At 51.3% G+C, this 115,343-nt stretch carries 60 protein-coding genes (2 of these 60 running past the window's edge); 52 read left to right on the top strand and 8 right to left on the bottom strand.

From position 1 onward, the window contains the following. The 26 genes from B212_RS0119375 to B212_RS0119250 form a co-directional block, all read left to right on the top strand. Positions 1 to 23: the end of a non-ribosomal peptide synthetase gene (locus B212_RS0119375; protein WP_019912665.1), read on the top strand. 6,979 nt of this gene lie to the left of the window's left edge; only the last 23 of its 7,002 coding nucleotides appear in the window; the start codon falls outside the window, past its left edge; it ends in the stop codon at positions 21 to 23. A gap of 22 nt (positions 24 to 45) precedes the next feature. Next, entirely contained in the window at positions 46 to 4,299 is a 4,254-nt protein-coding gene (locus B212_RS0119370) for a beta-ketoacyl synthase N-terminal-like domain-containing protein (RefSeq protein WP_019912664.1), read from the top strand. Then, positions 4,296 to 4,745: a type II 3-dehydroquinate dehydratase gene (locus B212_RS0119365; RefSeq protein WP_019912663.1), complete on the top strand. Its 450-nt coding sequence runs from the start codon at positions 4,296 to 4,298 to the stop codon at positions 4,743 to 4,745. The genes B212_RS0119370 and B212_RS0119365 overlap by 4 nt, the downstream gene beginning before the upstream one ends. A 17-nt stretch (positions 4,746 to 4,762) precedes the next feature. Continuing rightward, positions 4,763 to 7,180, top strand: a complete 2,418-nt coding sequence (locus B212_RS0119360) for a hypothetical protein (RefSeq protein WP_019912662.1) — start codon at positions 4,763 to 4,765, stop codon at positions 7,178 to 7,180. A gap of 46 nt (positions 7,181 to 7,226) precedes the next feature. Next, positions 7,227 to 8,255: a hypothetical protein gene (locus tag B212_RS0119355; RefSeq protein ID WP_019912661.1), complete on the top strand. Its 1,029-nt coding sequence runs from the start codon at positions 7,227 to 7,229 to the stop codon at positions 8,253 to 8,255. A gap of 66 nt (positions 8,256 to 8,321) precedes the next feature. Then, positions 8,322 to 8,609, top strand: coding sequence for a phosphopantetheine-binding protein (locus B212_RS0119350; protein ID WP_019912660.1), 288 nt, complete (start codon positions 8,322 to 8,324; stop codon positions 8,607 to 8,609). A gap of 302 nt (positions 8,610 to 8,911) precedes the next feature. Continuing rightward, the gene (locus tag B212_RS0119345; protein ID WP_019912659.1) at positions 8,912 to 9,634 is read left to right on the top strand and encodes a thioesterase II family protein; all 723 of its coding nucleotides are present in this window, start codon (positions 8,912 to 8,914) and stop codon (positions 9,632 to 9,634) included. Between the two features lie 178 nt (positions 9,635 to 9,812). Beyond that, positions 9,813 to 18,215, top strand: coding sequence for a type I polyketide synthase (locus B212_RS0119340; protein WP_019912658.1), 8,403 nt, complete (start codon positions 9,813 to 9,815; stop codon positions 18,213 to 18,215). Beyond that, positions 18,208 to 18,864 carry an HAD family hydrolase gene (locus tag B212_RS0119335; protein WP_019912657.1) on the top strand — a complete coding sequence of 219 codons (657 nt, stop codon included), beginning with the start codon at positions 18,208 to 18,210 and terminating at the stop codon, positions 18,862 to 18,864. The genes B212_RS0119340 and B212_RS0119335 overlap by 8 nt, the downstream gene beginning before the upstream one ends. 18 nt (positions 18,865 to 18,882) lie before the next feature. Then, a complete protein-coding gene (locus B212_RS33290; RefSeq protein WP_019912656.1) occupies positions 18,883 to 23,181 on the top strand; it encodes a beta-ketoacyl synthase N-terminal-like domain-containing protein in 4,299 nt (1,432 codons plus the stop codon). After that, positions 23,174 to 31,411: a hybrid non-ribosomal peptide synthetase/type I polyketide synthase gene (locus B212_RS0119325; protein ID WP_019912655.1), complete on the top strand. Its 8,238-nt coding sequence runs from the start codon at positions 23,174 to 23,176 to the stop codon at positions 31,409 to 31,411. The genes B212_RS33290 and B212_RS0119325 overlap by 8 nt, the downstream gene beginning before the upstream one ends. Positions 31,412 to 31,435: 24 nt before the next feature. Beyond that, complete coding sequence (fabD, locus tag B212_RS0119320) at positions 31,436 to 32,713, top strand: ACP S-malonyltransferase (RefSeq protein ID WP_019912653.1); 1,278 nt, start codon at positions 31,436 to 31,438, stop codon at positions 32,711 to 32,713. Next, the gene (locus tag B212_RS31910) at positions 32,703 to 37,451 is read left to right on the top strand and encodes a type I polyketide synthase (protein ID WP_019912652.1); all 4,749 of its coding nucleotides are present in this window, start codon (positions 32,703 to 32,705) and stop codon (positions 37,449 to 37,451) included. Before fabD ends, B212_RS31910 begins: the two co-directional genes overlap by 11 nt. Further along, the gene (locus B212_RS0119310; protein ID WP_019912651.1) at positions 37,448 to 42,235 is read left to right on the top strand and encodes an SDR family NAD(P)-dependent oxidoreductase; all 4,788 of its coding nucleotides are present in this window, start codon (positions 37,448 to 37,450) and stop codon (positions 42,233 to 42,235) included. Before B212_RS31910 ends, B212_RS0119310 begins: the two co-directional genes overlap by 4 nt. Then, on the top strand, positions 42,228 to 50,138 hold the full coding sequence (locus B212_RS0119305; RefSeq protein ID WP_019912649.1) for a non-ribosomal peptide synthetase: 7,911 nt from the start codon (positions 42,228 to 42,230) through the stop codon (positions 50,136 to 50,138). Before B212_RS0119310 ends, B212_RS0119305 begins: the two co-directional genes overlap by 8 nt. A gap of 4 nt (positions 50,139 to 50,142) precedes the next feature. Beyond that, positions 50,143 to 53,106, top strand: a complete 2,964-nt coding sequence (locus B212_RS33285; RefSeq protein WP_019912648.1) for a type I polyketide synthase — start codon at positions 50,143 to 50,145, stop codon at positions 53,104 to 53,106. Positions 53,107 to 53,223: 117 nt separating this feature from the next. Then, entirely contained in the window at positions 53,224 to 54,816 is a 1,593-nt protein-coding gene (locus tag B212_RS0119295) for a beta-ketoacyl reductase (protein WP_019912646.1), read from the top strand. Continuing rightward, positions 54,813 to 58,004, top strand: coding sequence for a type I polyketide synthase (locus B212_RS0119290; protein ID WP_019912645.1), 3,192 nt, complete (start codon positions 54,813 to 54,815; stop codon positions 58,002 to 58,004). Before B212_RS0119295 ends, B212_RS0119290 begins: the two co-directional genes overlap by 4 nt. After that, positions 57,953 to 59,521 carry a beta-ketoacyl reductase gene (locus B212_RS0119285; protein ID WP_019912644.1) on the top strand — a complete coding sequence of 523 codons (1,569 nt, stop codon included), beginning with the start codon at positions 57,953 to 57,955 and terminating at the stop codon, positions 59,519 to 59,521. The genes B212_RS0119290 and B212_RS0119285 overlap by 52 nt, the downstream gene beginning before the upstream one ends. 35 nt (positions 59,522 to 59,556) lie before the next feature. Then, a complete protein-coding gene (locus B212_RS0119280; RefSeq protein ID WP_019912643.1) occupies positions 59,557 to 60,648 on the top strand; it encodes a hypothetical protein in 1,092 nt (363 codons plus the stop codon). Positions 60,649 to 60,672: 24 nt separating this feature from the next. Continuing rightward, positions 60,673 to 61,755 (top strand): Gfo/Idh/MocA family protein, encoded by a 1,083-nt coding sequence (locus B212_RS0119275; RefSeq protein ID WP_019912642.1) that lies wholly within the window; start codon positions 60,673 to 60,675, stop codon positions 61,753 to 61,755. After that, positions 61,752 to 62,699 carry an ROK family protein gene (locus B212_RS0119270; RefSeq protein ID WP_019912641.1) on the top strand — a complete coding sequence of 316 codons (948 nt, stop codon included), beginning with the start codon at positions 61,752 to 61,754 and terminating at the stop codon, positions 62,697 to 62,699. Before B212_RS0119275 ends, B212_RS0119270 begins: the two co-directional genes overlap by 4 nt. Beyond that, the gene (locus B212_RS0119265) at positions 62,692 to 63,873 is read left to right on the top strand and encodes a DegT/DnrJ/EryC1/StrS family aminotransferase (RefSeq protein ID WP_019912640.1); all 1,182 of its coding nucleotides are present in this window, start codon (positions 62,692 to 62,694) and stop codon (positions 63,871 to 63,873) included. The genes B212_RS0119270 and B212_RS0119265 overlap by 8 nt, the downstream gene beginning before the upstream one ends. A 25-nt stretch (positions 63,874 to 63,898) precedes the next feature. Continuing rightward, positions 63,899 to 68,194, top strand: a complete 4,296-nt coding sequence (locus B212_RS0119260) for a non-ribosomal peptide synthetase (protein ID WP_019912639.1) — start codon at positions 63,899 to 63,901, stop codon at positions 68,192 to 68,194. Positions 68,195 to 68,236: 42 nt separating this feature from the next. Next, complete coding sequence (locus B212_RS33280) at positions 68,237 to 73,546, top strand: non-ribosomal peptide synthetase (RefSeq protein WP_019912638.1); 5,310 nt, start codon at positions 68,237 to 68,239, stop codon at positions 73,544 to 73,546. A 13-nt stretch (positions 73,547 to 73,559) separates the two neighbouring features. After that, positions 73,560 to 74,120 (top strand): GNAT family N-acetyltransferase, encoded by a 561-nt coding sequence (locus B212_RS0119250; RefSeq protein ID WP_019912637.1) that lies wholly within the window; start codon positions 73,560 to 73,562, stop codon positions 74,118 to 74,120. Between the two features lie 71 nt (positions 74,121 to 74,191). On the opposite strand, the gene loaP is transcribed toward B212_RS0119250, so the two are convergent. After that, on the bottom strand, positions 74,192 to 74,809 hold the full coding sequence (gene loaP, locus B212_RS0119245; RefSeq protein WP_019912636.1) for an antiterminator LoaP: 618 nt from the start codon (positions 74,807 to 74,809) through the stop codon (positions 74,192 to 74,194). A gap of 271 nt (positions 74,810 to 75,080) precedes the next feature. Here loaP and B212_RS0119240 point away from each other — a divergent pair, with 271 nt between their 5' ends. The 3 genes from B212_RS0119240 to B212_RS0119230 all read left to right on the top strand — a co-directional run bounded on the left by B212_RS0119240 (position 75,081) and on the right by B212_RS0119230 (position 78,480). After that, positions 75,081 to 76,109, top strand: coding sequence for a BtrH N-terminal domain-containing protein (locus B212_RS0119240; RefSeq protein WP_019912635.1), 1,029 nt, complete (start codon positions 75,081 to 75,083; stop codon positions 76,107 to 76,109). A 116-nt stretch (positions 76,110 to 76,225) separates the two neighbouring features. Continuing rightward, positions 76,226 to 77,296 carry an SGNH/GDSL hydrolase family protein gene (locus tag B212_RS0119235; RefSeq protein WP_019912634.1) on the top strand — a complete coding sequence of 357 codons (1,071 nt, stop codon included), beginning with the start codon at positions 76,226 to 76,228 and terminating at the stop codon, positions 77,294 to 77,296. Positions 77,297 to 77,430: 134 nt separating this feature from the next. Beyond that, positions 77,431 to 78,480 carry an NAD(P)-dependent alcohol dehydrogenase gene (locus B212_RS0119230; RefSeq protein WP_019912633.1) on the top strand — a complete coding sequence of 350 codons (1,050 nt, stop codon included), beginning with the start codon at positions 77,431 to 77,433 and terminating at the stop codon, positions 78,478 to 78,480. A gap of 99 nt (positions 78,481 to 78,579) precedes the next feature. On the opposite strand, the gene B212_RS0119225 is transcribed toward B212_RS0119230, so the two are convergent. After that, the gene (locus tag B212_RS0119225) at positions 78,580 to 80,535 is read right to left on the bottom strand and encodes an ATP-dependent DNA helicase (protein WP_019912632.1); all 1,956 of its coding nucleotides are present in this window, start codon (positions 80,533 to 80,535) and stop codon (positions 78,580 to 78,582) included. A gap of 301 nt (positions 80,536 to 80,836) precedes the next feature. On the opposite strand from B212_RS0119225, the gene B212_RS0119220 reads away from it, so the two are divergent. From B212_RS0119220 to B212_RS0119190, 7 genes are all read left to right on the top strand, one after another. After that, complete coding sequence (locus B212_RS0119220; RefSeq protein WP_019912630.1) at positions 80,837 to 82,027, top strand: sensor histidine kinase; 1,191 nt, start codon at positions 80,837 to 80,839, stop codon at positions 82,025 to 82,027. Positions 82,028 to 82,029: 2 nt separating this feature from the next. After that, a complete protein-coding gene (locus B212_RS0119215) occupies positions 82,030 to 82,683 on the top strand; it encodes a response regulator (protein WP_019912629.1) in 654 nt (217 codons plus the stop codon). A gap of 154 nt (positions 82,684 to 82,837) precedes the next feature. Further along, positions 82,838 to 85,045: an MMPL family transporter gene (locus B212_RS0119210; protein ID WP_019912628.1), complete on the top strand. Its 2,208-nt coding sequence runs from the start codon at positions 82,838 to 82,840 to the stop codon at positions 85,043 to 85,045. A 125-nt stretch (positions 85,046 to 85,170) separates the two neighbouring features. Beyond that, entirely contained in the window at positions 85,171 to 85,875 is a 705-nt protein-coding gene (locus B212_RS0119205; RefSeq protein WP_019912627.1) for a glycosyltransferase family 2 protein, read from the top strand. A gap of 127 nt (positions 85,876 to 86,002) precedes the next feature. Beyond that, positions 86,003 to 86,854 carry an aldo/keto reductase gene (locus B212_RS0119200; RefSeq protein WP_019912626.1) on the top strand — a complete coding sequence of 284 codons (852 nt, stop codon included), beginning with the start codon at positions 86,003 to 86,005 and terminating at the stop codon, positions 86,852 to 86,854. An 86-nt stretch (positions 86,855 to 86,940) separates the two neighbouring features. After that, positions 86,941 to 87,921 carry an aldo/keto reductase gene (locus B212_RS0119195; RefSeq protein WP_019912625.1) on the top strand — a complete coding sequence of 327 codons (981 nt, stop codon included), beginning with the start codon at positions 86,941 to 86,943 and terminating at the stop codon, positions 87,919 to 87,921. A 78-nt stretch (positions 87,922 to 87,999) separates the two neighbouring features. Then, positions 88,000 to 90,912, top strand: coding sequence for a glycoside hydrolase family 2 TIM barrel-domain containing protein (locus tag B212_RS0119190; protein ID WP_019912624.1), 2,913 nt, complete (start codon positions 88,000 to 88,002; stop codon positions 90,910 to 90,912). 93 nt (positions 90,913 to 91,005) lie between these two features. On the opposite strand, the gene B212_RS0119185 is transcribed toward B212_RS0119190, so the two are convergent. Together B212_RS0119185 and B212_RS0119180 are read right to left on the bottom strand one after the other, a co-directional pair. Then, on the bottom strand, positions 91,006 to 92,271 hold the full coding sequence (locus B212_RS0119185; RefSeq protein WP_019912623.1) for an MFS transporter: 1,266 nt from the start codon (positions 92,269 to 92,271) through the stop codon (positions 91,006 to 91,008). Between the two features lie 49 nt (positions 92,272 to 92,320). Further along, positions 92,321 to 93,232 (bottom strand): LacI family DNA-binding transcriptional regulator, encoded by a 912-nt coding sequence (locus B212_RS0119180; RefSeq protein WP_019912622.1) that lies wholly within the window; start codon positions 93,230 to 93,232, stop codon positions 92,321 to 92,323. Between the two features lie 198 nt (positions 93,233 to 93,430). Here B212_RS0119180 and B212_RS0119175 point away from each other — a divergent pair, with 198 nt between their 5' ends. The 10 genes from B212_RS0119175 to B212_RS0119130 all read left to right on the top strand — a co-directional run bounded on the left by B212_RS0119175 (position 93,431) and on the right by B212_RS0119130 (position 103,044). Beyond that, complete coding sequence (locus B212_RS0119175) at positions 93,431 to 94,573, top strand: DUF1611 domain-containing protein (RefSeq protein ID WP_019912620.1); 1,143 nt, start codon at positions 93,431 to 93,433, stop codon at positions 94,571 to 94,573. Positions 94,574 to 94,593: 20 nt separating this feature from the next. Further along, positions 94,594 to 95,733, top strand: coding sequence for a DUF1611 domain-containing protein (locus tag B212_RS31895; protein WP_019912619.1), 1,140 nt, complete (start codon positions 94,594 to 94,596; stop codon positions 95,731 to 95,733). Between the two features lie 2 nt (positions 95,734 to 95,735). Continuing rightward, a complete protein-coding gene (locus B212_RS31890) occupies positions 95,736 to 97,748 on the top strand; it encodes an alpha-amylase family glycosyl hydrolase (RefSeq protein ID WP_019912618.1) in 2,013 nt (670 codons plus the stop codon). Positions 97,749 to 97,792: 44 nt separating this feature from the next. Beyond that, positions 97,793 to 98,272, top strand: a complete 480-nt coding sequence (locus tag B212_RS0119160) for a hypothetical protein (protein ID WP_019912617.1) — start codon at positions 97,793 to 97,795, stop codon at positions 98,270 to 98,272. Beyond that, a complete protein-coding gene (locus tag B212_RS31885) occupies positions 98,248 to 99,426 on the top strand; it encodes a glycosyltransferase family 4 protein (protein WP_019912616.1) in 1,179 nt (392 codons plus the stop codon). The genes B212_RS0119160 and B212_RS31885 overlap by 25 nt, the downstream gene beginning before the upstream one ends. Positions 99,427 to 99,444: 18 nt before the next feature. Then, complete coding sequence (locus B212_RS0119150) at positions 99,445 to 100,683, top strand: Coenzyme F420 hydrogenase/dehydrogenase, beta subunit C-terminal domain (RefSeq protein ID WP_019912615.1); 1,239 nt, start codon at positions 99,445 to 99,447, stop codon at positions 100,681 to 100,683. Further along, on the top strand, positions 100,640 to 100,873 hold the full coding sequence (locus tag B212_RS35445; RefSeq protein WP_084673321.1) for a hypothetical protein: 234 nt from the start codon (positions 100,640 to 100,642) through the stop codon (positions 100,871 to 100,873). The genes B212_RS0119150 and B212_RS35445 overlap by 44 nt, the downstream gene beginning before the upstream one ends. A 35-nt stretch (positions 100,874 to 100,908) precedes the next feature. Next, complete coding sequence (locus B212_RS0119140) at positions 100,909 to 102,021, top strand: 3-phosphoshikimate 1-carboxyvinyltransferase (protein ID WP_019912613.1); 1,113 nt, start codon at positions 100,909 to 100,911, stop codon at positions 102,019 to 102,021. A gap of 129 nt (positions 102,022 to 102,150) precedes the next feature. Beyond that, entirely contained in the window at positions 102,151 to 102,789 is a 639-nt protein-coding gene (locus B212_RS0119135; RefSeq protein ID WP_019912612.1) for a copper amine oxidase N-terminal domain-containing protein, read from the top strand. A gap of 15 nt (positions 102,790 to 102,804) precedes the next feature. Next, positions 102,805 to 103,044 carry a hypothetical protein gene (locus B212_RS0119130; protein ID WP_019912611.1) on the top strand — a complete coding sequence of 80 codons (240 nt, stop codon included), beginning with the start codon at positions 102,805 to 102,807 and terminating at the stop codon, positions 103,042 to 103,044. Positions 103,045 to 103,177: 133 nt separating this feature from the next. On the opposite strand, the gene B212_RS0119125 is transcribed toward B212_RS0119130, so the two are convergent. The 4 genes from B212_RS0119125 to B212_RS31875 all read right to left on the bottom strand — a co-directional run bounded on the left by B212_RS0119125 (position 103,178) and on the right by B212_RS31875 (position 107,739). Beyond that, entirely contained in the window at positions 103,178 to 104,380 is a 1,203-nt protein-coding gene (locus B212_RS0119125) for a S1C family serine protease (protein WP_019912609.1), read from the bottom strand. Between the two features lie 13 nt (positions 104,381 to 104,393). Then, entirely contained in the window at positions 104,394 to 105,533 is a 1,140-nt protein-coding gene (locus tag B212_RS0119120; protein ID WP_019912608.1) for an FxLYD domain-containing protein, read from the bottom strand. 281 nt (positions 105,534 to 105,814) lie between these two features. Next, a complete protein-coding gene (locus B212_RS31880) occupies positions 105,815 to 107,281 on the bottom strand; it encodes a PA domain-containing protein (protein WP_019912607.1) in 1,467 nt (488 codons plus the stop codon). Positions 107,282 to 107,307: 26 nt separating this feature from the next. Continuing rightward, positions 107,308 to 107,739, bottom strand: a complete 432-nt coding sequence (locus tag B212_RS31875) for a MarR family winged helix-turn-helix transcriptional regulator (RefSeq protein ID WP_019912606.1) — start codon at positions 107,737 to 107,739, stop codon at positions 107,308 to 107,310. 448 nt (positions 107,740 to 108,187) lie between these two features. Here B212_RS31875 and B212_RS0119105 point away from each other — a divergent pair, with 448 nt between their 5' ends. From B212_RS0119105 to B212_RS0119080, 6 genes are all read left to right on the top strand, one after another. Continuing rightward, positions 108,188 to 109,213: a LacI family DNA-binding transcriptional regulator gene (locus B212_RS0119105; RefSeq protein WP_019912604.1), complete on the top strand. Its 1,026-nt coding sequence runs from the start codon at positions 108,188 to 108,190 to the stop codon at positions 109,211 to 109,213. 208 nt (positions 109,214 to 109,421) lie between these two features. Next, entirely contained in the window at positions 109,422 to 110,723 is a 1,302-nt protein-coding gene (locus B212_RS0119100; protein ID WP_019912603.1) for an ABC transporter substrate-binding protein, read from the top strand. A gap of 92 nt (positions 110,724 to 110,815) precedes the next feature. After that, positions 110,816 to 111,703, top strand: a complete 888-nt coding sequence (locus tag B212_RS0119095) for a carbohydrate ABC transporter permease (protein ID WP_019912602.1) — start codon at positions 110,816 to 110,818, stop codon at positions 111,701 to 111,703. Then, a complete protein-coding gene (locus B212_RS0119090; RefSeq protein WP_019912601.1) occupies positions 111,696 to 112,541 on the top strand; it encodes a carbohydrate ABC transporter permease in 846 nt (281 codons plus the stop codon). The genes B212_RS0119095 and B212_RS0119090 overlap by 8 nt, the downstream gene beginning before the upstream one ends. A gap of 98 nt (positions 112,542 to 112,639) precedes the next feature. Beyond that, entirely contained in the window at positions 112,640 to 114,046 is a 1,407-nt protein-coding gene (locus tag B212_RS0119085; protein WP_232231491.1) for a glycoside hydrolase family 30 protein, read from the top strand. Positions 114,047 to 114,065: 19 nt separating this feature from the next. Next, positions 114,066 to 115,343, top strand: partial view of a beta-galactosidase gene (locus B212_RS0119080; RefSeq protein WP_019912599.1) — the beginning only. It continues 1,446 nt past the right edge of the window; 1,278 of the gene's 2,724 nt are visible here — the first part of the coding sequence; it begins with the start codon at positions 114,066 to 114,068; the stop codon falls past the right edge of the window.

The raw sequence follows: 115,343 nt of genomic DNA, 5'->3' as shown, positions 1-115,343 counted from the left end.
GACTGCGAAACATGAGAGGTTGACATCCGCCCAGGTGAAAGGAACATGACCATGGAAAATGATCTTAGTCTTACCTCGAAGATTGCTGTCATCGGAATGGCCGGAAGGTTCCCGCAGGCAAGGGATATCGGGGAATTCTGGCGTAATCTGGTTCAAGGTGCGGAAGGGATTCAATTCTTCACCAAAGAGGAATTAAGGGAGGCGGGAGTGAGTCCGGCCTTGCTCGATAAACCCGAGTATGTCCGGGCTTCCGGCCGTTTACAAGACATCGGGCAGTTTGATGCCGCCTTCTTTCAATACACACCCAGAGAGGCGGAAATCATGGACCCGCAGCAGCGGTTATTTCTGGAGTGCGCCTGGAATGCACTAGAGGATGCCGGGCATAGCCTGTCCCAATACGAAGGAGCGGTCGGCGTATTTGCAGGGGTAGGTGCGAATAAATATGTAACCCATATTATGAGCCATCCTGAGCTGATGTATATTTTGGACCACCGGCAAATTGAGGTGGCCAATGACAAGGACTTCCTCACAACACGTGTTTCCTACAAATTGAATGCGACCGGTCCCAGTCTAGCGGTACAGACCGCTTGCTCCTCCTCCCTCGTGAGTGTGCATATAGCCTGCCAAAGCTTGCTGAACGGTGAATGTGATATGGCACTCTCCGGAGGCGTGTCCATTCAATTTCTAGAAAAAAGCGGATACCTCTATAAAGAGGGGGGTATCGAATCGCCTGACGGACACTGCCGCTGCTTCGATGAAAAGGCAGAGGGAACCGTGTTCGGCGATGGGGTCGGTGTAATTGTGCTCAAACGGCTGGAGGAAGCCGTCAGAGATATGGATCATATCTATGCGGTGATTGGCGGGTCAGCCATCTGCAATGACGGGTCAGGCAAGATCGGGTTCACGGCTCCGGGATTAGATGGACAGGTACAAGTGATTTCGGAGGCTATGGAAGTTGCCGGAGTGACGTGCAGCGATATCGGGTATATCGAGGCGCACGGCACCGGTACCAAATTGGGCGATCAGGTAGAGATTGCGGCCCTTAAGGAAGTGTTCAAAGGCCGGACTCCGGAAGAGGCGTGTTACATTGGTTCGGTCAAGTCCAGCATCGGGCACTTGAATACCGCCTCTGGCATTGCCGGCTTAATCAGAACGGTTCTGAGCATCCAGCAGAATCTCATCCCGCCACTCCTGCATTTCCGCAGCCCTAATCACAAGCTGGAATTAGAGGACAGCCCGTTTCGGATAAATCAGAGTCCGGTGACATGGGCTGCGGGCGGGCAGAGAAGGGTGGCGGGCGTCAGCTCCTTTGGCATCGGAGGCACCAATGCCCATGTCATTGTCGAACAGGCCCCAGACCTGCGTCTGGAACCAAGCGGACAAGAGTGGCATCTGCTGCCTTTTTCAGGGAAAACAGAGCAGGCCCGGCAGCGCAACCTTGATCATCTGTTGGCGTACCTGGAAGCCAATCCAGCGGCGGATCTGTCGCGGGTGTCCTATACCCTCCAGAGGGGAAGGGAGCATTTTGACTTCCGGGGATTTCTTCTTTGCGGCAATCAGGGAGGGCAAAGGATAATCTGTCCGGAACAGCGGGCGGGAAAGCAGAAGAAAACCGTTGTCTTCTGCTTCTCCTTGGAGCAGGTTCCCCCGGCGGCAATGGTTCAGGAACTGTATAGGCAAGAGCCGTTCTTTCGAAAAACAATAGATGAAAGCTTTCAAATGGTGGATCGGATGTTTCACATTGATCTCACAAAGCGGATATTCCCTGAAGCCGGTCTTATTCAAGGGCAAGGGGAGTTCTCCTCCAGCCAAGAGCCTTATGGACCGCTTCTGTCTTTTATAGCCGGTTATTCCCTGGCACAGCTCTGGCAGCACTGGGGCGTTTTCCCGCAAGCGGTGGCCGGAGATTGGATCGGTGAATATGTCGGCGCTTGCCTGGCGAATGTTTTTTCACGTGAATCAGCCTTGAAATTATTGTTTTTCCAAGGGGATGTTTCGGACGGCATTGTGCTGGGACAACCAACAATTCCGGTTCTGTCCAATGTAACGCAGACCTGGTTAGCTGAAGCGCAGGCGGTCTCCCTCGCCTATTGGAAAGAGGTCTTGAACCAGCCAAGCCATCCGCTGGCCTGCGTGTCAGCGCTTGCCGCATTCCAGAATCCGGTCTATATCAAGTTCAGTCCGGGAAATCATCATCTCGATAGGCTGGACCTAGCCATCCGAGAGAAGAATCAAACCGCTCTGCTGCTGGATTCTCTGCCGCATGAAGCAGACCACGAAGGGGCAGACAGGGTTCTTCAGGACTCCTTGGGCAGATTGTGGCTGGCCAACGTGGAGGTCTGTTGGAAGAACGTTCAGTCCGGCAGGCAGACAAGAAGAATTCCGCTGCCCACCTATGCTTTTGATAGAGAAACTTACTGGATTGACAGAGCGGTGACCCAAGAACAGGATGGCTTTGCGGCGAATAAACTCCATGAGGAACCATTGAAGGACATGGGCACGGGAGACCATTTCGTTCAGATTGGCAGCACACGTTATCTGCTGAATTCGTCTCAATTGCAGGAAATCCAAGAGCTGCTTGCCGGCTTCTCCTCAAGTACTGCCGCATCATTCCCGGATGCACCGGAGAAGCGGAAGGAATACATCGTCTCCAGATTGTGCTCCATCTTGGAGGAATTATTGGGAAAAAGACCGATCAGCAGCCGGGACGACTTTTTCGAAAACGGGGGCGATTCTGTAACAGCGATCCAGTTTGCCTCCCGTGCAAAGGATTATGATATCGTGTTTTCTTCGGAACTCCTTTTTGAATACCCGACGATAGAGCAATTATCGGATAAGCTCCTGGAGCAGCCGGCGGCCTCACCGCAAGAAGATGAGCCTACGGCGGAACAACCGGCGGGCATTCATTATTTCGATGTGGGCTTGTCCGATCAGAGCCTATTGGCGGAGGTCCTCCCTGCCGGAGAGGTGGAAAGTGTGTATCCGCTGTCATTTATGCAGCTTCTGGTGTTGAATCACAACCTTATTAATGCCCGCTTAGGCACGGTCAATCTGCTTTCGTTTCAGATACCCCAAGAGCTGCACTACGGCCGCTTCCGGTCAGCCTGGAACAAGGTGGTCAACCGTCACACCCTGCTGCGGTCCGGCTTTGTCTGGAGAAGAATTTCCAATCCGGTTCAGTTTGTCAAAAAACAGGTTGAAATCACCATCCACGAGCTGGATTGGACAGGGCTGTCCCGCGAAGGACAGCAGCGCGCACTGGATGAGTTCCTGTCCCTCGAAAGCAAAAGAAGCTTTAAAGTGGATGAGGTTCCGCAAATGCGTTTCCATCTCATGAAGCTTCGGGAGGCCTGCTATCAATTTGTCTGGTCTTACCAGAACTCTTTGTTTGACGGCTGGAGCATGAATATTATTCTGCGGGAGGTATGGGACAGCTATGAACAGCTCGAATCTCCCAAGCTTCTGCCCGAACCCGCACCTACGCCTTATCTGGCCTATATACAGTGGCAAAAAACAAAGGATATCCAGGAAGCGAAGAGGTGCTGGACAGAAGAAATGAAGGGCTTCAGCATGGAAAATCAGCCAGAGCCAGCGGACAGCATTTCCCCTCTGAGCTACGAAGGCGCTTTTCAGAGTACAGATATTCCGCAGGGTGTTATGCAGGCGGCAAGAGATTATGCCAGAAAAGGACAGATCACCATGAATACGCTGTTTCTTGGCTTGTGGGGTCTGGTACTGGCCCGGCTGCTCAAGAAGCAGGACATCATGCTCGGAATGATTACATCGGGAAGAGTCCCGGAGGTGGAGCATATGGACACTATGGTGGGGCTGTTTACGAACAGCCTGCCTGTCCGCATGACTTACACTCCTGCGGAGCATGCCGGGGTCTGGTTCCAAGCGCTGCAAAAAAAAATACTGAAGCTCAGACGCCACGAGCATGTTACCTTACAGCAGATAAGCCAGTGGTCCGGTCTTCCCATCGACTACTTACAGCGGGTGACCAACACACGGAGCTTGGTCTACACCAATTTCCCGTTTCACATGAACCAGACTCCAAGCGGAGGCGGGCAGAACTTGCTTCAAGCAGAGAATACCGGACAATTGCATCTTCCTCTGCGTCTGTTTGTCAATCCGGGCGATGAGCAGTTTACGCTTCGGGTTGAATACAACCGCAGTGTATATGACCCTGACCATATCGCTCAACTGCTGCTGGATATCGGGCAGCAGTTAGCCAGGATTCCCCATGCGTCAACACTCGGAGAATTAGTCGATTACAAGGGAGAAGGAGCTGCGCTATGAAGATTGCCGTCGTGAACGGTCCGAATATGAATTTAATCGGTGTACGGGAAACAGAGTTTTATGGAAAAGTCACATGGAAGCAAATTGAGGAGAGGCTGCGCGGGCTGGCCGACGAATGGCAAATCGAGCTGCTTTGTTTTCAATCGAACCATGAAGGGGAAATCGTTGATTTTATACATGAGCATCTATCTTCACTGGATGGGATCGTGCTTAATCCGGCGGGATTATCCAAAACCGGGTATTCTATCCTGGATGCCATGTCTTCGGTCGGAATTCCTTATATCGAAGTACATATGTCCAATATTTTTGACAGAGGAGGCTGGCACGCACAATCCATCTTTTTTGACAATGCTGTCGGACTGGTCGTGGGCCTGAAAGGTTATTCCTATGATCTTGGTCTGCAGGGGATGAAACAATATTTACAAGCAGCGCTTGCCCAGAACTAGCAGAGAGGACATCTATAATGAAACATATTGAGGTCTATAATGCCAAATTGCATAATCTCAAAAACATCACAACGAAGATTCCGAAGCAGCAGCTTATTGCCGTAACGGGCATTAGCGGATCGGGGAAATCCAGTTTTATCTTTGATACGCTCCATCATGAAGGGCAGCGGCTATATTTGGAGGCCTTGGGCATTTCCCATGACGTCCTGCACTACGACTCGTTTGATATGATTCAGGGGCTTAGCCCGACAATTGCCGTACAGCAGAGAACCGTGAGCAACCTCAATCCAAGGTCGGTTGTAGGGACGGCCACCCGACTCCTGAACCTGATGGCGCTGATCTATGTGAACGAAGGGGTAGAGAAGGGGAGCGGGCAGACAGAGACCTCCTTGCGGGAATATGTCCCCGGAATGTTTATGTTCAACTCGCCCCATGGCTCCTGCCCGGCCTGCAGCGGCAGAGGAACAATAACTGAGGTGAATATCGCCAAGATTCTGCCGCCTGGCAGTGTATCAATAGAAGTATGGCATCAATTCGCCTATGAGTTTCCGCAGCACAAAAAAGAAGAAAAGGAATATGTCACCAAGAGGTTCGATAACTTCATCAAATACTATAATCTCGCGCCGGAGACGCCGTTTTCACAATTATCCGGCGAGGCCAGAGATGTCTTCTTGCATTATCGGCCCAAACGGACGCAGAGCAAAGAGAATCTTATCTTTTATGGAGTGAATGTGGTTATAGAGGAGAAGCTGAAAAAAGTGAATCTCCAGCAGCTTCCCGATCTCCACATCACCCGGCCGTGTACAAGATGCTGCGGGTACCGGCTTGGCGACAGAGCACTCGCCATCACGCTGGAGAATAATCATATTGGCCAGCTTTGCCAGATGGATGTGCTCGGGCTTACTGCGTTTTTTCAGCATTATCTGACCGTAAGGCCGCATACTGCTTTTGTGATGCATTTAATCAAGGAAATCCTCAGCAAGCTGATCTGTATGGAGACCGTTGGATTATCTTATCTCAATCTGTACCGGGAAATTCCGTCTCTCAGCGGTGGGGAAATTCAGAGACTGCATATTATGTCCCATCTCTCGGCCAAGGTGGATTCGATCATTTATATCTTTGATGAACCGACGGCGGGCTTGCACGAAGTGGAGAAGGCCAAGATTATTGAGAGCTTTCAAAGCTTGAAGCAGCAAGGAAATACTGTGATTGTCGTAGAGCATGACGAAAGTGTGATCCGGCAGGCGGAGTATATTATTGATTTTGGTCCCAAAGCGGGTCAAGAGGGCGGGACTATCGTCTATCAAGGGGACTATGCCAGCTTTCTGGATTCCACTGAATCCATAACGGCCAAGTACCTGCTGCATAAACCGATGCCGCCCAAACAATATACGAGTGCATTGGATGCCTCCTCGCCCAGGCTTTCCATCAGAAATGCCCAAACGAACAACCTCAAGAATATTAACGTGGATATCCCGCTGCAGTCTATCGTCGGAATTTGCGGTTTATCCGGCAGCGGAAAAAGCTCTCTGATGATTGATACCCTGATCCCTAAGCTGCAGGCGGCCTTGAAGACCAAGGCACCGGGAAACAAGCATTTGGACGAAGGAGAGACCGGGGCGGATACCGTCCAGACCGGAGCAGAGGCGGAGCTGGAAGGTGCCGGGAATATAGATGGTTTTGTTGTCGTCACCCAGCAGTTGGCCCGGAGGCATGAAAATTCGATTGTGGCTACCTTTCTGGGAGTCTGGGAGCCGATTCGCCATATTTTCTCTACACAGGAGGCGGCTGCGGCTCAGCAATTTACGAAAGGGCATTTTTCCTTTAATTCCATGGGCTCATGTCCAATGTGCAATGGCTACGGGCATATCAAGAGGTGGCTGAGCCAGCTTGTGTTCAGTGAGGAATGCCCGTCCTGCCAAGGCAAACGCTTTAAGGATGAGGTGCTGCGGGTGAAGTATAAGCAGCGCAGTATTGCTGACATCCTTGCGATGTCTGTTACAGAAGCCCAGGCATTCTTTCAGGATCATCCCAAAATCAGCAGCCTGCTTGCTGCGATTGAAGAGATGGGCATGGGTTACATTCACTTAGGTCAAAGTCTCACCACACTGAGCGGAGGAGAAGTGCAACGGTTAAAGCTCGCCAGAGAGCTGGGGAAAAGCGGGAAAGTCAACTATCTGTATATCTTGGATGAACCTACTGTCGGACTCAGCTACTACGATGCCGAAAAATTGCTGATGATCTTAAGCAAACTGGTAGCCGGCAAGCATTCCGTCATATTGATCGAACACGACCCGTATGTTCTTTCCTATTGTGATTATCTTATCGAGCTGGGGCCAGGCGCAGGACACAAGGGAGGGGAGATTGTTGCCACCGGAGCACCTGAGGAAGTGAAAAAAAATGCCGATTCGATGATTGGCCCATTTTTGGAATAACCCCAAGCTTACCGTTCTTATTTGAAGCAGAAAGGGGAAGTATGGAATGAAGAGAGTGCTTTTACCGGTGGTGCAGCCGCCTATTTTGGGATACCAGTTTTTCGCTTTTCCGCTTAGCATCGTGCTTGCACACGACAAAAGTCTGCCTTGGTTCTACAGCAACTTCATCCAAATATGCTATGACAGAAGACCTGATCCGCCTGTCCCGTTTACATTCTACATCCACGACCACACTTTAAATCCATGGCTGCATGTCGAACGCCTGCAAAGAGGCACAATGGGCATCATCAAGCGCAATATCGTTGATTTTATCCGGGACTGCCTGGATGACGGCTTGTATTGTAATTTGAATGTAGACGAATATTTTATCCCGGAACGGGAGGTTTACCGCAAAAGCCATCTTTCCCATGATGTATTGATCCATGGCTATGATGTGCAGGAGCAAACGTTCCAGCTCACGGGCTTTACAGATAAGCACACCTTTGCTTCCACAAGCGTACGTTTTACCGATTTTGAACAGGCGTATCACAACATTGACGTTATTGATCATCAGGCAGTGTGCGATCGGATCTTTTTGTATAAATGGAACGAAGCGGGACAATATGATTTTGATCTGACTCTGGTACAGGAAACTCTTGAAGACTATCTGCTCTCCAGGAATACATCTAACAGATTTCGGATGGTCGCCTCCCCCTGGGATCATTGTGATTACGGGATGAAGACCTATGATGCTCTGCTGGAATATTTTGGGCAATTGCTCAATGGGCAAGCCGCCTTCGATATCAGGCATATTCACAGCGTGTGGGAGCACAAGAGATTGATGTCCGCCCGCATCAGCTATATGAAGGAGCATTCAGAGCAGCTTATCTTCTCGGATGATGAGCTTGCTTCCAGCATGGAGCTGGAACGGCTGGCATTAAACGCCCGGAATCTGATGCTGAAATATTATTTGCACAGCAATCCGGAATCGGTTACTAGAATTATGAGGTACCTGGAAGAAATAGCGGCGAAGGAAAAGCTGTTTATAAAGAAGCTATTGGATCAACTATCTCATAGCAAAATATTCTCCTTCTAAGCCATTGTCATGATCCATCCCGCCCAAGGGCTATCGGTAAAATCCAAAAGTGGAGTGATGCTAATCGTGATAACCAAAAATGAAATTGAAGCCCAATTGGTGCAAATTTATCTCAAACAGATGCAAGCGGTGGGTACTGGAGAGGCAACTGTACAGACAGGCCAAATTGCTTTTTCCGGGGATCAAATCAGCCTGCAGGAAGCGGGAATTAACTCACTTGGGTTTATCCGGTTAGTGGTTGAGATCGAAAATGCGTTTCAGATTCAATTCGAGGATGACATGCTGGACATTGAATTATTTCATTCTATGCAAGATCTGGTTGCTTATATTGAGAGGGAAGTAAACGGGGTGTGAATTGTCCTGTAATTTCTTGACAAGGGTATAGGCGTACGATAATATGTTGGTTAAGGGTTCCAAGTCGAGAATTTTTTGGATAGATAAAGATACTCATAGTGGTAAAACCTTCCTTACAACAGCAGAGTTATAGGGTAGGTTTTTGCTTTATTCTCACAAAAATAACCAGACTGTTCTATTGAAGCTTAGGCACTTTAGAATGACGCAGGGGCCATAAATGGTAGGGTAGTAGTGTATGAAGCAAGATACACGAAATGGCGAAGCTATGCCTCTGAACACGTTAATCAAAAGGAGAATACGCAGTGGGTGCCAGCAACAGTTCTTCAGATGGGATGAAGTTGTTTTGTTTGCCGTACGCGGGTGGGTCTGCTACTGTATTTACTAAGTGGAGACGGGAGCTGGATTCCAGAATTGAGCTGATACCCGTAGAACTGGCCGGGCGGGGGAGAAGGTTCATAGAACCATTCTATCCTTCGTTGCATGACGGGGTGATGGATATCTCGGCTGCTATTATGAATCAAATCGGCGACAACGGCTATTCATTATTCGGACACAGCATGGGCACGTTGTATATATGTGAACTGATGAAACAAATTCAAGCGAACGGCTGGGAGAAACCGCGGCATCTGTTTCTGTCCGGTATGTACCCGCCTCATATTCATGATAGGAAGAAGATTCATCATTTGCCGGATGATGAATTCTGGCGGGAAGTCATCAGGCTTGGCGGAACGCCAAAGCAAGTATCGGAGAATAAAGAACTGATGCAGATTTTCACCCCGGTTCTGAGGTCTGACTACAAGAATGTGGAGAACTATATCACTGAAGCCCCTCAAGTGAAATGGGACATGGATATTACTGTTCTTGTCGGCGATGAGGATGAGATTGCAAGCATGGGGGAGATCCGGCAGTGGAAAGAGTACACGACCCAGGCTTGCTCGATTGTTACGTTTCAGGGAGGGCACTTCTTCATCAACGAGGAAGAGAAGAAGGTCATCGACCTTATTAACAGAACACTAATTGCATAGAATGTGTAAGCATAAATAACCCTCACCATATACAGGTGAGGGTTATTTATGCTGTGCTGCTGCTTATTGAAGGATACAGGGCAGCCTAAAGCCTTCGAAGCACCTCTTCCGCAGAGTTATTCTTCTGTACAGGCATGATTGTTCTCAGCGAAGAATAGGAAAGGAATTGGGAGTTACTATGAGAGATCAAAACAGTGAGCAAGTGTATACCGGCCTGGAAATTGCCGTCATCGGCCTGGATTGTAAATTCCCGCAAGCGGCTGACGCTGGGCAATTTTGGACCAACCTCAAGTATGGAGTCGAAGGGATTCAGTTCTTTTCCGATGAGGAGATGATTCAATCCGGCGTCGATTCTGCTCTGTGCAAGGACCCCAATTATGTGAAGGCGAGAGGCGTTCTGGAAGACATTGAATATTTTGATGCTTCCTTTTTTGATTATACGCCGCTCGAAGCGACAGTACTGGACCCTCAAGTCAGAATCTTTCATGAATGTGTAATGAATGCATTGGACAACGCCGGGTATAATCCCGATACATATAAAGGGCAAATCGGCCTTTACGCGGGCAGCACCGAAAATGCCAACTGGCAGCTCCGGCAGCTTCTGGCTGGCGAGCACCCTACGTTTAATATGAGCTTCCGTGAGTATTTATGTACCTCCATCTCCTACAAATTAAGGCTGAAGGGGCCAAGCGTTACCGTTCTGTCGGCGTGCTCCACTTCGCTGGTTGCCGTCCACCTTGCCAGCCAGGCCTTGCTTAACGGTGAATGCAACATCGCGCTGGCGGGCGGTGTGCATCTCTCGCTCCCTTCCAAGAAGGGGTATTACTACGTCGATGATCTGATCTATTCAGCGGATGGCCATTGCCGCACGTTTGATTCCGCTTCACAGGGAACGGTTATCAGCGATGGAGCAGGGGTCGTCGTCCTCAAAACCTTGCAGGATGCCATTCACGACCGCGATCATATCTACGCCGTGATTAAAGGGTCGGCCATCAATAATGACGGCAATCGAAAAGCGGGGTTCTCCGCCCCGAGCATCAACGGACAAAAAGAAGTGATTGAGGCGGCACTCCAGATGGCTGAAGTGGAGGCGGAATCCATTACTATGGTGGAAGCCCACGGCACGGGCACGAAGATTGGAGACTCCATCGAGATCGAAGCGCTGAAGCGGGCATATGGCACAAATCACAAAGCATATTGCGCCATTGGCTCTGTAAAGTCGAATATCGGCCATCTGAATGAAGCAGCCGGTATAGCCGGCTTAATCAAAACGATTCTAGCGATTGAGCACAGGCAGATTCCGCCCACGATTCACTTCAACAACCCAAATCCCAAAATTGAGTTTGAGGATACCCCTTTTTATGTGAACAATGCATTGACTGATTGGACAGCCGCAGACAATGTGCTGCGGGCTGCCGTTAGCTCCTTTGGCATCGGCGGGACCAATGCCCATATCATTCTTGAAGCACCTCCGCAATTAGAACAGGAGATTGTGGAGCAGGCTCCCCGGTTGTTCGTATTCTCTGCCAAGACCCCAACCGCCGTGCGGGAACAAATCAGGCGCTTCAAGGAGCACTTGAAAAGCAGTCCCAACCTGAGTCTGTCCGATGCGTCCTATACGCTGCAAGCAGGGAGGAAGACTCTGCCCCATCGTGCCTGTATTGCTGCGGAGAGTCATCAGGAGCTGGCAAGTAAGCTTGAGGACAAGACAGTTGCCATCCAATCGGTGGACAAAAGTGAATATGCTGTTCTTTATGTTTTGCCGGATATAGATGGCGATGAACAAGTCGTTCAACAGGCCATCTCTTTATATGCGGGCCACCCCGCGTTTCGCCAGGCGGCTGACACGGCTATGCGCAAACTGGGAGCTTACGGCGGAATAGACTTCCGTACACTGTTCCTTCAGGGGAATAAGAATCAGCCGCAACGCGAGGCTATTCATTTCCTATTCGGCTATGCTGTGGTAACCCTCATGCTGCGATGTAACCATACACCCTTGGGGCTGCTTGGCATCAAGCGGGGCAGTTGTGTAGCAGCCGCTGCGGCAGAAGCTGTGGCACTTGAGCACTCGTTCACTGCATTCATGGAAAGAGGGAGCACGGCCATCACAGAGAATCCCATCAACAACCCTAGTGTGCCGATATTTTCGGCAGCAAGCGGCGACAAGCTGTTGCCGGGACAACTGAAGGAGCCGCATTTTTGGAGCGACACCTGGAATTCTTCTTTTTCTGCAACGCCAGGGATTATGAGCCTCGTGAACAGCCCGAAGACCCTCGTTGCTTATATAGGAACGGAAGTAAACGAGCTTGTAAAAACGTTGGACGAATCTAAGGTGATTTCATTGGTTCCACATGTGGGCACTACTAGAGGAGACCGGGATTTCCTGGAGTGGATAGGGAGACTATGGAGTGCAGGGCTGGGCATTCGCTGGGAAGCGCTGGAGAAGGCAGAGAATAGGGGACGTATTCCGCTGCCCGCCTATCCGTTTGAGCGAAACCGTTATTTTCTTGATGAGGACCCCGTACAACTGGGAGCATCCTTGCTGCAGCAGGTAAAAGGACAGTCAGGACAACAGAAGTCAGCGATGGATTGCTGCTATGCTCCTACCTGGAAGAAAGCAGCGTTTTCCAGCATGAGAAGCAGAAAAGGGAGCAAGCCCTCAGCGATAATTATTCACGATATCGTATTGGAAGAACGCACAATCGAAATATGCAAGCGTTACTTTGACCATCCGGTGTTCGTGGCAAAAGCCTGTAAGCCTGTTTCGGCTGGCGGCTCGGAAATTCAACTGGAGAATAGCAGTAAAAGCGCCTACTGCCAAATGCTTCAGGCCTACCATAAGCAAACCAAGGCATTTCCCCGGAATATCCTGTATTTTGCGCTAAGCGGACATGGCATGGAGGCATGGGATGACAGACAGGGAGAGCTTTTACTGCAAGAAACGTATTATGGTTTATTGCCTCTCGTTCAAGCTATAGGTGAGTGCAACGCAAACGGAATGCTTCAACTGGGCGTGGTCACGAATCATCTTTTTGATGTGCTGGGCAATGAAGAAATAAACCCATGGAATGCGACCCTTCTGGGATTGGTTCGCGGAATCCCGCTAGAGTTTCCGAACCTGCGGTGCCAGCTCCTGGAGATCGGGGATCAAGAGCAGCTCCGCTTGCCCACAGTCGCTGACATCCTTTTCCGGGAAGCGGAGAGCGGTCAGGACGAGATTGCTGCAATACGGGGAAACTCCAAATGGCTTCCCATGTACGAGCCCCTTGCCCCGGGCCAGGATGCCATGCCTGTACTTTCCGATCAAGGGGTATATTTGATTACAGGGGGAAGCGGCGGCATCGGAATGGAGCTGGCCGGTTATCTGTCCCGCCATTGCCAAGCGAGCCTCGTCCTCATTGTCCGGTCAGCGTTTCCGGCGAAGCACCAGTGGACAAGCTGGCTCCGTGAACATGCCGGAAATGATCCGATCTCGGAAAAAATCAGAAGAATTCAAGCCATGGAACAAAGCGGAACACAGGTATACGTCTATCAGTCAGATGTATCGGACTTCCGCCACATTGCACAAACCATCCGGCAAGTCCAGCAGGAAATTGGGCCAATCCAAGGCGTCATCCATGCTGCAGGGCTTCCTGGAAGCGGTTTTATTGAGCAGCAGAGCAAAGAGACAGCGGACCCGGTCATCTTGACCAAAGCGCTGGGTTGCATTCATTTGAATCAAATCCTTCAGGATCAGCCTTTGGATTTCTTTGTGGTGTGCTCTTCGATCAGTACGCTGTTTCCAATTATCGGGCAGTCCGATTATAACGCGGCCAATGCATTTGTTGATGCATACACGGATTATTGGAATCGCCTTGGAAAACATCGGATAACCAGCATCAAATGGGATGTGTGGAAGAATGTCGGGATGGCGGTGAATACAGGGATGGCTCCAGCCCCCCTTAAGGAGCTTGCCCATCCATTGCTGGATTCCTACGTTCGAATGAATGATAAGGATGTCTTTCATTCGAAGCTGAGCCTGCGTAAGCACTGGGTGCTGCAGGATCATCGGACGGAGGAATATGGCGTATTATCAGGTACTGCTGTACTGGAGATGGTTCGGGAGGCTGTCGAAAGCAGCAGCCTGAAGAAGCCCTTCCTTCTGCGCAATATACAGTTCCACACGCCCATCCTGGTTCACACGGAAGAAGAGAAGGAAATCGTGCTTATACTCACCAAGAACAATGAGTTTACAGTATATGGCCGCCTTCCGGAGGAGCATTCATGGGTGCCGCATGTTACGGGAAGGATTGGTTCCGCAGAGCCGCAGGGCAGCACCGTGGAGCTTGAACAGTTGAAGGAGCGCTGCACTCAGCAGAACGTCATCTACACAGAAGCTGATAATCATAAGCATGCAGGCCATCTGATCTTTGGAACAAGATGGCGCAATATTCGCCAGGTTATGGCTGGAACCAATGAAGGCCTGGCCCTCATTGAGCTTCCGGAGGAATACCACAGGGATCTGGAAACCTATCATCTGCATCCTGGACTGCTGGATTCCGCAACAAGCTTTTTGCTGGGCTTCATTAACCGAACCAGTCTGTATATTCCTTTGTCGTATGAATCTCTCATTGTCTATGGGGAGTTGACGAGCCGGGTATACAGCTACAGCAAGTACCTTGACAGTCCTGTGGCTCAAGAGGAGCTGGCCAGCTTTGATATTCAAATCATGGATGAACAAGGCAAACTCATTATGGATATCAGGAATTACACCATGGTAGCCGTATCCGATGCGCTGGCCAATCGGATCAGCACCAATCACGGGAAGCCGCAGCATACTGCCCTCAATATAGATCATTTGCTGGCTCCGTTCCTGGCCGGGCCTGCGGCCGTCTCAACAGGAATCCTGCCGGAGGAAGGGCAGGAAATCTTCGGCCGGGCACTTGCGGGGGAAGCTGCTACAATCATCGTATCCGCGGAACCGCTGGAAACACGGCTCCGCGGGAATAAGAGTACCGATCAACTGGGCAAGCACGGACAACAGCCGGCGACCCGAAAGCTACAGGGGAAACGGCCCGAATTGCCGGTGGCTTATGCTCCTGCCGTGACGGATATTGAGAATAAATTGTGTGCGATTTATGAAAATCATCTCGGGTTTCAGCCGGTCGGCATTGAGGATGACTTTTTTGAACTGGGCGGAGATTCACTCAAAGCCATTCATGTGATCTCCAGCATTAGAAAGCAATTTGACTGCAGCCTGGCGCTGACCGACTTTTTTCAGAACAAAACCATTCAGAGTGTTGCCCGGTTCATCCAACAGGCCAGCCGCGTGAATGAATGGAAGATTGCTCCAGTGGACCCCAAAAGCCACTACCCCACCTCATTGGCGCAAAAACGGATCTTTTTCTTGCAGGGACTTATGCCGGATACGGTGGGCTACAATGAATCCATTTGCGTCTTGCTGGAAGGGAGCTTAAGTGCCAGGAAGATCGAAGAGATCTTCGCCACCATCATCGGGCGCCATGAAAGCTTGCGGACTTCCTTTCGGGTTGAAGATGGCGAGATCGTTCAAATCATCCACCCTCAGGTTGACTTTACACTAATGGTGACGGTAGTGAATGAGGATGGGATTGAACAAGCCGTGGACAGGTTTATTCAGCCGTTTGACCTTGCTCAAGCACCGCTTATCCGTGTCGGTTTGCTCCAAGCCGGGGAGCAGCGTCATCTTCTGGTCGTCGATATGCACCATATTATTTCAGACGGCACATCCATTAATCTGCTGGTCAAGGATTTTGCCGATCTGTACATGGGGAAGATTCTGCCGCCACTAGCCATTCAGTATAAGGATTATGCCGAGTGGGAGCAGGGATTCATTACGACTCCAGCCTATCAAGCGAAAAAGGCCTACTGGCTCGGGAAGCTGGCGGGGCCGCTGCCTGTCTTGACTCTGCCAACAGACTATCCGCGTCCGTCTTCCCTGAGTTTTCAAGGCGGCCTGATCACACTGGAGCTTGGCCGCCCGTTAAGTGAGCGCATCAAAAAGTTCTCCCAAGAGCAGCAGGTTACCTGGTTTATGACCATGCTCGCTGCGTATTATGCATTGCTCGCACGGCTTAGTGGAGAATCCGATATTTTGGTAGGCATTCCACAGGCCGGGCGCAATCATGAAGATGTACATGAAATGGTAGGCATGTTTGTTAATTCGCTGGTGCTGCGGAATCAACCGGAGAGAGAGAAGCCGTTCCTTGTTTTTTTACAGGAGGTAAGGGCAAGCTTGTTGGAGGCTCTGGAAAATCAGGATTTTCAGATTGAAATGATTGTGGACCAGCTTAACTATAAACGGGACCCGAGCCGGAACCTCCTCTACGACACGATTTTTAATTATCAGAGCATGAAGAATCAGACAGAGACGGAAGTCAGCTATCTGCATGACATTAAGCTGTCACCGTATCCGATGACCTCCACAACGGCCAAAGCCGATCTGAATATTCATTTATATGAAGTTTCATCCGGTATTTATTTGGAGTGCTTCTACCGGACGGATCTGTTCAAGCAGGAAACCGTTCAGTACATTTTCGAGGAATATCGCAGATTGATTGAAGCCATTCCACAGCAGGCCGGCACGGCCATTGGGGAATTACCGGTCTTCAGGCGGAAAGACATTCCGCTGGCAGGAGGCAGTGTATCACCATCCGCTAACCTCCAATCTTTCCATTCCAACGATCCGGCAGAAGGTCTGGTACAGCGGTTCGAAGCGCAGGCCGCCGCATATCCGGCTCATATTGCTGTCAAATACCGTGAAGAATCATTGAATTACCGCCAGCTTAACGAACAAGCGAACCGGATCGCCCGCCGTATAAGGGAACTGACAGGAGAGGGAATTGGAGAGCGGCCGGTAGCTTTATTGTTCGGGAACACGATTGAAATGGTTGCGGCGTTGGCAGGGGCGATAAAGGCAGGGGTTCCTTTTGTACCGCTGGATCGCAGCGCTCCACTGCAACGCTTGATCCATATGGTCAATGATGCGCAGACAGCACTCATCCTCTCTGATTCAGAGAACGTGTCCATTGCCCATGAGCTGGCGGAAAGAGTTAATACCGGATTAACGATTGTCAATACCGCAGAGGGATTGAGCGGCATCTCTGCGGAGAATTGCTGTGTCTACCCGGATGGTAATCAAACGGCCTTTATTCTGTATACGTCAGGCTCCTCAGGGATACCGAAGGGGGTGGTCCAATCGTACAGAAATATCACCTATTACATTGCCCGGTTTACGGACTCCTTAGCTGTCAATCATGAAGATCGGATCGCCCTATTAACTACCTACAGCCATGCCATCGGCATTCTGGATATATTGGCAAGCTTGTTGAACGGGGCGACGTTGCATTTAAGTGATCTTAAGCTGGACGCCAGCATACAGCGATTCAGCAGATGGCTGAACTCCGAAGGGATTACCCTTTATCATTCTGTTCCGTCCGTCTTCCGGTTCCTGATGAAGAATCTGCCCGAAGATGTCAAACTGCCTTCGCTTCGTATGATTTTATTGGGCGGAGAAGTTGTTACCCGAGCGGATTTTGAGCTGTACAAGAAGAACTGCGCCGAACACTGCTTGTTTGTTAATTTTCTGGGATGTTCCGAATTGATGGTGATTTCCTTTTACATACTCGATAAGCAAAGTGAAGTGAATCATGCGAAGCTTCCAGCCGGGTACGCAGTGGATGGTATTGAAGTGCGAATTGTCGATGATACGGGCAAGGAGGCCGGTTGTTTTGAAGTCGGACAGCTTCTCTATCAAAGCGAATATCTCTCCCCAGGTTATTGGAATCAGGCTGAGGCAACGGAGAGGGCATTTGCTTATGGACCGGACACCGGAAGGAAGAGGCTCTATCGAAGCGGAGATTATGGCCGGCTGCTGCAAAATGGCTGTCTCGAATATCACGGGAGAAATGATGCTCAACTGAAGATTAGGGGCTACAGAGTGGATCTCAATGAAATTGAAAGCACACTCGATCACATTCCCTTTATTCAGCAGAGTATGGTCGCAGCGGTGATGGATCACGAGGGAGAGCCGGCAATTGCCGCCTACTATGTATTGAAAGAGCCGGCTGCAGAGAAGGAGATTATCCGGGTGCTGCGGGAACAATTGCCCGCGTATCTGATTCCCCGTTATTGGCTGGAGCTGAAGTCCTTCCCCATGATCGGGCCGAATAAAGTTGACCGCAATGCCTTGCCTACGCTGGATGCCATGGAGCCAAAGAATCTCCGGGATGAATATCAGCCTCCCCGCAATGAGATGGAGAATATGCTGGCCAGGCTATGGGGAGAAGTGCTCGGCATCCAGCGTATAGGAGTAGATGACGGTTTTTTTGAAATCGGCGGCCATTCATTGCTGCTCATGCAGGTCCAGAACAATCTGGAGAAGGAGCTTAAGATATCTATTGAGATGGCTGACCTTTTCAAATATCCAACTATTAGTTTGCTGGCCTCGTTCTTAAAAGACAAACATAGACACAACGATTATCTGAACCAAAGCAAGCAGCGCGGAGAGCTCAGAAGAAGCCTGATGGGAAATCGCAGAAAAGGGGAGCAGAATCATGAATAACGCAGTAGTCTTTGACTTCGATGGAGTGATTATTGATTCACTGGAAGTACAGCGTACAGCCTTTTTCGAGAGCTTTCGCCTGGTTTCCGATGGTCCGCTCCCTTCTTTTGAGGAATTCCTTGGGCACAGCGGGGATTCCATACCCAATATTTTTATGAAGATGGGCCTGTCGCTTGGCATGACAGAACATTACCGGAGGATTGCCAGAGAAAATATTCATTTGATCGAAATAATAGACGGCATGGAGGAGCTGCTCCGGTACATTAAGGATACAGGCTGGCTCTGCGGCCTGTGCACGGGCAAGGATCGGCCTCGGACTTTGCAAACCCTGAAGGAACACGGGCTAATCGGCTATTTTGATACAGTGGTTTGCTCCGATGATGTCACCCACCCCAAGCCGCACCCGGAAAGCTTGCTGTGCACCGTCGACCAATTGCGTACGACCGTCGATCATTCAGTTTTTGTAGGCGATGGAAAGAACGATATCATTTGTGCGCGTGAGGCGAAGATGCGAAGCATAGCTGTCGCCTGGGGACATAATCCGGTAGAAATTCTCCAACAAGAAGCCCCCAGCTATGTCGCGTATAACGTGGAGGAATTGCGCCAGGAGCTGCAAGCTCTTTTTCTGCACACTGAAGTCTCATTATAAGCAGCAGGAGGGATTGAATTGTTGGATGATGACGCGATGCAGTCAAAAATTGCAATCATAGGCATGGCCTGCCGTGTTCCCGGAGCCGATACTCCTGCAGACTTTTGGCATCAGATTGTCAACGGTGTTGAATCCATCAGGACATTTAAGGATGAAGAATTGGCCGCAAGCGGCATTTCAGCGGATATTCTGAATCATCCCCAGTATGTGAAGCGAGGCGCGGTTATCGAGAATGCCGACTATTTTGATGCGGACTTCTTTCGCTACACGGCAAAGGATGCGGAAATTACCGATCCCCAACACCGGGCGTTTCTGGAATGTGCCTGGGAGGCGCTGGAGGATGCCGGATGTGTGCAGGACCTGGAGAAACATTTGGTGGGGGTATATGCCAGTTCGTGTATCAGCTCCTACGTGCTGAACCTGTATTCAGATCCCGAATTGCTGGGCAGGCTTGGACACGTGCAGATTGGAATCGGCAATGAAAAGGATTTCTTAGCGTCAAAAGTCTCGTATAAGCTGGGACTCAGCGGCCCTTCCGTCAATGTCCAAACCGCCTGCTCGTCCTCTTTGGTAGCAGTCCATCTGGCCAGTCAAAGCTTGCTGAACGGAGAATGTGATCTCGCCTTAGCGGGCGGAGTCACTATACGGAGCGAGCAAAGGGCCGGGTATATGTATCAAAAGGAAGGAATGGTATCGCCGGATGGTCATTGTCGTGTATTTGATACGGACTCCAAGGGGACTGTATTCGGAAATGGCCTCGGAATTGTTGTCTTAAAGCGATTGGCGGACGCAGTCCGGGACCGGGACAACATTCAGGCTGTGATCTGCGGCACGGCCGTCAACAACGACGGAAATCAAAGAATTGGTTTCACAGCGCCAAGTCCGGTGGGGCAGGCTCAAGTGATTCATGAGGCACTGAGTGTGGCCGGCGTTGCTCCCTGCGAGATCAGCTATATTGAAACGCACGGAACCGGGACGGAGCTGGGGGATGCCATTGAGATCAAGGCGCTTAAGGAAGTGTATCAGGCGGAGAAGAGCTCCGCTCAGTTTTGCGCGATTGGTTCAGTCAAGCCGAATATCGGTCATCTTGATACGGCCGCAGGCATCATTGGCCTGATCAAAACTGCGCTGGCTATGAAAAACCAGGTAATCCCTCTATGCATCAATCATGAAACACCCAATCCGAAGCTTTCCTTAGAGGAAAGCCCTTTTTATGTGAACACCATTTCGCGGCCCTGGAAAGAGGTAAGTGCTGCACCGAAGGCAGGGGTAAGCTCTTTTGGCATTGGAGGAACCAATGCACATCTTATTCTGGAAGAGGCGCCTTCCCTATCTTCAGAGGCCTCGGCACAAGAGAATCATATCTTTCTGTTTTCCGCCAAAACGCTGCAATCTTTGGAGCATACGTGCAGGAAAATGGCGGATTATTTCGGCAAGCACCCCACTCTTCATCCTGCCGATGTTGCCTATACGCTGCAGACCGGCCGCGAGCATTTTCCTTATCGGCAAATGGTTGTCAGCTCCTCGCTCGAGGAGGCTGCGCAATGGCTCAGAACCGGTCCAGGCCAAGTGGAATGCCAGGGGAGGGAGGAGGTGCCTGTCGCCTTGTCCTTTTCTGCACAGCAGCGTGATATGTTGAAAATTGGTTATGAATTATATCAAAGAGAAACACGTTTTGCATCTATTATAGATGCGTATTTCAGGGATGAGCTTGTTCTCCACACGCTGTCCGGGCTCGATTTGCCGCGGATTGTGGCAGCTTCCCCCCTGGAACATCAGGAATACCTGTACACGGAGCTAGGGCAGTTCATCTATCAATGTGCGCTTGCCGATTACTTGATTTCATTGGGCATTCCGAAGGAAGTGCTTATTGCGGAGGGAAATGGAGTGTTTCCGGCGCTATATGTCTCCGGCTCGCTCGGCATGAATGATCTGATCCGAATGATCCTTATCATGCAGAGAGTGTCCAATGCAGCCGGAGAGCAGCAAGCCTTGCTTGAAATCGAGCTGGCTTCTTTGCTGCAGACGCTGCCCTTCCAGACTTCGGAAGCGGTAATGATTGTTGGTGGAATTCAGGTAGAGGAAGAAATGCTCCGCCGTAAGGGATTTTGGCTGTCCTGCGGCCAAGACGTTAGCTGGCCCCAAACGGCCCGTCTGCCTGGGCAAGGGGACAGGCTGCTTATTAAGATAGGCATGGAAAGCGGGACAGACGGGGCGACGGAGGTTATGGGCGCAGTTTCCTTACTGCGTCAACAGGTTCGCGGTGAACCTGCGGATTCTATCTTTTACAGAAAGCTAGGAGAGATATGGATGAATGGCTTGACCGTTAATTGGCGGCCGTTCTATCTCAAGGAGAGCAGAAAGCGTGTCACACTCCCTACGTATACTTTTGACAGGCAACGATATTGGTATGAGAGGAAAGAACAAGTCCCGAAGCCCGCTCCGCGAAAAAAAACGCCTGAAAAGTGGTTGTACCGTCCGGTCTGGAAGCAGTATTCTGTCTCCCCTGACTCCAGGCCGGAGACTAACACAGCGGATACGCTCCTGTTGTTTATTGATGACAGCGAATTGGGGCAGGGCATACAAGAATCCCTGTTAGCACAAGGGAATAAAGTGTGTACGGTAAAAATAGGGAACCGCTTTGGTCAGCTCAACCCAGGGCAATACGAAATGGACCCCGGCAACGCAGAGCACTATCTTCAGGTGTTCCGGGATGTATTTCAGACTGTCCAGCCAGTATGGAGAATCGTTCATATGTGGAGCAGCGCGGAATACTTGCCGAGCCTGGGCGGTTTTTACAGTCTGCTGCATATGGGCAAGTCCTTTGGCATGATCGAGATTCACCAGCAAATCCAATTAACGGTCGTAACGTCCGCTTTTCAATCCATTATGGGCAATGAGGTCTTGACCCCGTCACATGCAGCGGCAATCGGTGCAGTACATGTGATTCCCCAAGAGCTGCAAAACGTTCGCACTGCATTAATAGAAATGGGTGGGGAGGATATCGGCAAGCAGGATCATGAGGTCGTGGCGCTTCTGGTGGAAGAAATCTTAAAGCCTGGCCCGGAAAGATTCCTGGCGGTCCGAGGCAGACGGAAATGGGTCCGCACTTTTGAGCCTGTGCAGATGGAGGCTTCAATAGCTTTGACACAGAAGCCGAGCGGAGTGCATTTGATCCTTGGAGGATTAGGCGATATTGGTCTGACTGCGGCCAAGGCTTTGGCCGAACAAGGTGCGGGGACCCTTATTCTAACTGGAAGAGCCGTCTTCCCGCCAGAGTCGGAGTGGCAAGAACGGCTTGCCCTGTATCCCGAGACCGACCGCATCAATCAAAAGATCCGCAAAATAATGGAAATTCAGGAACGGGGAGCACAGGTATATCTTTATCAAGTGCAGGTAAGCGATGAGAAGCGGATGAACGAGCTGTTTACAGACATAGAGCGTACACATGGCAGAATACAGGGAGTTATCTATTCGGCAGGTACTGTCGTAAACGATTTCTTCCACAACTCAATATCCAACATTACCCGGGAAATGTGCGAAGCCGAGTTTGAGGCAAAGATGAGGGGACTTATCATTCTTGAGCGGGTGATTCGTGGGACAGAAATAGAATACTGTATGGTTAATTCATCAATTTCCACGATTCTTGGCGGAATCGGATTAACCGCCTATACGGCTGCCAACCAATTCATGAATAGCTTTGTTCAGATGATGAATCAACAGCAGAGCCGGACCAGGTGGATGGCTGTAGATTGGGATGCATGGAACTTCTCAGCTTCCGCTAAGCCGGGCGGCACAACCGTTAATGAACGCATGGATCAGTTCATTCACCCGGCCGAAGGCGGAGCGATCATGAAGTCTCTGTTCCAGATTATAAACAAGACGGAGCATATTGTGGTTTCGGCTACAGAGCTTGAACCGAGGCTCGCTTTGTGGGTGAACCATTCGCGGAATAACGAACCGCGCGGCAAATGGGAAAGCAGCAAAGAGCTGTCCATTGAACAGCTATTGCGGGAGAGGATAAAGGATGCAACAGGCCTTGCCAACATGGGGGCGGACGAGAACTTTTTTGATGCAGGAATTACTTCTATCGACATTGTCGGCATGAATGACTCCATCCAGCAGTATATCAACAGACCTATCCTGATTTCCTCCTGGTATGAATATCCGACGATCAGGAAACTGGCGGGTTACCTGAAGGGCGAAGAACAGGAAGCACGCAGTGCTCAGGCGTTTGACCGTACCGAGATCGTCCATAGAGGGATGGATAAACTAAAAATGCTGCGGAACAAAGGAAGGGAGCTTCAAAATGGCTGATCCATCACATTACAACGGATTGGAGATAGCGGTGATTGGCTTGGCATGCCGATTTCCGGGAGCAGACAACCGCGAACAATTCTGGAATAATCTGAAGGACGGACTGGAATCGGTTACCGTTTTTACGGATGAGGAGCTAAGGCGTGAAGGCGTCAGCGCTGAGTTCCTAAATAATGAGAACTATGTAAAAGCTGGATCGGTTCTTGACCGGTTTGAGTATTTTGATGAACGATTTTTTGGCTACAGCCCCAAAGATGCTCTGGTGATGGACCCGCAGGTTCGGCTGTTTCATGAGGTGGCCTGGGAATCGTTGGAGGACGCAGGGTACGTTCCCGATACTTATCCCGGTTTGATTGGCGTGTTTGCCGGGGCCTCCAGCAACTACAACTGGAATGCGAGAGTCTATTCCTATGAAGGTGAGCACCGGGACGTCTTTTCGGAAATTCAGTTGAGCAATAAGGATTTTCTGGCCTCCCGGATCGCCTACAAGTTCAATCTAAGAGGGCCGAGTATGACAATCGCCACAGCCTGCTCCACATCGCTTACGGCGATTCACGCGGCGTGCCGGAGTCTGCTGAGCGGGGAATGTGATATGGCGATTGCAGGCGGAAGCTCGATCTTAATTCCGCATCGAAGCGGATATTTATATCAAGAAGGTCATTTCCTGTCCAAAGATGGGCATATCCGGGCATTTGATGAACAGGCATCAGGCATTTTGTTCGGGAACGGAACCGGCGTGGTTGTACTGAAGCCTTTGGAAAATGCGCTTGCGGATAAGGATCACATATGGGCGGTTATCAAGGGCAGCGCGACCAACAACGACGGGAACCGTAAAGCGGGTTATATGGCACCAAGTGTAGAAGGACAGCGGGAAGTGATAAAGAGCGCGCTGCAGATCTCTGAGGTCGAACCGGAAAGCATTGCCTACATCGAGACGCATGGCACCGGAACTCAGCTTGGCGATTCCATCGAGTTTACGGCGCTTCGGCAAATTTTTCATACCAGGCAGTCGTCTTGCCTGTTGGGTTCCGTCAAGAACAATATTGGACATTTAGACGCCGCTTCCGGGGTAGCGGGATTTATGAAAACCGTGCTGGCACTGAAGCACAGGCAGATTCCGCCAATGATTAATTTTTCAAAGGGTAACCCGATTCTGGAAATGGAAAAATATCCGTTTGCAATCAATACCAAGCTGCTGAATTGGCCGCTGTCCTCCTATCCAATGCGGGCGGGAGTCAGCTCCTTCGGTGTGGGGGGGATGAATGCACATCTGGTATTGGAGCAAGCGCCGGAGTCCCAGGAGGAAGTGGAGGAGGATATACAGCCGCAGCTCATCTTACTTTCCGCGCAGAGTATGGAATCTCTGGAGAACATGACAGAGAATCTGGCGCATCATTTGGAGGAGCATCCGGATATCAGTATTCGGGATGTTGCCTATACCCTGCAAGCAGGCAGGAAATCCTTCGAATTCCGCAAGCAAATCGTCTGCCGGGACAGTAAACAACTGATCGAGGGCTTACGCAAGCAAGGTGTCCGGCAGCCGCAGGTGTACCGGGCGGGTGAAGCACCTGAGCAAATTGTGTTCATGTTCCCGGGGCAGGGCGCCCAATATGTCAATATGGGAAGAGAGCTATATCACAACGAGCCGATATTCCGCAGGTATCTGGATCAATGCTTCGCGGTTCTGCGGATGCATTCGGAAACAGACTATCACGCCATCCTGTTTCCAAGCGGCGAAGAGGCAGAGCAGGCGCGGGAATGGATGGCCCGGCTGGACCATAGCCAGGTCATCCTTTTTATTTTTGGATACGCGCTCGCAGGCTTGCTCATGGAATGGGGAATCAAGCCGGATGCTGTGGTTGGATACAGTCTCGGTGAATATATCGCCGGTGTGATTTCCGGGCTGTTGACACTGGAGCAGGCCATCCCATTGATTCTCAGACGGGGTCAGCTCTTTCAGCGGCTGCCGGATGGAATGATGCTCAGCATTCCGCTCCCGCTGGGTAAGGTTCTGCCTCTGTTAGGCGACTCGCTTGAGGTCGCAATTGATAATCAGGTATCTTGCGTGGTAGGCGGCCCCGTCAATTTGGTGCTTGAGCTGGAAGAGAAGCTGAAGCAGAGCAAATGTGTCTGCACGCCGCTCCCCTTCTCCAAGGTAATTCATACGTCCAGAGTGGAATCCATTCTGGATGACTATCGGGCGGCTATAGAGTCGGTGCAGTTCCAGCCGGTGAAGCTCCGGTTTATGTCCAGTGTGACCGGAGACTGGGCCGGGACAGAGGAACTTGCCGCAAGCCAGTACTGGATTGATCAGTTGAAGGAAAAGGTTTCATTCGTGAAAGCGATCCAGCATTTGGCCGATAAACGCACCCTCTTTATCGAGATTGGACCAGGGCATGATCTAAGCGCATTGGTCAAACGAACGTTTGGTTCCGATCCCCGTATACAGGTGCTCAACCTCATCCCGATTGGCAGCAGCAAGGTTTCGGAGCAGCAGCATTTGTATGACCGGATCGGCAAGCTGTGGCAATATGGCTATTCGGCGGATTGGAGCACATTCAGCCCGCGGGGCAGACGCATACCGCTGCCGACATATGCGTTCCTGCGGAAGAAATTCTGGCTGGAGGAGCCCTCATTTCCAGGCCGGGCTGGCAGTCAATCCTATCGTATGAACCGCAAAAATATAGAGGATTGGTATTATCTCCCTTCCTGGAAACGGCACACGCCGGTCAATTCGGCCCCCGCCTCTCAAGCCATGCCTGAGAGGCGCAGGCTTATTTTTTGTGACCCAAGTGCCACAGGTCACCGCATGGCCCGGAAATGGAAGTCGGTCAGTGAAGGAAGCGTTGTGGTCTATAAGGGAGAGCAGCGTGCCAAATGGAGTGCAGACGAGCTTGTAATCAATCCGGCCCGGGACGAGGATTACGAATGGCTGTTCCACGAACTGTATGCCGCTTCATTTATCCCGGATGAAATTATTCATTTATGGAGTTTATCGTTTCAGCAGAAGGAAGTTCATTCTCTTGTCCCGGATAATTGTCTCGACGATGGCTATTATAGCTTGCTTGCGATTGCCAAAGCGTGCGTACAGCAGTACTGTGAGCATCCGCTTGAACTGAAAGTAATCTCCAATGGTGTCTGTGAAGTGATGGGGGGCGACGGTGTATTTCCGCATAAGGCCACCATGCTGGGACCTGTAAAAGTCATTCCGCTTGAATATCCCGCCCTGCGCTGCAGCTTTTTTGACTTGGAGCTGATGCAAGACGACTCCGGTTGGGACCATCTCAGCGATGTACTTGTCCCTCAGCTTGCAGCGGCGAAGTGGGAGGGCGTTGTGGCTGTTAGAAACAATAGCTTTTGGGTACCAGCCTATAATGCGGCGGCATTCGATGCCCATCATGCCATGAAGATTCAACCGGACGGACGGTACTTGATTACAGGAGGACTTGGCGGTATCGGCCTTGCTGTTGCCGGGTTTTTGGCACGGCAAGCCAAGGTGGAGCTGGTCTTGGTAGGACGTACGCCATTTCCTCCAAAAGAAGAATGGGCAGGCTGGAGCGCTCCTCATCTTGCCAAGGAGATTCATCAGTTAAAGGAAATAGAGAATTCCGGGGGCACCCTTCATATTCTCCAGGCTGATATCAGCGATCCGGCTCAGGTTCAAGCGTTGCTGGCACAGATTGAGCGTACGATGGGAGCGCTGACGGGGGTGATCCATGCTGCCGGAGTGGCAGATGGTGAATTCATACAACGCTCCACACGGGAAAGTTCCAAAAACATGCTGGCGGCTAAGGTAGACGGTACGCTGTTGTTGTATGAGGCACTGCGGGGGAAACCCTTAGACTTTTTTATTTTGTGCTCATCGCTGAGCGCATATCTTCCCGCAGTTGGGCAAGCGGGATATTGTGCAGCCAATGCATTCCTTGACGCCTTTGCATTTTATGCCCATGCGCATAATTCCGGGTTTCCTGTCTTGTCAATCAATTGGGAGCGCTGGCGACAGACCGGAATGTCGAGAAGGGTCGAAGCTTTGCATAAGGAACTGACTGGATCGGAACTGGAGCAAGCGATTACAGAAGAAGAAGGTCTGCAGATTTTGTCGCGGATTGGGAGTCTCGCTTTGCCTCAGGTAATCATTTCTGCCTTTGATATGAACGAAAGGGTCCGGGTTCATGAGCAGGCTGGGTTACTTCTAGATTATGAGGGAGCAGAAAGTTTTTCTCATCGTCAGCCTGATGGAGAGATATTTGAACGGCCCAGCTTGACAACGGAGTATGCCTCACCGCGAAATGAGCGGGAACGGGAGATCGCACAGCTATGGGAAGCGCAGTTCGGGGTACAACCGATCGGCATTGAGGATAGCCTGTTTGAATTGGGAGGAGATTCAATCATGGCCCTCTCAATTCTGGCAAGGGTCCAAAAGCAATGGAATGAGCATATCCCGATGGCGTATTTTATCAATCACCCGACTGTAGCCGGCATCAGCAGCTATATGGAGCAAACCATGCCAAGCGTGCCGGACAGAGTCGGACCTGCTGCAATTAGAGATTATTATCCGCTGACCTCTGTTCAGAAACGTGTGTATTTCTTGCAAAAGATGCATCCCATGACGACGGTATACAACAATCCGGGGATCTATCAACTGGACAGCGATATTGATATCGGCCTGCTCCGCCAAATCTTCCAGAAGATTTGGCAGCGGCACGAAATCCTACGAACTTCCTTCGGCTTTGCCGGAGAAGAAGTCGTTCAAACGGTTCAACAGAATGTTGCATTCTCCATCGAAGAGCTGGACGGGCGCGAAGGCGGCATGGATGAGATAATCGCTGGATTTATTCGTCCGTTTGACTTGGAGAAGGCTCCACTGCTGCGTGTGGGCTACTTGAGCGACAAGCGTATTTTGCTGATCGACATGCATCATCTCGTATCGGATGAGATGTCGTACCGGTTGCTGATTAATGATTTCCTTGCCTTTTATGAAGGCCGGGATTTGAGCGTATTGCCTGTGCAATTTAAGGATTACGCAGTGTGGCAATCGGAAATGAAAGACACTCCAGCGTTTGCAAGCCACCGGCAATATTGGCTGGATCAATTCTCGGACGGGGCGGGTGAAACGAAGCTGCAGTTGCCGCTCGATTTCAAGCCGCCTCTCATTCAAAGCTATGAGGGCGACTTTATCCGGTTTGATGTGGATGCCCACACAAGCAGACGGTTTAAGCAAATGCTGAAGACAGAGGGCGTAACCTTAAATATGGGGCTGCTGGCGTTGTATGCAGTGGTTCTTTTTAAGCTATGCCAGCAGAACATGGTTATCATCGGCACCCCGGTATCGGGGAGAAAGCATACGGATTTGGAAAATGCCATCGGCCCATTTGTAGACACGGTTGCGTTGAAGCTGGCCATGGAAGCCCAGGCTTCCTTTGCGGAATTTCTGCAAGAGGTCAAGATGAGGTTATCCTCTGCTCTGGATCATCAGGAGTATCCATTCGAAGAGCTGATAGGCAGCTTGGACCTGGAACAGGACTTGAGCCGTAATCCATTGTTTGAAACGATGTTCAGCTATCGGGACGTATACGATAAGACCTATCAAATCGGCGGTGTGCGGGAGATTACCTCGTTGTACAGACACAAGACAGCGATGTTCACGATCAGATTTACCGCTTGGGATGAAGGGCCGCAAATCGGCTGTGAAATTGAGTACAGCAGCACAGTGCTGACGAAAGAGACGATGCAGCGGTTTGCCGGTTTTTTTGCGCATCTCATGCAACGGGTGCTGAACGAGCCTGCCAGACCGCTGACCGAAATTGCGATGTTGACAGATATTGAAGAGCAACAGATTCTGCATGGTTTTAATCAGACACAAAGCATTGTAGAGCCTGGGCAAAATATCATTTCGTTATTCGAGCGGCAGGCGGAGGAGCGTCCGGAGAAAATTGCCGTTGCCGCGGGATTCACCGCAATGAGTTATCTGGAGCTTAACCAGTCTGTAAATCAGTTGGCTCATTATTTGCAAAAGAACGGCGTTACCCCGGGAACTCCGGTTGGGATATACATGGAGCGCTCACCGGATGCGGCTGTCGCCATACTCGCTGTGTTGAAGGCGGGGGGCTGTTATGTGCCGATAGATCCCAGCACTCCAATCCAGCGGATTCTTCACATTAAGGAGGAGGCTGGGCTGGCAATCATGCTGTCCGCCAGTACTATAACAGGGCAAGCGGAGCTGCAATGCCGGAGAGTGATAATGCTGGACCGGGAGCGAAAGGCAATTTCACAGGAGTCATCAGACAACCTGACCAGCGGAGTGGAGGCTTCACAAACAGCCTATATTATCTTTACTTCCGGTTCCACCGGCCAGCCGAAGGGGGTGAAGATCCCGCATCGCGCATTGACGAATTTCCTGCTCTCCATGCGGAAAAAGCCCGGGATGACAGCGGAGGATAAGCTGTTATCGGTAACAACCCTTTCGTTTGATATTTTTGGTCTGGAATTATTTCTGCCGCTGATCTCGGGAGCGCTCGTTGTCCTAGCGACAAACCGGGAAGCGGCCGATGGCAGAATTCTGGGCCAGTTGCTCGCAACTCACGGAATTACGGTTATGCAGGCTACACCGGCTACGTGGAAGCTGCTGCTGCTGTCCGGATATGCCGGCAGCAGCCGGTTGAAGGCGTTGTGCGGAGGGGAAAGCTTACCGCAGGATGTGGCCGGGGAGCTGCTTCCCAAAGTAGGCTCGCTGTGGAATATGTATGGGCCTACAGAAACAACGATCTGGTCATCCGTTGCCGAGATCACCGATGCCGGACATATCCCGATCGGAAAGCCGATTGACAATACACAGATTTACATTCTGGATCCGGACAAAAACCCGGTGCCCTTAGGCGTTTACGGAGAGATGTATATCGGTGGAGCCGGGGTGGCAGACGGGTATGTTAACCATCCGCAGTTAACGGCGGAGAACTTTGTAGACAATCGTTTCAGCTCGTTGTCTGCCAAGATGTACAGAACAGGTGACATCGCACGTTTCTTGCCGGATGGCAGCCTCCAATGCGAGGGCAGAATGGATGACCAGGTGAAGATCAGAGGGTTTCGCATTGAGCTGTCAGAGATCCGGGCAGTTATTGCCGCTTATCCGGGGATCAAAGACAACGTTGTGGTTCTCGAATCGGAACCGGAGACCAGCGATAAGAAGTCTATAACCAGCTACATGGTTCCCGCAGGACCGGAAGCGGTCGATATCAATGAACTGAAAAGTTATCTGCTGGAAAGGTTGCCGTCCTACATGATCCCGACGCAATATTTCATCATTGATGAAGTCCCGCTGAGTGCCAATCAGAAAATTGATAAGAAAAAACTGCGGACGATGCAGCAAAAGCTTCTGGTGTCTGCGAAGGTATTTAAGGAACCGGTGTCGGAGGCGGAGAAGCAGATCAGCTCGATATGGCGGAAGCTGCTGCATAAAGAGACTATCAGCATCACCGATTCTTATTTTGACCTTGGCGGTACTTCAATTACTGTGGTTTTGCTGCAGGAGCAATTGAGGGAAGCTTTTGGCATACCGCTCCAGGTAGCCGATATTTTTTCGCATCCTACGGTTGAACGCCTGGCCGGCTTCATTGAAATGAAGATTAGTCCAGATACCTCCTTCCTGCTTAAGGGAGTGCAAATGCCTTCGGGATACTATCTGACAGCTAATGACAGGAATGAGCAGATGAAGCTGAGGCTAGAGCTGGAACCGGCAACGGCGCAGAGTCTTTTCCATATCGCCGATTCCCATGAGATGAGGACGGAAGAGGTCATCCTGTCGCTTTTGTTCTATGTCTTAAATCAGATATCACGCGAAGAAATGATTGAAATTGCTCTTCTGGATGGCAATAACGGGGTACATCAGGCGTGCATTGATTTCTCGGGACTGGAAGACTTTGATTCGCTTTTCATACAGATTAAAGAAAAGCTCAGTGCTATTCAGAATCAACGTTTACTGGCAGAAAGCACCCGGGTAGAGAAGAAGGATGAGAAAAATCTGTTCCTGCTGTTCCCGCTGACCTCATCTGTGGCCCCCAGCTTGGCCTTCCCGTTCAATGCGCTCTGGACATGGGAGATCAGCCCTAAAGAGGGAATTATCGTTCAGCTTGAGTATGACGGACTGCTATGGAAAGCAGCAGCATTAAGAAAAGTGGTTCAAGGCTTCACACAATTAGCCAATCAGTTGGCGAGTCGGCTCTACATTCCATGAGTTAAATAAAGGGAGGATAAATATATGATTAAGATTGCTTTGCTGTTCCCAGGTCAAGGAAGCCAGTACAATATGATGGGCAAATCTCTTTATGAAAGCTCACCTGAGGCAAGGGAGATTTTCCGCAAAACAAACGATATTCTGGGATATGATCTCCTTGCGGTCATCAATGAGGGGAATCTGGACAAGTTAACGCGGACTGAATTTGCACAGCCGGCGATCTTTGCCTACAGTTATGCAATTTTCCAATCCATTTGGAAAGAAAAACAGTTTTTCCCCTCCTTCATGGCCGGTCACAGCTTAGGGGAAATTACGGCACTTACATGTGCAGGGGTGTTTACGTATGAAGATGCCCTGCGGCTGGTCATGGAGAGAGCGGCCTTGATGCAGCAGGCTACAACAGAAGGTCAGGGCAGTATGGCCGCGATTAACGGCCTGCATCCGCTGCTGGTGGAAGAGGAGTGTGCAAGGCTTTCGAATGACGAGGATACAATCGTGGTGGCTAATTACAATTCCTCCAATCAAGTGGTGATCTCCGGGTCCAAGTCACTGGTCACGAAGGCAGCGGAGAATCTGGCGAAGATCGGGGCAGTCAGTATTCCGCTCCAGGTTTCCGCTCCTTTCCACACGCCTTATCTTGAAATCAGCAATCAAATATTCCAGCGCGTTGTGGCCGCTACGGATATGTCCGCCATCAACTGGCCGGTTCTATCGAATGTGGATGCGAAGCCCTACTATGATGCTGAAGGAGTCCGTACCCGATTGAGCATGCAAATGGTCAGCGCGGTGCGATGGAAAGAAACGATTGATTATTTGCTGCGCCAAGGCGTGAACACATTTATCGAGCTTGGTCCGAAGTCGGCTTTGACCCATTTAATCAAACGTGATTTCTCGCATGTGCGCGCCTTTTCGTATGAGGATCATTACCAGGAGATCATGGCGCTCATCGACGAGCAGGCTGCCGAAAAACGCCCGACGCTGGTGTCGCGCTCTTTAGCTATCGCTGTGTGTACACGAAATCAGAACTGGGATGAAACGGAGTACCAGCAGGGCGTGATAGAGCCTTACCGGAAGGTGCAGGCACTGAGCAACCGGTTGGAGGAGGAAGGCAGCGAGGAGTCGGCGGAAGACATGAAACAGGCAATTGAGATGCTCCGTTCGGTTTTTGTGACCAAAAAAGTACCGCTGGAGGAGCAAAGAGAACGCTTCACACAAATCTTTGATGAAACTAAGAAAAGACATCTATTTGATGATTTTGCCGCGCTCATGTTTGGCGAAAAGGAAATTGTGTATGAAAAATAAACCTCTGTTCAATCAGATTCAACTCAATTTGGAAGAGGAGCTCCCCCTTTCCTGTGAATCTGCTGAATCAGAGGAAGCTCCCCGCAAAGATATAGCGATCATTGGGCTGGCAGGGAAGATGCCTGATGCCCATGACGCCAGGGAGTACTGGACTAATATTGCACTTGGCAGGGATTCGATCCGCCAAATTCCCCTGTCCCGGAAACAGGACTATGAAGCGGTCATGTCCGCCTTGCTGAAAAAGGATTGTCAGAAGGACGCGGCGGAGTATGCGGAAAGCGGGTATTTGGACCGGATTGACGGGTTCGATTGCGAATACTTTTCCATTTCACCCAAGGAGGCCAAGCTGATGGACCCCAATCAGCGCCTCTTTTTGCAATGCTGTATAGAGGCGATGGAAGATGCCGGGTACGGGAAAGGCAGACTGGGCGGAACCTCAACCGGTGTGTTTGTAGGGTACAGCAGCGATTTCGGGGGAGAATATAAGCATTTGCTCAGCGGGGACAGTGCAGAGCTGGCTGATCTGGCGATGACGGGCAACATCAAATCAATTATCCCGGCCCGGCTGGCTTATTGGCTGGATGTGCATGGACCCAGCTTGCTGGTGGATACGGCATGCTCCTCTTCGCTTGTCGCCGTTCATCTCGCCTGTCAGTCCATTCGCCGCGGAGAGTGCGGGATGGCATTTGCCGGGGGAGTAAAGGTTCAATTGCAGCCCTTTGACAAATCGGGCACCGGCATTGGCATCGTCTCCTCCGGGTTCAGAACTAGAACCTTTGACCGGGATGCGGATGGAACCGGCCTTGGGGAAGGTGCGGGAGTCGTTCTATTGAAGGATGCCAAGCGGGCGATACAGGATGGAGATCATATTTATGCCCTCATCAAAGGGAGTGCGGTCAATCAGGACGGGCAATCAATCGGCATTACCGCGCCAAACTCCAAAGCACAGGAGGAGCTGATTATACGGGCATGGAAGGATGCCGATATCCACCCGGAAACCATTTCTTTGATTGAGGCCCATGGTACGGCAACCCGTTTGGGCGACCCTGTTGAGATTGACGGAATTTCCAGGGCCTTTGACAGATACACGACAAAAAAACAATTTTGCGCCATTGGCTCTATTAAATCGAATATCGGACATTTGGACCATGCAGCAGGGATTTCCGGATTGCTGAAATGTATTCTTGCATTGAAGCATGAGACATTGCCGCCTACCCTGCATTTCCAATCCCCGAACCCGGCGATCAGTTTCCTCGATTCCCCGGTCTATGTGAACGATGCAATCCGCTCCTGGGAGCGCGGTGAGCATCCTCGAAGATGCGGGATTAATTCCTTCGGCTTGAGCGGGACCAATTGCCATATGATCCTGGAGCAATACCAAGTGGCAGCGAAGACTGGGTATGAAGGGGAATGCAGTGCAGAACGCTGGAAGTTAATGGTGTTATCGGCCAAGAGCAGCAGTGTGCTGCACAGGCTCGTCTCTGAGTATCACACATTCATCAATCAGTCTGGGGAAATTGATCTGGACAACCTGTGCTATACCGTGAATACGGGCCGCGACCATCATGTGCATAAGGTGGCAATCGTGTTCAGAAATCGAATGGATCTGCTCGAGAAGCTTCAATCGCTTAAGCAGGCGGGAATAGAGAAGGTCTCTATAGAGCATGTCTATGTGCCGCCGGGGCAGGAACAGGCTGGCGTCCATGCTCCGGTTTCCCGGCCTGATGTACAGGGATTAGTCCAAGAGATGAAGGCTGCGGCGGATAAGCAGCGTGTATCCATTCTGCAGTCATTGGCACAATTGTATGTACAGGGAGAAGCGATTCCGTGGACAAGCCTGTACGCGGACGGGCACTATCAGTTAATCAGCTTGCCTACCTATCCGTTTCAGGACATCCGCTGCTGGATGGAGCCCAGGGAATATAAGACTCAGACGGGACCGCTTGTCGGCCAATGCCTGGTCCGCAGTAATGGAATTGAAGTATATGAAGCCGAATTCTCCTGCGATACGCACTGGGTAGTGGCTGAACACAAAATTGTGGACCATTATGTTCTGCCCGGAACCGCTTATCTGGAGATCGTCGCTCAAATTTTGCAGCAAACGGTTCCCGGACAGGGCGGGCTGAGCTTGGAGAATTTCATGTTCCTGCAGCCGCTGCAGATGAAGGAGCATGAAAAAAAGAGTGTCCACATTGTGCTGACTAAGCAAAAGTCGGGGATGGATGTCATGATCACCTCCCAATCCGGGGAGCTGCCGGATGAATGGGTGATTCATTGTAAAGGAAACGTAAGTGTCTTGCCCGGCGGGAAGCCAAAAAGGCGGGTTGACCTCACGGATGTCCTGCAAGAATCGAAGAGACAATCCGTTTGGGGCTACAAGCCTGGAGCAGAGGCCCCGATCCAGACCGGTCCGCACTGGGAATGTATGAGGGAGGTTTATGTGGAGCCTGATAGAATCGTAGGCTATTTCGAACTGCCGGCTCCTTTTGCAGCAGAGGTTCACGCCTATACCATACATCCATCCTTGCTGGATTGTGCTGTCAATATTCCCATTAGCCAGATTCGTGATGGGTTATTTCTGCCGTTTACTTATAAACGGATCAAGATTGTTGACAAGATGCCGCGCAGGGTTTACAGCATGCTGCACATGAAAAACAACCAAACCGCAGAGCTACAGGAAACGGTCTCATTCGATATAGTGCTCTTTGATGAAGCCGGGGAGGTCTTTGCCGAAATTGAAGAGTACTCGTTAAAACGGGTGCATATCGAAGCATCCGCTTCCGCTCCGGGATTGCCTGGAGGATTGCTCCATCGGCTGGGGTGGGAGCGCACGCCGCCCCGTGAACGGGAGCAGGCTAAGGGCAGCCTGCCGCTTACGCTTGTCTTTGCCGGACAAGATCCGCTTTCCCGCAAGCTTCTGGCTGCCCTGCAGGAGAGAGACAAGCCCTTTATTTCGGTGATTCTGGGTGAAGGCTTCAACAAATTGGATGATTACCATTACAGCATCAGCGGGAGTCAGCAGGATTTTGACCGATTGTGCGGGGAGATCCAGTCAAGAGGGGTGCAGCGGATGCTTCACTGCTTCTCCTGGAGCCATGATCCTTTGCGTTCAGGCGACCACGCCGAGCAGGACATGAACAAGGGACTGTTCAGTCTTTTTTATCTGACCAAAAGCTTGGTTGCCCATAATATTAGGGAGAAGCTCGAGCTGGTCCTCATTGCTGATTTGGGGTATCAAGTTACGCAGAACGAGCCTGGATTGAACCCGATGCACAGCGCCTTCTACCATCTCGGCAAGGTGATCAGCAGCGAATACGCCCATTTGCGCTGCCGTTGCATTGACCTGGACACGGACACGGAGATCACCGCGCTTCTGGCTGAGCTGGACAATCAACCGGACAATTACGTTGCTGCGTATAGAAAAGGCGAGCGGTACGTGCAAAGGATGATGGAGCTTCCGCTGTCCAATTCACTGTCCCAGGAGCTGATTGTGTCCGGATCGGGCTGTTATCTGATTACAGGCGGCACAGGTGGCCTGGGGCTGACAACCGCGTCGCATCTCGCAAGCAAGAAGCCGGTCCATCTGGCGCTGGTCAGCCGCTCCGGGTTTCCGGGTGAAGCGGAGTGGGAGGGGATTCTTGAAGCAGGCGAACAGCATGAGGTTATACGGCGGATTAAAATCCTGCAGCAGATCAAAGAAAGCGGCAGTACATATACGTTCTATAGAGCAAATATTTCGAGCAGAACCGAACTGGAACGTGTGCTGCAGGATGTGAGAAACAGGTTCGGCCGCATTAATGGCGTAGTGCACGCCGCCGGAGTCGCCGGAGACCAATTCTTGTTCAATAGGGAGGAACAGCGCTTCCGTGAGGTTGTCCAGTCCAAGATCGCAGGCAGCCTCTATCTGGCGGAATTGATTACAGAGCCGCTGGAATTCTTTGTCTGCTACTCTTCTGTGTCCTCACTGGAGGGTACGCCGGGACAAGGGGATTATGTGGCGGCCAACGGCTTTCTGGATAGCTTTGTGTACAGTCTGCCCTCCAATCAAAACGGAATTACGCTCAACTGGGCGCCTTGGAAGGAGATTGGCATGGCCTATGATTATGGAACGTTCAATCAAGAGCTGATCTTCAATCTGCTGCCTACTCATGTGGCGCTGTCCGCCTTTGATGCTGCCTTGGCTTCAGGCGAGAAACAGGTGGTGATCGGAACTATCAACAAAGAAAATGCGCTAAAGAGCTTCCGCAGCAGTTTCTTTGTTGAGGGCAATAACCTGCTGATGAACTACGTGGAGCCACAGCTTGTTCTTCACGCCGCACCTTCTGCCCAAATATCCGCCAGTCCAGCGGGAGGAAGAACCCATGACCGCTCGCCGCAGGCCATTAAGGAGCTGATTCGCCAGTTATGGGTGACCCTGCTGGAATCAGAATCCATCGGGCTGGACGATTCTTTTACTTCGATTGGCGGCAATTCAATCTTTGCTGTGTATTTGCTGCAGGAGTTGGAAAAAGCTTTTCCAGGGATGCTGGGAATTTCAGATATTTTTACGTACCCCACGATTAACAGGATGGCTGAATATGTATATTCCAGAATGGAGCAAGATCAGCCTTCTTCATCCGCTGAAGTGAATCCAAGCCGGGCAGAAGAGGATCACAATCTTGACCAGATATTGCATCGCTTAGCCAATGGCGAATTGGATATTGATGAGGTTGAGCGGTTGCTGGGAGAAGACGAATGAAGGAAACCAAAAAATATATTTACCAACAGATCAAAGATCAACAGTTATCCGTCGAAAAGTCCAAGGTTATTCTTAAAGAAATCAAACAGGCGGGCGTGAAAAAGCATAAGGACATCGCCATCATCGGGATGGCCGGGCGTTTTCCGGGAGCCCCTAATTTGGATGCATACTGGAATAATCTGCTGCATGAGGTGGATTGCATCGGCGATTTTCCTGAGAGCAGGCAAAGGGGCGTCGAAGGTTTCATCCACAAGAGTGCAGCGGGCCCGCCCGGGAAGATCATGTATGAAAAAGGGGGGTATTTGGAGCAGATTGACCAGTTCGATTCCGAATACTTCAAAATTTCCAACAAAGAATCGGAAATGATGGACCCCATCCAGAGGCTGCTGCTGACCACAGTTATGGAGAGCGTGGAAGATGCCGGATACGGCGGCCGCCGGATTATATCCTCCAGAACGGGCGTGTTTATTGGCAGGGATCATACCGTAGGAAACATGTACGCCCGCCTGCTGGATCAGACGGATGAGCTGGCCTTAACCGGGTCTTATACCGGGATTTTGTCCAGCCGGATTTCCTATTTCCTGGATCTGAAAGGTCCGAGCATCGTCTTGGATTCGGCTTGTTCATCCGGTCTGCTGGCTATACACGATGCCTGCCGGGCGATCAGAAACAACGAATGCGACATGGCGATCGCAGGTGGAGTCAGTCTGGTTTTTTTTCCTGTGAAAAATCCGGCGTTTGGTCTGGTGGAATCCAAGCTGCATTTGTTGAAGCCGTTCGATAAACAAGCGGATGGAACCTTGTGGGGAGAAGGGATCGGATCATTACTGCTGAAGCCGCTTCATAAAGCGATTGAGGACCGCGATCATATCCATGCGGTTATTAAAGGGAGTGCGGTGAATAACGACGGCAGATCCAACGGACTTACGGCACCCAACGCGCTTGCACAAGAGGATTTATTCATAAAGGCCTGGAGAAATGCGGAGATTGCGCCTGAAACCATCGGTTTTTACGAAGCTCATGGGACGGGTACTGTTCTTGGAGATCCGATTGAGGTCCAGTCGCTCAGCAACGCTTTTCGAAAATATACTTCCAAAAAGCAGTTCTGCGGCATCGGCTCAGTGAAATCGAATATTGGCCATTTGGCGGCTGCTTCGGGGATTGCATCGGTGATGAAGGCCATTCTGTCACTCAAGCATCAGAAACTCGTCAGCACCCTTCATTTTGATGATCCCAATCCGTTCATCGACTTTGTGGGTTCTCCAATCTATATGGTCAATAAGCTTCAGGAGTGGACGCGGGTGCAGGAGGATATTCCGCTGCGGGCAGGAATCAGCTCCTTTGGCTTCAGCGGGACAAATCTCCACCTCGTGCTTGAAGAAGCTCCTGTCAGCGCCCGACATACTGGAACAAGCCGTCCGTATCATATCTTTGCAGTTTCAGCCAAGAAGAAGGCGGTGCTTTTCGAATGGGTGGCCCTGTATCTGCACCATATTCAGCGCAACGGGGATGTGGAGTTGGCGGACTTGTGTTACACCGCTGCGACAGGAAGAGGGCATCATGCGTGCCGGCTGGCTCTAATCGTCCGGGATGTACAGGAGTTACAAGAAAAACTGCACCGCATAGTCAATGAGCAGCCCATATCCGGGCAATCAACGGACGGAATCTATTACGGTGAATTCAGAATCGTTCCGGACAGCAAAAAGGATAAAAGCACCGGCGAGATAACCGAGTCGGGCCTGAATCTATTGCATGAACAGGCACGTACAATGCTGGCGGCGTATTCCGGGCAGGATATTCAGGCGATGTCGGGAATTTGCGGGCTGTATGTTCAAGGAGCCGAGATGGATTGGGAGGTCTGTTACCAGCCGGATAAGCACCGGCGGATTCCACTTCCTGTCTATCCGTTCCAAAAGACAAGCTACTGGCCGCAGGTGGACAAACCGCCAGGAAGCCATACGCTTCAAGCTTTGCCGCATGAAGCCTTGCCCGGGCGCAAGATACTGGAAACCTATCAGCAATCGGTCTATGAAGTTGAACTGCGGGTAGAAGAACAATGGCTGCTGCGGGAGCATCTGATGATGGGTTTCCATATCGTTCCGGCAGCGGGGCTGATTGAATGGGCCCGCCAGACAGGCTGCACCCATATTGGAAACCTTGCGTTCTGCCTGCAGGATTTTCGTTTGATTACCCCCTTGATTGTCGGTGAGAGCGAAGGGCATCAAGTGCATACGCTGGTAGAGCAGCAGGACAATCAGCTCCGGTTGCAAATTGCCAACCGGGCCATCCCGGGCAGCGGGGGGAGCACCCATGAGTGGAGCCTGAATGCCGAAGGAAGAATCGTACCTTTCAAGAACGTTGGGGCTGCCAGAGTGGATATGGAGCAGCTTCTCAATAATAGCGGGTGGGAGCCCATTGAGCCGGACTTTGGCCGCATTGCGGGCCGCACTGTATTTGGTCCGCGCTGGAACAACATCCGGCAATTGTACCAAAGCAAGGATCGTGTGCTTGTCCACGTGGAATTGGAGCAAAGCTATGCCGCGGATTTCTCGATATACGGTTTTCATCCGGCTCTGCTCGATACTGGACTGAATGCGGTCACCATGTTTATTTTACGTGATTTGTATCTTCCGTTTTCTTTCCGGAAATTTACGTTCTATGACAGCATGCCGGCTTCCTTTTACAGCTACTTGTGCCAAAGAGAAGCCGGGGGCGACAACAAGGAGACGATTTCTTACGATATCCGCCTGATTGATGAGCAAGGGAACGTGTTCGCGGAAGTAGAGAACTATACCTTGAAAAAAGTGTCCGCAGCAATGGTCACCAAGGATCTCTTCCATCAGCTCCGTTGGGTGAAGGAGCCCCGGCAGGCAGCAGAAAGAAACATTGCTGCCGGCGCTGTTCTTCTGTTTGGAAACGAAGGAGGACGATCCGGCGAATTGATCCGGCTGCTTGAGGCAAGAGGCGCAGAGGTGATTCGGGTCCGGCAGGGTGAGAGATATAGCCGGGCACAGGACTCCAGCTACACGGTCGGCAATGAAGAGGCGGATTATCAACGCTTATTCAACGAACTGCAAGACCGGAATATCAGCAGGATTATTCACGGCTACGCTCTGGATGCTGCGGGCGGTGAATCCACCGGACTCTGCAATCTGCAGGCACTTCAGGCGAAGAGCATCCAAAGTCTGTTCTATACAGTGAAGTCGGCAGTTCAAGCCAAATACAAGCAGGAGATTGATCTGGTGCTGTTAGGAAGGTATGGCTTCGAGATTACAGGGCATGAGGAAGAGCTGGAGCCTTGTCAGACGGCCTTCTTCAATCTTGGAAAAACCGCAGCCGCAGAGTATCCGAATATGAGATGCCGCAGTATTGACCTGGACGATCAGACAGCACCTGCAGCCATACTGGAAGAAATAGAGGACGGACAGGATGTCTATCAAGTTGCCTATAGGGAAAATGAGAGGTATGTTCAGGAGTTCGGCCGTTATACAGGAGAACTCGTACAATCCGAACAGCCGCCAGAGCTTCAAGAGGATGGCCTGTATGTGATTACCGGCGGTACAGGCGGGATTGGTCTCGAAATCGCCAGGTATTTGTCCTCACGGAGCAAGATTTGCCTGGGCCTGTTAAGCCGTGGCGGGTTGTCCCTTCCTGATTCAGGGGAGGACCTCGAACGGAACGAAACGGACGGGATGCGAAGCAGGCAATTGAGGATTCTGGAAGAAATCGAACGCTCGGGAAGCCGGGTGATGGTGTGTCCATGCGATGTCACAGATGAGGAGGCGCTTGCTGCCGCTCTGAACAGGCTGAGGGAAGCCTTCGGTCCGGTGAAAGGAGTCATCCATGCGGCTGGTTTGGCCGGCAGCGGATTTTTGTTCACCAAGAGCTGGACCGATTTCAGCAGGGTCACGAAACCCAAGATAGAAGGCGCTTATCTGCTGCACCGCCTGATAGAGGAGCCCCTCGACTTTTTCATGCTGTTCTCCTCGGCTGCATCACTGGAAGGAAGTCCGGGCCAGGGCGACTATATCGTGGGCAACGGCTATTTGGATGGATTTGCCCACTATTTGCGCAGACAGGGGATTCGTGGAACCGCGCTGAACTGGGCGGCCTGGGAAGAGATTGGCATGGCTGCTGACTACGGTGCGGCAACGGGCAGCGGCATTTTCAAGCCATTAAAAACGCATGAGGCGGTCAATGCCTTTGGACAAGCGATTGCCATGGACTGCCGCCAAGTGCTGATCGGCTCACTTAATCTTGATCGGCTTGCAGCCGTGCAAGAAAGCTCATTCCTAAGACTGGAGGAGGCGCTTGTCCGCAGGCTGGGTGTCCCTAAGCAGATGGTCCATGATAGCTTCCCGTTCACCATCACGGGCCGTGCCGACGGGAATTATGATGACATTGAGCAAGCGGTCTCGCGGATCTGGGCAGAAACGATGCATTTGCCGTCAGTGAACATCTACAGCAGTTTCCTGGATATAGGCGGGGATTCACTGATTGCAACGCAGTTGCTCAGAAAGCTGGACATTGAGTTTCCGGGCATTCTTGACTTGCCGGATTTGTTTACGTATTCTTCGGTGGCCGAGCTTTGCGGCTATATGCAGCAGCAGCGTGACCGGAAGCGGGTGAAGCCTGCTGAAGCCGCAGCAGATTCGAGGGCCTCTTCCGCGGATTCGCTTGACCGGCAACTGCAATCAATGATGGACAAGCTGACTTCCGATGAACAAACCGTAGAAGATTTGGTGGAGCTTCTATCACAACGGAGGAATCGTATTGATGAGTAGCATTGATCTGCTGAATGCCGAAATTCTGGAGAGCGTCAAGGCCAACCGTCTGGACCACAAGCTCGCGCTGAAAATTCTGCAACAATTAAATAGCAGTCCAGCGGAAGCGGAGCACCGTACAGCCGATGATATCGCCATTATTGGCATCGCTTGCCGCTTTCCTTTTGCCGATACGCTTGAGCAGTACTGGGACAACCTGCTTAACGGAGTCAATGGCATTACTGATTTTCCGCTGAAGCGGCGAACAGATGTTGATCCTGTATTGCGGGCAATGACAGGGACGCCCGTATACAGCAAAGGGAGCTATTTGGAGGCGGTCGATTCGTTCGATAACGAATATTTTCGCCTGTCTCCCAAGGAAGCCGAATTCATGGACCCGCATCAGCGCCTGATGCTGGAAGTTGCCGCTGAAGCGGTTGAAGATGCCGGATATATGGGCGAAAAAATATATGGAACGCAAACAGGAGTGTTCATTGGAAGGGACCACCACTCTTCCGGACTGTATCAGCAATTCATTGATTCCTCCAACGAGTTGGCAATGACCGGCAATCTTCCGAGTTTTATTTCGGGAAGGATTGCCTTTTTCTTTGATTTGACCGGACCTAATCAGGTTATTGATACCGCATGCTCCTCCGGCTTGGTTGCTCTGCACCAGGGCTGTGAATCGCTTCGTCATAAAGAATGTAAAATGGCCATTGTCGGCGGAATCAGTCTCAACCTGCTGCCGCTGGCGAATTCATCGTTCAAAATCGTGGAAAATAATGACGGCAAGGTACGCCCCTTCGATAAAAATGCCCAGGGAACGACTTGGGGAGAAGGATTGTCTGCCATCATAATTAAACCTTTGCGGGAAGCGCTCAAAGACAAGGACCGGATCTATTCGGTGGTGAAAGGTAGCGGGGTGAACAGCGACGGAGCTTCCAATTACATCACCGCTCCCAATCCGGAGGCTCAGGAGCGGCTGTTGATTGAGGTATGGACGAAGGCCGGAATCCATCCGGAAACCATTTCCTATATTGAAACCCACGGGACAGGCACTGTGGTTGGAGATCCCATCGAAGTGAAGGCGATGAAGCAGGCCTTTGATCAATATACGAATAAAAAGCAATTTTGCGGGATTGGCTCTGTAAAGTCCAATATCGGTCATCTCGTAGGAGCTTCCGGGATGGCCTCTCTCCTCAAGGTCATCTTGTCAATGAAGCACAAGCAGCTCGTTCCCACCCTACATTTTGAAGAGCCGAATCCATATATTCCATTCTCCCAGTCGCCGTTCTATATGGTGGACAAGGCTCTGGCCTGGGAACCGGCCCAAGGGCCGCGCCGTGCGGGCATCAGTTCCTTTGGCTTCAGCGGCATGAACTGTCATGTGCTTCTGGAGGAATGGCCGCAGCAGGAAGATACGCAGACTGTGCAGGCAGAACCGGAGGTGCCGCGGATTTTTCCCGTGTCTGCAAAAACAAAGTCCGGTTTGCTGGAGCTACTGCAAAGATACTCTCAATTTCTGCAAGCCAGTCAACACGGGGATTATCAAAACCTTGTCTATACGGCTCAGCTTGGCCGGGAGCATTTCGCTCATCGGCTGGCCATCATCGCCAAGAATTCGTCTGAGCTGCGGCGGAACATCGCATCCATCCTTTTGAACGGTGTGGAACAGCTTTCTGAATTGATAGGGTATTACGGGTACTTCCCCATTAGGCAAAGGGCCAAGAACAATATGGCTCAGCAGGACCTGACAGAAGCAACAGCGAGGGCTGCCTATGACGCAGCCCACCGGCTGGTCCAGCATATCGCCGCGAACCCTGCAGAGGCTGCCGATGGCTCGCTTGATGAGCTGGCTCAATTATATGTTCAGGGTACGCGTGTGGACTGGACAGCGCTATGGGCCGGACAAGCCGTACAGACTGTCCGGGTGCCGCTCTATCCTTTTGCGAGAACAAGGCACTGGCCGTCGCCGGAGCCAAATGAAGGAGCCTTTCCGGCTGTTCCGGGGGATCTTTTGGGCGAGTGTACCGTCAAGACGGCCGGAATGAGAATATACGCCGCGAAGCTGTCCGGCAAAGAGCATTGGCTGCTGCAAGAGCATCGTATTCATGATCTTGGTGTGTGGCCGGGAGTGGCTTATCTCGAAATGGCCAAGGCGGCAAGCGAGTATTATTTTGCCGGGAAGAATGTAGAGCTGAGGCAGGTTACGCTGTCACATATGCTGATGTGCCCGCCGGAAGAGAACAGGATTGTTCATACGATTATTCACGAGGAGCCGGATCATGTTGCCTTTACAATAGCCAGCAGGAAGGATAGCGATGCGGAGAACTGGATCATTCATGCACAAGGGGAGATGTATCCGCAGGCTGAGCTCAAGATGCCATTGATGGCGCCGGAAGCACTGATTCAGGAGATGAACGAAGAGAACGTTGAAGTATTTACTCCAATTCTTACGGAGGGAATTCAGTATGGCCCAAGATGGAAGTGCATTCGCAGATTCTACCAGAACGGCACATCCGCTGTGCTTCACATAGGATTAACGGACGGTGATCGAGGGTGTGAAGAATATTGGCTTCATCCTGCACTTATGGACACGGCGCTCAGTTTCTGGCATCTGCTGGGACAACGGGAAGAGGCTCCCGGTAGGCAGGCGTTTCCCTTCTATTATGAATCCATCCGCATCTTTGGCCGGATGCCGTCTTCCTTTTTCAGCTATTTGCGGAAAAGGGAGACTCACGGAAATAACCGCGAAACCGTCTCCTACGATATCAGCCTGATTGATGAGAGTGGCAACGTTTTTGTGGAAGTGGAGAATTATACTTTGAAGAAAATCCCGCTGGCGCCGATTTCAAGCCATCTTTTCTACCGGATCAATTGGTTGAAGTCTTCACGGCCGGAGGGGAAAAGCAAAGTAGGGGGAACCGTGCTCCTATTCGGTAACGATTGCAGAGTAACGCGGGAATTAACCAGGCATCTGGAGGCACATAACGTTGAGCTGATTCAGGTCGCCAGGGGGGAAGTGTACCGCAAAGAGAAGGACACCCGGTATGTAGTCGGCAACGAGGCAACGGATTATCTTCAGTTGTTTGCCGATTTGCAGGGCCGAAGCGTAAGCCGGATTATTCATGGCTATGCCCTTGACGAAGGCTACAAGCCGGACAACTTCTCCAGTTTGCAGGCGACCCAGGAAAAAAGCGTCCAAAGTCTGTTTTTTATCGTAAAAGCGTTGGCTCAGGCGAAATACAAAGAGCAGATCGAGATGGTGCTGCTGGGCAAGTACGGCTATGAGGTCACCGGAGGCGAAAAAGAGCTTGAGCCTTGTTATGCGGCCTTCTTCAATCTGGGGAAGGTTGTGAGTGCGGAGTATCCTAATCTGAAATGCCGCAGTATAGACCTCGATGATGAGACCGGATGGGAAGCGGTACTGGAGGATATTGCCGGGGAGCAGCTTGCGTATCAGGTGGCTTACCGCGGGAATGAGCGATTTGTCGAGGAGTTGGCCCGCTGCGCAGAAGAAGAATCCGAAGAGCCGCTTGAGCTGCAGGATGGCGGCTTGTATCTGATCACCGGCGGAACCGGCGGGCTTGGGCTGGAGATTGCGAGATACCTGTCCTCGAAGAACAAGGTTACGCTCGGCCTCTTAAGCCGCAGCGGACTGCCGCCCCGGAACATTGAGCTTATGAATGAGATTGAACGTTCAGGCAGCCAGGTCATCATATGTCCGTGCGACATCACAGATGGTGAAGAACTTGAACACTGCCTGAAGCAGCTAAGAGAAGCACATGGACCGGTGAAAGGGATCGTCCATGCGGCAGGCATCGCCGGCAGCGGTTATCTGTTTACCAAGTCCTGGTCTGATTTTACAAGGGTGACCGCACCCAAGATTGAGGGTACTTATCTGCTGTATAGCTTGCTGCAGGAGCAGCCGGACTTTTTTGTTCTATTCTCTTCGGTAGCGACCCTGGAGGGCAGTCCCGGCCAAGGGGATTACGCAGCAGGGAATGGCTACCTGGACGGTTTCGCCCACTTTTTGCGCAGAAAAGGTGTCCGCGGGCTTACCCTTAACTGGACTGCCTGGGAAGAGACCGGCATGGCGCTGGATAACGGTGCAGTGGAGGGCAGCGGAATATTCAGACCGCTAAAAACCGGTGAAGCGATTCGTTCGTTTGGCCGGGCTCTCCAGTTGGAGCAGCCCCGCATGATGGTCGCAGACATACGTTTTGACCGGCTCAATGAATCCGTTCTGCGGAATTTTCCGCTCCAGCTATCGCCTGAGCTCAGGCGAACCGGCAATCGTTCTGTGAAGCCTGGTCCCGTTGCAGCAGCGGCAGTACAGATTGCGGTTATTGCCAAGAGCGGGGCTGCTATAAGTGAAACGGAACAGGCAGTGGCGCAATTATGGGCGAAGATATTTGGGCTGGCGGAAATAGATATATCGAAGAACTTCTATGAGCTGGGCGGAGATTCCATCATGGCTACGCAGATGGCCAATCTCCTCAATCTGGATCTGCATCAGAAGCTGAGTATTGCAGAGATCTTTGAATACCCGACGGTATCCGAACTTGCAGCTTACCTGGACCAATCTCTTCCTTCACGAAATGAGGCCCCGGCCAAGGCGGCAAGCCCGGAGTCTCCAGATGCCGGTTATGATCTTTCCAAGGCACAGCACCGGATATGGTTCTTGCAGAACTATGATCCCCAGACGACGGCTTACCATTTACCGGTTGTCAAGCGGATCAGCGAGGCGATTGATCTGGCGGTTCTGCAGCAGGGGCTTGACATCCTAACCCGGCGCCACTCTTCGCTGCGGACCGTAATCAGGAATGTGAACGGGACTGCGAAGCAGTTCGTTGTGCCGGACAGAAGCCATGTGATTCATTTTATGGATTATGCACAGGAGCCGGATCAGAAGCTGGCCTCATCCAGACGGCTGGATGAACTGAACACGACCGCTTTTGAGCTGGAGCAGAATTTATTCCGGGCGGAGCTGCACCGGTATGGGGAGAGCGAGTATCTCTTATATATCAACATGCACCATATTATTTCGGATGGATGGAGCATGGGAGTGTTTTTCCGCGAATGGATGGAGCTGTACGGCCAAATCCAGTTCAAGCGTCCCATCCAATTAGCCCCGATTACCTTGCAGCCGGTAGATTGGGTAGAGCAGGAGAAGCTCTGGATCGGGTCCGGGGATTTTCAGAACATGGAAAGATACTGGATGGAAGAGCTGGCCCAGCCGCTCCCGGTTCTTGAACTGCCAACCGATTATGACCGCCCGCATTCCCTTGCCTATGACGGAAGCTATATTAAATTTACGGTTTCAGCGGAGGTTACCGGGCAATTGCAATTGCTGGCAAGAAACCGCTCAACGACTCTGTACATGACTGTTCTGGCGATCTATTTTCTTTTTTTGAAGAAGCTGAGCCAAGAAGAGGACATTATTGTCGGGTTCCCGGTATCGGGAAGAGAACAACAGGAATGGGAGAATGTCATCGGATTATTTATGAATATGGTATGCATTCGCGTGGATTTTCGGGAGCTGGGCAGCTTTGGCGAGGTATTGGAGGAAGTCAAACGCAAATGTTTAAAAGCGTATGCCAACGGCAGGTATCCGTTCAATACACTGGTAGAGAAGCTGAACCCGGAAAGAGATCCAAGCAGAACTCCTGTTTTTTCTACTATTTTTCAGCTATATGACAATGTTCCCCAAGACAATGACAGAATGAGTCTCTATGATTTGAGCTGTATTTGCAAAATGGATAACGGCCAAATCGAGGTTAGGCTGGAATACAAAACTTCACTTTTCACGGAACGGACAATACAAAATTACGCTTGCTATTTAACGCATTTGATTAACCAGGTCATCTCAGACCCTGAAGACCAGCTTCGCGGTTATGAATTGTTGGATACCCGTCACCAAACGGAGATTATGAATGCATTCAATCCCCCTCCGGTTCCCTTGAATCCGCCGGATCAGGTCTATCGTCTGTTTGAAGCGCAAGCGGACAAGAACCCCGACCACACGGCTATGGTTTTTGAAGGAGAACGGATCAGCTACAGGGAGCTGGATGAGCTGTCCAATCAGCTAGCAGCCTTTCTGGTGCAGCTTGAACAGGCATCGGCTGATCCGGTTGGCGTCTATTTGGGCCGCGGCATTCATATGATTGCTGCGCTTCTTGGCATTCTTAAGTCAGGCCGTCCATACGTTCCGCTTGATGCGGATTTCCCGCCTGAACGGATTGCGTATATGATCAGACACAGCGGGATTAGAACCGTTGTCTCGGAGGGTGCATTTATTCCCAAGCTCGTGGAGCTCGCGGGTGATGTTCTGAAGGCCGTCATTGATGTTACTGGCGACTCAATCCCGGCGGGAATAGCGGATCATCTATCTTGCTATAAGCACTCTGAGATCCGCAAGCAGCCCATTGCCCGAATCCGGCCTAAGACACCTGCGGAGCTGATGTATATCATCTATACCTCAGGTTCTACGGGAACGCCGAAAGGGGTTATGGTCAGCCAGACTTCTGTGCTCAACTATCTTTTGTGGAGTCGGCAGCAGTTCAACTTGGGAGCGCAGCACAACATGATGCTGGTCACCTCGATCAGCTTTGATATTTCAGTCTTCGAAATCTTTGGTTGTCTGTCAAGCGGGGCAACCTTGCATATTGTATCGCCGGACAGGCTAAGGGACCCCGCGCTTTTGTTGGCTTATATTGATCAAAACAAAATTAATTTCTGGCATTCGGTACCTGCGCTGATGAATCAATTTCTGCTCGGACTCTCTTCGCAAGTTGAGCGGGAGGTAACGTGCTTGCAGCAATTTGATGCCGTCGCCATTGGCGGCGAAGCTTGGAGTCCCAAGCTGGCAGGAGATATCCGCAGAAGCTTCCCTCATGCCAGACTATACAATTTGTACGGCCCTACGGAAGCAACGATCTGGGCAACCTGTTATGAAGCCGCAAGCGATTTGGCGGGCAAAACGATAGTACCGCTAGGCAAACCGATTTACAACAACCGGATTTACATACTGGATAAGGATGGCAACTTATGCGGGCAAGGTATTCCGGGTGAAATCTGCATCAGCGGGACAGGGGTCACCCCCGGTTATTTCCGAGACGAGGAGACAACCGCTTCTGTGTACCGCACGCATCCGTTTACCGATCAGATCGTATACCACACCGGAGATATAGGTAAATACAGTATGGATGGCCAGCTTGAATATATTGCCCGGAAAGACGGAATGGTCAAGGTAAGGGGGTACCGGATTGAAACGGGTGAAATTGAACATACGCTGTACAGACTGGAAGGGCTGAAGACGGTTGCAGTTGTGGCGGTAAACGAAGGCGAGTCAAACAAATTGATCTGTTACTATACATCGGCACGCGATATCCCGGTCCGGGAGATTCAGGACTGCTTGGAGCAGAACTTGCCTGTGTACATGATCCCTTCCCGGTTTATCCGTTTGGAAGCCCTGCCCGCCACATCCAATGAAAAAATCGACAGAAAGACGCTGCGGGCAATGCCAATTCTGAAGGAACTCGCTGAAAAGGCGGAGATGCAGTTGCCGGAGAATGATGCGGAGGAGTTTCTACTGCATGTATGGCAAGAGCTCCTCGGAATCGAGAACATCGGAACGGAACAAAATTTCTTCGATATCGGCGGAAATTCACATCTGATTGTCCAGCTACAAGCAAGAATCGAACAGAAATACATGAAGCGGATCAAGGTCATTGATCTGTTCCGGTGCAAAACCATTCGCGCCATGGCCGGTTATATCCAGGGAAGTATGCAGGAATCCGTACAGTCTGAATCCACTACCGCAAAAACAAAGGATGAAATCAGCGATATTTTGCAGCTTCTGGATGAATACAGCGAAGGTGAAACCTCCGTAGAGGAAATCCTACAAAAACTGGGGGAGTGAGGTCGTGGAAAAAAAGGACGAGATCTATTCTTATATATTGCAGGAGGTCGGTTCCGGGCATTTGGATAAAAGCATTGCCGCATACCTGATTCATTACCTCCGACAGGATCATGGGACCGAGGCGGATACAGACATTGCGATTATCGGGGTTGCCTCCCGCTTCAGCAATGGGGGCAGCACAGCAGAAGTAGAAAAGCTGCTCACCCTGGGTGTGGACTCCATTCAGGAGCTCCCTGCCAGCAGGAAGGAACAGGCCGATCTGTTTCTCCCCCTGTTTCAAGTAGAGAAGGGCAGCGCACAGTATGACAAGGCCGGTTATTTATCTGAGATTGATTCATTCGATTTTGCCTTTTTTAATATTTCTCCCAGAGAAGCAAGCCTCATGGACCCCAATCAACGCTTGTTTTTGCAGCTTGCCTGGGCAGCCATTGAGGAATCCGGTTATGGGGGGACCCAATTAACGGGCAGCAGAACAGGCGTTTTTATTGGCTACAGCTCAGATTTCGGCGAGGAATATAAGAAAGGAATTCAGATGCTCATGCCGGAAGCGATGGGCGTAGCCATTCCCGGGAATATTAAATCCGTCATTGCCAGCCGGATCTCCCACTACCTGGATTTGAAGGGACCGGCGGTTGTGCTGGATACCGCTTGTTCGTCGTCGCTTGTCGCCATTCACTTTGCATGCAAACAACTCATCGAAGGCTCTTGCGATTTGGCGCTGGCGGGTGGGATCAAGCTGCAGCTCTTTCCGTTAAAGAGCCATGTCCATTTGAAAATCGGCATTGAGTCATCCGATGAGAAAACCAAAACCTTCGATGACAGCTCAAACGGAACCGGAAAGGGTGAAGGAGCCGGCGCCGTTCTGCTGAAGCCTTTGAAAAAAGCATTGCAGGACAGGGATCATATCCATGCCATTATCAAAGGCAGCGCGATCAATCAGGACGGCAATTCCATTGGCATTACTGCCCCGGATGCGCAGGCGCAGGAAGAGGTGCTCTGGCGGGCATGGGAAGAGGCTGGCATCAATCCGGAAGACCTTTCGTATATCGAAGCCCATGGCACGGGAACCAGACTTGGTGATCCCATCGAAATCGAAGGAATCAACCGGGCCTTTTCCCGTTATACCCAGAAAAAGCAGTTCTGCGCGATTGGATCGCTGAAAACCAACATCGGTCATCTGGACCATGCCGCGGGAATTGCCGGGCTAGTAAAGGTGATACATTCGCTTAAGAGCAAAAAGCTTTTTCCGTCGCTTCATTTCATGAAACCGAACCAAACGATTAATTTCAGCGAGTCGGCTGTGTACGTAAACGATCAACTCCGGGAATGGACGGCCTCGGGACCGCCGCGGCTTGCCGGTATCAGCTCGTTTGGACTAAGCGGAACCAACTGTCATATGGTATTGGAGGAAGCGCCTCCGGCGCAGCAGAAGCAGCATCACGGAGAGACGGTGTATTTGCTCCCGCTGTCCGCCAAGGACGGCGGAGCGCTGCGGGAAATGGTTGCGGAGTATATCAGCTATTTAGATGGAAATAGCCAGATTGACCTGGAAGATCTCTGTTATACAGCCAGTACGGGGCGTGGGCATTATAACCACCGGTTGGCGGTTATCTTCACAGGGTTCAAGGATCTGCTTAACCAACTGGAGCATATACAGCAGCATAGTTTGGCGTCCCTGACAGAACGGGAGAAACAGGCGTTGACGTCGCAGGCCGCCCAATACTTGAAGGAGATGGTGCGGCAGCCGGAGAAAAAGATGGACTCCTACCGCAGGATAGCGGATCTGTATCTCTCTGGAGCGGCAATCCATTGGGAGGAGATGTACGAGGGGAGGGGGTGTAACCGTTTGAGCCTGCCGGTCTATCCCTTTCTGAAAACGCCTTGCTGGATCAAACCGGAAGCTCAGGCCGACCCCAAGCCCTCCACTTCGGGCAGGAAGGTTCATCCTTTGCTTGCGGACGTTGCAGGGGAAACGCCGGATCAAGTCACTTATGCAGTTCGTATGTCGGCCGAAGAAGCTTGGGTGCTGCATGAGCACAAGGTGGGAAGCGAATATGTGCTGCCGGGTACGGCGTACATCGAGCTGCTGCTGGAGATCGGGAGGCAGCAGGGCGGGCGGTCTGTCATCAAGGATCTCGCCTTTTTGCAGCCGTTATCCGTGCAAGAGGGAGAGACGCAAGAACTGCAGATCACTCTGGAAAAAGGGAGCGGCGACAGCGAGTTTTTTATTACCAGCAGGGGTCAGACAGACGGGATTTGGCGCAGGCACGCGGAAGGCAAACTGTGCCCTCCTTCGCAGGGCCGCAGGACATATGACCTTCCTGCATTGCTGGAAGCCTTCCAGATCCATCCGAAGATAACGGGCGTCGAAACCAGCGGCGGATATATTACAACGGGGGCAAGATGGAACAATATCAAGGAGCTGCGGGTAGGGCCGGAGGAATGCCTGGTTGCCGCCGGGCTTGGCGATGACTATCGTGACGAGGCCGCCGGGTATCATTATCATCCGGCGCTGCTTGACAATGCGGTCAATATCGCGATCCGCAGCATCGACGACCAACTGTATTTGCCTTTTTATTATCAGCAAATCCGGGTCTATGACCGGATTCCCGCTGACATTTACAGCGTGGTGAGAAGGCAGGACCGGGGAGAGGGCCATCAGACGGCAACCTTCGATATAGATATCCTGAATCCGGCAGGGGAGGTGCTTGCAGAGATCGAGGGCTATACGATCAAGCAAGTGCAAGCCTGGAAACCGGCAGGGATGTATTACGAAAAGGACTGGATGGTGCAGGATGCTGTGGCCTCACCCGATGTTGGCCGGGAGATTTCGCAGGCAACTGTTGCGGTTATCACCGGGGAGGAGAGATTGCAGACCGGCTCCTGGAGCGGATTCGTTCACAGTATGGACGGGTGCTGGAGATTTCCGGCGGGGAAATGCACAGCCGGGAAGAGTATCAGCGCTTAGGGGAGCGCCTGACAGCCGAGAAGGTGGGAACCGTTATTCATCTGACGAGCCTCACGGAACGGGAGATTGACACAAAGGCGGAGCTTGATGAGGCCGGGGAGCGGGGGGTTTTACAGTTTGTATTCCCTGCTGGACGGCCTTTTTGTGCAGCATTTCTCCGGGGACCTGAGGATGATTCTCGTCTGCGACGAGGCGAACCGGGTGACGGGAGAGGAAGCCGGGCTTCGGCCGCATCACGGGTGCTTGCTTGGGCTTGGCAAGGTGGCGCGGGAGGAATTTCCCCAAGTGCAAATCCGCTTGGTGGATGTCGACAGACGGACCCCTCCGGGGAGGATTGTGAACGAATTCAGGCCTCGGGAAGCGCCGTATCAGGTGGCGTACCGGAACGGAGAGCGGTATGTGGAGCGACTGCGGGAGGCAGCGCTTGAGCCGGATGAGGAGCAGCCCGGCCTCCGGGAGGGCGGGGGGTATGTCATCACCGGAGGAACGGGCGGCCTGGGGCTGGAAATCGGGAAGCAGATGAGCCGGATGAGCCGGGTCAGGCTTCACCTTATTGGCCGCCGGGGACTGCCGGCGCGGGAGCACTGGGAAGCGATCGCCGCGGCAGGAGCCGAGAAGCAGCAAATCCGGCAAATTGCGGCGGTTCAAGAGATGGAGCGGAATGGGGCCCAGGTGCAGATACATGCCGCAGATGTCGCCGAGGAAGAGCAGATGCGCAGCCTGCTGGAGCAGATACGCACGGAATCCGGCGGCATCCACGGCGTTGTGCACGCTGCGGGAGTAGCCGGAGAAGGGCTGCTGGTCCGGAAGACCGCCGGGCAGATCCGGGAGGTGCTGTCGGCAAAGGTAAGCGGAACGTGGGTGCTGGATCAGCTTACGCGGGAGGATGACCTGGATTTCTTCATGATGTTCTCCAGTATGAGCACGTTGATGGGGGGAATGGGGCAGAGCGACTATGTGGCAGCGAACAGCTATCTGGATCTGTATGCCGACTGGATGAGAACGCAAGGGAGGAAAGGGATCACGGTAAATTGGCCGCTGTGGCAGGAGGTGGGGATGGCCGAAGAATATGAGGTCGATAACCGCCAAAGCGTGTTCGAGAGCCTCACGCCCCGGCAGGGGGCGGCAATATACGGCGAGCTGCTGCAAGCCGGCCGGAGCCGGGTTATCGTGGGTCAATTGAAGCGCCGGCTTGCCAAGGATACGATCGGGCAGAGCCTCATGAATGATTATGTGCTGTCGGATCAATTGGCCCATGCCTTCCGCACTCGTATGGAGCAGCAACAGGAGAAGACAGAGCGGCAGGTTTCGGACTATTTCCCGGTACATATTTCTGACAAGGATGAAGCGGATCTGACCGCGACCGAAAGAGAAGTCGCCATAATCTGGGCGCAGGTGCTCGGGGTCGATGAAATTGGCTTGTCTGCCAAATTCAACAGTATGGGCGGCAACTCCATCCTTGCCGTTGATTTATTCAGACGGCTGGAAGCGAAATATGGCAAGATCGTAAATATTTCCGATGTTTTCACCTATGCAACCATTGCGGAGATGGCGGATTATCTGGATACACAGCAGCAACGGCAGCGTGGAACGCCTGCGACGGAACCGGAATCATCGACTCTGGCCTTGTTGCAGCGATTAGCGAACCAGGAGATTTCAATGAACGAAGCCCTTGAAACGTACAAAACGAAATCGGGAGGCGTGTCATGACAGCGGCAGAAAAACTGATTTTCGAACTGGTAGCCTCCCAAAAGCTGACCCCAAACGATGCTGCTATATTGTTGGAGCATCAGCAGAAGCATGAAGAACCGGTGAAGGAACAGGAAATTGCCATTATCGGCATGGCGGGCAAATTTCCGGAAGGGGAAGATCTGCGGCAATTCTGGGAATGTCTCCGGCAGCAAAAAAACGGCATCACTGATTTTCCCGATTCCCGGGTACGCGATTGCATCGGTGAAGCCCTGCCGGACGAAATAGAGGTAAATCAATTGTTTTTTAAAGGCGGTTATCTGGAGCGGATTGATCAATTCGATCCTTCTTTTTTTCAAATTGCTCCTGCCGAAGCTAAATTCATGGACCCTCTGCAGCGATTGATGCTGGAAGCTTCTTATCAGGCTATAGAGGATGCAGGTTATGACTACAAAGATTTAAGCGGGACAAATACCGGCGTATATATCGGTACGGACCACACCTGGGGCCAATGGTACAGAGACAATGCTGCCGAACAGGACCCCCTGCTGTTATCCGGCACATGGTCGGCCATTCTCTCAAGCCGGATATCCTATGGGCTGAATCTGAAAGGCCCCAGTCTTGTAGTCGATACCTCCTGCTCCTCCGGCCTGGTAGCCGTACATGAGGCCTGCCGGTCCATTCAGTCGGGTGTGTGCAATCTGGCAATTGCCGGGGGCATTCACATCAATTACAGCCCGGTGAAAAACCCGATGCTTGATCTTGTCGAATCGCAGGATTCGCTGATCCGAACCTTTGATAAACAGGCTAACGGCACAGTTTGGGGCGAAGGGGTGGGGGCCGTCATCCTCAAACCTTTGCAGCAGGCTATCCGGGACCGGGACCATATCTACGGGATTATCAAGGGGAGTGCAGTGAACAACGACGGAACCTCAGACGGCATTACGGCTCCTAGTGCGCGCGCCCAGGAAGAGGTCATTTGCCAGGCTTGGCAAGAGGCTGGAATTGATCCGCAGACGATCTCTTATGTGGAGGCGCACGGGACTGGAACGCAGTTGGGAGATTCCATTGAGATTAACGGCCTTACCAAAGCCTTTTCACGTTACACCCAGAGAAAGCAGTTTTGTGCAATTGGCACTGTAAAAACCAACATTGGACATACGGTTGGCGCGTCAGGGCTGGCTTCCTTGCTCAAGGTAATGCTGGCCTTTCATCATCAGAGGATTCCGGCCAGTCTTAATTTTCTGGAGGTGAATCCCTTTATTGATTTTTTTGCGTCCCCCGTTTATGTGAATGACCGGCTTCAAGACTGGACGACAACGGCGGATACACCCCGGGTGGCGGGAATCAGTTCGTTTGGCTTCAGCGGGACCAACTGCCATATGATCGTGCAGGAGGCGCCGGACATTCCGAAGCCGACCCATGAGCGGGATCAGGCACCGCTGTATGTACTTCCGTTATCGGCAAAAGACGATCAGGTTCTCTTGAGGCTGGTGGAGGATTACACCGATTATATCTCACGTCATGCCGGGATTGATTTGCAGGACCTATGTTACACAGCCAGTACGGGACGCGGGCATTATAACCATCGTCTGGTCATTCTCTTCACCGGATATGCGGAGCTGCTTCAGAAATTGGAGCACCTGCAGAAGCACGGTCTCGCTTCCGGTGCGGAGGTTCTCTGCCGCAGCCATGAGATGGTGGCACACGGCGGGGCAATGCCGGATCAGCCTGGCCCGGTAAGGCTGACCGAACGGGATAAGCAAATCTTAACGCTTCAGGCTGTCCGGCTGTTGCAAGCATTGGACTCTCCACAGGAGGCGGATCTGGCTCTCTACCGTTCCATCAGTGAGCTTTATGTCTCAGGGGCGGCTATTGATTGGAAACGGATGTATCAAGCTGTACCGTGCCGGCGGTTGAACCTGCCGGTCTATCCGTTCCGCCGGACTCGGTGCTGGGCAGAGAAACGCGGTCAAGGGCATCCGCAGCAGCATATGCATCTGCACCAGGCGTCAGGGCATCCGCTGCTTCGGGGAAATGTCTGCGAAACTTCGGGGCAGGTGATATACACCACGGCATTCTCGGTGGCCACGGATTGGGTGCTGCATGAACATCAGATCGGCAGGGAGTATGTGCTGCCGGGTACGGCGTACATCGAGCTGCTGCTGGAGATCGGGAGGCAGCAGGGCGGTCGGTCTGTCATCAAGCAGCTTGCTTTTTTGCAGCCGTTTTCGATACGGGAAGAAGGGGACACCCATGCTCTGCAGATCGTCGTGAGCAACGGTAAGGAGGACAGCGAGTTTTATATCGAGAGTAAGGATCAGACGGACGGGATTTGGCGCAGGCACGCGGAAGGCAAACTGTGCCCTCCTTCGCGGGACCGCAGGACATACGACCTTCCTGCATTGCTGGAAGCCTTCCAGATCCATCCGAAGATAACGGGCGTTGAACCCAGCGGCGGATATATTACAACGGGGGCAAGATGGAACAATATCAAGGAGCTGCGGGTAGGACCGGAGGAATGCCTGGTTGCCGCCGGGCTTGGCGATGACTATCGCGAAGAGGCCGCCGGGTATCATTATCATCCGGCGCTGCTTGACAATGCAGTCAATATCGCAATTCGCAGCATTGACGACCAACTGTATTTGCCTTTTTATTATCAGGAAATCCGGGTCTATGACCGGATTCCCGCTGACATTTACAGCGTCGTGAGAAGACAGGACCGGGGAGAGGGCCATCAGACGGCAACCTTCGATATAGATATCCTGAATCCGGCAGGGGAGGTGCTTGCAGAGATCGAGGGCTATACGATCAAGCAAGTGCAAGCCTGGAAACCGGCAGGGATGTATTACGAAAAGAGACATGGTACACGGACGCTGTGTCCTCACCCGATGTTGCCGGGAGATTTCGCAGGCAGAGCGTGTATCACCGGGGAGGGGGAGATTGCAGACCGGCTCCTGGAGCGGATTCGTTCACAGTATGGACGGGTGCTGGAGATTTCCGGCGGGGAAATGCACAGCCGGGAAGAGTATCAGCGCTTAGGGGAGCGACTGACAGCCGAGAAGGTGGGAACCGTTATTCATCTGGCGAGCCTCACGGAACGGGAGATTGACACAAAGGCGGAGCTTGATGAGGCCGGGGAGCGGGGGTTTACAGTTTGTATTCCCTGCTGGACGGCCTTTTTGTGCAGCATTTCTCCGGGGACCTGAGGATAATTCTCGTCTGCGACGAGGCGAATCGGGTGACGGGAGAGGAAGGGGGGCTTCGGCCGCATCACGGATGCTTGCTTGGGCTTGGCAAGGTGGCGCGGGAGGAATTTCCCCAAGTGCAAATCCGCTTGGTGGATGTCGACAGACGGACCCCTCCGGGGAGGATTGTGAACGAATTCAGCCTCCGGGAAGCGCCGTATCAGGTGGCGTACCGGAACGGAGAGCGGTATGTGGAGCGACTGCGGGAGGCAGCGCTTGAGCCGGATGAGGAGCAGCCCGGCCTCCGGGAGGGCGGGGGGTATGTCATCACCGGAGGAACGGGCGGTCTGGGGCTGGAAATCGGGAAGCAGATGAGCCGGATGAGCCGGGTCAGGCTTCACCTTATTGGCCGCCGGGGACTGCCGGCGCGGGAGCACTGGGAAGCGATCGCCGCGGCAGGAGCCGAGAAGCAGCAAATCCGGCAAATTGCGGCGGTTCAAGAGATGGAGCGGAATGGGGCCCAGGTGCAGATACATGCCGCAGATGTCGCCGAGGAAGAGCAGATGCGCAGCCTGCTGGAGCAGATACGCACGGAATCCGGCGGCATCCACGGCGTTGTGCACGCTGCGGGAGTAGCCGGAGAAGGGCTGCTGGTCCGGAAGACCGCCGGGCAGATCCGGGAGGTGCTGTCGGCAAAGGTAAGCGGAACGTGGGTGCTGGATCAGCTTACGCGGGAGGATGACCTGATTTTCTTCATGATGTTCTCCAGTATGAGCACGTTGATGGGGGGAATGGGGCAGAGCGACTATGTGGCAGCGAACAGCTATCTGGATCTGTATGCCGACTGGATGAGAACGCAAGGGAGGAAAGGGATCACGGTTAACTGGCCGCTGTGGCAGGAGGTGGGAATGGCCGAAGTGTATGAGGTCGATAACCGCCAAAGCGTGTTCGAGAGCCTCACGCCCCGGCAGGGGGCAGCAATATACGGCGAGTTGCTGCAAGCCGGCCGGAGCCGGGTTATCGTGGGTCAATTGAAGCGCCGGCTTGCCAAGGATACGATCGGGCAGAGCCTCATGAATGATTATGTGCTGTCGGAGAGCTTGAACAGGCAGCTCAGGAGATCACTGCACAATACGCAGAATCTAAACGGGACGCCGGAGCGGACAGAGCTTATCATCAAGGACGCGAATCAGCTCCAAATGACCCGGAGCCACAAAGAAATTGCGCAGATTCTGGCAAAAGTGCTGGACGTTCAGGAGCTGAGTATTTTCGCCAATTTCGAGGATCTGGGCTGGAACTCCTTACTCGCAGTGAGGCTTCATAAGGAACTGGAGGCGGTCTTCCCTGGTCTTTTTGCCATCTCGGACGTCTTTTCCTACCCTACGGTTCACGACATGGCTGTCTATCTGGAACGCAAGAGAACGATTCCGCAGAAACGGGAGATGACTATCGAACAGGTCATGGGCGATTTGGAGGACGGAATCATCACGCCGGAAGAAGCAGAGGTGCTGATTGGCAAGATCAGCGGGGCAGTATAAACCAAGCTGTAGAGTGAATCGGGGAGGTGACTATTTTGAAAGAGTTTTCACTCCAGGCGGAGCCTTTTAATGGAACATGGGTGGATTGTGTGTGCAACAACGCAATCTCCATATTGATGGTGCATGACAGAAATTTCGAATATTTACCCTGTCTCGCGGACGCAAGGTACCGGTTGTTCTCCTATGGCAACTGCAATGAGAGCATTGAATTTCCTCCCGGCAGCAGCAATATTGTCACTCCGCTTCTTGATCTGGCGAGAACGCTCGATTTGTCTCCCTATCTGGACTATGAAACCCTGACGCCTGACAAAAATGATCCTGTTCATCAGATCATCAAGGACTGCTTGCACAGCGGTTTTTATCTCTTTGTCAATGTGGACCGTTTCTATTATCCTTCCGGCGTTGACGCAGGTAAAAATCATCTTAAGCACCCTGCTTTCATATATGGCTACAATGACGGGGAGAATGCCTACTTGTTGATTGAAGATTGCATACAGCCGAGCAAAATGGAAAATTACATGCTCCCGTATGATTATTTTGACGAGGCAATCGCTGCTGCTGATTCCGGGACCGGCACCTACAATATCGTGTTGGTCCGCAGCAAGGATCAAGAGCAGCGGTTTTTTTCCAGCTATACGAAGGATCAGATGCGCGGTAACTTGGGATTTCTCTTACAGGAGGAGGAAAGCCCGTTTATAGATCCTTCCATTTCTTCAGTGGATACTGGAGTAACGGTAGCGTATGGTCTGCCTATGATCCGGCATTTCGCGGAAATGCTGGAGCAGAGATTGGCGGGAATCCTCAACGATGATTTCGAACATAGAGCGCTCGCAATCAAGAATCCATACTATTACCGCAAATCAACGGTTCAATTGCCGTTTCTTCTTCATCGGATGAACGGGCTTGATGAACGGCACTTCCAAAGTCTGACGGACGAATACAAAAAGCTGTGCAATGATTGGAATGTATGTGGAAACACCCTGATTAAGTATTATTACAAACTCAAATACAGGATGGAATTGAACGGGATAGCTCAGAGTGAAATGGACACCTTGAAGCGGCTCCTTGTCAAGCTGTACGAAAAGGAAAGAGTCTTAATAGACAAGACCAGGGCAGTCTTGGGTTAACCCAATCATGAGAGGATGAGAGCATTGTCCAATACAACAAATGTTTCCATTGGAATAATCGGAGCAGGCTGGGTTGCCGAGCATGCGCATCTCCCCAGTTTTTTATCAATGGAGGGCGTTTCTATTGGAGCCGTGTATGATACGGAATTGTCCAGGGCTGCGCATTTGGCTGAACAAGCCGGGGCCAGGGCGTGCACCAGCCTTTCTGAGATCGACCAGATTCCCTTAGATGGTGTCCTTGTATGCACACCCAATCACACGCATTACGAAATAGCCAAGTACTTTCTGCAACAAGGCATCCATGTTCTGTGTGAGAAGCCTATGACGACAACGGCGGAAGAAGCGGTCTCATTGCGAAGGATCGCGGAGGTCTCCGGGGCTGTACTGTTAATGGGTTTCGTGAACCGTTACCGGGACGATATCCGCGAATTGCGCTCTAGAATCACATCGGGCCACATTGGAGATGTGCAGGTATGTGAGGTCATTTGGCGCAGAAAGAAGGGGATTCCCCGCCCCGGAAGCTGGTTTACGCAGCAAAAGCTGTCTGGAGGAGGTGTGCTTATTGACCTTGGAAGCCACATGATTGACCAGATGCTTTTTCTGACGGATGCTCCAGAACCGGTTGCTTGTCTGGCTGGCCTCCATTCCCGGCCGGTCCAGCAGGGCGGTTATTCCAACTGGCTCGGCAGCGTCGAATCACAAACGGTTGAGGTTGAGGATACGGCGATTGGGATGATTCAATTTGCCAATGGAATGCTGGGCCGGATTCATGTGAGCTGGCAGGATGATGTGGAGGGCGATGCTGTGGAAATCCACCTGAAAGGCAACCGGGGCAGCATGATTCTCCGCACCCTGTTTGGCTTCAGCAATCAGGGCTTGTACAAACAGCCTTCCTTGCAGTTCAGCCGGGCGGGCGAAGACCCGGAGTGGTTCACATTCCCGCCGAAAACGGATGTGCTCATTGAGTTCAGGCGGCAGGCACAACATTTCGTAGATTGCATCCGGGAGACGAAACAGCCTTACATTACCGCCGGGGATGGGGAAAGGGTCATTCGTCTGATTCAGCTCCTCTATCAATCTGCCCATAAAGGGCTTGTTGCCACATGACAGATGCTCTTATCTCCATGGATTTGGGAGGCTCGGCTGTGAGGCTGGCAATGTTCGACAGCGGCAGCATGACAATGGAGGATTCCGTCAAAATTGAACTGGGTGCTGAGACGGAACCGCCCGACGCCATCTCGCGGATCGCCAGTGTCATCGGCAGGTGGGAGCAGAATCGGGAAGGGTCCATTCAGACTGTGGTGGCCGGTCTTGCAGGACTGCACGATGCTGCCGGAACAATTATCGCTTGGCCGAACCGCCCCGCTTGGAACGGGTTTCCTTTTCGTGATGCATTCACAAGTGCGACAGGCAAGCCCATTGTTCTGTTTGATGATGCCAATTTGGCGGCTATGGGCGAATACCGCTTTGGATTAACCCAACCGGTGAATCCTCTGCTGTATGTAGTAGTGGGAACCGGGATCGGCAGCGCCCTGGTTCTGCAGGGGGAAGTATACAAAGGAGCAAGGGGAGCCAGCGGTGAACTGGGCCATATTACGGTGGACCCGAATGGAGAGCGCTGCCCTTGCGGAGGATTTGGCTGCTTGCAATTGTACGCGTCCGGAAGAGCAATTGAACGTATGGCAATAGCCGCAGGCTTGCCCATTACGAAAGCAAGCGATGTGTTCCGGCTATCTGCTCATGGAAATGAAGCGGCCCGGACAATCATTCAAAATTCGCTCAGACTGCTTGCCATAGGCATTGCGAATGCCGTCCGCTTATTCGACCCGGTATCGGTGGTAATCGGTGGCGGAATGGTGAGCAGATTTCCTGAAGTCTACCGTTCCCTGGAGACAACCATCCAGCATATCCTGGGAACCTTGCCACAAAAAAATGTACAGGTATCACTGTCTGTCCTCCGAGAGGATGCTGCGCTTTGGGGCGGTCTTGCATATGGTCTGCAACAAGTATTCATAAAAAACAAAGAAATGGAAGGTGTTCACAATGAGTAACATGACAAACCGGTTCCCCAACTGGCCAATGGCTACCGAGAGTGAAGAAAAAGAACTGCTGGAAGCGCTGTACAGCAACCAATGGTGGCGCATGACAGGAATCAAGGTGAAGGAATTTGAACGGATATTTGCAGAAATGCATAATACCAAATATGCACTGGGGGTAACAAACGGTACCAACGCTATCGACATCCTTCTTAAGAGCTTCAAGGTAAAGGAAGGCGACGAAGTCATTGTTCCTGCATTTACGTTTATCTCAACAGCGTTGCCGGTGATGAGTCTTGGAGCTATCCCTGTTCCGGTAGATATTGATCCCGGCACTTTTTGCCTTGATCCAGACAAGGTGCGGGAAGCCGTCACCGAGAGAACCGTAGGCATCATTCCTGTTCATATGGCCGGCCATCTGTGCGATATGGACCGTCTGATGGAAATTGCCGGCGAATTCAACCTGTTTGTTATGGAAGATGCTTGCCATGCCCACGGAGGAGAATGGAAAGGCAAACGTGCCGGCAGTATAGGTGATGCAGGGGTCTTCAGCTTCCAGCAATTCAAGCTGATGACGGCTGGAGAAGGCGGGGCGCTTGTTACCAATTCTCAGGAGCTGTATGATCTGGCCTTTTTGTATCACAATGTGGGCCGGCCTTTCGGTGACAAGAAATATCAGCATCTCGTTGAAGGAACCAATTACCGTCTTTCCGAATTCCAGGCGGCAGTCTTGCTACCGCAGGCAGGACGTCTCGATGAACAAAACCAACGGCGTGAGCGCAATGCGCAGATTCTAAATGAGGAGATCCAGAACATCGAGGGGATCGTTCCGCAGGGCCGCCTTGAAGCATGTACGCTTCATACATATTACATGTACATGTTTTACTACAATCCGGGGAAATTTGGCGGAATCAGCAGAGAACGGTTTGTTGAGCTGCTGAATGAGCAAGGAATTCCTGCATATATTGCCTATACCCAAATCCATGATACGCCTATATTCAAAGAGTATGCCGCTAACCTGGACGGCAGCTATTCCTTCCCGAATCAACTGAATTGCCCGGCTTCCAAGAAGGTGGCGGAAGAAGTCATTTGGATTCATCATCGCGCCTTGCTTGGCGATGAGGAGACGACGAGAGGAATTGCGCGGACAATTCGTGAAATTCAATCCGGTGTTGAAGCGAGAATTTAAACGGTCTTAAGGAGGAATTCTGACTATGCATCGAACGATCCAGACCCATCGGGATGAAATCGAAGAAAAGCTCAAAGCGGTTTGGAGAGAGATACTTCAAATCGGTGAGGTTGGAATAAACGATCATTTTTTTGAAGTGGGCGGTCATTCATTAAAAGCTTTAGAGCTTGAGGTCAGAATTGGAATTGAGTTCGAGATCGAAATCTCTCTGGAGAATATATTTGGACACCTGACGATCAAGGAGCTTGCTGACTATATTTGCAGCGCAGAGAAAGATAAGCTCTCTGTCATTAAACCTGCATCGGAAAGAGCGTATTATCCGGTCTCCTGGACTCAAAAGAACATGTATTTCTCCGCGGCCAGTGGCATAGAGCAGTACGTGATGGATATGCGAAGCCTGGATTATGACATTGACCCGGATGATCTGGAGCAGGCCGTCTACACTATCATTAAGCGGCATCAATTGCTGCGGACCACATTCGAGATCAGAGATGAGGAAGTCGTACAAGTTGTACATGACGAAATTGACTGGTTCCGGATCAAGTCCTGGGAAGCGCCTGAGGAGAACGCCCTGCAAGAGGCATTTATCCGGAATTGCGTGGGGGAATTCAACCGGCCCTATCCCCTCCATGAGCTTCCCCTTTTTCGCATTGGACTTGTGCGCGTGCCTCACCAGGGCTGTCTGTTGCTTATCCATTTCCATCATATTATCTTCGATGCGTATTCCATTAAGCTGGTATATCAGGAATTGGAATGTATCCGGGAGAGACGGCTGCTGCCGCCTCTTCACCTGCAGTACGTTGATTATTGCGTATGGCAAAAAGAACTGAAAGCGACCGTGGAGTATGAGAAAAGATGGGCCTTCTGGTTGGATATGTTTGCCGGTGAACATCCGCAATTGAATTTACCGTTTGACCGCCCGCGCTCTAACCGTCTGCTATCGGCCTACGGAGTCCGTAATATACGCCTGAAGCGTGAGCTTATTGAACAAATCCACGATACCGCTACCCGTTATCAGGCCACGCCTAGTATTTTTTTGACAGCCGTCTACGGGTTGTTTCTTTCCAAATATACGGCACAGTCCGATATTTCGCTCGGCATACTCTCCTCCCGCAGGTACAGTGGATTAGAGAATAGCATCGGTATGTTTATTCGTCCGGTACCCATCCGGTTTCAGGCGGCTGCGGATCAGACCTTTTCCGAATATCTGCAGCAGGTAAAGAGACATTTCATAGGTGTACTTGAACATCAGGAGTGCGATGTCGATGAAATTGAGGAAGAGATTTGCCGTCTAAAGGGAATCTCCAGGACAGAGCATCCGCTGTATCGTGTTTCCTTAAATTTTCATACGGAGCTGGAATCAATATTAGAATCATTTATCTCCGGTGAAGACGATGTGCTGCAGACCCGAAATACGCTGGATATCGCCTGCGGCTTCTATATGCTCGGTACCGGAGAAGCGTGTCTGAACATGGAATACAATCTGGACTTGTTTGATCCCGGGACGGTAGAGCGAATGGGAGACCACTTTATGGGACTGCTGCAAGCTGTCCTGTCAGAACCGGAGGGTAAGATTGGACGGTATAGCTTGCTGTCACACGAAGAGCGGCACCTAATTATGCATGTTTTTAACGATTCCGCTTCAGATCTTGTGGTGGAACAAACCTTGCAGTCCATTTTTGAACAGCAGGCTGAGAAAGCCGGAGACACTCTTGCGGTCAAGTATCAGGGTCATTCGCTCACATACGGGGAACTGAACCATAGAGCCAACCAATTGTCGCGGGTACTTATGAATAATGGTGTCGGGGCCGGTTCGGTTGTCGGAATACGGCTGGAGCGTTCCCTTGAGATGATGGTCGGCCTCCTGGCGATCCTAAAAGCAGGGGGGGCATACCTGCCGATGAGTGCGGACGATCCGCAGGATCGGGTGTCATTTATCTTGGAAGACAGTCAGGCTAAGCTTCTGCTTGTTGATGCGGCAACGAGGATGGACGGCTGGAAACCGGAATGCCTGATGCTCAATATCCAAGATCCGTCGCTCTATCAGGGAGACAATACCAATCCGGCACCGGGAAGCGGGCCCGGCGATCTGGCATATATCATCTATACTTCCGGCTCTACCGGCACTCCCAAAGGCGTCATGGTCGAGCATCATTCCGTTGTCAACCGGATTGCCTGGATGCACAGACAGTTTCCGATCGGCGAACAGGATTGCATCCTCCAAAAGACGCCCTATACCTTTGATGTTTCAGTTTGGGAGCTTTTCGGCTGGTATTATAACGGAGCCAGTCTTTGTTTTTTGCCGCCGGGTATGGAAAAGGACCCTGAAATGATCTTGACAACGATTGCCCGTGAGCAGGTCACGCTTGTACACTTTGTCCCCTCCCTTCTGAACGGACTTCTTTCCTATATGGAGCCGCATATGGCAGCGGAGGCGGAGCGGCTGTCCAGTCTGCGTTACCTGCTTGTTAGCGGAGAAACGCTTCTTCCCAGCACCGTGAACCTGTTCAATCAGACTCTCTTTTCGGTCAATGCTACCAGGCTCATTAATCTATACGGCCCGACGGAAGCCACTGTGGAGGTATCATGGTTCGATTGTTCCGAACCCGCTGGGGGAAGCGAGTCCCATAACCTGATCCCAATCGGGAAACCCATTGACAATATCCGCTTGTACATTGTTGACGGGGAGGATGAGCTGCAACCTATCGGAGTTCCCGGACAACTGCTGATTTCCGGAATCGGGGTTGCACGCGGTTATTTGAACCGCGCCGGTCTGACAGCGGACCACTTTGTTCAGGACCCTTGGGTCAAAGGTAATAGAATGTACCGGACAGGCGATTTGGCGCGCTGGATGTCGGAGGGGAACGTCGAGTACCTGGGCAGAATGGACGAGCAGGTGAAAATCCGGGGGGTGCGTATCGAGCTGGGAGAAATCGAAAATATAGCGCTCCAATGGCAAGAGGTTGAAGCAGCAGTTGCGGCCGTTAAAGAGATCAGTGCCGGCGATCAGGCTCTTTGCCTCTATTATGTGTCTAGACACGGGCTGGACGCTGAAGAGCTGAGGAGCTATCTCGTCAAGAAGCTTCCACGGCTGATGGTGCCGGATTATATTATGGGGGTTCCGAAGATTCCGCTCAATTCCAGTGGAAAAACCGACAGGAGGCTGTTGCCTGTACCTGAGATTAGCATCCATCAGACTGGGGATGATGTGCCTGCAGATGAGGTCGAGACGCAGTTGGCCCAAATATGCCAGGAAGTGCTGCATCTCGCAGCGGTTGGCGTTCGGACCAATCTGTTTTCGGCTGGAGCCAATTCCCTGAAGATTATCCTGATTGCAGCCAGAATCCGTCAAGACATGGGTGTCGATCTTCCGGTAAGCGAGGTTTATACTAAACAGACAATTGCTGAAATAGCCGCGTTCATCCGGACTGAGGTTTTGCAAGCGCCATTGAAGAGTGAACACGAACTGATCTTGATTCATAAGGGAGCGCCGGAAGCTCCTTTTCTTTTTTTTATCCACGATATCAGCGGAAGCATTGATGCTTATTTCGGGCTTGCGGCTCGTCTGGGCGACAAGTATACCTGCTACGGTGTTCCTGCGGAGACCTCTGGCCGTCAATGGGAGCACGGCATCACCGTGGAAGAACTTGCCGGAACCTATCTTGCCAAAATCAAAAAAATTCAGGAAAACGGGCCATACTCGCTGGCAGGCTGGAGTTTGGGTGGCCTGCTGGCGTATGAGATCGCCAGACAAATTGAAGCTGAAGGCGATGATGTGAGCATGCTCGCCTTGATTGATTCCTCCCACCCGGGAATGCACCGTCATCTGCAGACGCCTGATGAAGCAGGAATTGAAACCTTCAGGCGGCAGATGGAGGAAGCGCTGCCTGGTTATGAATGGATCGCCGGGCTGCGGGAGGAAACCACATTATACGGTTTGTACAAAAAGCTTGCCCGGCACATGGAAGCAAGCGGCCTTGGCTATGAGGCACTGGAAACTTTGGTCCCGCTGGACATTATGCGGGCAATTCCAGCGTATGCGCAGCGCAGCACAAATGACTTTTACCATTATGTGAATCTGTTTATCGACCTGCAGCATGCCTATGTTCATTACAATCCGGTGCGCAAGGTATTCGCACAGGCCTACTTAATCAAGGCGGCAGAATCAAGCGGGGTCGCCGAGAACGGTTGGAACACATTTTTTTACCGTCCCGTCATCCTCCGGGAGGTTAACGGCGATCATTATTCCGTCTTCAGGGAACCGGATCTTGCCGGTTTAACTGAAGTCTTTGAAACTATAGGTGTCGAGAATATAGAGTAGCGGCACAACGTATGCCTATTTTATCGCTAAAGGAGAACGATCATGAAACAGGAGCCTTCCGGTGTTAGCCATACAGAGGGACCCTTGCAGGTGCAACCTGCACAGTCAGCGTTGGATGGGCAAGTGGGCGAATACTGGCGTTCCATTATAGATAACAGCACGCCGTTAAATATGCCTTTGGATTATGTCCGTCCGGCTGTCAAAAGCTGCGCAGTAGAGGTTGTCATGCTCCAGACAAGCGAGGAGCTCACCTGCAAGCTTGAGCGTTTAGCGGAGAGTGAAGCGGTATCTGTTGAGATCATGCTGCTTGCATGTTACATTGTGCTGCTCTCTAAATATGCAGGACAGCATACCGTCCTGGTCGGCTGGGAGTACGGCTCGCTTCTGCGGCCCGGCGTGGAGGGGGATGCGGGCCTTACCGTTCTGGCGGGGCAGGTGAATGGGACTGCAACTTGGCAAGAGTATGTTAAGAACATTAAGGCTATTTGTATGCAAGCCAGGAATTGCCAGCACATCCCTTATGCCGAAGTGGTGAAGAAGCTGGAGCTTGACCGTGATCCGAGCAGAAATCCCCTGTTCGATGCCTTATTTCAGACGGGTGTCGTCAAAACGGGTCTGGATAAATATGATTTTGCATTAGCTGCCGAAAGAGCAGTGAATGGGATTCAACTGAAATTGGAGTACGATACAGCTCTGTTCTCAAAAGGCTCGATGGAGCGGTTCCTTCACCATTATGTGCATATTGTGGCGGATTTGTCCGATCATCCGGACCGGCGGCTGTCGGAGATTGACATGCTGTCGGAGGCGGAGCGCGAACGGCTGGTTCAGCAGTGGAACCAAACCTCTATTCCCTATCCTTACGGGAAGAGCATCCCCGGGCTGCTGGAAGAGCAGGTTCTGAAGCGGCCGGAGGAGATCGCGGTCTCGCTGGGAGCTGAACGCTTGACCTACCGTCAGCTTCACGAGCAGTCCAACCGCNTCGCACATGCGCTTCATGCCAGGGGCATCGGGGAAGAGGAGGTTGTGGCCGTCATGGCGGAGCGGTCGCTGGAGCTGATAGTCGCTGTGCTCGGGGTGCTCAAAGCGGGAGCGGCCTACACTCCGGTTGATCCCGATTATCCGGCAGAGCGGCTCCGGTACCTGCTGCGCCATTCCCGGGCCAAGCTGCTGCTTATGCAGCACAAGCTCAGGGACCGCGTGGCGGAACCCGAAGCGGAGGCTGTAGCCGTCGAGGAGCTGCTGGCGGCGGAGTTGCCGGACGGGAACCTGCCGCTTCCCTACCGGCCTGAACGGCTGATGTACGTGCTCTATACGTCAGGGTCGACGGGGAATCCGAAGGGGGCTATGATCCCTTCGCATTCGTTCATGAATCTGCTCCACTGGTACACGCGGGAGTTCGCCTTCACTGCCGGGGAGCGCATCCTGCAAATTGCCTCGGCGAGCTTCGACCTGGCGCAGAAGAATCTGTATGCGGCGCTGGTGACCGGTGGACGGCTGGTGCTGTTCGAGCCGGGCCTGTACGATTATGAGCACATGGCAGAGACCATCGAGCGGGAAGGCATTACGGTGATTAACTGCACGCCCAGCGCGTTCTACCCGCTGGTGGAATGCGCGGCAGACAGCGGATATCGGGGGCTGAGAAGCCTGCGCGCCGTGTTCCTCGGCGGAGAGCCGATCCATATGACCCGGCTGGGACCCTGGCTGCGCAGCGGCGTGTGCCGGGCAGACATCATCAACACCTACGGCCCGACCGAGTGTACGGATGTTGCTTCCTATTACCGGCTGCGGGGGGAAGACTGGACGGGCGGGGATGAGCTGCCCATCGGCCAACCGATTGACAACGTGCGGCTGTATGTGGTGGACTCAGAACTGAAGCTTGTCCCTGAAGGTGTGGAAGGGGAGCTGTGCATCGGGGGCGTCGGCGTGGGGCGCGGGTATTACCATTCGCCAGAGCTGACAGAGGCCCGCTTCGTGCATAGCGTGGACCTGCCGGAAGAGACGGTGTACCGGACAGGGGATATTGTGAAGCGGCGGCCGGATGGCCATGTAGTATTCATCGGGCGGGTGGACCACCAGGTGAAGGTGCGGGGGTTCCGCATTGAGATTGAGGAGATTGAGCGGAAGCTTCTGGACAGCGCCCGGGTACACGAAGCGGTGGTAACCGCCGGACAAGATGCAGCGGGAGACACTATGCTGTGCGCCTATGTGGTGGCAGCCATTGGCACCACCGCAGAGCAGGTGCGCGGGGAGCTGGAGGAGAAGCTGCCCGTCTATATGATTCCGCAGCACGTGGTGCTGCTGGAGGCCATGCCGCTGACGCCAAACGGAAAACTGGACCGGCGGGCATTGCCGGAGCCGGTCCCGGCGGGAGAGAATGCAGCGGGAGCCGAGGCTGTGCTCACGGATGAGATTGAGCAGCAATTAGTCCTGCTCTGGCAGGAGGTGCTGGGCGTGGGGGCGATAGGCCCGGAGGATAACTTCTTCCGGCTGGGCGGCCACTCGCTGAAGGCGATAGCCCTGCTTGCCCGCCTGAAGAAGGCGTTCGGGGTCAGTGTCCCGATTCAGAAGCTGTTCCGGGCGCCGACGGTCCGGCAGCTTGCCGGGGTGATCCGGGAAGCGCCGAAGCAGCCCTTCGTGTCCATCCCGCGGGCAGACCCGCAGCAGGCGTATTATCGGCTCTCTTCGCAGCAGGAGCGGCTGTATGTCCTGCAGCAATTCGAGGCGATTGGCACCGCCTACAATGTCACATGGGCCGCGCAGGTGCAGGGACCGTTTGACCCGGTCCGCTGCGAGGCGGCGTTTGCGGCGGTAAGTCAGCGTCATGAATCGCTGCGGACCTGCTTCGAAATGATCGGCGATACCGTCTTCCAGAACGTGCTGCCCCAGGCCACCGGATTCTTCGAGTATGAGGAGGTGCCCGGGGGCGATTACCGGTCCCTGATCGGACCGTTTGTCCGTCCATTTGAGCTGAGGACAGGCCCGCTGTTCCGCGTCAAGGTGGTGCGGACAGGCCGGGAGGAGCATCTCCTGCTGCTGGATATGCATCACATGATTACAGACGGAGTATCCCAGGATATTGTGCTGAAAGAGTTCACGGCGTTCTATGAAGGTAGGGCTCTGGAACCGCTGCGGATGCAGTACAAGGACTACGCCATCTGGCAATCCGGGCAGAACGGTACAATGCAGGAGCAGGGGCACTACTGGCTGGAGCAGTTCCAAGGCGAGCTGCCGGTGCTGAATCTGTCGCCGGATTATCCCCGGCCGTTGGTCCAGAGCTTCGAAGGGGATAAGCTAAGCATCCGGCTGGATGCAGAGCGGTCCGCGCAGGTGAAGAAGCTTGCGGAGGCAACGGGCACGACGCTGTTTATCGTTTTGCTTGCTGCGTATGATGTGCTGCTGCACAAATATACGGGGCAAGAGGACCTCATCGTGGGATCGCCGTTTGCGGGAAGAAGACACGCCGAGCTTGAGCCTACGGTGGGAATGTTCGTCAATACCGTGGCGCTGCGGAGCTTCCCGCACAGGGATAAGACTGTGCGGAGCTTCCTGTCCGAAGTGAAGGAGAGCTGTCTGAAAGCCTATGAGCATCAGGAATTTTCATTCGAGCAATTAATTGAGAAGCTGCAGTTGCCCCGGGATTTCAGCCGGAATCCGCTGTTTGACACGATGTTTGTGCTACAGAATATGGAGGGATATACCCCGAGCATAAGCAATGTGCACATGACTGCTTACCCGATCAACAACGGCATTTCCAAATTCGATCTTACGCTGGAAGCGGCCGAAAGCGGAGACGGCAGTCTGCGCCTGAGCCTGGAGTTCAGTACGAAATTGTTCCGCAGAGAGACGCTGGAGCGGTTCCTTCACCATTATATGTATATTGTAGCGGATCTGCCGGATCATCTGGACGGGCGGCTGTCGGAGATTGACATGCTGTCGGAGGCGGAGCGCGAACGGCTGGTTCAGCAGTGGAACCATACACAGATTTCTGCTTCCCCAGAGAAGCCTGCTGCGCGGAACGGGCACATGGAACAGGCAACGGGTTCTCAGAGTGTGTATTATCCGGCTTCCCCGGCGCAGCAAAGAATATTTATGGCGGATAAGCTGTCGGGAAGAGGCACGGCTTACAACGTCCCTGTCATCCGCAGAATTAAGGGTGTGCTTGATACCGAGCAGCTTGGCGAGGCCTTGAAAAAACTTGTCAACCGACATGAATCGCTGCGCACCACCTTCGAGCTGGATACGGACAGCGGCATGCTGAGACAACAGGTCCATTCTGTCGTTTCGTTTACTGTTCCGGTTTATAAGCTAAGCGAAACAGAGACAGAACTTCTGATCCAGGACTTTGTCCGACCGTTCCGTCTCGATAAGCCGCCCCTTTTGCGGACCGCACTCATACGGCTTACAGACCGGGAAGAAACCGTACTGATTATTGATATGCATCACATCATCACAGACGGTAACTCTGTAAACATTCTGCTGAGGGAACTGGCGGCTCTGTATGAGCACAGAGAACTGGCTGCGGTGAAGCTTCAATATAAAGATTATGCGGGAAGGCAGAGCCAACTGGTGGGCACCGAGGAATGGAACAAGCAGGAGGAGTACTGGCTGGGGGTATTTCAAGAGCCTGTCGCTGCGCATCCTTGGGGCGTCCGCCGTACAGAACACCGGGCAGGGGAAGATCCCTCCCGAACCGTCTATTTCGCCATGGATGAACATACCGCCTGTGAACTGCACCATCTGGCGCAGTCGACAGAATCAACACTGTTTATGGTGCTGATGGCTGCATTCACCGCCTTGCTGTCCAAGCTGTCGGATTGCGAGGATATCGTCGTAGGCATGCCAACATCGGGAAGGCATCATGAGGGACTGGAAAATATAGTCGGCATGCTGGTCAATACGCTGGCGGTCCGCTTCTTTGCCTGCCGTAATCTGTCGTTCCGGGACTATTTGAATCAAGTGAAAGAAAGGCTGATTCAAGCCTATGAAAATCAGGATTATCCGCTTGACAGTCTGGTGGAGAAACTGAACGTATCCCGCAAGCTTCAGGGAAATCCATTATTCAATGTAATGTTTCAATTCGCTGAAATGGAGGCACCGGAACACATTGGCGCTATTGACATGGTCCCGTTCGGACATGACAGTGTGCCGGGCAAATTCGATCTTCACTTCGTCGTAGTGCAAGAGAGCAGTACGTTGGGGCTTGAAATAACATATTTCGAATCGTTGTTCTCCGGAGAAGCTATCCATGAAATGATTAGCGGCTTTGTAGAGATTATACAGATTATTACCAGTAATCCGGAAACGGGACTGGGAGATTTAGTGAAGAGCCAGAGCGTGCTTCCGTCAACATGAAAGGGGAACATCAGTGTATACAGATCATTTATTCAACCAATTTCCAGTGCTTGTATCTGATGGGTTAACACTCGGGAAGATTGAAGAGAGCCACCTTGAAGAGGTTTTTGGCATCTATGACAACGATAGAGTGTTTGAGTTTTGCGGTATTATACCCAAACATAATAAAGCTACCGTAGCAACCATGATTGGACACTTTGAAAGGGATTATCTTAAAAGATCGAGAGTGAAGTGGGGGATCTTTGCTAATGGCGACAAGGATACATTGGTCGGGATCATAGAGGCTTTCGATTTCAATCAAAAAGTTGATATGATAACCATCGGCTATTTTTTAGCGGAAGCGCATTGGGGAAAGGGGATTGCCTCAGAGGCAGTCAGCCGGGTTGTCCGCTTCTTGTTTCAGGAAGTGGAAGTGAACAGAATTCAAGCGGAAGTGATGCCGGCAAACGAAGCTTCCAAACAAGTATTATTGAAAAATAGCTTCAAGTATGAAGGAACATTAAGACAGGCCACGTTATGGTCGGGCAAAGGAATCATTGATGTGGAAGTCTACGGGCTATTGCGGGAGGATTGACAGTGAGCAGGCTCCGTCATTACATCGACGGAGCCTGTTATTGGAATATAGAATCTGACAGACCCGCTTCATCAAATGATTGCAGGGTTAAGCTCTCTGCTGCCAACAGGTTCTATGAGTTCAATGCCGAGTTCGACGATACGCTGATCGCCCATGAGCGATACCAGCACTTTTGCCCGGCGTGTGTGCTTGTTGATTTTTTTGATAATGCCCTCTAATCCCTTTAACGGCCCGGACTCGACATAGACCTTGGATTCGATGGTATAGACCTTGGAGAAATTTATCTCTTCCTCTTGATTCAAAAGCTTTAGAATAACCGACATTTCTTCCTCGGGAATCTTCTTGAAGTAAAGCTCCTCTTTATCTATTGCAGGCACAGCAGACCGCTTATTTTGTGCGGAAGCTAATCTGTGGCAGGTCAAATCTTCTTTATTCAGATAATTTAGCATCTTAATAATTTTGGAATTCCTCTTAATTAAGTAGTACGTGGAGAAGTCCATGACTGCCTTTACGAAAATGTAGCTTGGGAACAAATTTTTCTCTACATACAGAAGCTCTCCATTCTTTTTCTCGGGAACTATTCTTTTTGGGACAATGGAATACAGTGTTTCTCTGTCAAAGGTTTTGTTTAACCAATCTTTTACACAAAGTTCATCGCCTGTCTTCACAAAAAAAATGTACCAGTTCATAGCTGACTCCTTTCAAGATAGAGTGGAGCTTGTGAATGAATAAAGTATGTATATGGATTTGTTGTTAATAATTCGTCGAAAGCAGTGGATATCCTTCAATAATTATCATTATTTATCAAAAAATAGTTATATCGAACTGAAATGTCGAAAATTGTAATATATGCTTAAAAGCGCCGCATGGAGTTGCAAGGGTTCGTTTGAAGGCTCCCTCAGCATCTTGAAAACACAAAAAAAGCCTCCTCGAGAGAGGGGCATTAGGAGAGAATTGCAAATGAAGAGCATAATTCTTCCAATGTATGAACCCAAGTTAAATACTTACAATGTATACGCTGCACTATTTTCGATTATTGCAAAAGATGAAAGCTATCTGCCTTGGTTCTATAGCAATTTCATTTCCATAGGAATTAACACTTGTGATGATACCTTGTATTTTACCGATCACTTCACTTTTTTTGAGTACGGGGAAGGATTAACCGCATGTCCATGGCTAGAGGTATACAAACCGCCGCATAAAACCATTTACTATCAATATTCATTCAACATTAAGGAGGTTTTAATCAGCTATTTGGACCAGAATAAGTACATTTGGCTCTATTTGGATCAATTCTACATCCCCCAGAGTACCTATTATCAACAAATGCACAAAGAGCACTCAGTCCTTGTATACGGGTATGATGATGCAGCCCAAGTATTTTACATAGCGGATAATTTAGACAATGGCAAGTTTATAAAAACAATGATTTCATACCAACAACTGATAACAGCCTGGGAAAGCGATATTTGTGAACACTTCCGCAGGCTGTTTCGGGTGCTTCATCGTAAACAAGGCGAATATACGCTTAACACCGCACATCTCAGAAATCAGATCGAAGATTATTTATCATCCAAGACTATTCATCAAGGCATTTACTGGGATCAAGTTCCGGTGGATGGGCCGCATGCTTATGTGCAGAATATTAAATATTGGATATTTGGTCATGAGGTTTACAGCTACACACTGCAGCTAATCCAGCAGGCGAAACGCATTAAGGGTCCTAAAGTTTTGGATACCCGCATTCCCCACCTATTGTGGGAGCATAAGAAGTGCATGGCCGAGCGGATACACTACCTGAATTTGGGCACGTACGGTTTGGCTGGTGAATATGAGAAGGTTGTAAATCACTCATTAACTATAAGAAACCTGACTATCAAATATAATCTGACTAAAAACGACAGGATTTTAAGCGAACTAGACACTAGAATCAGTGAAGTTGTACACACCGAAAAAAATGTGTTAAGACAACTGGTCGAATGGCTGTAGCTAAGGGTTACTTTATTCCACTGATTACTTGAGCGGCGGGTCTATTGCCAAAATACCGGCTTTGGGAGTACATTGCTATTACCTGCATTAAAAAGATAAGGAAGGTAGGTTTCAAGATGCCGGAAACAACCCAAGTGTTCAGAGCAACAGAAAACAATGTCAAGATTATCGGACGGACCCACTATTATAAGGATGTGCTGTGGCTGGCGCTCTCGGGCGGCGGGGTGGAATTCTCGTTCTATGGTAAAAAAGCGGAGATTACATTAAAAGGTGATGCTATTGCCTCAACCGGCAATAATCTGGCCCGGATTGGCATCTACGTAAACGGAAAGCGGGTGATTGATGATCAGCTAGATAAGCCGCTTACAACGTATACAGTGTTTGAAAGCGATACCGAGCAGGATGTAACGGTAACGGTTATTAAGCTATCAGAGGCGGCGATGTCAACAGCGGGAATTCAGGAAATTACTGTTGATGCGGCAGAGGGAATAAAGCCGACCCCGGACAACGTACATACCATCGAGTTCATCGGCGATTCCATTACCTGCGGCTATGGCGTTGATGATGAGCATGAGCTGCATTCGTTCTCCACAGCTACGGAAGATGTCACGAAAGCCTATGCCTACCTGACCGCCCGGCAGCTACAGGCTGATTACAGCATGGTTTCGTATAGCGGCTATGGCATTATTACAGGCTACACGGAAAACGATCAAAAGCTTACCACGCATCTGATCCCGGATTACTATGAAAAGGTGGGCAAGTCTGAGGGGAAATTTGACGATACCCTGCTGCCTCAGGATTTAGCGTGGGATTTCAGCAAACTTGTACCTGATCTGATTATTATTAACCTCGGGACGAACGATGATTCCTACACTAAGGATGATATAGCCAAGCAGACAGAATATGCTGAAGAGTATGTCCGGTTTCTTAAACTGGTCAGACGTTATCATCCCCATACCCCAATTCTTTGTACGCTGGGTATCATGGGAGGCAGGTTATATCCGTATGTCGAAAAAGCAGTTAATGAATTCAAGCAAGAAACAGGCGACAGCAATATCACTGCAATGAAGTTCGGGGAGCAGCTTGCAGCAGACGGCTACGCAGCCGATTTCCACCCGTCTCAAGCTACTCACAGCAAGGCGGCGGATAAACTGACGGCTCAAATCCAAAAGCTTATGCAGTGGTGATAAGAGCTTGCGGCAAAATTTAATTTTTCACTTGACTTGGAGTTAACTTCAAGGACTAACATATATTTTGTAGTACTGGAGTTACATCTTTCTAAACCAATGTGAAAAATTCTTAATTTGCAGGAGGTTATACTATGATGAAAGTTAATGCACGTGCCACGTTCAGCCCGGAGGGTCCGTTCAAGCTGACCGCGATTGAGCGCCGGGATCTCCAGCCGCACGATGTTCTCATTGAGATTAAATACGCTGGGATTTGCCATTCAGACATCCATACAGCCCGCGGGGAGTGGGGACCGGTGAAATATCCTCTCGTTCCCGGGCACGAGATCGCCGGTATTGTCAGCCGGATCGGTTCCGAGGTCACAAAGTTTGCCGTCGGTGACCGGGTAGGGGTAGGCTGCATGGTTGACTCTTGTGGAGAGTGCAGCAGTTGCCGTAAAGGAGAGGAGCAGTATTGCCTTAATGGGAACACGGGCACTTATGGAGCAACTGACCGGCACGGGCATTATACACAGGGAGGTTATTCCACCCACATCGTCGTAACGGAAGGTTTTGTAGTTAGAATTCCTGACAGTATTCCGCTTGATGCTGCTGCGCCTCTATTATGTGCCGGGATCACAACCTATTCACCGCTGCGCCACTGGGGAGCCGCTCCCGGCAAGAAGGTAGCTGTTGTTGGACTTGGCGGGCTGGGACATATGGCTGTGAAGCTTGCTCATGCTATGGGAGCAGAGGTTACGGTTCTATCACAGACGCTGAAGAAGAAAGAAGACGGCCTGCAGCTAGGAGCGGACCATTATTATGCCACAAGCGATCCCGAGACATTTAAAGTACTTGCCGGTTCGTTTGACCTTATCGTGAATACAGTCAGCGCGAAAATTGATATGAGTGCCCATCTTTCGCTCCTGGCGCTGGACGGTACACTGGTCAATGTCGGTGCGCCGGCGGACCCGCTAGCAGTTAACGTGTTCTCGCTGATCGGCCAGCGCCGGTCGTTTGCCGGATCAATGATCGGTGGAATTCAAGAAACGCAGGAAATGCTGGACTTCTGCGCGGAACACGATATTGCCTCTGAGATTGAGGTTATTTCCGCCAGCCAGATTGATGAAGCTTGGGAACGCGTATTAGCTTCAGATGTCCGGTATCGGTTTGTAATCGACATCAGCACGATGGAGCAAGAGTAGGGTCATCCATTTTTTTGACAGCACCTCAGTCCAACAAGCAACTTGTCTTCGGATGAGTTGCTTTTTTGGGCATCATCTTGAAAAAGGCTTGTTCCATTTTCAAACCGTACGTTGTATCCCCTTCTCCTTGACAAACCTCTCCAGAACCGAGAAATCCTCGGTAACCTTCTTAAACGGTAAAGTTTCCAGTACCTTATCCCGGTAATCCTTTCTGGCTGCGGTAGAGAGGCGGGAATCAAGTATGCTGAGTACTCCAAGGTCAGTTTCGCTGCGGATCAGACGCCCAGTTCCTTGCCGTAACCGAAGCAGCATGTCCGGGACAAAAACCTCCTTCAAAGGATTTTTCGCTTGAGCTGCCTTATATTCATAGATAGGATCGGCGGGAACCGGGAAGGGCAGGCGGAAAATAATGACCTGCGACAGGTCGGAGCCTTCGATATTTACGCCTTCCCAGAATACACCGGTACTGAGGAGTACGCCTTTACTGCCCCGGAATTCAGCGATCACTCCATCCTGGGAAGCCCCCTCTTTTTGGACATGCAACGCCCATTTATACTCATCCGCACCGGAAATCAGCCTCTTATGAACGTACTTCATATCCTCCTTGGCTGAGAAAAGGACCAGTGTTCTTCCTTGTGTCAAATTACAAAGCTTAATCATTTCTGTGTAGGCTGCCTCAAGATATAATTCCCGCTTATCATGGCGGTAGTACGGAATGTTGCCGGAGATGTACATCATGGCATGGCTGCTGTAATCAAAGGGTGAGGATTGCCGGTCCATATAATCACCCGTGTAACCGAGGGATTTCGTCAAATAAGCGTATTGCTCCTCCAGCGTTTCTCCGCCTTGACACATGGTTGCCGACGTTAAGATAACAGGTGTCTTCCCGTTAAATAATGTGTATTTTAGAAACTGGCTTATCGCCTTGGGGCAGATGCTGATCGTCGCTTCACGTTGGGTATTGCTTGCCCATATGAGATAGTTGTCCTCTACCCCAGCCAAGACATCAAAGAGCCTGATAAGTCCGTTCATGGCTTCAAAAACCTCGTCGATCTCCCGCTCGTGCCGGGAAGTTAAAACCGAGAGGCTAAGACTAAGGTCTCTCAAATCACGCGACGCCCGGCTAAACGGAATACCTTTAATCTCCGACACTTTTATCCGGTCGTTATCCTGCTTGGCGGCATGGAGCAAATCAGCATCTATCTGCTTAAAAATACGTTCAACGCAGCTTTTTAAAAATTTGGATTGTGAGAATAGGCTCTTATCCCTGGACTGCTTAAAAAGAATCTGCAAAGCGTCATCCAGAATACGGCACGTTCTCCGCAAAGTAAATTCCAGCGTTCCTGCATCTCTGACCTTTGCCTCCAGATTATGGGCCTCATCAATTACGATCAGAGCCGGCTGCTCTGTAATTATGCCCCTGGTGCCTTCCTTTTTCTTAATTAAATCGCGGATAAGCAGGTCCTGATTCACAATAATGAAATCAATGTCGCAAGCCCTGGCATTAATTTTGGTCCTCATATCGTAGAACAAACAGGCATTTTTATAATGGCAGCGTTCAAATATACAGTCATTCACACAAACATTCGACCATTCGGCATCGCTGATCCCGCCCTTGATATCCGCTCTTTCATCAATCTCAAAATTTAAAATACGCTGCGCAAGGGTTGACAGGGGGGAGCTTGGGTCATCAGGCTCGAATAAGCCCGCTGCCCTGTGCCGGCAGGCATATTGGCCCATGCCTTTGCCGACTACAGAGCGAACTGTGGTGAACCCGAGACGGCTTCCAATGACTCTCAGGTCTTTATGGATCTGCTCTGAAAGCTGAATGGAGGAGGTTGCTATAATGATCGGCTGCCGGGATACCTGATTAATAAGCAGGCTGGGAATGAGGTATCCAAAGGACTTGCCGATTCCAACCCCGGCTTCAATCATGGCGTTGCGGCCATTGAGATAAGCATCGGCGATATCCAGCGACATATCCTGCTGACCGGTCCGCTCCCTTAGGCCAATCCTGGGAAACCGGTCATACATCCGGAAGATGGCATTGATCAAAGAGGGTTCGATTTCCTTTTGCGGCTCCCGCTTCTGTAATTTATAGAGATCATTTAACCAGCTAATAACGATCGCCCCTCTTCGCCATGGATTATCTTCCCGTATAGATTTTAACGAATTGTAATTATCTTCTATGTTGCGATAACAGTCAAGTGTGAAGGCTACTGACAAACCAGCCATTTCTGCCCGAAAGGGCTGCCCTTTTGGACAATATCAAATCTGCGCGGAAGAGGTATGATGATAGATACATTTTAACGCTGAGTGTAAATCCTTATAATAGAGCATAAGGAGGGTCAGTCGAATGAAAGAAAAAAAAGATGGGCTGCTGCTAGTGAATGAATTATTTGAATCCAGAGTGCCCGTGTTAATCTGGGTGTCGATTGTTTATGTAGCGGCCATACTGATGCAGTTCATCAAAGATCCTCAAATTTTGACCAGTATAGCATTTACGGGTTTATTTACGATTCATGTCTTGATGCATTGGAATTTTTACCGGATTTCGAACAAACAATTCTGGCTGCACTTTGCTGTGCAGGGGATTCTAATCTATTTATGTGCTATTCTGATGCCGCGGGGCTATCAGGCTGTACTTATTGGACTTCTTCCGGTGCTGGTTGCTCAAAGTTTGGCTTTTTCGTACCGGATTAGAAATGTTGTTTTTGTGTCGATTATAAGTATGGTGCTGTTTTTTGATGCCTCGCTTACTTTAAGCGATACGGATGAGGTCATTTTCATTCTTCCTTTTTTTGCTTTGATGCTGGTTGTTGTAGTGGCTTATGCTCTATTGTTCTTTCAGCAGGTGCAGGAGCGCCTGCGGATTCAGACTTTCCTGCGTGATCTGAAAGAAGCGCATATGAAGGTGGAGGAGCTGACACTCTCCAATGAACGTCAGCGTATGGCCCGCGATCTGCACGATACGCTGGCACAGGGAGTAGCCGGGTTAATTATGCAGCTTGAGGCGGCGGATGCATATCTGACACAAGGCCGTACAGAGCGGGCACAGGAAATCACCAGACTGTCGATGAAGCAGGCCCGCAAGACGCTGGCGGAAGCCCGCCTGGCAATTGACAATCTGCGGCTGAGATCAGCGCCCGAGCTGAATTTCAGGGAAGCGGTTGAGACTGAAGTGCAGCATTTTACAGACGCGACCGGTATAGTCACAGTAACACAACTTGAGCTTACGAAACGCTTATCCAGAATGCTAATGGAACACAGCCTGCACATGGTTAAGGAGTGTCTCACCAACATTGCCCGGCATGCCCAGGCAGACAAGGTGTGGATTACCCTGTCCGACCGGGAGGAGCGGCTGTTACTGGAGATTAGAGATAATGGAGTCGGGTTCAGCGCGAGCACCATTGGCAAGGAGCCCGGACATTATGGCCTGCTGGGCCTTCAGGAACGGGTAAGGCTGATCGGAGGGACCATGAAGGTGGACAGCAGCCCTGCAGGTACGAGTATTACAATTGAAGCAGCATTCACTGAAGGAGAGTAAACATGACTCAATATAAAATCCTGATCGTGGACGATCATTTCGTTGTCCGGCAAGGCTTAAGGCTGATCCTGGAGACAAGCGAGCAGTTTCAAATTGTGGGAGAAGCAGAGAACGGGCAGCAAGCGGTAAGCCTCATTGATGAGCTTCAGCCGGATGTTATTCTGATGGATCTGAATATGCCGGTAATGAGCGGCCTGGAAGCGATGACGTTGCTCAGGGACAAGAACTGTTCTGTTCCGGTTATTATTCTGACTACCTACAACGAGGACGAATTGATGATTAATGGTCTTGCCTTGGGGGCAAGAGGTTATCTGCTCAAGGATACAAGCCGGGAGAATTTGTTCCGTAATATCGAATCGGCGGTGAGAGGGGAGACCTTGCTTACGGCGGAGATTATGGAAAAGGTCATATCCGCCCGTGAGAGCCAGAAGGTTCATAAATCGCCTAGAGAGGAAGAATCCCTGCTGACCGATAAAGAGATTCAAATTCTGCAGAGTGTTGCCCGGGGATTTAAAAGCAAAGAAATCGCCTCTGACATGGGAATCGCAGAACGAACGGTAAAAGCCCACTTAACGGCTATTTACAACAAGCTTGGAGTGGATTCGCGGTCGCAGGCAGTGGTTACCGCCTTGGAACGGGGAATTCTTCATATGTAGTCAGGGCCCCACATTGTGGGGCTTTTCTTTTTGCCCAAAGGGCTGCCCGAAAGGGCAAAGATGGTCTGCCCGTTGGGACGATGGCAGGATGCTTCCCGTTCTATAAGATTAAGCCATAGAGATAAACAACTAGCACAGAGGAGACGATACTGATATGGCAAAATTATTGTACCGGCTGGGGTATTGGTCGGCGAAGAACCGGATTAAAGTCCTTCTAGGAAGCATAACTCTGCTCGTGGTAGCAGCGATTGTGGCGCTGTCGATGGGAATCAATTTTAAAGAGGAAACTACCATTCCGGGGCTTGCCTCGCAACAAACATTGGAGGTCATGAACAAGGAATTTCCAAACCCGCAGGGAGACCTCGGTAAAACCCAACTGGTGCTGAAGGCTCCGGAGAATGAAAAGTTATCTTCTGAAGCTGCACAGCAGCTAATCGCTGCGAAGCTCACAGAATTGGCAGCAGACCCGGAGGTAGCTTCGGTTGTAGGTCCCTATGACAACCATACCTTGAATGCAGACAAGACCATTGGTTATGCGACGATTACTTATAAAGTGCCTGGGGACGAAGTCACCGACGAATCGAAAGATTCGGTGACCCGGATCGCGGAAAGCCTGCGGGATGCCGGCTGGCAGGCCGAATTGATTGGAGACGGCTACGTGACTATGGCAACCAGCAGCCCGACTGAAGCGCTTGGGGTATTGCTGGCCCTGGTGATTCTTGCTATAGCGCTGGGTTCTATTATTACCGGTGTCCTGCCGATCTTAACGGCGGCTTTAGGTCTTGGCTTTGGCATAATGCTGATTATTATCGGAACGAATCTGCTTGATATTCCATCGTTTGCCTTATCGTTAGCCGGTATGCTTGGGCTGGCTGTAGGCATCGACTATGCGCTATTCATTATCGCCAGATACCGCCAGCAGCTTGCGGACGGCTATGATCGACGGGAAGCCATTGCTATAGCAAACGGAACCGCCGGGAGTGCAGTTGTGTTCGCGGGAGTAACCGTCATTATTGCGCTTGTCGGGTTTTCTTTCGTCGGAGTTCCGTTCCTTACCGCTATGGGGCTGGCGGGTGCGCTTTGTGTTCTCACCGCTATATTAATGACGATATTCGTCGTACCGGCAATTCTGGAACTGCTGGGGGGCACAATTAAAGCGCCGCGCAAACGTGCCAAGAACACAGGCGGCAATCAGAAGCCGGCGAGCCGCAGCAATTTGTGGGGGAGATTTGTGACAGGACAACCTTTAGTGGCTGTAGTGCTGGGTGTAGCGCTGCTGGCAACCATTGCACTGCCGTTCTTTCACATGGAGACGGGGCTTGGATCTGACGGGCATAAATCACCGGATAAAACAGAACGCCGGGCCTACGATCTCCTGTCCGAAGCCTACGGGGAGGGATATCACGGACCGTTAGTCATTCTGGCCGAAACGGATGGCGGGAAGGAGTCTGCCGCTAATCTCAATAAAGTAATTGAAGAAGTGAAGACCTATCCCAATGTCGTTATGGTGAACCCGGCGGTTACAGCGCCTTCCGGGAAAGTCTCGCTCATTACCGTCATGCCGGCAACGGGACCTAATGATTCTGCAACAGTAGACCTTGTCCACCTGATTCGTGAGAAGGCACCCGAAATAGCGCAGCAGGATCACGTCAAGATTGGTGTAACCGGCAGCACTGCGGTCAATATTGATATCACCCAGAAATTAAACCAGGCTTTGCCTAAATTTTGCCTGATTATTGTTGGCCTGGCCTTTGTACTGCTTATGCTGGTCTTCCGTTCGATTCTGGTCCCGGTCAAGGCAGTGCTCGGGTTTATCCTGTCGCTCGGCGCGACGTTGGGATTTGTCACCTATGTCGTTCAGGACGGCCATTTCCAGAATTTGTTCCACTTCTATGCAAAGGCGCCGGTATTTAATTTCCTGCCGATCATTGTAGTCGGCGTTCTGTTCGGCCTGGCCATGGACTATGAAGTATTTCTGGTCAGCCGCATGCGTGAGGAATTCAAAACAAGCGGAGATGCCAAAAAATCCGTTCTTGCCGGTATCCGCCACAGCGGCGGAGTTGTAACCGCAGCCGGACTCATCATGGTTGCCGTCTTTACAGGCTTCATTCTGGCAGAGGAGCCTATGGTTAAGGTCATGGGGCTGGCGCTCGCATTCGGTGTTCTCTTTGACGCATTTATAGTACGGATGCTCATTGTTCCCGGTGTTATGACATTGCTTGGGAAATCGGCCTGGTATTTTCCGAAGTGGCTTGACCGCTTACTCCCTAACCTGGATGTAGAGGGTGAGGAAGTCATGAAGGAAGTGGGGCGGAAAGGGACGGGCACAACGGATGAAACCCAAATCAGATTTCTTGGCTAAACCTGTAAAATAACTTGCTTATAAGGAGCGGCAGTCATGAATGAATTGATTTTCAATGACTGCCGCTCATGTAGTTTCTCTGAAGGAATAAGCAATCAAATTCTGTGGCAAAGAGGTGTTGCTCCATGACCCGTCTTTCAGTAGTTGCACCTGTCTATAACGAAGAGGGAAATATATACGAGCTGTACTTAAGCATCACTGACGCATTGAAGGGGAAAATGGAGAGCTATGAAATTGTGCTGGTCAATGATGGCAGCAGAGATCGGAGTGCTGTGCTGCTGAATGAAATTGCCCAGATAGATCAAGCGGTGAAGGTCATCCATTTTGAGAAAAATTACGGGCAAACGGCTGCGATTTGGGCCGGAATAAAGAACTCTACAGGCGAATTAATTGCCCTCATGGATGCAGGCCTGCAGACAGATCCCAAGGATATTTTTAGACTCCTGCCGTTCATTGAGCGGATAGATTTCGTAAACGGGAAACGGACAAACCGCCAAGAGAACATGCTTAAGAAAATATTTTCTCGCACTGGGAATGGAATTCGCAATTGGATCACAAGAGATTCGATTTACGATACAGGCTGTCCCATGAAGCTTTTCACACGGGAGGTGGCTGACAGCTTTTATTTGTATAACGGAATGCACCGCTTCTTGCCGACAATGGCCAAGATGAACGGATTTTCTGTTGTCGAGGTTTCGGTAACCCATCAGGAGAGGAAGCATGGGGTATCCAAATATGGGGTGTGGAACCGGGCATATGCAGGATTCATGGATGCGATTGTGATCGGCTGGCTCAAAAAAAGAGTAATCCTGTACCGGATTAAGGGATGATGATATGTGGGGACTATGAAACCTGCCTCTTGACTTCGTGTTACTCCAGGGTGATAGACTTACAGTTGCATGCAAGGGATAAATGCCAGTGGCTTGAGTCATCATATTAGTAACAGGAGGGTTTCATATGAAGAACGTAATTTTGAACAATGGCTTGGAGATGCCGATCCTGGGATATGGGGTGTATCAGATTGCGGATGCCAATGAATGTGAACAATGTGTCTATGACGCAATTATGGCAGGCTACCGTCTAATTGATACGGCCGCGGCCTATCGGAATGAAGAAGCCGTTGGCAGAGCAATAGAGCGCAGCGGCGTGCCAAGAGAAGAGCTGTTTATTACCACAAAGCTCTGGGTACAGGATGCCGGTTATGAGAGCACCCAGAAAGCTTTTGCCAAATCGCTCGCTAGATTACAGCTCGATTATATAGATTTGTATTTAATTCATCAGCCTTTCGGCGATGTGTACGGCTCTTGGCGTGCTATGGAGGAGCTGTATCGTGCAGGAAAAATCCGGGCAATCGGAGTCAGCAACTTCCAGATGGATCGTCTGGCAGATTTGATAGTTCATAATGAAGTCGTTCCAGCCGTTAACCAGGTGGAGACACATCCTTTTTGCCAGCAGGTTGAAAGTGGCAGTTATATGAAAGAAAACCATGTTCAGATTGAGTCCTGGGGGCCTTTTGCTGAAGGGAGAAACAACATGTTCCAGAATGAGGTTCTGGTGTCGCTGGCTGAGAAGCATAAGAAATCCGTTGCTCAGGTGATTTTGCGCTGGATGGTCCAAAGAGACGTCGTTGTCATTCCAAAGTCTGTCCATAAAGCAAGAATCATCGAAAATTTTGAGGTCTTTGACTTCGAATTGAGCAGTGGGGATATGGAGAAGATTGCCGCACTGGATACCCAAAAGAGCGTGTTCTTCTCACACAATGATCCTGAAATCGCAAGATCAATCGGCTCCGTTAAATTTGATATTTAATTTATATCGCCCGCTTGTCCTTGACTTGGAGTGAACTCCAGGGAGTAGTCTGAGCTTATCCCTTGAAGAGGAGTGTGTTTAGGAGAATGGAATATGTGAAACTCGGAAATACCGGCATGGATGTGTCGCGGCTGTGCATCGGTTGTATGAGCTTCGGCATTGCGGAGCGCTGGGTTCATCCTTGGGTGCTGGACGAGGAGCAGAGCCGTTCTATCATCAAAAGGGCTCTTGACTCAGGCATCAACTTTTTCGATACGGCAAATGTGTATTCGGACGGGACAAGCGAGGAAATCGTCGGAAGAGCGCTTAAGGATTATGCTAACCGGGATGAGGTGGTCATCGCCACAAAGGTGTATTTCCGCATGCACGAGGGTCCGAACGGGGCGGGACTGTCCCGCAAGGCAATCATAAGCGAGGTCGATAAAAGCCTCAAGCGGCTGGGAACGGACTATGTGGACCTTTACCAGATTCACCGCTGGGACTATAATACGCCGATTGAAGAAACGATGGAAGCCCTGCACGATGTGGTGAAGGCGGGAAAAGTAAGATATATCGGAGCTTCGGCGATGTATGCCTGGCAGTTCCTCAAGGCCAATCACGTAGCTGAGAAGCATGGCTGGACCCGGTTCAAAACAATGCAGAACCACTACAACCTCATCTACCGCGAGGAGGAGCGGGAAATGCTGCCGCTGTGCAAGGAAGAGAAAATCGGCGTCATTCCTTACAGCCCGCTTGCATCCGGAAGATTGACGAGGGACTGGAAGGAAACGACCCGCCGTTCGGAAACGGATCAGGTGCAGAAAAGCAAATATGATGCGATGGCAGAGGCGGATCGGCTGATTGTGGAGAGAGTGGCTTCAATCGCAGAGCAGCGCGGCGTTCCCCGCGCCCAAATCGCGCTTGCCTGGCTGCTGCAGAAGGAGCCGGTGACTTCCCCGATTATCGGGACTACGAAAATGTCCCATCTCGAAGATGGCCTCGCCGCCCTGTCGGTTAAACTAACGCCTGAAGAAATCACGTTCCTGGAAGAGCCGTATGTCCCGCATCCGGTTGTAGGACCGCAATAGGAAGCGGAGTCTGGCTTAAGAAGAAGCGAATATGAATATGCAATCAGAACCGGCCGCTGAACATTGGTGGCCGGTTCTTTGTGTCTGCTGGACGTCAAAAATGTGCTTGTCATTTTCTACAAAATATTGAATGATTATGGAGATGTCTATGGAATCGTCTACTTACTGTTAGGAGTGATAGTGAACATGTACTCGAAAATCAATCTGGAAGGGGTCTGGAAGCTGCAACTGGATACTCTGAAACAGGGTTTATCCTTGCCGTTCCAAGATTCCATTACACTGCCAGGCACGACCTCATATGCCCGTAAGGGGACGAAGAATAAGTCTGCTCTGGTGGGCGCGTTAACGGATGAATATCCTTTTGAAGGCTATGCCTGGTTTTCAAGAGAAGTAGAGATTCCCGAGCATCTCGCCGGCTCTACCTGTTATCTGTATCTGGAGAGAACCCGTGTGACGACAATCTGGCTGGATGGCCGGGAGGCCGGTACGCAGAACAGTCTTAATACACCGCATCTGTATGAGCTGAAAGAACTGGCCCGCGGTACACATACCTTAACCATTCGGGTAGACAATACCGATTATCCGACCAAAGGGGGGCATCTGACCTCGCCTGATACACAGACCAACTGGAACGGAATCACAGGCCGCATGGAGCTTCAGTTCTTCAAGGAATCCTATCTAAAGGATATACAAGTGTACACGGACATCAGGAACCGGTCAGTTAGGATTACTTCCAGACTGGAGGGTGAGATGGAGGGAGTCGTGACCGTCTCTGCGAGAAGCTGCAACACTCAGCCGGAGCATACGGTGATGGAACAGGTATTCAGGCTCTCCGGGAAGGATATCTCCATTGACTATGTCATGGGGAAGGATGCATTGCTGTGGAGTGATGAGAGTCCTAACTTGTATATGCTTACCGTTAATCTGAAGAATGGGAATGGTGAAGTTCTGGACCGTCATGAGATCCTGACGGGCTTGCGGGATTTCCGTGCGGATGGGGACAAGTTCACCATCAACGGAGCCAAAACCTTTCTCCGCGGCAAGCACGACGGCTTGATCTTTCCGCTGACCGGTTATGCGCCTACCACGGTGGAGGAGTGGCTCAGAGTCCTGGGCATCTCCAAGTCCTACGGCATCAATCATTACAGATTCCATACCTGCTGTCCGCCGGAGGCCGCTTTTACCGCCGCAGACAGGCTGGGCATCTACATGGAGCCGGAGCTGCCGTTCTGGGGAACGATTACCGAGGAGAGCGACGAGCAGCATAATCAGGAGGAACAGGATTACCTGATCAGCGAAGGGTATGCCATTCTTCAGGCTTTTGGCAACCATCCCTCGTTTGTGATGATGTCGATGGGGAACGAGCTTTGGGGCAGCAAGTCCAGAATTGATGGTTTTTTGAAAGACTATAAGGCATTTGATAATCGCCATTTATATACCCAGGGCTCTAATAATCATCAATGGGTGCCTTCTATTCAAGCGCATGATGACTTCTTCTGCGGTGTGCGTTTTTCGGGAGACCGGCTCTTCAGAGGTTCTTATGCGATGTGTGATGCACCGCTGGGACACGTTCAGACTGATGTACCGGGCACCATGACTGATTATGATGCGCAGATCATCCCTGCGGATTTTCATAGTGGGGAAGAAGCGGCTGAAGAGAGCGATGGAAGTGTGCAAATCCAGTTCGGGACCGAGGCCAAGACGGTTAAGGTAAGTGATGCGGCAACCGAATGGATTCCCCATATTCCGGTTATCTCCCATGAGATCGGGCAGTATGCGACCTATCCTAATTTTGATGAAATTGAAAAGTATCGTGGGCCGCTGAAAGCCGAAAACTTTAAAATATTCCGCGAGCGGCTGGAGCAAAAAGGTCTGGGCCACCTCGCCGCCAAGTATTTCGAGTGCTCGGGGCAGCTTGCGGTGGCCTGCTATAAGGAAGAACTGGAGGCCGCTTTCCGTTCCAGGAAGCTTGCAGGGTTCCAATTGCTTGATCTTCAGGACTTTAGCGGCCAGGGAACCGCACTGGTGGGTATTCTTGACGCTTTTATGGATTCCAAGGGACTCATTACACCGGAAGAATGGCGCACCTTCTGCAGCAATGCTGTGCTCATGGCCAGATTCGGGAAGTTTAACTATGTGTCAGAGGAGCTTTTCAATGCGCATATCGAGCTGATCTGCTACCAGAGTAAGCCGCTGGGGCGCGTGGATCTGTATTGGGAGCTCAGTGATGGACAGAAGACGCTGGCGGACGGGACGGCGGGTGTGTCTGTTCCTGAAGGGGAGAATTACATTGATATCTGTGATCTGGCGGTAAATATGCCTGCCGTGGACAATATGACGCAGGTTGTCTTGTCCCTGAGAATTGGAAATACGGATATCCGCAAAAGTTATGATCTCTGGATTTATCCTAAGCATGTACCTGTCGATACCACTGGTGTACATTGGTTCGAGGAGCTGTCCGGCGAAGCCCTTTCTCTATTGGAGCAAGGAGAGAATGTTGTACTAATGCCTAAGCCGGAAAGCCTGAGCAATGCCATAGAAGGATTCTACAGTACGGATTTCTGGTGTTATCCCATGTTTCGTTCGATCTCTGAGAGCATGAACCGGCCGGTACCGGTTGGCACTATGGGACTTCTAATCCGTAATGAGCATCCCGTATTCAGGCATTTCCCGTGCAACGAATATTCTACCTATCCCTGGTGGAGCATTGTGTCCCATTCACGTTCGCTCATTATGGACGGAACCGGCAGCGAATGGAATCCGATTGTCCAGACCATTGATAATTTCGAACGTAACCATAAGCTAGGACTCCTGTTCGAATGTAAGGTAGGCCCGGGAAATCTGCTGGTGTGTCCGCTGGATACCGTGCAGGCAGCGGACACACCGGAAGGCAGACAGTTCCTGTTCAGCCTGCTGAGCTATGTGAAGTCCGCCGAATTCCAGCCTTCTTACGAAATCGGAGTGTCTGAGCTTCTTACCCTGGTGAAATAATAGATGCCGGTGCTTGCACCAATATAAGGTGAACACAAGAGATCAATGATGCCGCTATCGTTGATCTCTTGTGCAGGTGCGCCCACATAAGAGTTATCTATAGCTTCGGATGACCTTGAGCTTGGCGGAGGCATACAAGGCGAACAGGAGCAGCAGCAATCCGGTGGAGCCCATAACCGGTCCGGGACTGAAATGATCCGAGAGGTAGGAGACAACGGTCAGGCCAACCGAAGGAGCTACGCTCATAATCGAACCCAGCACGCCGAAGACTCTGCCCTGGAGCTCTTGCGAAACCTCCAGCCTGAGAACGGTGTTGATCAGCAGTGTGCAGAACGAGAAGATGAATCCGATCAGCAGAATGACGGGAATGGCTGCGGCTGCAGAAGGGATGAAGGATAACAGGATGTACATCGGGCCCAGACAGAGCAGACTGCTCATTATCAATATGCCCCGCCGTCTGATTCTGGCCCCGAGCAGCAGGATCAGGCCAGAGCCAATCATATAGCCGAGCGGAATGCAAGCTTCCATGAGTCCGAACTGGAACGGGCTGGATTTCCATGTCTTGACGGCCATGACCTGGGTCAGCATCAGTGAGGGCATGAAGAATAGCGTAAGCGTCGGAAGCATGATGATCACTGCCTTGGCAAAAGGGAATCTCCAGATATACCGCATGCCTTCTCCAAGATCCTGAATGAATTTCTTCTTCTCTTGGGGTGTTTGATTGACGCGGGCCGGCATCGGCAGGGAACGGACGGCGAGAACCAGCAGGAAGGAGACGACAAACGTGAAGGCGTCGAATAGAATAGCGTCGGCCGCACCGAAGGTCGCTACAAAAATCCCTCCCGCCGAAAAGCCGACTGTACGGCAAATATTTTCCGACAGGTTAAGCATTCCAACAGCCTGCTGGACATGCTCTTTGCCGACAACGGTGACAATGGAGGACTGGTAGGCAGGAGACTGGAAGAGGGCCGACACGGTAGTCATCGCTGTAAGTACGGCTACGATAATGAAGGAAGAGGAAGGGACGGAGATAACCAGGGCAAGCGTCACAACCAGCGCGGAGCTAATCAGGTCTGTAACCAGCATGATCGTTCTCCGGTTGATCCGGTCCGCGAACGTGCCTCCAATTGACCCGATAAGCGAGCTAAGCAACAGGTTAATGATTGTCAGCACAGCCATCAATTTGGCGCTGCCGGTAGTCTGGAGCACCCAAAGGCTCAGGGCGATGCTGTGAAAGGTATTGCCGAACAGAGAAATGGAGAAGGAACAGAGCAGCAGCAGAAATTTTTTGTTGGCCCAAAGCCCCGGGTAGGAGGGGGCGGCAGAAGCCGCCTGTCTGGCCAAAACCGGATCGGACATAACGATTCCCCTTTCAACTTAAGCGTTTAAGTGAATCTGTAAAAAAAAATTAGTCAACATAATAGCAGTTATTGTCTTGCCCGGAGTAGTCAGGATGATGCAATAGCTTCTGCATGAGATCAAACGCCACCTCCGCTTTATCCCCATGAAAAAGAACCTTCTCCACGCCCTCACCCAGCATTTCCGGAGAATTACAGGTACAGATTACCGTCAGGTGCTCGAAGCGGGCTGTCTTCTCAAGGTGGCTGCCAATGAATTCATTGATCACAATCGCCCGCTTGAAGCGGCGGTGATCCGTTGCCGGAATCAAATCCTGAAGTCCGCGGATCTCGAAGACCGCATCATCAGCCAGAGGAACACTGCTGCGGATATAACGCGTCAGCAATGAATTGTTGAAGCTCTCCATAATCAAACAGACCTGCGACAAATCGTCCGGCAGGGCCTTCTCAAGCGCTGAGCGGTAATTGAATACCACCTGCTTGAACAGCTTATCCTCAATCATGCTGTCGATCAGAATCAGGGGAACTCCCTCGACAAAGTGTCTGGAAATTGAGTAGAAGGAGTCATCCCGCACGTCCATGAGAAACACGGCTTCCAGCTTGCGCTCGACAATAATGTCCAGCGTAGGATTATCGGTATCCAGAGAGTAGAGCAGTGTATGATAGCCGGCTGCGGTAAGCCGTTGCTCCAGGGCATGTATGAAGGCGAGCTGGGCATGAAGCTTCCAGTAGGGCATATGCCCGGATTTGTGGACCAATACGCCTACCAGGCCGGTTTTCTGGTTCGCGAGCGAGCGGGCTGCCAGGTTCGGAATATAGCGGAGCTCCTCGGCCAGCTCGATGATCTGGCGCCGCGTTTTCTCAGGGATGGTCTGATTATCCACACGGTTCAGCACATAGCTCACCGTCGCAACGGATACGTTGGCCCGCATGGCAATGTCCTTCATAGTCGTCTTTTTCAACAATCCAGTCTCCTATCCCTCAATTTTCTAAAGATTAACATTTGGGCGGGGCAGGAGTCAATCATAGATATGATGTGGAATAAAAATACTTTTATTACTTTGTATTGATCTAAAAGGTAAAATATTGTAGTATCAGCTTAATCGGTTAAGTGTGCCGGTTGTTGTCTGTCGATACTCTATCATGGGAGGCGGTTATGCATGGACAATGTGGTGTTGTATCCCTTCAATAAGATCACGCAAGGGATGGTCAGGTTCAGGGATTTGACGGATTTCAGGATCAGGGCGGTTGTCGATTTTGTCCTGCATAAGGGTACAGATGCGGCAGAGCTGGTTGAAGGCAGGGCCGCGGGTATTCCGGTCACGGACAATTTTGAAGAAGCGCTTGAGGCTGCCGATACCTTGATCCTGAATGATCCGGGAACTTCATTTGGCAATAACGAAGGCGTATACGGCGAGCATAATCTCACTCAGTTGTGGAGAATGCTGGTTGCTGCGGCCCATGAGCGGAAGCTGCGGATCATCAGTGTGCACGAGATTATTGACAGCTCTACCCTGGAATGGCTGTTCGCGAATGGAATTATTATTGAGGTTCAGCCGCAAATCCCCGCAAGTCTGGAGCACCGGCTCCAAGCAGAATATGCATTTCCTTCCCCTGGAGACGAAGTAGCCACTTATCTATCGTATTTTGATGTAGACGCACAGATAGCCGCATACAACCGCAATATTTGCAAGATAGGGATATTCGCAACAAGAGGCTGCCTGGGCAAATTCACCGCCCAAATGTCATTATTCAGAGAACTTAAGCAGGCTGGCGAGAAGGTCCGGGCCATTATAACCGAGCCTACAGCTCCGCTGTTCAACCAGCCGGGCGGAGATATTATGAAATTTATTGCCCGCAGGCCGCTGAATCAATACGCGTACTACATTCATGCAGCCGTCCGTGAGGCGGAGAGCGAAGGCTGCGATTATGTGCTGCTGTCAGGCCAAGGCTCCCTGCTGCCCAATGAGAACTTCGTGATTGCAGCAACCAAAGTCTCTTATCTGCGCGCTTTCCAGCCGGATCTGGCGATCCTGATTGCAGGTTATGATGATGACGAGCAGATCAGAGACAGCCTCGATATTCTTCGCATATACGGCAATGCCAGCCGGCCGTTCGCCATACTGATTCCAGATAAATACGAAGTTGATTTTGGAGAATATGTCTTGAAGAGCCCTGAAGAAATAGAACGCCGCAAGGAAGAGATCCGCAGCCGCTTTGAAGCTGAGCATGTCGAATCTGTGCTGGACATTGGCAGGCTGGTTGCCAAGCTGTCCCAGTACAAGAAATCTGTCAAATTATGAACCGGACGGAGGCGGCAAATATGGAGAGAGTCGTGCTGTATCCATTCAATAAAATAACGCAGGGTCTGCTTCGCTTTCGTGACCTGCTGGATGTGGAGATAGTGTCGGTGATCGACTTTGTGCAGAAAGACGGACAAGATGCCGGCGAGCAGGTGGACGGGAAGCGCTCAGGAATCCTTATGCATAGGTCAATGGAAGCCGGGCTGAAGGGTGCGGACACCCTGATCTTGAATGATCCGGGCACTACCTTTGGCGGGAATAAGGGGGTATTCGCCGAGCATGATCTGGCCGAATTATGGCGGCAATTGGTTATGTACGCTTCTGACCGGGGCTTGAGGGTGGTCAGTGTACATGAAATTTATGACCGGGATACGCTGAACTGGATGACGGAGCAGCACATCAAGATTGATGTGGTTCATAGCCCACGGGAGCAGCTTATTCAAGAGATGGACGAGCGCTACGGTACGGGCGAAACGGAAATCGAGAGCTATCTGGGACAATTCCAGAAGGAGGCGCTGATGTTCTCCCGCCCCAGAACGATTAAGAGAGTCGGTATTTTTGCCACCCGGGGATGCATCGGCAAGTTTACCGTGCAAATGAATCTCTACCGGCAATTTGGAATGCGGGGCATTCCGGCGACAGCCTTCATCACGGAACCAACCGGCTTTCTGTTCCGGCAGCCCGAAGGGGATATTTTCAAATTTCTGGGGCACCGTCCGCTTCAGCAGTATCCGTATTATATAGACACTGTGATTCATCAGGCCCAGCGCAGCGGCAGCGAGTGGATCATCATGGCAGGGCAAAGCTCCATCCTTCCGACGATGAATATTGCCTTCAACTCGCTGAGATACGCGATGCTGCGGACATTTGACCCGGATTTTATACTGCTGATTGCCGGTTATGACGACGACGAGCAGGTTCATGATGCGATTGAAATGCTAAGAATCTACTCCAGGCGGCCGCTTGCCCTCCTGCTGCCGGACAAGCTGGAGACCTCTTATGGGCACTATGAGACCTATCCCCACGAACAGCGGACTGCCCGCAAGCTTGAGCTGGAGCGGATATTCCAAATTCAGGTACTCTTTATTGAACAGGCGGAAGAAACGCTGGACCTTCTGTTACAGGCAGCGAGTGCTATCCCGGCCGGTTCCGGTGCGTAAAGATGTTGAACCCGGGCGAATGCATTTATCAGATTGTCACCGACCGGTTCTGCGAAGGCAATCCTGGCATCCGTCCACCGGCTGAGCTATTCAGTGCGGATTCAAGCAATCTGCGGAAATATCTCGGCGGCGATTGGGAGGGAATTATCGCCAGGATTGAAGACGGATATCTCACGGGAATGGGCATCACTGCGATTCTGATCTCACAGCCGGCAGAGAACATCCACGTATGCATGGACGATGAAGCAGGCACAGCTTCCTATCATGGCTATTGGCCCAGGGATTTCCTCAGGCCCAACCCTTATTTCGGTTCAATGGACACCTTCAGAGCGCTGGTGAACACTGCACATGAGCATGGACTGAAGGTGATCATTGATTTTACGCCCAATCATACCTCCCCGGCACTGGAGCTGCAGCCTGCTTATATGGAGAACGGTGCATTGTACCGCGCGGGAGAGCTTGTGGCAGCGTACTCGGGAGATATGGAGCGCTTGTTCCTTCATAACGGCGGCACATCTTTCCTGAATGCCGAGGATTCGCTGTACCGCAACCTGTATGACCTTGCCGGACTGGATCAGATGAATCCGCAGGCAGATAAGCTTTTACGCGAAGGAATTGCCTACTGGTTGGACCAAGGGGTAGATGGTGTACGGATTGACGCGGCCAAACATATTCCGCCAGGCTGGCTAACATCGCTGAATGGATTTATTCATGCCAGGAAATCTGCTTATCTCTTCGGAGAATGGTTCCTTGAGGCACATGGCAGCCCGCAGGATAATGCTGCTTTTGCCAATGACAGCGGGATGAGCCTGCTGCATTTCATGTTCACCCACTCGGTACGGGAGAGCTTTCACGGCAAACGGGGATTCGAAGCTTTCGCCGATATGCTGCGAGAAGCCTCCGGGAGCTATAAGCATTTGTTCGACCAGCTTATTTTTCTGGATAATCATGATATGAGCCGGTTCACTGAGGACGCGGACCTTTCGCTTACGGATTTGGCAATTGTGCTGCTGCTGACTTCCGCAGGCCTGCCCGTGGTGTATTATGGAACCGAGCAATATATGAGCGGAGGGGATGACCCGCATAACCGTGCTATGATGAGCGCCTTCAGCAGGGAGACGCCAGCCTACCGGATTCTGGCTGAGCTTAACCACCTAAGAGCACGTAATCTTGCGATCGGCTATGGCAGTACCAGGCTGCTATATGTGAATAAGAGGGTGCTGGTATTCGAGCGCAGCTACAGGGGAAGTGTTGCGCTGGTCCTGATCAGTCTGGAAGAGAGCGAACATGTCCTGCCGCCGCTGGCGACTTCTCTTCCGAAAGGCGCGTATTCCAGCCTCCTGAGAGAAGTCTTCCCGGATCGTGAGGTGGCTGTAGGGGCCGAAGGAGATGTGCAGGGTGTAGCAGTGGCTCCGCGGTCTGCTTATGTCTATGCGTTTGAGTCTGATTCGGACGAGCCGGCAGCCGTACACTTCTACCCCAAAGCGGCGCCGCCGGGAAGCGAGCTTATTATTCAGGGAAGGCATTTAGGTGATACAGGCAGTCTGACGGTTGGCGGGTATGCCGCAGATGTCCTCTCCTGGCAAACCGGCAGGATCATTTGCAAAGTTCCGGCGATACCGGCAGGCAAACACCGGATACAAGGGCTGAGAAGCGGGGAGACGGAGTTCCTGCTGGCGGAAGAGCTGACCGTATGGACAGGTAAGCTGGTTACAGTAAGGCTGGTGGTCAAGAGCATACACACGGATTATGCTTCACAGGTTTTTGTGACAGGAAATGTGTACGAGCTTGGAGAATGGGAGGCGGGCAGGGCCGCAGGGCCATTTTATAACCATATTGTCTACCGCTATCCCACCTGGTACTGTGACATCAGCCTGCCGGCGGATTGCCGGATTGAATTGAAGTTTCTGCTAAGGAGTAATTCTGGAACTGTGCGCTGGGAGCAGGGATTGGCCCATAGCTTCCAATCACCTCCGGAAGGCGTATCCGAAATGATTGTGGAGTGGCAGGGGTGAGGGCCGGGAGTAATTCATCCGGTTGTCCAAAGGAGATGCTGCGTATGGATGAGAGATTGCAGTTCGATGGGGCGGGCCTGGTCTTCCAGACTGCGCTGGACGATGACACAAGGAGTTTGATCGCCTGGCATTTTAAAAGTGGATGGCATGAGCTGCAGCAGGCTGTCCGCCTTACCGCCCTTACCGCCGATAATAAATTTGCCCAATTCCTGTTCCCGGTGGACCGGCCGCTTGGACAAGCGCTGGACATGCAAATACCCAGGCCGGGAAACCGCTACTATTACGCGGATTTAGGGATTATTAAAAAGTGCAAACGTTTGTACCGATTTCGAGATCGAATATTTTATATGTTTTTGACGATGGCAGAACGAAGTCTGTGGACTGGCTCTCCTTCCAAAGAGACCATGCCTCGCCTCCGCTGCTGGAGCAGAATACGTGGTGGGAATTTTTCACGGGTTATTCACTTATGGCACATTGAGAGATTCGGAGGGGACAACCTATGCAATCAAGCGTATCTGTCTTAATCCTGTCCTGGGAGTATCCGCCTTTGGTGATTGGAGGGATTGCCCCGCATGTCTATGAATTGTCCAGACATTTGCAGGCCGGGCAAACGGCAGTCCATGTAGTCACCAATACCGCGCCTGGGCGGCCCGTTCTGGAGGTAGAGAACGGCGTACATGTGCACCGTGTGAATTCCTATGAGAACCTGACTGACTTCGAGGATTGGGTGCTTCAATTCAATCTGGCGATTGTGGATTACGTTACAACCCGGCTAAGCGAAAATATACGGTTCGGTCTGATTCACGCCCATGATTGGCTGGTCGGTTATGCGGCGCTTCTTCTGCACCAGCGCTACAAGCTGCCGATCGTTACGACCATCCATGCTACAGAGCATGGGAGAAATCAGGGGCTGTTCACCCCGCAGCAGCATAACATTCATTCCATTGAACATGAACTGGTCTCTTCGTCGGACAAGGTTATTGTATGCAGTCTGCATATGCAGAGCGAAGTCTGCGCCGTACACGCCCTGGACAAGCAGAAGACTGAGGTAATTCCTAACGGCATTGATCTCGGTTCCCTGGAGCTTATGCCTGCCCATTCCTTCAGAAGAGCGCAATATGCGCAGGAGGGCGGGAAGATTGTCTTGTTCATTGGCAGGCTGGTCAAGGAAAAAGGAGTGCAGGTGCTGCTTGAAAGCATGCATGAGGTACTCCGGGAGTTTCCGCACTGCACATGCATTATCGCAGGCCGGGGCCCCATGCACGCCGAGCTGGAGGCCAGTGCGGCTGAGCTGGGTGCAAGCGTACGGTTCACCGGCTTCGTGGACAGTCTGGAGAAAAGCTATCTGCTGGACATCGCCGATGTCTGCGTATTTCCCAGCCTGTACGAGCCCTTCGGTATTGTAGCGCTTGAAGCGATGGGAAGCGGTACACCGGTAATTGTGTCCGGTGCAGGAGGACTTGCCGAGATTGTGGAGCACGGGCGGACCGGACTCACCAGCATTCCCGGAGATCCGCATATGCTTGCGGACCGGATTCTCTATCTGCTCCGTGATCCTGAGGAGGGAGAGCAGCTTGCGGAGGCAGCCCGGCGGGAAGTCCGGCTGCGGTATGACTGGCAGCCTATTGCTGACAGAACCAGAGAAGTCTATTCCGCGCTGAGCGGCGTGAGATTATGAGGAAGGCAAGGTGCTGAGATGACATCTTTTATTACCCTCAAGGAAGAGATTCTTGATCTATCGCTCTGTGCTTCCTGCGGATTATGCGCCGCAGTATGTCCTCAAGGGCTGCTCACGATGAACGGGGATTCCGTTCCGCTTCCCGTATTTCAGGGCCGGGAGAGCCAGGCGGCTGACACCTGCGGAAGCTGCAATCTCTGCTCGGAAGTGTGCCCGGGGTATGATACCGGCGTGATGGAGTCTGAGCGCCGCATCTTTGGCCGCAACCGGTCCGAGGTTGAACGCTGGACCGGTATCTACCTGAACACCTATCAATTATCGGCAACAGACCCGGAGATCCTTGGCCGGGTGGCCGCCGGCGGGGCAGGGACAATTCTGGCGATCACGGCGCTGGAGGAGAAGGTGGCCGATGCGGTGATTGTTGTGGGGAGGGAGCAGGAACGCCCCTGGGTGCCGAAGGCGTACCTTGCCGATTCGGTGGACCGGATTATCGAATGCGCGCAGACCAGCTACTGCATTACACCCAATCTGGATCTGTTGAAGGATGGCAGATACGATAAGATCGGCATTATCGGTGTGCCTTGCCAGATTCAAGGAATCCACAGGCTGCTGAATCTTCCTGAGCATTTACCATCCTCTATGCTGGCTGACAAGGTAGCGTTCACGATCGAGCTTGGTTGTGCTTCCAATACCTCCCTTGGCGGTACCGAGCATCTGATTACAGAGATCCTCGGCATCGACCTGGCTGATGTTGTCTTTATGCGTTACCGGGAAGGGCAATATCCCGGGCAATTTGTAGTCAGAACGCGGCAGGGTGAGGAGTATTTTCTTCCCTTTTACAGGCTGGTGGAGGAATTCAAGAGGTTCAAGACGTTCCGCTGCCTCGCTTGCCCGGATTGGTGGTCAGGCCTTGCCGATATCTCCATTTCGGATGGAGACCCCAACATATTTGATTCCAGCAAGGCCGGAGTATCTGCCAAAGCTTCATCCACGGTAATGGTGCGTACGAAGACAGGCGCTGATCTGCTTGAGCTTGCACTGCGCCGGAATGCGGCCATACTGACCGATTATACGTTTGAGAACAACCTTGGACTGGAGCGGAAAAGACAGCGTTACCGCAGCTACGCGGCAAAGGGCGACCGGCGGATTCCGCTGGCTCCCGGAAGAGATATGGACTACTCGCAAATACTCTCGGATGACGAGGTGATCAGAAATGGAATTGGTACCGAGCAGAGTCGGACTACCGGCCAAGTGTGACTTGCGGATCAGAGCAAAGCGTGAGGTGGGCTCCCTGGTGTTCGATTCGGTTCCCGGAGACAAATCCATCTCGCAGCGGGCCATTGTTCTGAACGCTATCGCCGAAGGCGTAGGCACTGTGCGGGGGGTGCTGCGCTCCCGTGACACTCAGAGCTGCATCGCTATTTTGCGCCAATTTTGCGCCAATTAGGTGTAACGTTTGCATGGAATGGTGCTGAACTGTCTGTGTATGGAAGAGGGCTGCGGGGCCTGCAGGAACCGGAGGGCAGGCTCGAGATCGGGAACACGGCCACATCGGCCCGGCTGATCTTGTCTATTCTGGCAGGACAGGCTTTTGCAGCAGAACTCAGCGGAAACGTATTGCTCTCGGCAAGACCGATGGATTGGGTGGTGAAGCCGCTGACGGACATGGGGGCCGATATTGAATATCTGGGTACAAAAGGCTGTCTGCCTTTGCGGATTCAGGGGGCAGTGCCACTCTCTCCCATAGACGTAGAAGCCACTGTATTCAGCGCGCAGGAAAAGTCAGCCCTGCTGTTCGCGGGATTGTACGCGGAAGGGGTCACACGTTATCGGCAAAGCTGCCAGAGCAGGGATCATACCGAACGCCTGATGCAGTATTTCGGAATAGACATTCATTCCGAAGGCGATGTTACTTCCCTGAGGGGAGGCACTCCCTTTTCCGCCAAGGATGTGATTGTTCCCGGCGACTTGTCCTCAGCGGCTTTTCTGCTGACGGCATATGCTATTCGGGGAATGGAGCGCAAGGGCAGCCTGACGATTAAGCGGGTAGGCGTCAATCCGACCCGGATCGGATTCATTCACCTGCTCAGAGAGATGGGACTTCACTTGACGCTGCACAAGGAAGAGGACCTGATCTCCGGCGAGCCGGTTGCCGATCTCCATTGTACACTTGGAACCCGGTTATCTTCGGTGCTGGCCGAAGGCAATGAGCGGATACAGAGCTTGATCGACGAGGTTCCTTTGCTGGCTGCGGCAGCGGCATTCGCGGAAGGGAACACCGTGATCAGGAATTGCCGGGAATTAAAAGACAAGGATACGAACCGGATTCAGACTACCGCGGGGGTGCTGGGGGTTTTTGGTGTGGAAACCTCCTGCGGTGAAGACGAAATGGTCATTTATGGCGGCCAGCGTCCATCACCTGCCATTGTAGAGAGCTGCGGTGATCACCGGATCGCTATGACCGCCGCTGTGCTGGCCAGCAGCATGGATGAACCTTCGATTATCCGCAACTGCGGCTGTATCGACGTATCCTATCCGGGTTTTGTAGAGGACCTCGCCCAGTTTGCACATATTGATATTTTGCGCGCGGAATGATAGACAGCACCTTCAAGAGAATGGACCCTGCCGTAAGACAGGAGAATAATCTTGAAGGTGTTTTTGCGTAACTTTTCCGAATAGATATCGTCTAATGAATTGTCCAATATTATGAAATAAGGGAAAATAATGAAAAAACACTTGGAAACATACATACTCGCTATATTAGTATTTGCAACTGTGTCTGGAACAGCGGCGGCGAGTAATTCCGGTATCATTTCCATCTATGTTAATAACGAATATGTATTTACGAAAGCTCCCTCGTACATTGACCACGGAACGGCTATAGTTCCTTTAAATGTATTACAAAAAATCCCTGGTATTAGCATTACATGGAATAATTCCAATAAAACGGTCACTATTGTTCATGATAAGAAAACGATTCAGCTTGTTGCCGGCCAGAATTCAGCAATTATAGATTCAAAAAAGGTGGATCTGCCTGTGGCTTCTCTAATTAAAAATGGAAGTGTAATGGTACCTTTGCGTTTTATTGCTGAAGCAGCAGAGGCCTATATTGCCTGGAATCCTTATGAACGTGATGTTTATGTAGTGAAACCAACTCAAGAAATGATCGAAAAGACGAAATCAGCCAATTTGGCAGAAGCCCGTCAAGCGACCTTAGAGCTTCCAACTATACGTTTACTTAAATCAATAACCCAGGGTGTGGGAAGTGACAACAAATATTACTATTTTCCTGAAGGAAAGTCTGATCAAATATTTATGACTATAGGTAATGGCGTAGAGTACCTCGAAGCAGTAAATGGGTGATTGGAGCAAAAGTGGGTGGCACGGTTTGATGAAAAGGGAACCATAAAAGGGCCGTTTTTTCTCCCAAACATTGCAGAAGAGGTGGGAAAGCAGCCGGTGATTACTTCTAACCGAATTACCTTCTTCAAGCAGTATTTGCCTATTGGAGAGGCTGATTATGGATTTATTGATAAAGAGGGTAAAAGCACAACCTTAGGGCATCATGATATGCCGGGCTTATATGATTTTTTCGAAATACCGGAAGAAAATAAATGAATAATTAGCACATAGAAAAAAATGGACGAAGTCTCTGAAAAGAAACTTCGTCCATTCTTATTAAAGAGATATAGTCACCTGCTAACCAGGTGGGGACATCAAGCCCCCTGAGGGCAGCGCCTCAAGTCTTTCTTCACTTCACCTTCTTACCATTTCCGTGCAAAATCTTCATTTCGCCGTTCTCTACCCCCAGCGTGTAGGTAAGCTGGTATTTCTGGTTGACGGTTCCGCTGTCATGGCGTTCCTCCGCTATAATGAAGGCATTCACCGTGGCGCTGTCTTCGTTTTCTCCAACTGCCTCAATTCCATAGACTGTTACAGAATTTGTCTTCAGATAACCATTGCGGAAATTTTCATAGCTTGTTGTGCTCTGCCAATCGCTGCCGAGCAGAGAGTAGGCTGTTACATAATCACCATTATTCAGGCTCTCATAGAAATAGAGTACCAATTCCTCAGCATTAGAGTAATCTTCATCATTATCTTCATCTGTGCCTGCACCAGAACCAACATTTGAATTGTTATTTGTACCTGCATTTGAATTTGTTGCTGTGTCATTGCTTGAGCGGGCCGGTTCTGTCAGCGGATTCTTGGACCATTCCTCCACCTGAGTAAGCACACTGGAAACCGGAATGCTGAACCCAATACCCGGACCTTCACCAGCGGTGGCGGAGTTGATGCCGAGCACTTCTCCGGTGGTGGCATCCACCAGCGGTCCTCCGCTGTTCCCGTGGGTGATGGGTGCGGAAATCTGAATCATATTGCTGTATACATAAGGATCAATATCGAAATCGCGGTCAACCCCGCTGACAATTCCGGTGGTTACGGTATTCTCTAAGCCTAACGGACTGCCCAGGGCCAGAATTTCATCCCCAACCTCCGCCTTATGTGAGCGGGCAATGGTCAAGGGGACCATGCCTTTCAATTTGGGTACACGGACTACAGCAATATCCGTATCCACCCCGACTCCAATCACCGTACCCTGGTATTCTTCATGACTCAAGGTGCGGACGGTGACCTGGGTGGACCCTTCAACCACATGCGCATTTGTCAAAAGATCCCCTTGGCTGTTATACAAGAAACCCGAGCCCAGCGAATCCCCGCTCTCTATGGTGACGACCCGCTTCTGGCTGGCTTCAATGATTTCTTTGCGTGTCTTGGGCTGTTTGTCCTGAACGGACGCTGTAGTTGTCTTCGCGGCATTCGCCGGAGCTGCGGCAAGCAGCGGCCCACGATCCAACTGTTGTTCGGCAGACTTATGTATATACATCGCACCTGCTGTTCCAGCTCCCAGAATAAATAAACATGAGAGCATACTTACCCATACTTTTGCAGACATCAATTACGGCCTCCTATTCCAAATACCATGTTGCATTGACCACAGACACCTGTGCCTGCTCATAGACTCCGTAATAGGTAGTCGTAAAATCGCCGGACTCACCGGGTGCGATACGATATGGATTCACGCTCACATATGTCTGACCCAGGGCAGCGCCGGACCCATCATAAATCCCCAGACTCAAATCAACGGAAGAGATCGTTCTTGTCGCCTTATTGGTGATGGTCCCGCTGATTTGCAGGTCACCATATTCATCTAGAGTGACATTGATCCCCTTCACCTCAACCGCTGCTGTACGGTTGTTGAGATCCTCCTCGGCAGCCTGCTGCGCAGCAAGCTCGATACGTTCTTGCTCAGCCTGCTCAAAAGCCTGCTTCTCACTCTGAATCCGTTTGCGGTAGGTGCTTAATTTCTCATTCTCCGGTGCGTAGGATAGCCCTTTGTCTACAGCCTGCAAAGCACCGGCAAAATCCTTCTTCTTCAGCAGCTTCTCGGCTGCAGTGTAGCTGAGTCCTGCCAGCTTGCTGATAATCTGCTTCTTCACAGCCTCGGCTTCGCTGCCTTTCAGCTTTGCAACGGAATCCAGCTTCGCAGCCAGCGCAGCTACAGTATTCAGCTTATCCAGCTCGCTCTTCACCTTCATCACTGCCAGCAAGGTCTGATCGGCTGCCAGCTCCTTGCGCAGCGCAGTAAATACCGGTTCCTTCCGTGCAGCGAGCGCTTTTGCAAGAGTGTTGATTGTAGCCTCGCTGGCCTGAAGCTTCTGCTTCTTCAGCCCCTCGGCTGCTGTTTTTAGTTTGCCTTGCCATTCGGCGGCCTCGGCTGTGACCGCTCTGTCTTGAGTGAGCGCCTCATAATTTGGCCGCTTGGCAACCGCAGCATTAAGCAGCGCAAGAGCCTCCGTATAACGGCCTTCCAGTGCCGCAGCCTGGGCTTGCTCTTGCAGCGCCGACACATCCCGGTTCATCTGCAATTCATATTTGTACAAAAGAGCAAGGCCAGCTAAGACCACGCCAAGCAGCAGCATTGGAATGAGAACCGCAAATACAAGGCCCGCTCCCTTGGACTGAGGCGCTGGTGCCGGTGTTCCAGCCAGTCCTCCCGGCGACATTCTCGGCTCAAGGCCCGCTGCCGTTTCAGCACGGGTCTGCATACCAGGCGTCCGCTGAGCTTCATTTGTTAATAATTTGGTGCCACAACGGGCACAGACTTGTGCCCCTGTTGTATTTTTGGTTCCGCATGCATGACAGTACACGTTGCTGTCCCCCATCAAAATTGTATCTTCCCTTCCATATATCGACATTATAATCTATTAAAATCGAAATTAACACAGATCATTTAGGATATGTCCATCAGAGGAAGGGGCAATTACAGACGGGATGGTAGATTGGACAATGGAAATTCTCTAGTAAAACTCAGCCGATAGCACGAAGCTTACTGCTCTGTTTTTACGAACAATTCAAGCACACTGAAGGCCGGGGCTTCTGTAGCGCCTAATTCTTCAGCAGGGGAAGCATCCAGGGTTGCTGCCACCTGCGTAAAGGTCTCAATTTGCTCCATCATCAGGTTCAAATCCAGCCTATCCATGAACCCGTCTTCTGCTTCTGCACATAAATAATCCGGTGTCGGAATCAGCGAGATTGTTGGAATCTTCGCGTTATACAGGGGCTGTCCTTCGCCAAAATAAAGCGAGCCTTTCGGTCTGAGTGTGGTGGTGCGGACCTTTGTCCGTTCTTTTACACAATCCAGATAGATCCGGTCCATTGCCGGGTTGGCTGTATACACAAATTCATGCTCGATATTGCCGGTGTAGCTGTAGTGCTCATGCAGGCGGTCATCCCGCCATTCCTTGCAGCCCAGATGCTCCAGCGTGATTCCGGCTATCGCCCGTTTGTGGCCGCCTTCGCCGTTCCACTGCTCGGGATGGTCTCTCAGCCAACGGGTTGTCGCCTGTCCATGAACACCGAATTGGGGAATCTGAAAATGGCCGGTCACAAATACAAAAACAATGCTGCGGTTGCGGCGTTCAAGCGGAAGCCGGGAAAAATATTTAGCCATCGCAAGCAGGCCCACGCCGCCGTTCTCCTCACAGGCATTAGGCCCGTCCGTATGAGTATTGACAAGGATTGTCTCCTCCTTATGCATCCCGGGGAGTACGGCGTAGATCGTATCGCTGCTGTCCTGGGGAATGACCTCGGCATGCAGCACCAATCTTGCTTGCGCCTTGTTCAGAGCCGCTTGCTTCAGTTGCTTCCCGGTGTCCTTACCAACCCAAAGTGCGGGACACTGCTGATGGGCGGTAGTGAAAGGCAAAAATTGTCCCTTCGCATTGGGCTCCGAGAACTTGTTCCAGATGCAGATTACACCGAGTACTCCGGCTTTGTGCGCTTCCTCCAGCTTGGGCCCCCTCAGTACCGCCCCCAGCAAAGGGTTCATAATGAAGGTGGGGGTTTTGGCGGCTGCCGCCGGATAAGCTGATCTTGCCGAGAATAAAAGCCTGGAGGGAAGCTTCGGATTTGCCACCTCAACCACAGCGATCTTGCCGGCAGCCTTCTGAAAGGCATTCGCCGAGCCTTTGCCGCAATAGACCAGCTCTCCGGTCACGCCATCCGCCGGGGTTTCTCCGGAATAGGGATAATAGAGCGTAACAGGCACAGCTTCGAAGCTGCCAGCCTCATTCATGATGGAGAGACCCCAGCTCTTCGCTTCCCATCTAGTAAAAAAGTGCCGGTCTCTGCTCACCGCAAGCCCCAGCTTCTCCAGCTCCGCCTGAAACCAATCTACAGACTGCTTATGCGCGGCATTGCCCGTATACCTGGGACCGAAACCGTTAAGCTCTTCGAGCCAAGTCTTTATTTCCTGCATATCGGGATACAGCGAAGCATCCATTACTGTCTTCATATGATCGTCTCCTTTGCGGCTGCTGGTCATTTCGATAAGATCAATTCAAGAATTCTTCTTAGCTCCCGGATATCCGAAGAGGGGACCTCCCTCAGCAATTGCTTAGTCATCTTATCCCTATATTGCAGGGCTATGCTCAAGGTGTCCCGGCCAAGGTCGGTAATTTCCAGAATGACCGTCCGCCGGTCCTTCTCATTGAATACCCGGTTCGCATAACCCTCCTTCACAAGCTTGCTGGTTAGACCCGTAATGCCGCCAGTGGTAATCTGCAGCTCTTCAGAGAGCGCCGACGGCTGCTGTGGCCCCCGGTCCTGCAAGATTTTAAGAATTTGGTGATGATTGAAGGACAGCTCGGTCGGGTTGTGCTTGCTGATCTCGTTGTTCCATTTTTTGTACACGTCAAAAAATAACGTTTGCGCCTTCAGTAAATCCTTGGTTCTGTCAGTAATGATGGCCACCTCATTTTATGGGAGAGTAGTCTATATAAGTTGAAATTAAAAAAGGAATAAAAAGGGCGAAGGTAACGGAGGGGAAGTTTGGATACTTACGGAGCGAATGCGTCCGCCTGAAAGCTTTCCGCAGGAAAGCTCACATCGTAAGCATAGGCTATGTTTGGATTTCTACCGCGACAAGCGGTTCCAATCAGGAAATCCAAACCTAACAGCGGCCGGAAGTCCAAACATTCCCCGCAGTTACGGCTAGGCCCGAATATGAAAAAACAAAGTTCAACTTCTATAGATATTAATTTAGCAATAAGTAACTTAGTGCTAAGTTATTTTACGATTCATCTACAGCATTGTCAATTTATACTGTAAAATGGCCGGATATCGGCTTGTATTGTAATCCGTTACATAAGGCAAATCTTCTGGTATTATGATCTTAATAATAGGACAAGGAAGGGAATATATGAAAACAATCACTATTTATGACATAGCGAAGGAAGCCAATGTATCCGTGGCAACGGTTTCGCGGGTACTGAATGATACAGCTCCGGTCAAGGCGAGCACCCGTGAGACCATAAATAAGATTATCGAGAAATATCAATTCCAGCCGAATGCGCTCGCCAGGAGTTTGCTTAAGAAGGAAACCGGGACCATTGCCATGATCCTTCCGGACATCACTAACCCGTTCTTCCCGGAGGTATTCTGGGGGGCGGAGAACGTTGCCAGAGTAAAAGGTTATTCCTTCTTCCTGTGCAACACGGCGGGGAATTACAACCGGGAGTCCGAGTTCCTCAGCATTCTCCGGGAGAAAAGAGTCGACGGGATTATCTTTTTGGGGGGGAGAATCAATCTGGCGAACTGTCCCCCGGAGCTGGCGCAGGAGGTCATCGAGCTGTCACGGCATGTGCCGATTGTTCTCGTGAACGGCAATCTGCCGAAGAGCGGCCTGCACCGGATCTATACGGATGAAGCCGCAGGCGCTGCGCTTGCCACGCAGCATCTGATAGATTTGGGCCACAGGGATATTGGTTTCATTGGCGGGATGGATGATACCGCAACAACTCTGGTGAAGATCAAGGCTGCCAGGAAGAAGCTGAAGGAGCATGGGCTGGAGCTGCGCCAGGAGTGGCTGAAATCAGGCGAGTTCTCTGTACCGGGCGGCCGGGAGCTGATGAATCAGATGCTGGATCAGAAGCATAGACCGACGGCTGTATTATGTGTAAATGACTTCACGGCGATTGGAGCGATTAAGGCGGCTGCCCAGCACGGTCTGCATATCCCCGGGGATATTTCTATCGTGGGCTTCGATGATACTCCGTTGGCTACTGCGGTGATTCCGGAGCTGACAACCGTTTCCCAGAATACCTACGAGCTTGGCGAGCTTGCCGTAGAGACGCTGCATCAGATCATCAACGGGAAGAATCCGAAGAAGCAGATTGTTTTGCAGCCTAAGCTGATTGTGAGAAGCAGCACCGGAGCATTGAAGTAAAAAGTTTCGCAGCAATGGTTGACAGCCCCAGAATGTGGTCATATAATAAATTCACAGCTAATGAAACCCTTTTCATTCGTGTGGTTTTAAAATAAATAAACAGACCCGTGTAGAGCGGGTATTCTTTTTACCACAAATGAAACCCATTACATGAAATCCGTTTCATAAACTGTCCAACTTGCTTCGAACAATAAAAGGGAGGTTTACCATGAAACGCAAACTGGGATTTTTAATGGTAATGATGCTTGTCGTTGTTAGTGTTCTGTCTGGATGTGGGGGCGGCAATAATAATTCGGACAAGGCATCGGGTTCAAATGAAGGCGGCAAAAATGCAGTTTCGGACAAACCGGTTGATTTGACATTAACGATGTGGGGCTCTGAGAGTGACAAGAAGGTTATGGAGCAGCGTCTTGAAATCGTGAAGAAAACGAACCCGAATATCAACGTCAATGTGCTGCTTGTGGCCGGCGACTATGACCAGAAGGTACAGACCATGATCGCAGGCGGAACGCCGCCGGATATCATGATGATTGCGGAGAACTATCAGGTGTATGCGAGCAAGGAGCAAATTATTCCTCTTGATGACTTTATTACTTCAAGCAATCTGGATATGAAAGCAAGATACAGCGATGATATTGCAAATCTTATGAGCTACCAAGGCAAGCAATATGGCATGCTGGACCGCGCGGGAGCGATGGTGCTTTTCTACAACAAAGATTTGTTCGACAAAGCGGGTGTTGCTTACCCTACCAAGGAATGGACGCAGAAGGAGCTGCTTGAAGCAGCGAAAAAGCTGACGGTTAAAGAAGGTGACAAGACGGTTCAATGGGGATACTATCCAGGCTCATGGTGGCCGCAGTGGATGCAGCTTGTCTATCAGAATGGCGGTTCGTTGTTTGATGCGAACAACAAGCCTACCTTCGATACACCACAGGTTCGCGACGCTCTTCAACTGCTGAATGATATGAGCTACAAGTACGGCACTTCTCCGACAACTACTGAAATTGCAGACATGGGGAATGTTGGCGCAGACCCGTTATTCGCACAAGGCAAAATCGCAATGGAAACTACAGGCTTCTGGAATATCGGTTCCCTGGCTAAGGTTGAAGGGATTAACTGGGATATTTCACCGATTTGGGGCCAGACAAATGCATTCTTCAACGGTCTGACCATTACCAAACAGTCCAAACACCAGGAGGAAGCATTTAAAGTCATTAGCGGACTGACTGAACTGGACGCACAAATGCCGATTATTGAGAGCGGTCAGGACGCTCCGGCTACCAAGCCTGCTTTGACCAGCGACGCTTTCGTTAATGCAGAGTATGGCGGCAAAAAAATCAACATGGCTGCATTCAGTGATTCCAAGCTGTACGCTGAGCCGCTGAATCCTAAATGGAACGAAATGATGAAGGTTATTGATGACAAGCTGGCGCCTTTCTTCTTCAATGAAGCAACGCTTGACGATACCGTTAAGCAAATCCAGCAAGGACTCGATAAACTGTACAAATAATAGATACAGAGCACTCATCATTCAAGAGATCAAGGGATTAGCTGTCCTGAGCTGATCCCTGTTTCATTAGGAGTAAATACGGAGGTGGTTTTATGAAGAACAAGGACGGACGCTGGTTTTATATTTTTATCTCCCCTTGGTTAATTGGCTTCTTGGGCTTAACCCTGGGACCGATTATATTCTCTATTTATATGAGCTTTACAGATTGGGATTTATTCCAGTCGCCCAATTTTATCGGCTTTGAGAACTATATCAATTTATTAACCGATGACCCTATTTTCTGGAAGTCTGTCGGGAATACATTTTTTTATGCGCTAATAGCCATTCCTATGGGCATGTCCATCTCACTCTGGATAGCCTACTATTTGAACAAAAAGCTGAAGGGCATCACCTTCTTTCGGGTGTTATATTATTTGCCTTCAGTAGTTCCGGTTGTGGCCGCTTCGCTGCTGTTCATCCGATTGTTCGCGCCGACAGAGGGCTTAATCAATGAAATGCTGAGTTTCGTGGGCATCCAGGGGCCGAGCTGGCTGCTTGATCCCAACTGGGTTAAGCCTGCTCTGGTTCTCATGTCTCTATGGGGAGTCGGCGGCGGGGTTGTGCTGCTGCTTGCCGGTATGAAAGGGATACCACCGGAGCTGTATGAAGCTTCGTCGATAGATGGAGCGAGCAGCGGACAAAGCTTCTTTGCCATTACCTTTCCAATGCTCACCCCGGTCATTTTCTTCAATCTGATCACGGGAATTATAGGAGCGCTGCAAACCTTCGCCCAGGTCTTCATCGTAACCGCAGGCGGGCCGGATAACGCAAGTCAGATGGTTGTTCCGTATCTGTTCCAGAATGCTTTCCGGTTCTATAAAATGGGATACGCTTCAGCCATCGCCTGGATCTTGTTCATCATCATCCTGGTGCTGACACTGATTGTGTTCCGTTCATCCGCTTTATGGGTGCATTACGAGGAGGGGAAAGAAAATGGCTAGAATATCCTTGATGGAAAAAAGCGTTTCCTATGTGATTTTATGCGCGGTAGGCATTTTGCTGTTCGCTCCGTTTATCTACATGCTGTCCATTGCCTTTGCCAGTGATGCTACCACGGTAAAAGTAGCGTTTACCTTTATTCCCCGTGAGTTCACCTTTGCCAATTTTACGAAAGTGTTCTCAGATTATCACTTGGGAACTTATTTGAAGAACAGTTTGATCATTACGGTGTGGACGGTCATTGGCTCTGTCGCTTCCGCGTCTTTCGTTTCTTACGGGTTTGCCCGTTTGAAGGCTAAAGGCAGCGGGATTCTATTCGTAGTTCTGCTGAGCACCATGATGATCCCTGGTGAAGTGACGATGGTTCCCCAATTTGTTATTTTCAGAGAGCTGGGGTGGGTGAATACGTTCCTGCCGCTGATCGTGCCGAGCTTTTTTGCAGGGGCTTATAATGTGTTCCTGATCCGCCAGTTCGTCATGTCTATTCCGAGATCGCTTGATGAGGCGGCGATGATTGACGGAATGGGTCATCTGGGAATTTACTCCAAAATCATTCTGCCTATGACCTATCCGATTCTGGCGGCGATTGGTATTTTTTCTTTCTCCTACAACTGGGGGAATTTCATGGGACCGTTAATCTATATTAATGATCCTGACAAAACTCCGCTGGCGCTTGGCGTGCAGTTGATCAGTACGGCATCCGGCGGGCAAATGCCTCCGTGGAATATGGTCATGGTCGCTTCACTGTTTCTGACAATTCCGATGATTCTGGTCTATATGCTGGGGCAAAGATTTGTATATGAAGCCAATATTAGCGGCGGAAGCAGCGGGATTAAATAACGGATTACTCCGAGGAGAGCCCAAATATGAAAAAAGTGAACCGGCGAGTTATTCTAATAGGCATCCTTGTCTTAACATTAGCTGTATTGGGAGGAATTATGTTAAATCAATCACAAGACAAGACAACATCAAGGCTATTGAAGCTGGATGAAGCCGCTATCCATGTAGACCCGAAGGATGGCTATGACGGCTTTGAAGGCTGGGGCACCTCCCTGGCCTGGTGGGGCCATGTGCTGGGGCAATGGAAGGATGGGCAGAAGCTGGATGAGGTGATGGACCTTATCTTTAACCGGGACAAGGGTCTTGGGCTGAACATCGTCCGCTATAATATCGGCGGGGGTGAAGATCCGAATATCGCGCACAATACGCTGCGGCCGGGCGGTGACGTTCCCGGCTTTGAGCCTGAAGAGGGCAAGTGGGACTGGGAAGCTGACGCAGGCCAGCGCAAGGTTCTGCTTGGAGCCATAGAGCGTGGTGTTACGATAGCCGAGGCCTTCTCGAATTCCCCGCCTTACTGGATGACCGTTAGCGGCTCCGTCACAGGAGCGGTTGACGGGGGGAATAACCTGAAGGATGAATATTATGGAGCCTTTGCTGATTATTTGACCGAGGTTGTCAAACAATACAAAGAGCGGTGGGGCGTGACGTTCCGCACGCTGAACCCGCTGAATGAACCGGCTTCTGACTGGTGGAAGAAGGGGAATATTCAAGAGGGCAGCCATTTCAGCGTGGATAAGCAAATGGAGATTATTCAAAAGGTCTCCGAATCTCTAAAGTCCAAAGGGCTGAACGATACGGTGATCAGCGGACCGGATGAGAATAGTGTGGACGAAACGATGGATATGCTCTCATTCTATGATGAAGCCACGCTTGGCCGCTTGTCCCAGATCAATACCCATACGTACAACGGAAGCAAGCTGGAGGAGCTGCGGAATTTCGCGCAGGAGAAGGGCAAACGCCTGTGGATGTCTGAATACGGAACGGGCGGCAGCGAGCCGCATAACCACCAGGATATGAGCAGCGTAATGGAGCTTGGGGAGCGTATTATTTTTGACCTGCGTGTGCTTAGACCGTCCGCTTGGGTTTACTGGCAGGCTGTAGAGGATGAGGGGGCGAACAACAACTGGGGGTTCATCCACTCTGATTTCACCTCGGGCGAGAGCTATGAGCTGACGAAGCAGTATTATGCGATGGCCAATTTCAGCAAGTTTATTCTCCCGGATTCCCGTATTCTGCTGACAGAGGATGGACGGACAATAGCGGCGTATAACGAAGGTAAACATCAGCTTACCATTGTAGTCAGAAATGAGCAGTCGGAGAAAGAGGTCACCTATGATCTGACTCCTTATACGTACGACAGTGCTGCTGCTCAAGTCTACCAGACCTCTGCGGACAAAAATTTAGAGCCATCCGAAGTGCCGCTGTACACTAACGGAGTGCGGCTGACTGTGCCGCAGCAATCCATTACGACCATTGTAATCTCCGATATCCGGATTAAAGAGTAGAGAGAAAGGTGTGGGGAGAATGACTGTGAATTACGACAAGAGAAGCTATACCATTAACGGGCAGCAGGTCTTCCTGAACAGCGCGGCCATCCACTATTTCCGTATGCCAAGAGAGGAATGGCGGGAGGTTCTCGTTAAGGCGAAGCTGGCAGGAATGAACTGTATTGATACCTATTTTGCCTGGAATGTGCATGAACCGGAAGAAGGAGAATGGAGCTTCGAAGGTGACAAGGACTGCGGAGCTTTTCTTGATTTGTGTGCAGAGCTGGGATTATGGGTTATCGCCCGTCCAGGCCCGTTCATTTGTGCAGAGTGGGACTTCGGCGGGTTCCCGTGGTGGCTGAACAATAAACAGGAGGTCGCGTTCAGAACCCACAGCAAGCCGTATCTGGATTATGTAGACCGTTATTTCGACAAAATAATTCCTATAATCCGTGATCGTCAAATCACACAGGGCGGGTCAGTGATTCTTGTGCAGGTCGAGAATGAATACGGGTATCTTGAAGCTGATGAGGCCGCAGCAAGCTATATGAAATATTTAAGAGACGGTTTGTTGCAGCGGGGAATTGAAGTGCCGCTGATTACCTGTGTAGGCGGTGTGGAGGGCGCTATCGAGGGTGCGAACTTCTGGTCGAATGCCGACCAGCATTATGAGGAGCTTGAGCGCAAGCAGCCGGACATGCCGAAGATTGTCACCGAGTTCTGGACAGGCTGGTTTGAGCATTGGGGAGCGCAGGCGGCAACCCAGAAGACCGCCGGTCTCTATGAGAAAAGAACACTGGAGGTGCTGCGTGCAGGGTATAGCGGCATAAGCCACTATATGTTCTACGGAGGAACGAATTTTGGCGGTTACGGCGGGAGAACGGTCGGGGCAAGCGATATTTTTATGGTCACCTCCTATGATTACGATGCTCCCTTGAACGAGTATGAGCGAGTGACAGAGAAATATGCTGTAGCGAAGAAGTTATCCTACTATATTCAGGCCATAAGCGGGTTTCTGCTGAATGCGGAGGAGGAGCAGAGCGTTCCAGTCCGGTTAAGCGAAGGATTCACCGCACGTTCCAGGGGACGCGGGAGAGAGCGCATCTGGTTTGTGGAGAGCGGAAAACAGGAAAGGGAGAACGCGTACCTTACGTTGTCCCGCGGTAACACCGTTCCGGTTACCGTTAAGCCCGGAGCCATCACTCCTGTTCTCGAGCAATTGGAAATTTCTCAGGAGGTATTCCTGACCTGCAATTCCTATCTGCTTGCCAATGAGGCAATAGCGGGAGTTCATACGCTAATTATTGCGGCCGAC

This window comes from Paenibacillus sp. HW567 (assembly GCF_000374185.1).
Taxonomy (GTDB): domain Bacteria; phylum Bacillota; class Bacilli; order Paenibacillales; family Paenibacillaceae; genus Paenibacillus_AQ.
Note: the sequence above shows the minus strand (reverse complement) of the source record. Positions and strands in the feature narration are given on the sequence as shown.

Bases quoted from the DNA above. Each gene is read 5' to 3' on its own strand.
- B212_RS0119370 (WP_019912664.1), top strand. From the start codon at position 46: ATGACCATGGAAAATGATCTTAGTCTTACCTCGAAGATTGCTGTCATC.
- B212_RS0119365 (WP_019912663.1), top strand. From the start codon at position 4,296: ATGAAGATTGCCGTCGTGAACGGTCCGAATATGAATTTAATCGGTGTA.
- B212_RS0119360 (WP_019912662.1), top strand. From the start codon at position 4,763: ATGAAACATATTGAGGTCTATAATGCCAAATTGCATAATCTCAAAAAC.
- B212_RS0119355 (WP_019912661.1), top strand. From the start codon at position 7,227: ATGAAGAGAGTGCTTTTACCGGTGGTGCAGCCGCCTATTTTGGGATAC.
- B212_RS0119340 (WP_019912658.1), top strand. From the start codon at position 9,813: ATGAGAGATCAAAACAGTGAGCAAGTGTATACCGGCCTGGAAATTGCC.
- B212_RS0119335 (WP_019912657.1), top strand. From the start codon at position 18,208: ATGAATAACGCAGTAGTCTTTGACTTCGATGGAGTGATTATTGATTCA.
- B212_RS0119325 (WP_019912655.1), top strand. From the start codon at position 23,174: ATGGCTGATCCATCACATTACAACGGATTGGAGATAGCGGTGATTGGC.
- fabD (WP_019912653.1), top strand. From the start codon at position 31,436: ATGATTAAGATTGCTTTGCTGTTCCCAGGTCAAGGAAGCCAGTACAAT.
- B212_RS31910 (WP_019912652.1), top strand. From the start codon at position 32,703: ATGAAAAATAAACCTCTGTTCAATCAGATTCAACTCAATTTGGAAGAG.
- B212_RS0119310 (WP_019912651.1), top strand. From the start codon at position 37,448: ATGAAGGAAACCAAAAAATATATTTACCAACAGATCAAAGATCAACAG.
- B212_RS0119305 (WP_019912649.1), top strand. From the start codon at position 42,228: ATGAGTAGCATTGATCTGCTGAATGCCGAAATTCTGGAGAGCGTCAAG.
- B212_RS0119290 (WP_019912645.1), top strand. From the start codon at position 54,813: ATGACAGCGGCAGAAAAACTGATTTTCGAACTGGTAGCCTCCCAAAAG.
- B212_RS0119270 (WP_019912641.1), top strand. From the start codon at position 61,752: ATGACAGATGCTCTTATCTCCATGGATTTGGGAGGCTCGGCTGTGAGG.
- B212_RS0119265 (WP_019912640.1), top strand. From the start codon at position 62,692: ATGAGTAACATGACAAACCGGTTCCCCAACTGGCCAATGGCTACCGAG.
- B212_RS0119260 (WP_019912639.1), top strand. From the start codon at position 63,899: ATGCATCGAACGATCCAGACCCATCGGGATGAAATCGAAGAAAAGCTC.
- loaP (WP_019912636.1), bottom strand. From the start codon at position 74,809: ATGAACTGGTACATTTTTTTTGTGAAGACAGGCGATGAACTTTGTGTA.
- B212_RS0119240 (WP_019912635.1), top strand. From the start codon at position 75,081: ATGAAGAGCATAATTCTTCCAATGTATGAACCCAAGTTAAATACTTAC.
- B212_RS0119235 (WP_019912634.1), top strand. From the start codon at position 76,226: ATGCCGGAAACAACCCAAGTGTTCAGAGCAACAGAAAACAATGTCAAG.
- B212_RS0119230 (WP_019912633.1), top strand. From the start codon at position 77,431: ATGATGAAAGTTAATGCACGTGCCACGTTCAGCCCGGAGGGTCCGTTC.
- B212_RS0119220 (WP_019912630.1), top strand. From the start codon at position 80,837: ATGAAAGAAAAAAAAGATGGGCTGCTGCTAGTGAATGAATTATTTGAA.
- B212_RS0119215 (WP_019912629.1), top strand. From the start codon at position 82,030: ATGACTCAATATAAAATCCTGATCGTGGACGATCATTTCGTTGTCCGG.
- B212_RS0119210 (WP_019912628.1), top strand. From the start codon at position 82,838: ATGGCAAAATTATTGTACCGGCTGGGGTATTGGTCGGCGAAGAACCGG.
- B212_RS0119205 (WP_019912627.1), top strand. From the start codon at position 85,171: ATGACCCGTCTTTCAGTAGTTGCACCTGTCTATAACGAAGAGGGAAAT.
- B212_RS0119200 (WP_019912626.1), top strand. From the start codon at position 86,003: ATGAAGAACGTAATTTTGAACAATGGCTTGGAGATGCCGATCCTGGGA.
- B212_RS0119195 (WP_019912625.1), top strand. From the start codon at position 86,941: ATGGAATATGTGAAACTCGGAAATACCGGCATGGATGTGTCGCGGCTG.
- B212_RS0119185 (WP_019912623.1), bottom strand. From the start codon at position 92,271: ATGTCCGATCCGGTTTTGGCCAGACAGGCGGCTTCTGCCGCCCCCTCC.
- B212_RS0119175 (WP_019912620.1), top strand. From the start codon at position 93,431: ATGGACAATGTGGTGTTGTATCCCTTCAATAAGATCACGCAAGGGATG.
- B212_RS31895 (WP_019912619.1), top strand. From the start codon at position 94,594: ATGGAGAGAGTCGTGCTGTATCCATTCAATAAAATAACGCAGGGTCTG.
- B212_RS31890 (WP_019912618.1), top strand. From the start codon at position 95,736: ATGTTGAACCCGGGCGAATGCATTTATCAGATTGTCACCGACCGGTTC.
- B212_RS0119160 (WP_019912617.1), top strand. From the start codon at position 97,793: ATGGATGAGAGATTGCAGTTCGATGGGGCGGGCCTGGTCTTCCAGACT.
- B212_RS31885 (WP_019912616.1), top strand. From the start codon at position 98,248: ATGCAATCAAGCGTATCTGTCTTAATCCTGTCCTGGGAGTATCCGCCT.
- B212_RS0119150 (WP_019912615.1), top strand. From the start codon at position 99,445: ATGACATCTTTTATTACCCTCAAGGAAGAGATTCTTGATCTATCGCTC.
- B212_RS35445 (WP_084673321.1), top strand. From the start codon at position 100,640: ATGGAATTGGTACCGAGCAGAGTCGGACTACCGGCCAAGTGTGACTTG.
- B212_RS0119135 (WP_019912612.1), top strand. From the start codon at position 102,151: ATGAAAAAACACTTGGAAACATACATACTCGCTATATTAGTATTTGCA.
- B212_RS0119125 (WP_019912609.1), bottom strand. From the start codon at position 104,380: ATGTCTGCAAAAGTATGGGTAAGTATGCTCTCATGTTTATTTATTCTG.
- B212_RS0119120 (WP_019912608.1), bottom strand. From the start codon at position 105,533: ATGCAGACCCGTGCTGAAACGGCAGCGGGCCTTGAGCCGAGAATGTCG.
- B212_RS31880 (WP_019912607.1), bottom strand. From the start codon at position 107,281: ATGAAGACAGTAATGGATGCTTCGCTGTATCCCGATATGCAGGAAATA.
- B212_RS0119105 (WP_019912604.1), top strand. From the start codon at position 108,188: ATGAAAACAATCACTATTTATGACATAGCGAAGGAAGCCAATGTATCC.
- B212_RS0119100 (WP_019912603.1), top strand. From the start codon at position 109,422: ATGAAACGCAAACTGGGATTTTTAATGGTAATGATGCTTGTCGTTGTT.
- B212_RS0119095 (WP_019912602.1), top strand. From the start codon at position 110,816: ATGAAGAACAAGGACGGACGCTGGTTTTATATTTTTATCTCCCCTTGG.
- B212_RS0119090 (WP_019912601.1), top strand. From the start codon at position 111,696: ATGGCTAGAATATCCTTGATGGAAAAAAGCGTTTCCTATGTGATTTTA.
- B212_RS0119085 (WP_232231491.1), top strand. From the start codon at position 112,640: ATGTTAAATCAATCACAAGACAAGACAACATCAAGGCTATTGAAGCTG.